Here is a 114,699-nt window from a genome sequence, read left to right as displayed (position 1 = left end):
GCTTCGTCGACCAACGCACCTTCGGCGGACTGTCGTTGCACGACAACACCCCCGAGGGGCTGCCCGACGTGATCTCGCACATCGCCCGCGACCCGCTGGACCCGCTCTTCGACGACGAGGCCTTCCACCAGGCGCTGCGCCGCAAGCGGACCACCATCAAGCGGGCCCTGCTGGACCAGTCGCTGATCAGCGGCGTCGGCAACATCTACGCGGACGAGGCACTGTGGCGGGCCCGCATCCACTACGAGCGTCCGACGGCCCACTTCACCCGCCCGGTCACCGCGGAACTCCTCGGTCACGTCCGGGACGTGATGAACGCGGCCCTCGCCGTCGGCGGCACCAGCTTCGACAGCCTGTACGTCAACGTCAACGGCGAGTCGGGCTACTTCGACCGCTCACTGGACGCGTACGGCCGCGAGGGTCTGCCCTGCAAGCGGTGCGGCACGCCCATGCGCCGACGGCCCTGGATGAACCGGTCCAGCTACTTCTGCCCGAAGTGTCAGAGGCCGCCGCGCGTCTCGTCGTAACGCGTGCGGGCCGCGAGGACGTCGTCCATGGCGTCCTCCACGCAGCGGATGAGCGCGAGCAGCCGCTCGGCGACCCGGCGGCCCAGGGGAGTGAGTTCGTAGTCCACGCGGGGCGGGTTCGTCGGCTGGGCCTCGCGATGCACCAGACCGTCCCGCTCCAGCGCGTGCAGCGTCTGGGAGAGCATCTTCTCGCTCACCCCGTCGACGCGCCGGCGCAGCTCGTTGAAGCGCAGCGAACCCTCGTACAGCGCGCCCAGCGTCAGCCCGCCCCAGCGGCCCGTGACGTGCTCCAGCGTTCCGCGTGACGGACATGCCTTGGCGAAGACGTTGTAGGCGAGGTCCTCGTAGTCCCCGGTGGTGGCACTCATATCACAAGCGTACGCCCATGCAGCGCTAACCGCGAGGTTGCACTAACTACTAGTTAGTGCTCTCCTGGACTCAGTGCTTTCGAGCTGCCCATACGAGGAGTCCGCTATGACCACCCCTGTCGTTTCCGTCGCCTACCACTCCGGCTACGGCCACACCGCCGTCATCGCCGAAGCCGTCCGCACCGGTGCCCTCGAGGCGGGCGCCGAGGTGCACCTGATCAAGGTGGACGAGATCACCGAGGAGCAGTGGGAGACGCTGGACCGCTCCGACGCGATCGTCTTCGGCTCACCGACCTACATGGGCACCGCCTCCGGCGCCTTCCACGTCTTCGCCGAGACGACCTCCACGCGCTGGTTCGGCCAGGGCTGGAAGGACAAGCTGGCCGCCGGCTTCACCAACTCGGGTTCCAAGAGCGGCGACAAGCTGCACACCCTGCAGTTCTTCCAGACGCTCGCGGCCCAGCACGGCATGCACTGGGTCAACCTCGGCCTGCTCCCCGGCTGGAACAGCAGCACGGGCTCCGAGAACGACCTCAACCGCCTCGGCTTCTTCGCCGGAGCCGCCGCCCAGACCAACAGCGACGAGGGCCCCGAGGCCGTCCACAAGGCGGACATCCTCACCGCCGAGCACCTGGGCCGCCGGGTGACGGAGACGGCGAGGGTGTTCGCGCGCGGGCGGGCCGCCGCGTAAGGACGACCAGTCTCAGTAGCCGAAGTCCTGCGTCCACCAAGGGCCGCCGGGGCCGAAGTGGACGCCGACGCCGAGGGTCTTGAAGTCGGGGTTCAGGAGGTTGGCGCGGTGGCCGGGGCTGCTCATCCAGGCCTGCATCACGGCCGCCGCGTCGGCCTGGCCGCGGGCTATGTTCTCGCCGCCCAGGTCGGTTATGCCGGCCACCGCGGCCCGGTCCCACGGAGTCCTGCCGTCCGGGTCCGTGTGGCCGAAGAAGCCCCGCGCGGCCATGTCGTCGCTGAACGCCCCGGCCAGCCCGGTCAGCGCGGAGTTCGCCGACAGCGGGCTGCAGCCCGCCTTCGTCCGCTCCTCGTTGACGAGCTTCAGCACCTCGGCCTCGGCGGCGGCCTCCCGCGTCACCGTCCCCGGCGAGGTGGTCGGCGCCGGCGCCTCGGTGGGCTTCGTCGTCGGGCCGGGCTTCGTGGTCGGGCCGGGCTTCGTGTTTGTGCCGGGCTTCGTGGTCGGGCCGGGCTTCGTCGACGGGGTGGCCTTCGGCTTGTCCGGTGCGGTCTGCCTGGACGGCGTGGTCCGCGGCGCCGGAGCCTTCGTGACCCTCTTCGAGGGGGTCGGCCGGGGGGAGGCCGGCTTCGAGGCGGAGGGCGAGGGCGACGCGGAGGCGGAGCCGGAGGGGCTCGGGGACTCGGTGCGGGCGGGGGCGCCGCCGGCCGTGTCCTTGCCGCCGCTGTCGGCGCTGCCCGAGGTGCCGCCCTGCTCACTGGCCGTGTTTCCGGGGGAGCCCACGGACTGCACCCGGTCCCGGCCGGCGGTGTGCGAACTGCCGCCGAGCTGGTAGTTCTCCAGGCCCGGCAGCACACCGGTGGCCACCGCGACCGTGCCGAGCGCGACGGCCGCGGACACCCCGAGCAGGCCCGCGCGGACCGGCCGCCCGGCCGTCCGCCGACGCGGCTGGCCGTGGGGCGAGCCGCCGTCCGGGGTGAAACCGCCGCTCGCGGAGGCGGACGGGGTCATCGACCTGGCGGACGCCCGTTCGTCCTCGGTCGAGAAGAGGTAGGCCTGGGCCTTGGCCGTGGTCTCGGCGTAGGCCTCGGGATTCAGGTAGGGCGCGATGCCCACGGGTATCTGCCGTTCGCCGTCCGGCGTGGGCGCGGACGACTGCGCGGAGGAGTGCCCGGGGCGGTCGTCGTTCTCGGCGGCGGAGCCGTGCGTCTGCGCGGCCTCGTCGGCGCGGCCCGTGGCGGCGCGGCCGGCGGCTGAGCGTCGGTGGCGTCCCATGTCCTGCCCTCTTCCTCGTGCGCGCGGTTCGACCGGTGCCTGCACGGCGAGCGGCTCGTGGCGAGCGACTCCCGGCGGCCAACCCGACTCACTCGATCGAGTGAGTTTTCATATGCGATGCATTGGGTCCGGACGGTACCCCATACCGCTTCGGGGCGATGTGTCCCGAACGACATCGGCCGGTTAGGTTGCACCCATGAGCGAGGAAGTGCGACTGGTCGCCTGGGTGCGTGGACACGTGCAGGGTGTGGGTTTCCGCTGGTTCACGCGTGCCAAGGCACTGGAGATCGGCGGCCTGAGTGGTTTTGCTCTCAATTTGGCCGATGGCCGGGTCCAGGTGGTCGCCGAGGGGGCGCGGGAGGGCTGCGAGGGGCTGCTGGACTGGCTCCAGGGTGACGACACGCCCGGGCGCGTGGAGGGTGTCACCGAGATCTGGGACACACCTCGCGGCGGTTACGACGGCTTCGCCATCCGTTGAGCCCCTTCCGTGAAGCCGCGCCGGCCGGACCGCGGTGAGCCGCCGCCGGCACCTGCAGAAAGCAGAAACGACCTGGTGGTTGCCAAGAACGGCCCGGCATGGGAGGCTCCGCTGATACAGCTGATCGTCACGCCCTGAGGGCCCGGATGAGTCCCGTCGCCGCCGTGTTCCCGGCCGCGCGCCCCGGTTTGCCCCCCAATACAGGGCGTGATCGTGTTGACCGTCAAACTTTTTGGTGAGACGCTGAAAGCCCCGCGCACCCTAGCTGTTTGGCATGGAGCAACAGCAAAGCAACACCCGGATGTGCCAAGCACCGCGGGTGCGAATCCCTCACGACCCACACCGCATCGGTCGGTCACTCAGTGTGGAGGACCATCCATCATGGCAAAGGCGCTTCTCGGTTACGTCGGCGGCTCCGACCCTCGACTCCTCGCCGAGATGCGACGGCTGCAGCAGCGCGTCCAGGACCTGGAGTCCGAGCTGGTACGGATCCAGGCGGAGAACGAAGCGCTGTCGGCTGCCGCCTCTCAGGACAGGATCATGGAGAGCATCGACGCACACCAGGCGGAGCCTGCGCTCACCTGATCGCTGCATCGCTCCACGACCAGCAGTCGCAGCGAGCAGGCTGCCCGTATCAACCGCTCAGTTGATCAGACGGCTGCAACCCGGCCGTCAGAGCTGCAAGGGACGCTTCGGCGTCCCTTCTTTCTTTCTCCCCCGCGCATCCTTTCACTCTCTTTAACGTCTGGTGTGCCCTGCATGTTCAATGACGAAACCGTGGGGTTGCGAGTGTTCGTGGAGTGAGATAGCGGCGGCAGGTAGAGTCCAGCGGCGTGCACCTCAAGGCCCTGACCCTCCGCGGGTTCAAGTCGTTCGCATCCGCGACCACGCTCCGGTTCGAGCCGGGCATCACGTGTGTCGTCGGTCCGAACGGTTCGGGCAAGTCCAATGTCGTGGACGCGCTCAGCTGGGTCATGGGCGAACAGGGCGCCAAGTCGCTGCGCGGCGGCAAGATGGAGGACGTCATCTTCGCCGGCACCACCGGCCGCCCGCCGCTGGGCCGCGCCGAGGTGTCCCTGACCATCGACAACTCCGACGGGGCCCTGCCCATCGAGTACGCCGAGGTCACCATCACGCGGATCATGTTCCGCAACGGCGGCAGCGAGTACCAGATCAACGGCGACACCTGCCGCCTCCTGGACATCCAGGAACTCCTCTCCGACTCCGGCATCGGCCGCGAGATGCACGTCATCGTCGGCCAGGGCCAGCTCGACTCCGTCCTGCACGCGGACCCCATGGGCCGCCGCGCCTTCATCGAGGAGGCCGCGGGCGTCCTCAAGCACCGCAAACGCAAGGAGAAGGCGCTCCGCAAGCTGGACGCGATGCAGGCCAACCTCGCGCGCGTGCAGGACCTGACGGACGAACTGCGCCGCCAGCTCAAGCCCCTGGGCCGCCAGGCCGCGGTCGCGCGCAGGGCCGCCGTCATCCAGGCGGACCTCCGCGACGCCCGTCTGCGCCTGCTCGCCGACGACCTCGTACGACTCCGCGAGGCCCTGCAGGCCGAGGTCGCCGACGAGGCGGCCCTGAAGGAGCGCAAGGAGGCCGCCGAGCAGGAGCTGAAGAAGGCGCTCCAGCGGGAGGCCCTGCTGGAGGACGAGGTACGGCAGCTCACACCACGCCTCCAGCGCGCCCAGCAGACCTGGTACGAGCTGTCCCAGCTGGCCGAGCGCGTCCGCGGCACCGTCTCGCTGGCCGACGCCCGCGTGCACAGCGCCACCTCCGTGCCCGCCGAGGAGCGGCGCGGCCGGGACCCCGAGGACATGGAACGCGAGGCCGCCCGCATCCGCGAGCAGGAGGCCGAGCTGGAGGCCGCCCTGGACGCGGCACAGCACGCCTTGGACGACACCGTCGCCCACCGTGCCGAACTGGAGCGCGAGCTGGCCGTGGAGGAGCGCCGGCTCAAAGACCTCGCCCGCGCCATCGCCGACCGCCGCGAGGGCCTGGCCCGCCTGTCCGGGCAGGTCAACGCCGCCCGCTCCCGCGCCGCCTCCGCCCAGTCCGAGATCGACCGCCTGGCCACGGCCCGGGACGAGGCCCAGGAACGGGCGGCGCGCGCCCAGGAGGAGTACGAGGCCCTGCAGGCCGAGGTCGACGGACTCGACGCCGGCGACGCGGAACTGGCCGGACAGCACGAGGCGGCCCGGCGACAGCTCGCCGACGCCGAGGCCGCCCTCGGCTCGGCCCGCGAGGCGGCCACCACGGCCGAACGCCGCCGGGCCGCGACCCAGGCCCGCCACGAGGCGCTGGCGCTCGGCCTGCGCCGCAAGGACGGCACGGGCATACTGCTGGCCGCACGGGACCGGCTCACCGGAGTACTCGGCCCGGCAGCGGAACTGCTGACGATCACCCCGGGCTACGAGATCCCCCTGGCCGCGGCCCTCGGCACGGCGGCCGACGCGATCGCCGTCACCACCCCGAGAACGGCGGCCGAGGCCATCCGCCTCCTCCGCAAACAGGACGGCGGCCGAGCAACCCTCCTCCTGACCACCCCCCCGGAAGACTCACCCCACCCACCCCCCGCCCCCGACAACGGCGGCCGAGCGCCCGAGGGGGGCGCGGCGAACGGTGCGCCAAGCCCGGACGCTGCCGCACCCGACGACGGCGGCCGAGCGCCCGACGGGGGCGCGGGGAACGGCGCGCCTAGCCCCCACGCTGCCGCACCCGACGACGGCGGCCGAGCGCCTGACAGGGGCGCGGGGAACGGCGCGCCTAGCCCCCACGCTGCCGCGCCCGACAACGGCGGCCGAGCACCCTACGGGGGCCCCCACCACCCCGTCCCCGACGCACCACCCGCCGGCACCCCTCTCCCCGCGGCCACCCTCGTCACCGGCCCCGCCGACCTCATGCCCGCCGTCCACAGCCTCCTGCAAGGAACCGTGGTCGTCGGCACCCTCGAGGACGCCGAAGACCTCGTCCACGCGCACCCCCACCTCACCGCGGTGACCGCCGAGGGCGACATCCTCGGCGCCCGCTACGCGCACGGCGGCTCGGCCGGGGCGCCCAGCCTGCTGGAGGTGCAGGCCTCCGTCGACGAGGCCGCCGCCGAGCTGGCCGAGCTGGAGGTCCGCTGCACGGAGCTGGCCGAGGCCCAGCAGGCCGCGGCCGAACGCCGCAGGCAGTCCGCCGCCCTCGTGGACGAACTCGCGGAGCACCGCCGCGCCGCCGACCGGGAGAAGTCGGCCGTGGCCCAGCAGCTCGGCCGGCTCGCCGGCCAGGCCCGCGGTGCCGCCGGGGAGGCCGAGCGCTCGGCCGCGGCGGCCGCCCGCGCACAGGAGGCGCTGGAGAAGGCCGTACAGGAGGCCGAGGAACTCGCCGAGCGGCTGGCCGTCGCCGAGGAGATGCCGGTGGAGGAGGAGCCCGACACCTCCGCGCGGGACCGGCTCGCCGCCGACGGCGCCAACGCCCGGCAGACGGAGATGGAGGCCCGCCTTCAGGTCCGTACGCACGAGGAGCGGGTCAAGGGGCTCGCCGGCCGTGCCGACTCGCTCGACCGGGCCGCCCGCGCCGAACGCGAGGCACGCGCGCGTGCCGAGCAGCGCCGGGCCCGGCTGCGGCACGAGGCGGAGGTCGCGCGGGCCGTCGGCTCCGGCGCCCGCCAGCTGCTCGCACACGTCGAGGTGTCCCTGGCCCGCGCCGAGCGGGAGCGCGCCGCGGCCGAGGCCGCCAAGGCCCGCCGCGAACAGGATCTGGCCTCCGCGCGCACCGCGGGACGGGATCTGAAGGCCGAACTCGACAAGCTGACGGATTCGGTGCACCGCGGTGAGGTACTCGGCGCCGAGAAGCGGCTGCGGATCGAGCAGCTGGAGACCAGGGCGCTGGAGGAGCTGGGTGTCGAACCGGAAGGGCTGGTCGCGGAGTACGGGCCGCACCAGCTCGTGCCGCCCTCGCCCCCCGCCGACGGTGAACAGCTGCCCGACGACCCGGAACACCCGCGGAACCAGCCCCGTCCCTTCGCGCGGGCCGAGCAGGAGAAGCGGCTCAAGGCCGCCGAGCGGGCGTACCAGCAGCTGGGCAAGGTCAATCCGCTGGCGCTGGAGGAGTTCGCGGCGCTGGAGGAGCGGCACAAGTTCCTCAGCGAACAGCTGGAGGACCTGAAGAAGACCCGCGCCGACCTGCTCCAGGTGGTGAAGGAGGTCGACGAGCGCGTCGAGCAGGTCTTCACGGAGGCCTACCGGGACACGGCCCGGGAGTTCGAGGGCGTGTTCAGCCGGCTGTTCCCCGGTGGTGAGGGCCGTCTCGTGCTGACCGATCCCGACAACATGCTGACCACGGGCGTGGACGTCGAGGCGCGTCCGCCGGGCAAGAAGGTCAAGCGGCTCTCCCTGCTGTCGGGCGGTGAGCGCTCGCTGACCGCGGTCGCGCTGCTGGTGTCGATCTTCAAGGCCCGGCCGAGCCCGTTCTACGTGATGGACGAGGTCGAGGCCGCCCTGGACGACACCAATCTCCAGCGGCTGATCCGGATCATGCAGGAGCTGCAGGAGGCCTCGCAGCTGATCGTGATCACGCACCAGAAGCGCACGATGGAGGTCGCCGACGCGCTCTACGGCGTCTCCATGCAGGGCGACGGCGTGTCCAAGGTCATCTCTCAGCGGCTTCGCTAAGCCTTTCAAGATCAACTGACTCTGTGTTCACTTCTTGAACATCGAGTCGGTAGGCGTATCGAAAAACTCACAGGCTTTGAAGTATTGACTTCGAAACTTGAAGGCATAGTCTCTGCAACGTTGCTTTTACCTTCAGGTGTAGGCGGTGTGGAGGTCCGCACCACGGAAGACCTGGAAGGGCTCGCCCCCACCCACGGCAGCGTTGCCGCGGCCCGAGGAGATTCACGTGACCAGCACGACGCAGGCACCTCAGTCAGGAGCCGGAACGGCTCATCCCGAACATCTCGGGCACGTCATCTTCATCGCAGCGGCTGCCGCCATGGGCGGTTTCCTCTTCGGCTACGACAGCTCCGTGATCAACGGCGCCGTCGAGGCCATCCGGGACCGCTACGACATCGGTTCCGCCGCTCTGGCCCAGGTCATCGCGATCGCCCTCATCGGCTGTGCCATCGGCGCCGCCACCGCCGGCCGCATAGCCGACCGCATCGGCCGCATCCGCTGCATGCAGATCGCCGCGGTCCTCTTCACCATCAGCGCCGTCGGCTCCGCGCTGCCGTTCGCGCTGTGGGACCTCGCCTTCTGGCGCATCGTCGGCGGCTTCGCCATCGGCATGGCCTCCGTGATCGGCCCGGCCTACATCGCCGAGGTCGCCCCGCCCGCCTACCGTGGCCGGCTCGGCTCCTTCCAGCAGGCCGCGATCGTCGTCGGCATCGCCATCTCGCAGCTGGTCAACTGGGGCCTGCTCAACGCCGCCGGCGGCGACCAGCGCGGCAAGCTGATGGGCCTGGAGGCCTGGCAGGTCATGCTCGGCGTGATGGTCGTCCCGGCCGTCCTGTACGGCCTGCTGTCGCTCGCGATCCCCGAGTCCCCGCGCTTCCTGCTCTCCGTCGGCAAGCGTGAGCGCGCCAAGGAGATCCTCGCCGAGGTCGAGGGCAAGGGCACCGACCTGGACGCCCGCGTCGCCGAGATCGAGCACGCGATGCGGAGCGAGCACAAGTCGTCCTTCAAGGACCTGCTGGGCGGCGGCTTCTTCTTCAAGCCGATCGTCTGGGTCGGCATCGGCCTGTCGGTCTTCCAGCAGTTCGTCGGCATCAACGTCGCGTTCTACTACTCCTCGACGCTGTGGCAGTCGGTCGGCGTCGACCCGACGGACTCGTTCTTCTACTCCTTCACGACGTCGATCATCAACATCGTCGGCACCGTGATCGCCATGATCTTCGTGGACCGCATCGGCCGCAGGCCGCTCGCCCTGATCGGCTCGGTCGGCATGGCCGTCGGCCTCGCCCTGGAGGCCTGGGCGTTCAGCTACCACCTGGTCGACGGCAAGCTGCCGAGCACCCAGGGCTGGGTCGCCCTGGTCGCCGCCCACGTCTTCGTCCTCTTCTTCGCCCTCTCCTGGGGCGTGGTCGTCTGGGTCATGCTCGGCGAGATGTTCCCGAACAGGATCCGTGCCGCCGCGCTGGGCGTGGCCGCCGCCGCGCAGTGGGTCGCCAACTGGGCGATCACCGCGAGCTTCCCCTCGCTGGCCGACTGGAACCTGTCCGGCACGTACGTGATCTACACGGTCTTCGCCGCGCTCTCCATCCCGTTCGTCCTGAAGTTCGTGAAGGAGACGAAGGGCAAGTCCCTGGAGGAGATGGGCTGACCGGCCCCCCGACTCGGGGAGAAGGGCCAAGTCCCCGCTGCCCCTCTCCTCGTACCACCCGCCGCCCCCGGCCCGGCCACTGCCCGGACCGGGGGCGGCGGTGCAGTACGGGCGTCAGTTGCCCAGCGCCGGGAGCACCCGCTCCGCGAACAGCCGCAGGCTGCGCCAGCCCTCCTCGAGCGGCATCCCGCCCGCCAGCGGGTGCAGGACCAGGCTGTCGGCGCCCAGTGCCACGCACTCCTGCGGCGTGAGGACCCGGTACACGCCCTCCGCGCGCAGTTCCTCCACCGTCGTGGCCGCCGACCTCACCGCCGAGCGGATCTGCTCCGACTGCCAGGAGGCGTACGTCCGGGCCTCGTGCAGGAAGTGGCCGCCGTACTCCGCCCACGCCCGGTCCGGGTCCTCGGCGACGTGCAGCAGCGGGGTCTCGGCGGCCGGCATCATCACCCAGCCCTCGGTGCCGTACTCGGTCAGCTTCTCCTTGTAGTACGCCTCCAGCTGGGGCAGGTGCGCGCTCGGAAAGAACGGCAGGCCGAGCCGGGCGGCCCGCCGGGCGGCGGCCCCCGAGGAGCCGCCCACCAGCAACAGGGGGTGCGGTTCGGTGTACGGGCGCGGGGTGAGCCGTACCCGGCGGCCCCGGTACTCGAACTCCTCGCCGGTCCACGCCCGCAGCAGCGTCTGCAGCACCTCGTCCTGGAGCCGGCCCCGGCGCTTCCAGTCCACGTCGAACAGGGCGTACTCCTCGGGCCGGTAGCCGATCCCGGCGACCGTCACGAGGCGTCCGCCGCTGAGCAGGTCCAGCACGGCGATGTCCTCGGCCAGCCGCAGCGGGTCGTGCAGCGGGCCGATCACCGCCGACACGGTCACCGCGATCCGGCGGGTCGCCCCGAACACCGCGCCCGCGAAGGTGAACGGCGACGGCAGCCAGTTGTTGTCGGCGCCGTGGTGCTCCTCGGTCTGCACGGTGCTGATCCCGTGCTCGTCCGCGTACGCGGCCATCTCCAGAGCGGCCCGGTAGCGCGCGGACAGGGCGGCGGGCCCGGCGCCGGGAGCGACGAGGTTGAAACGTACGACCGTGACGGGCATGCGAAGTCCCCCTCCGGTACGGCTCGATGGAGGGGGACGGTAGCTGACGCAGCGTCAGATCGCCATGGTCCGCGCGGTCAGACGCCGGCGGTCGCGGGCTCCCCGGCGGGCTCGTCGGCCTGCGCCGGGGTGACCACCGCCGGCTTCGGCAGCACCGCGTACAGCGCGCCGGAGATCACGATGGTCGCCACCCAGCCGAGGCCGTACTCGCCGATCACGTTGTTCTTCGCGAGCGGGCCGGTGAACCAGTCCGAGGTGGTGAACATCAGGCCCGACAGCAGACCGACCGCCCAGGCCGCGACGGCCGCGGGGGAGAAGCCGCCCCGGTACCAGTAGGCGCTGGTACGGGTGGTGTCGGCCATGGCCCGGCCGTCGTACTCCGTGCGGCGCAGCATGTCCGCGCCGAACACGCCGACCCAGGCCGAGAACGCGACGGCCAGCAGCGACAGGAAGGCGATGAACGAGCCCATGAAGCTGGTCGCCACCAGCATCAGCACCCCGCCGAAGATCAGCGAGATCACGGCGTTGACCGAGACCGCCCAGTGCCGCGGCACCTTGAAGCCCAGGGTCTGCGCGGTGAAGCCCGCCGAGTACATCGACATCGAGTTGATCAGCAGCATGCCGATCAGCGCGATGAACAGGTACGGCACCGCGATCCAGGTCGGCAGGATCTCGCCGAGGAAGGACACCGGGTCGGTCGCCGAGGCCAGGTCCGGCGTGGAGACCGCCATCACCGCGCCCATCAGGACCATGGGCAGGACCACGACGCCGGCGCCGCCGACCGCCGTGCCCACGATCGCCTTCGAGGACGCCGTGCGCGGCAGGTAGCGCGTGAAGTCCGGGGCGGACGGGATCCAGCTGACGCCGCCCGCCGCGATCATGCCGATGCCGGTGATCACCGCGGCCGTGGAACCGGCGCTGTGGTCCATCACCTTCGACCAGTCGGTGTTCGCCACGAGGTAGCCCAGGACGAGCACCGAGAAGACGCCGAAGAGGTAGGTCGCGTACTTGTTGCACTTCTGGACGGCGTTGATGCCGAGCCCCGAGATCGCGAAGGTCGCGACGACGAACAGCAGCAGCATCACCATGTCCAGCACGCTGTTCGCCTCGACGCCGAACAGGATCTCCAGGATGGAGAGCATCGCGTAGGCGCCGGTGACCGCGTTGATCGTCTCCCAGCCCCAGCGCGCGATCCAGATCAGCGAACCGGGCAGCAGGTTGCCGCGCTGTCCGAAGACCGCCCGCGACAGCGCCATGCCGGGGGCGCCGCCGCGCTTGCCGGCGATGCCGATCAGGCCGACCAGGCCGTACGACACGATCGGTGCGGCCACCGCGACGACCAGCGCCTGCCAGATGTTCAGGTGGTACGCCACGACCAGGCTCGCGCCCATCGTCAGCAGCAGCACGCTGATGTTCGCGCCGACCCAGGTGGGGAACAGCTCACGGGTCCGCGCGGTGCGCTCGTGGTCGGGGACCTGCTCGATGCCGCGGGTTTCGAGAGCGCCTTCGGTCTCGACGGTTTTGCTCATGAAAGAGGTGCCAGACATGGGGGGACAAGGTGACGTGGGGACTCTACGCGCGTGGATAGAGTCGCCACCATCGTACTTTGCTCCGAGTCCTCTCATTAAGTGGCCTTTGTCTCTCAGAGGAACGCACAAACGGGGCTCCGGGCTACCCCATGGCCGATACTGGTCGGGTTATGGAAACCGTCATCCTTGCTGTAGTCATCGCCGTGGTCGTGCTCGGCGCGCTCGGCGGGCTGATCGTGGGCAGCCGGCGCCGGAAGCCGCTGCCCCCGCCGCCCCCCGCTGCGCCCGACATCACCGCGCCCCCGGCCGAGCCGCACGTCGGCGACGAGGCCGAGACGCCGCGCGACGAACCGCGCCGGACGATCGAGGAGGTGGATCTCCCCGGCGGCTCGGCACCGGTCGCCGTGGAGGAGCCCCCCATTGTCGAGGCTCCCGAGATCGAGATCCCGGAGCCCACCGCAGGCCGGCTGGTCCGCCTGCGCGCCCGCCTGTCCCGCTCGCAGAACGCCCTCGGCAAGGGCCTGCTCACCCTGCTCTCCCGCGAGCACCTCGACGAGGACACGTGGGAGGAGATCGAGGACACGCTGCTCACCGCCGACGTAGGCGTGCAGCCCACCCAGGAGCTGGTCGAGCGCCTGCGCGAACGCGTGAAGGTGCTCGGCACCCGCACCCCGGTGGAGCTGCGCGGTCTGCTGCGCGAGGAGCTGCTCAAGCTGGTCGGCACCGACGTCGACCGCACCGTGAAGACCGAGCCCGAGGACCGCAAGCCGGGCATCGTGATGGTCGTCGGCGTCAACGGCACCGGCAAGACCACCACCACCGGCAAGCTGGCCCGGGTCCTGGTCGCCGACGGCCGTAGCGTCGTGCTCGGCGCCGCCGACACCTTCCGTGCCGCCGCCGCCGACCAGCTCCAGACCTGGGGCGAACGCGTCGGCGCCTACACCGTGCGCGGCCCGGAGGCGGGCGACCCCGCTTCCGTCGCCTTCGACGCGGTGAAGGAAGGCAAGGAGATGGGGGTCGACGTCGTCCTCATCGACACCGCCGGCCGTCTCCACACCAAGACCGGCCTCATGGACGAGCTGGGCAAGGTCAAGCGCGTGGTCGAGAAGCACGCACCGCTCGACGAGGTGCTGCTCGTCCTGGACGCCACCACCGGTCAGAACGGCCTGGTGCAGGCCCGCGTGTTCGCCGAGGTGGTGGACATCACCGGCATCGTGCTGACCAAGCTGGACGGTACGGCCAAGGGCGGCATCGTCGTCGCGGTCCAGCGCGAGCTGGGCGTGCCGGTGAAGCTGATCGGGCTCGGCGAGGGGGCGGACGACCTCGCGCCGTTCGAGCCCGAGGCGTTCGTGGACGCCCTGATCGGCGACTGACCCGGCCTCCGGATCTCCGCAGGCGCCCTGCCGGCCGGGAACGTTCCTGGACGATCGCGAGAAGCGCCCGCCCCCAAGGTGCAGTTGGGGACGGGCGCTTCGCCTTGCGGCGGCGCGTCACGGACGGGAGCGGTGGGCGACGTAGGCCAGCGTGCCCAGCAGCAGCCGTGCCGCCGGCGGCCGGGTCGCCGAGTCCAGCGCGGGCGGGCGCAGCCAGCGCACCGGGCCCAGGCCGCCCCGGTCCGAGGGCGGCGCGGTGATGTACGCGCCGGGACCGAGGCCGCGCAGGTCCAGCGCGGCCGGGTCGTCCCAGCCCATCCGGTACAGCAGCCGGGGGAGGTCGGCCGCCGCACCGGGTGCGACGAAGAAGTGGGCGCGGCCGTCCGGCGTCGCGGTGACCGGTCCGAGGGGGAGCCCCATGCGCTCCAGCCGGGCCAGGGCGCGGCGCCCGGCCGGCTCCGAGACCTCGACGACGTCGAACGCGCGGCCCACCGGCAGCATCACCGAGGCTCCCGGGAACTCCGCCCAGGCCTTGCTCACCTCGTCCAGCGTGGCCCGGGCCGGCACCCGGGGCGCGAAGTCCAGCGGATGCGCGCCCGGCGCCGGACAGCCGGCGTGCCCGCACGAGCACTCGCCCGCGGCGGCCCGCGCGCCCGGCACCACGTCCCAGGCCCACAGCCCGGTGAACTCGGCGACGGCGGTGCACTCCGAGGAACGGCCCCGCCGACGCGTGCCGGTGCGGATCTCGCGGATGCCGCCGATCGTGAAGCCCATGCCCCCTCCAACGGGTCCGGCGCGCCGGTGGTTACGACACGGAACGAGACGGAAGCGGAACGTAACGCTACGGCTCCGCCTGCCCCTCGTCCCGTAGGGGCAAAGCGGCGCGTCGAGGCGCACCGGGTGGCACACCGCGGGCCATGCGCCCCCGAGTGCGTCACTCCGCCTACTTCCGGTCGCCCTGTGTCAAGTGAATCGCGAGGGGCCGACCGTGAGTTCATTCGAAGGGGTGGCGAATGGTGGCGTTTCCGGGATCCACGTGGCTGAGCGGGTGATCGTAGGATTACTGTGAGTGTGCGAGTCCCCGGGGCACATGCACTCGTGGGTATGCCGGAGGCAAGGCGTCAACTCGTTCGAAGGGTGAGAACCGGCGGACGGGAGGCCGTATTTACCGGCATTCTGATAGGGCTTGGCGCACTCGGCGACAGGTGGTTCCAGGGATGGGGGCGTTCCAGTGAGCGGCAACGGCAGTGGCGGGACGAACGCTGACAAGCGCCCCAACGAGCTGCTCGGTTCGTGGTTCGTGCGCAGCGGCTGGTCCAAGGGCGAGCTGGCCCGCCAGGTGAACCGCCGGGCACGCCAGTTGGGCGCCAATCACATCTCCACCGACACCTCCCGCGTGCGCCGCTGGCTGGACGGGGAGAACCCGCGCGAGCCGATCCCGCGCATCCTCTCGGAGCTGTTCTCCGAGCGCTTCGGCTGCGTGGTCTCCATCGAGGACCTCGGCCTGCGCGCCGCCCGCCAGTCACCCGCCGCGTCCGGTGTCGACCTGCCCTGGACGGGCCCGCAGACCATCGCCCTGCTCGGCGAGTTCTCCCGCAGCGACCTGATGCTCGCCCGGCGTGGCTTCCTCGGCACCTCCCTCGCGCTGTCCGCGGGCCCGACCCTCATCGAGCCCATGCAGCGCTGGCTCGTGCCCACGCCGGGCCACGGCGCCCCGGCCGAGCCGGAGAGCGCCCTCGACGCCCGCAGGCCGGGCCGGCTGTCCAAGCCCGAGCTGGACCTGCTGGAGTCCACGACCCGCATGTTCCGCAGGTGGGACGCCCAGTGCGGCGGCGGTCTGCGCCGCAAGGCCGTCGTCGGCCAGCTGCACGAGGTCACCGACCTGCTCCAGGAACCCCAGCCCGAGGCCACCACCCGCAAGCTCTTCCAGGTAGCCGCCGAGCTGGCGGAACTGGCCGGCTGGATGTCGTACGACATCGGCCTCCAGCCCACCGCCCAGAAGTACTTCGTGCTGGCGCTGCACGCCGCCAAGGAAGCCGGGGACAAGCCGCTCGGCTCCTACATCCTGTCCAGCATGAGCCGTCAGATGATCCATCTCGGCCGGCCCGAGGACGCGCTGGAACTGATCCACCTCGCCCAGTACGGCAGCCGCGACTGCGCGAGCCCGCGCACCCAGTCCATGCTGTATGCGATGGAGGCCCGCGCCTACGCCAACATGGGCCAGCCCGGCAAGACCAAACGCGCCGTCCGCATGGCCGAGGACACCTTCGCCGAGGCCGACGAGTGGGACGAGCCGGACCCCGACTGGATCCGCTTCTTCTCCGAGGCCGAGCTGTACGGCGAGAACTCCCACTCCTACCGCGACCTGGCCTATGTCGCCGGCCGCAGCCCGACCTACGCCTCCCTCGCCGAGCCGCTCATGCGGAAGGCGGTGGAGAAGTTCGCCGAGGACAGCGAGCACCAGCGCTCGTACGCACTCAACCTCATCGGCATGGCCACCGTGCACCTGCTGCAACGCGAGCCCGAGGAGAGCACGAGCTACGCCGCCCGGGCGATGGAGATCGCCAAGAAGGTCCGCTCCGAGCGGGTGAACACCCGTATCCGGAAGACGGTCGACACCGCCGTGCGTGACTACGGCGAGCTGGCCGCCGTGTCCGACCTCACCGACCAGCTCGCCGTCGACCTGCCGGAGGCCGCCGAAGCGGTCTGACCACCCCGAGCAGCACATGCCCCGGCCGCGGCCGGTCCTCCCGAACTGCCCGACTCGGCTCCCCCACGCCAGGTCATCGAGAGGCCCGCCGCGGCCGGCCTTTTTTCCTCCCGGAGAAGGTTGCGCCACGATAACGAATGGCGCGCCGGACATCCTGCAGTTCATGGACGCGTAACACGCAAGGCGCCTTCGTCACCCCGGCGAAACAACGAGGGGCTCCCACCGAAACCGCGCTGCGCCAATCTCATGGCGCATAACCGGCCCACCCCTCAACCGCCCGGATCGCTCAGGCACCGCCCGCACGGGGCCGTACCAACCGACGAGGAGACGCCGATGGCACCAGCCATCACGCTTGCCGCGGAGGCACCCAAGCTGTCCTCCGCGAACACAGGCTTCATGCTCATCTGTTCCGCCCTGGTGCTGCTCATGACCCCGGGCCTGGCCTTCTTCTACGGGGGCATGGTCCGCGTCAAGAGCACCCTCAACATGCTGATGATGAGTTTCATCAGCATGGGCATCGTCACCATTCTGTGGGTGCTCTACGGCTTCTCCCTCGCCTTCGGCACGAAGAACAGCCTCATCGGCTGGAACACCGACTGGTTCGGCCTCAGCGACATCGGCCTGACGGAACTCTGGGACGGCTACACCATCCCGGTCTTCGTCTTCATGGTCTTCCAGCTGATGTTCGCGATCATCACGCCGGCCCTGATAAGCGGCGCCCTCGCCGACCGGGTGAAGTTCTCCGCCTGGGCGCTCTTCATCGCCCTGTGGGTCACGATCGTCTACGTCCCGGTCGCCCACTGGGTCTGGGGTGCCGACGGCTGGGCCTACAAGCTCGGCGTGATCGACTTCGCGGGCGGTACGGCCGTCCACATCAACGCCGGTGCCGCGGCGCTCGGCGTGATCCTGGTCATCGGCAAGCGCGTCGGCTTCAAGAAGGACCCGATGCGCCCGCACAGCCTTCCGCTGGTCATGCTCGGAGCCGGTCTGCTCTGGTTCGGCTGGTTCGGCTTCAACGCCGGATCCTGGCTCGGCAACGACGACGGCGTCGGCGCGCTGATGTTCGTCAACACGCAGGTCGCCACCGCCGCCGCCATGCTGGCCTGGCTCGCCTACGAGAAGATCCGGCACGGCGCGTTCACCACGCTGGGCGCGGCCTCCGGTGCGGTCGCCGGCCTGGTCGCCATCACCCCCTCCGGCGGCGCGGTCTCCCCGCTCGGCGCGATCGCCGTCGGCGCCGTCGCCGGTGTCGCCTGCGCCGCGGCTGTCGGCCTGAAGTTCAAGTTCGGCTACGACGACTCCCTCGACGTCGTCGGCGTCCACATGGTCGGCGGCATCATCGGCTCCTTGCTCATCGGCTTCTTCGCCACCGGCAAGGGCCAGTCCACCGCGACCGGCGTCTTCTACGGCGACCACTCCTTCACCCAGCTTTGGAAGCAGTGCGCCGGCGTCGGCGCGGTCCTCGCCTACTCCCTGGTCGCCTCCGCCGTCCTCGCCTTCCTGCTCGACAGGACGATCGGCATGCGGGTCACCGAGGACGAGGAGATCTCCGGCATCGACCAGGCCGAGCACGCCGAGACCGCCTACGACTTCAGCGGCGCCGGCGGCGGTGTCGTCGGCTCCGCCGCAGCCGCTTCGGCCCTGGCCGCCACGCAGAACAAGAAGGTGGACGCATGAAGCTCATCACCGCGGTCGTCAAGCCCCACCGGCTCGACGAGATCAAGGAAGCCCTCCAGGCCTTCGGCGTCCACGGCCTCACGGTCACCGAGGCCAGCGGCTACGGCCGGCAGCGGGGACACACCGAGGTCTACCGCGGTGCCGAGTACACCGTCGACCTCGTCCCGAAGATCCGCATCGAGGTGCTGGCCGAGGACGATGACGCCGATCAGCTGATCGAAGTCGTCGTCAAGGCGGCCCGCACGGGCAAGATCGGTGACGGGAAGGTCTGGTCCGTGCCGGTCGAGACCGCCGTACGGGTCCGCACCGGCGAGCGCGGGCCGGACGCGCTCTGATCACGACAGCAAGGACAGGAGTCGCCGGGTGACGGGTACGGATGTGCGGAACGAAGCGGATGACTCGGGACCCGGCGGCTACGCGGCGGCCCGGCTGCGCCTCCTCACCGAGGGGGCGCGGTCCGGGCCGCCGCGCCGTGCCGCCCTCGCCGGCCTGACCGACAGCTGGCTCGCCGGACTGTTCGGCGCGGCGGCCGGCGCACTGCCAGGCGTCTCCCTCGTCGCCGTCGGCGGCTACGGCCGCGGGGAGCTGTCCCCGCGCAGCGACCTCGACCTCCTGCTGCTGCACGACGGCTCCGACTCCGGCGCCGTCGCCGCCCTCGCCGACCGGCTCTGGTACCCGGTCTGGGACCTCGGCCTCGCCCTGGACCACTCCGTCCGCACCCCCGCGGAGGCCCGCAGGACGGCTGGTGACGACCTGAAGGTCCACCTGGGCCTCCTGGACGCCCGCCACCTCGCCGGCGACCCCGCCCTCACCGCCGGCCTGCGCACCGCCGCCCTCGCGGACTGGCGCAACCAGGCCCCCGGGCGCCTCCCCGAACTCCAGGAACTCTGCGCCGAGCGCGCGGCCCGCCAGGGCGAGCTGCGCTACCTGCTGGAACCCGACCTCAAGGAGGCCCGCGGCGGCCTGCGCGACGCCACCGCCCTGCGTGCCGTCGCCGCCTCCTGGCTCGCCGACGCCCCGCGCGAGGGCCTTGCCGACGCCCGCCGCCGGCTGCTCGACGTCCGCGACGCCCTCCACCTGGCCACCGGCCGCGCCACCGACCGGCTCGCCCTGCAGGACCAGGACCAGGTGGCCGCCGAGCTGGAACTGCTCGACGCCGACACCCTGCTGCGGCAGGTCTACGAGGCGGCCCGGGTGATCGCGTACGCCAGTGACGTCACCTGGCGCGAAGTGGGGCGCGTGCTGCGCTCGCGCGCCGTACGGCCGCGGCTGCGGAAGCTGGCGCGGGAGCGCGGCGACTTCCTCAGAAGGGCGGTGGCGGGCGACGGCAGGTCGCCGGGCGGCGGCAAACCCGGCGCCGAGCGTTCCCCGCTCGCCGAGAGCGTGGTGGAACAGGACGGTGAGGTGGTGCTCGCCCGCACCGCACGCCCCGAACGCGACCCCGTGCTCCCGCTGCGCGCCGCGGCCGCCGCCGCCCAGGCCGGCCTGCCGCTCTCCCTGCACGCCGTACGGCGCATGGCCGCGACCACGCGTCCCCTGCCCACGCCCTGGCCCGCCGAGGCCCGGGAACAGCTGGTCACCCTGCTCGGCTCCGGCCGCCCCACCGTGGAGGTCTGGGAGGCACTGGAGGCCGAGGGCATGATCACGCGCCTCCTCCCGGACTGGGAGCGGGTCCGCTGCCGCCCCCAGCGCAACGCCGTCCACCTGTGGACCGTCGACCGGCACCTGATCGAGACGGCCGTCCGCGCCTCCGAACTCACCCGCCGCGTGAGCCGCCCGGACCTCCTCCTCGTCGCCGCGCTGCTGCACGACATCGGCAAGGGCTGGCCCGGCGACCACTCGGTGGCCGGCGAGATCATCGCCAGGGACGTCGCCGCACGGATCGGCTTCGACCGGGCCGACGTGGCCGTGCTGGCGACACTGGTCCGCCACCACCTGCTGCTCGTCGAGACGGCCACCCGGCGCGACCTCGACGACCCCGCCACCGTCCGCTCGGTGGCCGAGGCGGTCGGCAGCCAGAGCACCCTGGAGCTGCTGCACGCCCTCACCGAGGCGGACGCCCTCGCGACCGGCCCGGCCGCCTGGTCCTCCTGGCGCGGCTCCCTCGTCACCGACCTCGTACGACGGGTCTCCGCCCTGCTCGCCGGGGACGCCCCCGAGGAGCCCGAGCCGGCCGCGCCCACCGCCGAGCAGGAGCGTCTCGCCATCGAGGCCTTCCGCACCGGCGGCCCGGTCCTCGCCCTGCGCGCCCAGCCCGAGCCGGCCGCCGGCGCGGAGCCGTCCGGCGACCCGGAACCCCTGGGCGTCGAACTCCTCATCGCCGTACCCGACCAGCCCGCCGTGCTCCCCGCGGTCGCCGGTGTCCTGGCCGTGCACCGGCTCACCGTCCGTACGGCGGAGCTGCGCGCCCTGCGCCTGCCCGACGACGTGGAGGACGACGGTTCGGTCCTCCTCCTCAACTGGCGGGTCGCCGCCGAGTACGGCTCCCTGCCGCAGGCGACCCGGCTGCGCGCCGACCTCGTCCGTGCCCTGGACGGCTCCCTGGACATCGCCGGCCGGCTCGCCGAACGCGACGCGGCCTACCCCCGCCGCCGTGGCTGGACCGCCCCGCCGCCCCGCGTCACGGTGGCCCCGGCGGCCTCCCGGCACGCCACGGTGATCGAGGTCCGCACCCAGGACGCACCGGGCCTGCTGCACCGCATCGGCATGGCCCTGGAGAAGGCGGGTGTACGGGTGCGGAGCATGCATGTGAGCACGCTGGGAGCGAACGCGGTGGATGCGTTCTACGTCACGACCGGGGCGGGGGCGCCGCTGCCCGGCGGGGACGCCGCGTCGACCGCCCGGGCGCTGGAGGAGACGCTGCGCGGATGACCCTTCCCCGGTCTCTTCGAGGCCGGGATACCCTGGAGGGCGATTCCCTTCCAGACCGTCACCGACCCCGAGGACCGCGAGCGCCGTGTTCGACACTCTCTCCGATCGCCTGTCAGCGACTTTCAAGAACCTGCGCGGCAAGGGACGGCTCTCCGAGGCGGACATCGACGCCACGGCCCGTGAAATCCGTATCGCGCTGCTGGAAGCAGACGTGGCGCTGCCCGTCGTGCGTACCTTCATCAAGAACCTCAAGGAACGCGCGCTCGGCGCCGAGGTGTCCCGGGCGCTGAACCCGGCCCAGCAGGTCCTCAAGATCGTCAACGAGGAACTGATCACCATCCTCGGCGGCGAGACCCGGCGCCTGCGGTTCGCCAAGCAGCCGCCCACCGTGATCATGCTGGCTGGTCTCCAGGGTGCCGGTAAGACCACCCTCGCGGGCAAGCTCGGCCGCTGGCTCAAGGAGCAGGGCCACTCGCCGCTGCTGGTCGCCGCCGACCTCCAGCGCCCCAACGCCGTCAACCAGCTGAGCGTCGTCGCCGAGCGTGCCGGTGTCGCGGTGTACGCGCCGGAGCCGGGCAACGGCGTCGGCGACCCGGTGAAGGTCGCCAAGGAGTCCATCGAGCACGCGAGGTCCAAGGTCCACGACATCGTGATCGTGGACACCGCCGGCCGCCTCGGTATCGACGCCGAGATGATGCAGCAGGCCGCGGACATCCGGGACGCGGTCTCGCCGGACGAGATCCTGTTCGTGGTCGACGCCATGATCGGTCAGGACGCCGTCAACACCGCCGAGGCCTTCCGTGACGGCGTCGGCTTCGACGGCGTGGTGCTGTCCAAGCTCGACGGTGACGCCCGCGGTGGCGCGGCCCTGTCCATCCGGCAGATCACCGGCAAGCCGATCATGTTCGCGTCGAACGGCGAGAAGCTGGACGACTTCGACGCGTTCCACCCGGACCGGATGGCCTCCCGCATCCTCGACATGGGTGACCTGCTCACCCTGATCGAGCAGGCGGAGAAGACGTTCAGCCAGGAAGAGGCCCAGAAGATGGCCTCGAAGCTGGCGTCCAAGAAGGGCCAGGACTTCACCCTGGACGACTTCCTGTCCCAGATGGAGCAGGTCAGGAAGATGGGCAGCATCAGCAAGCTGCTCGGCATGCTCCCCGGGATGGGCCAGATCAAGGACCAGATCGCCAACCTGGACGAGCGGGAGGTCGACCGGGTCGGCGCGATCATCAAGTCGATGACCCCGGCCGAGCGCCAGGACCCGACGATCATCAACGGCTCCCGCCGCGCCCGTATCGCCAAGGGCTCCGGTGTCGAGGTCAGCGCGGTCAAGGGACTCGTGGAGCGGTTCTTCGAGGCCCGCAAGATGATGTCCCGCATGGCCCAGGGCGGCGGCATGCCGGGCATGCCGGGGATCCCGGGCATGGGCGGCGGCCCCGGCCGGCAGAAGAAGCAGCCGAAGAAGGCCAAGGGCAAGCAGCGCTCCGGCAACCCGATGAAGCGCAAGCAGCAGGAGCTGGAGGCGGCCCAGCGTCGCGAGGCCGCCGAGCAGGCCGGCGGTGCCTTCGGTCTGCCGGGCCAGCAGGCCGGGCAGGACTTCGAGCTGCCGGACGAGTTCAAGAAGTTCATGGGCTGACCGGGCCCGTACGGTCGCAGGGGCGCCCTTCCGCCGGAGGGGCGCCCCTGCGCGTGCCGCCGCCGGGCCGGTGCCGTACCGTCCGGGTATGACCAACCCGGCCCCGCCGCGCAAGTCACCGGACCAGCCGTGGCGTACCGAGGGCGCCCCGGAGGAACCGCCGCAGCCGCCCGGCGGCCGGCGGATACGGGGCGGCTGGTGGCGGCTGATCCTCACCGCGCTGGTCGTGTACCTGATCGCCAACCTGGTGCTGTCCTACTTCGACCAGGCCGACGAGCCGACGATCTCGTACACCGAGTTCAGCAGGCAGGTGAACGACGGCAACGTCGAGAAGATCTACGCCAAGGGCGACTCCATCCAGGGCCAGCTCAAGAAGGAGCAGAAGGACCCGGACGGCGGGGCGACGTACACCAAGTTCAACACCGAGCGGCCGTCCTTCGCGGACGACGACCTCTGGGCGAACCTGGCCAAGCACAACGTGAACGTCACGGCCGAGCCGGTCGTCCAGCACCGCAGTTTTCTCGCCAACCTGCTGCTCTCGCTGGCGCCCATCGTGCTGCTGATCGCCGTGTGGGTGTTCTTCGCGCGCCGGATGAGCGCGGGACTCGGCGGTGCCGGCGGCATGCTCGGCCGGAAGGCGCCGCCCAAGCCCGTGGAACTGGTGCCGGGGGAGAAGCGCACCACGTTCGCCGACGTGGCCGGCATCGACGAGGTCGAGGGCGAGCTGAACGACGTCGTCGACTTCCTGAAGAACCCCGACGCCTATCGCCGCATGGGCGCCAAGATGCCGCGCGGTGTGCTGCTCGCGGGGGCGCCCGGCACGGGAAAGACACTGCTCGCGCGGGCGGTCGCGGGGGAGGCCGGGGTGCCGTTCTTCTCGGCGTCCGCGTCCGAGTTCATCGAGATGATCGTGGGCGTCGGTGCCTCCCGGGTGCGGGAGCTGTTCGCGGAGGCCCGCAAGGTCGCGCCGTCGATCATCTTCATCGACGAGATCGACACCATCGGCCGGGCCCGCGGCGGCGGCGCCTCGATGGGCGGCCACGACGAACGCGAGCAGACCCTCAACCAGATCCTCACCGAGATGGACGGCTTCTCGGGCTCCGAGGGTGTCATCGTGATCGCCGCCACCAACCGCGCCGACATCCTCGATCCGGCACTCACCCGCCCCGGCCGGTTCGACCGGGTGGTCCAGGTCTCGCCGCCGGACCGCAGCGGGCGCGAGGCCATCCTGGAGATCCACACCCGTGACATCCCGCTCGCCGACGACGTCGACCTGGCCCAAGTGGCCCGTACGACACCGGGCATGACGGGCGCGGAGCTGGCGAACCTCGCCAACGAGGCCGCACTGCTCGCGGTGAAGCGGAAGCAGGAGCGGGTGACCCGGTCCGATCTCTCCGAGGCCCTGGAGAAGGTGCAGCTCGGCGCGGAACGTCCGCTGGTGATGCCGGAGGAGGAGCGCCGGCGTACCGCCTACCACGAGAGCGGGCACGCCCTGCTGGGCATGCTGCAGCCGGGCGCCGACCCGGTCCGCAAGATCACGATCGTGCCGCGCGGCCGGGCGCTGGGCGTCACCTTGTCGACTCCGGAATCGGACAAGTACGCGTACACCGAGGAGTACCTGCGCGGCCGGATCATCGGCGCCCTCGGCGGAATGGCGGCCGAGCACGTCGTCTACGACGTGATCACCACCGGCTCCGAGAGCGACCTGGAACAGGTCACCAACATCGCGCGCGGCATGGTGTCCCGCTGGGGCATGAGCCCGGAGGTCGGCCGCCTCTCCGCGCTCCCGAACGACGCCCAGCAGGCGTACGGCCTCGCAGCCGCCCCGCAGACGCTGGATGTCATCGACGGCGAGATGCGGCGGATCGTGGACGAGTGCTACGAGGAGGCCTGCCGCAAACTCCGCGAGCACCGCGGCCAGCTGGACGCCCTCGCCCGGGCCCTGCTGGAGAACGAGACGCTGGAGGAGGCGGACGCGTACCGGATCGCCGGGATCACCCGCCTCGCCAAGGGGGACGTCTAGCGGCACCGCGCCCCGGCCGGGCCGAGGCCCTGAGCGCCCGGAGGAAAGCCCGCGAGGGTGAGTACACGGACCGCCTTCCTCGTCCCGGGACACGCCCTGGTCCGGCGGTGCACGGCGGGCGAGGGCCGCCCCGCCGAGGAGCCGACCGCGGCCCAGGACGCCTAGGGCACGCGGGCGATCAGGTAACGGAAGACGTTCGGCATCCACACCGTGCCGTCCTGGCGCCGGTAGGGGTGCAGGGCTTCCGTCAGCTCCTTGTCGACCTGTCTGGCGTCGGTCGCCGCGATCGCCGCGTCGAACAGTCCGGTCGACAGCAGGCCCCGTACCGCGCTGTCGAGGTCGGCGTACCCGAACGGGCAGGCGACCCGGCCCGAGCCGTCCGGCCTGAGCCCGGCCCGCTGGACGGCCTCCTCCAGGTCGTCCCGCCGAGCGGGACGCCAGCTGCCCGAGCCGTGCACCGGGTCGGCCGGTTTCGTCGCCACCCGCAGCACCGACGAGGTGGCGCAGCGCTCGGGCGGGCCCCAGCCGGCCAGCACCACGGCGGCCCCGGGGGCGGCCAGCGGTACCGCGCCGGCGAGGAGTTCGCCGAGCCCCTCGGAGTCGCCCGCGAGGCCGCCGATCGGCTCGAAGACGGTCACCAGGGTGTACCGGGCCTCCCGGCCGGCCACGTCCGCGGGTGCGCCGCCCACGAGCCGTGGGCCCGTACGCGCGCGCGTGCCGCGGGGGCTGCTTCTGCTCCTGCCGGGCGGGGTGCCCGGCAGCAGCCGCTCGCGGGCGAGGGCGAGCCGTTCGGGGGAGGCGGAGTCGGCACCGGTGACCGCGGCACCTCTGGAGGCCGCCATCAGCAGGGCCAGCCCGGAGCCGCAGCGCAGGCCCAGCAGCCGGGTGCCGGGGCCCACGTCGAGCCGTTCGTACACGGAGTCGTAGAGCGGTACCAGCATCCGCTCCTGGATCTCGGACCAGTCACGCGCGCGTGCGCTCAGGTCCACGCGGGGTGCGGAGCCCGCGTGAGACGTGTGCTGCCGCACGAGCGTAGGTGTCATAGGTAAGCGCCCCAATCCGCCGACAGTCGCCGCTGCGCCCGGTTGTGTGCCCCCCGTGCCGTGCGCGCACTTCCCACGTATGCCAGGTAACTCCCGGCTCGCGGTGCCGTCCAGGGGGCGTGGGCCCCGGTTTGGGCCCAGGAGCCATGTGTGGCGAGATTTCACGTCCCGGCAATCTGGATGGCCGTACGGTGTCCGGGCCCGGGGACGGGCCGGTGACGGGGGCCCCGGGCGGCGGACGGTAACGTCACGGAGGCCGGCGGCGCTGACATGAGTGACGTCGCGTTCCGAGAGCGGCCGAAACCTGTCTTGCGCCGCGGCCGGGCACCGTCGCTTCCGGGCTCACGAGCGGGGCGTAGTGCGGACTACGCACCAGCTTGGTAGGAGCTGTGAGCCTTCTCCGCAGATCGTCGCACCCGCCCTCGTCAGGACGCATCAGTGCCAACTGACGGGTACGTGCAAATTATTTGGGATGCCCCGGAATAGGAACACAGCGGCACCCCCGCTCGTTGTCATTACGTGAGCACGACACAGACACCACCTGTTCTCGCCGCAGAGCTGGCGCAGGCGTGGGCCGACATTCAGCGGTACCACCCCGAGCTGCCGGACCTCGCCGCGCCAGAATCCCTGATCGGAGAGTCGTCGTCCGCGTGCGGGCACGAACTCTCCTTCGAGCGACTCCTCCACGAGGCAGTCCACGGCATCGCCGCCGCCCGAGGGATCCGCGACACCTCCCGGGCCGGGCGCTACCACAACCGCCGTTTCCTCGCGATCGCCGAGGAGCTGGGCCTGGACCACCCGGAGGAACCGCACCCGAGCAGCGGTTTCTCCCTGGTCACGCTCAACCCCGAGGCGAAGCGGCGCTACCGCCCGACCATCGAGCGGCTGCAGCGCGCGCTGAAGGCCCACACGGCGGCCACCTCGTCCGACACGTCCCGCACCTTCCGCGGCCCGGCCGCCCGGCACGGCTCCTCCGGCGGCGGGGTCCGCGTCAAGGCGGTGTGCGACTGCGGCCGCAACGTCCGGGTGGTCCCCTCGGTCCTGGCCCAGGCCCCGATCGTGTGCGGCGGCTGCGGCAAGCCGTTCCGCATCCCGGAGGTCGTGGGGGCGGCGGCGAGCTGATCCTGCGACTGCTCGTGGCAGCCGCAGGATCAGCTCGCGACCGCGGGCGGCAACTTCACAGCACCGGGCGGTGCACCCGACGTGACCTCACCTCCACGCCGGGTGCCTCCCCGGCATGCCCCGCCGCGGCCGCCGCACCCTCGGCCAGGAGCGGCCCGCGGGGTGTGGCACAATGGCTAGCTGTACTCGACAGCCGCACAGGACCCCTCTCTCCTCCGGCTGACGCGTCCATCGGGCACTCGGGTACCGCAACCCCACGCGGCGTCTCGCCGTGCCCAACCACGTCAAATCCAGGAGAATCCACTCCCGTGGCAGTCAAGATCAAGCTGAAGCGTCTGGGCAAGATCCGTTCGCCTCACTACCGCATCGTCGTCGCCGACTCCCGTACCCGCCGTGACGGCCGGGCCATCGAGGAGATCGGCAAGTACCACCCGACCTACAACCCGTCGGTCATCGAGGTGGACGCCGACCGCGTCGCGTACTGGCTGGGTGTCGGCGCGCAGCCGACCGAGCCCGTCCTCGCCATCCTGAAGAAGACCGGCGACTGGCAGAAGTTCAAGGGCGAGCCGGCTCCCGCGCCGCTCCTCGTCGCCGAGCCGAAGGCCGCGCGTCCGTCGTTCGAGGCTCTCGGCGGTGACGACGAGGGCAAGGGTGAGGCGATCACCCAGAAGAAGAAGGCTGAGAAGAAGGACGAGGCTGCGGCTGAGTCCGAGTCGACCGAGGCCTGAGCAGCATGCTCGAAGAGGCGCTTGAGCACCTCGTGAAGGGCATCGTCGACAACCCTGACGATGTGCAGGTCGCCTCGCGCAACCTGCGCCGCGGGCGCGTGCTCGAGGTCCGGGTGCACCCGGACGACCTCGGCAAGGTGATCGGCCGCAACGGCCGCACCGCGCGGGCCCTGCGTACCGTCGTGGGCGCCATCGGCGGCCGTGGTGTCCGTGTCGACCTCGTCGACGTGGACCACGTCCGCTGACGCTTCATCGCAACCGGCTCGGGCCGGGGAGGGCCACTGGGCCGTCCCCGGCCCGCAGTCGTATGGGCGGCGTACCCCGGCAGGACGCCGTGCAGGAGATGACAGGAGAATTGGACACGTGCAGCTGGTAGTCGCACGGATCGGCCGCGCCCACGGCATCAAGGGCGAGGTCACCGTCGAGGTACGTACCGACGAGCCCGAGCTGCGGCTCGCCCCGGGCGCCGTCCTGGCCACCGACCCGGCCGCCACCGGGCCGCTCACCATCGCCACCGGCCGGGTGCACAGCGGCCGTCTGCTGCTGCGCTTCGAGGGCGTCTCGGACCGCAACGGAGCCGAGGCGCTGCGCAACACCCTCCTCATCGCCGAGGTGGACCCCGAGCAGCTGCCCGAGGACGAGGACGAGTACTACGACCACCAGCTGATCGACCTCGACGTCGTCACCGAGGACGGCACGGAGGTCGGCCGGATCACCGAGATCTCGCACCTGCCCTCGCAGGACCTGTTCATCGTGGAGCGCCCCGACGGCAGCGAGGTGATGATCCCCTTCGTGGAGGAGATCGTCACCGAGATCGACCTGACCGAGCAGAAGGCGGTCATCACGCCGCCCCCGGGCCTGATCGACGACCGCGCGGAGATCGCGTCGTCCCGTGACGCCGAGGGTGAGCCGTCCCGTGACGCCGAGGGTGAGCCGTCCGGTGACGTCCAGGGTGAGCCGTCCCGTGACGCCGAGGGCGAGTCCTGATGCGCCTCGACGTCGTCACGATCTTCCCCGAGTACCTCGAGCCCCTGAACGTCTCCCTCGTCGGCAAGGCACGCGCGCGTGGCCGGCTGAACGTCCAGGTGCACGACCTGCGCGCGTGGACGTACGACCGGCACAACACGGTGGACGACACGCCGTACGGCGGCGGTCCCGGCATGGTCATGAAGACCGATGCCTGGGGCGACGCCCTCGACTCCGTCCTCGCCGACGGCTACGAGAGCGGTGCTCACACCCCCGCACTGATCGTCCCCACCCCGAGCGGCCGCCCCTTCACCCAGGAACTGGCCGTCGAACTGGCCGAGCGCCCCTGGCTGATCTTCACGCCGGCCCGCTACGAGGGCATCGACCGACGGGTCATGGACGAGTACGCCACCCGCATGCCGGTCTACGAGGTGTCCATCGGCGACTACGTCCTCGCCGGGGGCGAGGCGGCCGTCCTGGTCGTCACCGAGGCCGTCGCCCGGCTGCTCCCCGGTGTCCTCGGCAACGCCGAGTCCCACCGCGACGACTCCTTCGCGCCCGGCGCGATGGCGAACCTGCTCGAAGGTCCCGTCTACACCAAGCCGCCCGTCTGGCGCGGCCGGGACATCCCGGACGTGCTGCTCAGCGGCCACCACGGCAAGATCGCCCGCTGGCGCCGCGACGAGGCCCTGAGGCGTACGACCGCGCACCGGCCCGACCTGATCGAGCGCTGCGAGCCCAAGGCCTTCGACAAGAAGGACCGCGAGATGCTCTCCATCCTCGGCTGGGAACCGGACCCGGAGGGCGAGCCGTACGGCCGATTTTGGCGCCGGGCCGAGGGCGTGGAAGAATAGACCGCTGTTGTGCGTCCGTCCGGCGTGCGCCCCTGCCACAGGGGGACACGACGCCCGTCCCGATCCGCACGACACTCCTCAGGAACCCCTAGTTTCCGTTGATGACCTGTGGCATCAGCGAAGAAAGCAGACGAAATGTCTCACCTGCTCGACACCGTCGACGCCGCGTCGCTGCGCAGCGACATCCCGGCCTTCCGCCCGGGCGACACCGTCAACGTCCACGTCCGCGTCATCGAGGGCAACCGCTCCCGTGTGCAGCAGTTCAAGGGCGTTGTGATCCGCCGCCAGGGCGCCGGTGTCCGCGAGACCTTCACGGTCCGCAAGGTCTCGTTCTCCGTCGGCGTCGAGCGCACCTTCCCGGTGCACACCCCGATCGTCGAGAAGATCGAGCTGGTCACCAAGGGTGACGTGCGCCGCGCCAAGCTGTACTACCTCCGTGAGCTGCGCGGCAAGGCCGCGAAGATCAAGGAGAAGCGCGAGAGCTGAGTGCTCTGACGGAGTCCCACAGCGGGGCGGGATAGCATCCTGCTCCGATGGACACCGAAGCACAGCCGACGGAACGCGACCGCTCCTCCCACCCGGGTACTCCGGGGACGGAGGGCCGGTCGCGTTTCGCGTTGGTCGCGCGGGTCGCCGAGTGGCTCCCGGGCGGCCGGATCACCCTCACCGTCTTCGTCTGCCTGGCCTTCCTGCTGCTCCTCAACGCCTTCGCGGCGCAGCCCTTCCAGATCCCGAGCGGATCCATGGAACAGGGATTGAGGATCGGGGACCGCGTTCTCGTAAACAAGTTGGCGTACCGTTTCGGTGCCGAGCCGCGCCGCGGTGACGTGATCGTGTTCGACGGTTCCGGGTACTTCGGGGACGCCGACTACGTCAAGCGCGTGGTCGGCGTCGGCGGAGACCACGTGGTCTGCTGTGACAAGAAGGGGAGGATCGAGGTGAACGGCCGGCCCGTCGACGAGACGGCGTTCCTCTATCCCGGGGACACGGCCTCCGGCGTGCCCTTCGACGTCGCCGTGCCCGCCGGGCGCCTCTTCGTGCTCGGCGACCACCGCAGTGACTCCAGCGACTCCCGCGACCACCTCGGCTCGCCCGGCGGCGGCATGATCCCGGTCTCCGACGTCATCGGCCGGGCCGACTGGATCGTGTGGCCGTACCGCCACTGGACGCATCTGACGCGGCCGTCCGCCTACGCGCGCGTGCCCGACGCAACCACGGGGGGCGCCCATGGGTAACCGCGGCAAACCGCGCGGGGTACCCGCCGACCCCGCCGACAACCTGCTGCCCACCGGGGCCCGCCGGACCTCCGCGCCCGGCGGCGGCCGCACGCGCGCGGAGCGCCGGAAACTGCAACGCAAGGTCAAGCGCAAGCGGAGGCGTTCGGCCGTCCGGGAGATCCCCCTCCTGGTCGGTGTCGCCGTCCTCATAGCGCTGGTCCTCAAGACCTTCCTCGTCCAGGCCTTCGTGATCCCGTCCGGCTCCATGGAGCAGACGATCCGGATCGGCGACCGTGTCCTGGTCGACAAGTTCACCCCGTGGTTCGGTTCCAAGCCACAGCGCGGTGACGTCGTCGTCTTCCACGACCCGGGCGGCTGGCTGGCGGACGAGCAGACCACCAAGAAGAACGACCCCGTCGTCGTCAAGCAGCTCAAGCAAGGCCTGGCCTTCATCGGCCTGCTGCCCTCCGACAACGAGAAGGACCTGATCAAGCGGGTCATCGGGGTCGGCGGCGACCACGTCAGGTGCTGCGACGCGCAGGGCCGGGTCACCGTCAACGGCGTACCCCTCACCGAGGGCGACTACCTCTACCCGGGGGACGTCCCCTCCACCATGCGCTTCGACATCACCGTCCCCAAGGGCCGGCTGTGGGTGATGGGCGACCACCGGGGCAACTCCGCGGACTCCCGCTCCCACCAGGACACCGCCTACGGCGGCACGGTCTCCGAGGGCTCGGTGGTCGGCCGCGCGATGGTCATCGGCTGGCCCGTCGGACACTGGACGCGCCTGGAAGAACCTAAAACCTTTGCAAGTGTCACCGACTCCGTGTCGGGGACGACCGCTGCGGCTCCGCGGTCGCATAGGGTTGCCTCCGAGGAACCGAACGGAACGACCCACCTCCCGACCCCTGCGGAACTCCCGCTCGTTATGGGAGTGGTGGGCCTGCACCGTGTACGGGGCAGGCGGCGGCACAGAGTGAGGAGTTGGCGTGGGGGATGTGGCGGTTGGCGCACGGTCGGGACACGACGGCGAGGAGCACCGCGGGCACCCCGTGGAGCCGCCCGTGCCCGCCTCGGACAGCGCCATGACCTCCGGGAATGACGCGGCGGCCGGCGACGACGGCACGCCCGCGGACGGGCAGCGGCCGCGCGCCGAGGACACGGACCCGGACGAGGCCGGGCAGCGGCCGAAGAAGCAGCGCTCCTTCTGGAAGGAACTGCCGATCCTGATCGGTATCGCGCTGGTCCTGGCGCTGCTGATCAAGACGTTCCTGGTGCAGGCGTTCTCCATCCCGTCCGACTCGATGCAGAACACCCTGCAGCAGGGCGACCGCGTCCTGGTGGACAAGCTCACCCCGTGGTTCGGCTCCGAGCCCGAGCGCGGCGAGGTCGTCGTCTTCCACGACCCGGACAGCTGGCTCGCGGGCGAACCCACGCCGACGCCGAACCTGGCCCAGAAGGTCCTCAGCAAGATCGGCCTGATGCCGTCCGCGGACGAGAAGGACCTCATCAAGCGCGTGATCGGGGTCGGCGGTGACACGGTCGAGTGCAAGGGCAGCGGACCGCTGCGGGTCAACGGCAAGGCGCTGAACGAGCCCTACATCTACCCCGGCAACACGCCGTGCACGGTGGACAAGCAGGGCGGCCAGTTCAAGGTGAAGGTCCCCGAGGGCTACATCTGGGTCATGGGCGACCACCGGCAGAACTCCCGGGACTCCCGCTACAACCAGTCCGACAAGCACCGCGGAATGGTCCCCGTCGACGAGGTCGTCGGCCGGGCGATCGTCAAGGCCTGGCCGATCAACCGCTGGGGCACCCTCCCGGTCCCGGACACCTTCGACCAGCCCGGCCTCGACCAGCAGTCCTCGGCCGGCGCGTCCCTGACGGTGGCCCCGCAGGGCCTGGCCGTCGCCGCGGTGCTGCCCGTGGTGGTGTGGCGACGCGGCCGCAAGGACCGGCCGGAGTCCAGGACCGCACGGAAGACCCCCGCCGGGCAGCGCTGAAGCCGGCCGCAGGGAAAACGCCCGCCGGGCGGCTCCGGAGCGGACCGCACGGAAGACCCCCGCCGGGCAGGTGGCGGCCGACGCCGGCCGGTGCCCAGGGACCGGAGCCGGGGAAACCGGAACCGGTGCCCAGGGCCCCGGCCGGGAAAAGAGGGGGCTGCCCCTGGTCGGTACCGCCGGGTAGGGTGCGGATCCATGGGTGGCGAGAGCATGACGCGTACGGCCCCGCAGGGCGGCGGCACCGGTACGGAACGGGTTGGCGGCGGCCGGATCGGCCAGCGGCTGTCCGGGGTGGCCGTGGCGCTGGGCCTGGTGCTGTTCCTCGGCGGATTCGCCTGGGGAGCCCTGGTCTACCGGCCGTACACCGTGCCCACCAGCTCCATGACCCCCACCATCGACGCCGGCGACCGGGTGCTCGCCCAGCGCGTCGACGGCGACGAGGTGCGCCGCGGCGACGTCGTGGTCTTCGAGGACAAGAGCTGGGTCACCGGCGCCAAGGTCGTCAAGCGGGTGGTCGCCGTCGGCGGCGACACCGTCTCCTGCTGCACCGACGGCAGACTGACCGTCAACGGCAAGGAGATCGATGAGCCCTACCTGCCCAAGGGCAGCCTCGCCGAGATCAAGAACTTCCCGAAGGTGACCGTGCCCGAAGGCCGGCTGTTCCTCCTCGGTGACGAACGCCAGGGCTCCCTGGACTCCACCGCCCACCTCACGGACACCGCACAGGGCACCGTCTCGCGAAGGGCCGTCTCCGCCCGCGTGGACGCCGTCGTCTGGCCGTGGAACGGCATGCTCCAGCGCCCCTCCGGTTTCGAGACGCTCGGCGCGCTCTCCCGGCCCGGCCCGTTGCGCACGATCGAACTGCTGGTCGTCGCCGGCGCCGTCCTGGTCCTGGGCGGCGGGGCCTACGGTCCGGTCGCGGCACGGATGAGCGGCTCCCGCGCCCGTGGGACGCGGCCGGAGGCGGCCGGTGCCCGCTGAGACCAGGCGGCCGGCGGAGGAGGCGCACGAGGCCTCGCGGCCGGCCGGGGAGGCCTGTGCCGCTCCGTGTACGGGCGGCGAGGCGCACGAGGGCGGGAGCGGGCTGCGGAAGGTGGCCCGGGTGGTGCTCCTCGATCCCCAGGACCGCATCCTGCTGCTGCACGGCCATGAGCCCGACGATCCGGCCGACGACTGGTGGTTCACGCCCGGCGGCGGGGTCGAGGGCACCGAGACGCGCGAGGAGACCGCGCTGCGGGAACTCGTGGAGGAGACCGGCATCACCGACGTCGTTCTCGGTCCGGTGCTGTGGCGGCGCCGCTGCTCGTTCCCGTTCGCGGGCCGCCGCTGGGACCAGGACGAGTGGTACTACCTGGCCCGTACGGCCCAGACGGCCACCGCGCCGGCGGGGCTGACGGAGCTGGAGCGGCGCAGTGTCGCCGGAGCACGCTGGTGGACGTGTCAGGAACTGACCCGGGCACATGAGACGGTGTATCCGACCAGACTCGCCGAGCTGCTGCGCACGCTGCTCGTCGAAGGTCCCCCGGCCAGCCCCGTGACCCTCGAAACGGAAATCGTCTGAGGGATCCCCGGACTGGCGCACAATGGTGGGATCGCACGGCTGAAGGGGAACATGCCATGAGCGCCGAGGACCTCGAGAAGTACGAGACCGAGATGGAGCTGAAGCTCTACCGGGAGTACCGAGATGTCGTCGGTCTGTTCAAATACGTGATCGAGACCGAGCGGCGCTTCTACCTCACCAACGATTACGAGATGCAGGTGCACTCGGTCCAGGGTGAGGTGTTTTTCGAGGTCAGTATGGCCGACGCCTGGGTCTGGGACATGTACCGACCGGCGCGGTTCGTCAAGCAGGTTCGCGTGCTCACGTTCAAGGACGTGAATATTGAAGAGCTGAACAAGAGCGACCTGGAGCTGCCGGGCGGCTGACGGCCCGGGCTTTCGTGAAGCGCCGCTCCCGGGTGACCGGGTTTTCCACAACCGCCGAGTAGTCCACCAAGATCAACTTGGGGGGACGGGATGCGTGACGGTTGGCGCCGGAGGTGGTGCCGACATGAACGCACGGGAAGCGATCGGCAAATACGGCGAGGACCTGGCCGCCCGGCGGCTCGCCGAGGCCGGCATGACGATCCTGCAGCGCAACTGGCGCTGTGGACGGTCCGGCGAGATCGACATCGTGGCGCGCGACGGAGACGCGCTCGTCGTCTGCGAGGTGAAGACCCGCAGGGGCGGGGACTACGAGCACCCGATGGCCGCGGTGACCCCCGAGAAGGCCGCCAGGCTGCGCGCCCTCGCCGAAGACTGGATCCAGGCCCACGGCGGAGCACCGCCGGGCGGCGTCCGCATCGACCTGGTCGGCGTCCTGCTGCCCAGCCGCGGAGCGCCGTCCGTCGAGCATGCGCGGGGGGTGGCCTGAATGGGGTTCGCCCGTACGTGCTCGGTCGCCCTGGTCGGCGTCGAAGGCGTCGTCGTCGAGGTCCAGGCCGACCTCGAACCCGGCGTCGCCGCCTTCACCCTGGTCGGCCTCCCGGACAAGAGCCTGACCGAGAGCCGTGACCGGGTGCGTGCCGCGGTGGTCAACTCGGGAGCGGCCTGGCCGTCCAAGAAGCTCACCGTGGGCCTCAGCCCGGCGTCCGTCCCCAAGAGCGGCAGCGGCTTCGATCTCGCGGTCGCCGCCGCCGTCCTCGGTGCGGCCGAGCGGATCGATCCCCGCGTGCTCGCCGACATCGTCATGATCGGCGAGCTGGCCCTGGACGGCCGGGTGCGGCCGGTCCGGGGCATCCTGCCGGCGGTCCTCGCCGCGGCGGACGCGGGATACGAGCAGGTGGTCGTACCCGAGTGCGCGGTGCCCGAGGCCTCCCTGGTGCCGGGCGTGTCCGTGCTCGGGGTACGGAGCCTGCGCCAGCTGATCGCCGTCCTCACCGACGAACCGGTACCCGACGAGGAGCCCGTGCCCGGAGACATCCGCCCCGACCCCTTCCTCGCCGGGCTGGCCCTGCCCGGGACAGGGCTCGGCACGGGAACCGCCGTCGGGGCGGGCGCCCCCGACCTGGCCGATGTCGCGGGCCAGCACACGGCGCGTGCGGCGCTGGAGGTCGCCGCGGCCGGCCGCCACCACGTCTTCTTCAAGGGGCCGCCAGGCGCCGGCAAGACGATGCTCGCCGAACGCCTGCCCGGGCTGCTGCCCGAGCTGCACCGGGCCGAGTCCCTGGAGGTCACCGCCGTCCACTCGGTGGCCGGCCTGCTCCCGCCGGGCCACCCGCTGGTCGACCGGCCGCCGTACTGCGCACCCCACCACTCCGCCACGATGGCCTCCCTCGTCGGCGGCGGGAACGGCCTGCCCCGGCCCGGCGCGGTGTCCCTGGCCCACCACGGGGTGCTCTTCCTGGACGAGGCCGCCGAGTTCCACAGCAGCGTCCTCGACGCCCTGCGCCAGCCCCTGGAATCGGGCCACGTCGTGATCGCCCGGGCGGCGGGGATGCTGCGGATGCCGGCCAAGTTCCTGATGGTCCTGGCCGCGAACCCGTGCCCGTGCGGCCGGCACGGACGCGGCGACGACGTCTGCGAGTGCCGGCCCTCCTCGATCAAGCGCTACCGGGCCCGGCTCTCCGGCCCCCTGATGGACCGGGTGGACCTGCGGGTCACCGTGGAGCCGGTCGCGCGGGCCGAACTGCTCCGGATGCACACCGGCGCCGAGCCGACGGCCGTCGTGGCCGACCGGGTCAGGCTCGCCCGGGAGCGGGCCGCCCGGCGCTTCGAGGGACTGCCCTGGCGCACCAACAGCGAAGTGCCCGGGCACGAACTGCGCACCCGCTGGCACGTACAGCCCGGGGCTCTCGGGAAGGCCGAGGAGGACCTGGACCGGGGCCTGCTCACCGCCCGTGGCCTCGACCGCGTCCTGCGGGTCGCCTGGACGCTCGCCGACCTGGGCGGCCGCGACCGGCCCTCGGCCAACGACGTGAACTGGGCACTGGAGCTGCGCACCGGCGTCCGCCGCGGTGCGGTCCTGGAAGGCATCGGCAGGTGAGGGGCGGCGCGCCACGGACGGGCCGCCCGGAACCCGGGTCCGCCCCGGGCGGCGGACCGGACGACGAACTGCTCGGTCGTGTCTTTCTGGCCCGGGTCACCGAGCCGGGGGACGAGACCGCGGGGCGGTGGGTCCGGGAGTTCGGGGTGGGGGAGGTGGTGCGGTGGCTGCGGTGCGGGGGAAAGGCGTTGCCCGGGGTGAGCGGGACCCGCTGGGCGGGACTCGTCGCCAGGGCCCGGCAGGCCGAGCCGGAGCGGGATCTCGACGTGGCCCGGGCCGGGGGGGCGCGGTTCGTGCCTCCGGGGGACGCCGAGTGGCCGGGCCAGCTCGACGACCTCGGGGACGCCCGGCCCCTCGGACTGTGGGTGCGGGGCAGGCCGAGCCTGCGGATGTGGGCGCTGCGCTCGGTCGCCGTCGTGGGCGCCCGGGCCTGCACCGAGTACGGCACCCACATGGCCGCGACCCTCGCCTCCGACCTCGCCGAACGCGGCTGGGTGGTGGTCTCGGGCGGTGCCTACGGCATCGACGGCGCCGCCCACCGCGGCGCCCTCGCCGCCCACGGTGCCACCGTCGCCGTCCTGGCCTGCGGCGTCGACCGGCCCTACCCCCGCGGCCACACCGCGCTCATCGCCCGCATCGCGGAGCAGGGACTCGTCGTCGGCGAACTGCCGCCCGGGGATCACCCGACCCCCAGCCGGTTCATCCGGCGCAACCGGGTGATCGCCGCCCTGACCAGGGGCACCGTCGTCGTGGAGGCCGCCCGCCGCAGCGGCTCGCTGGCCACCGCACGGTCGGCACAGCACCTGGGCCGGTTCACCATGGGTGTCCCCGGCCCGGCCACCAGCGCCCTCTCCGCCGGAGTGCACGAGCTGCTGCGTGGCGAGGCGGCCCTGGTCACCGACGCCGCCGAGGTCGTCGAACTCGTGGGCGGCATGGGAGAGCTGGCCCCGGCCCGGCGGGGCCCGGTCCTCCCGCGTGACCTGCTGGAACCGGCCGCCGCCGGCGTGCTGGCCGCCCTGCCCGCCGACCGCGCGGCCCCCGCCGGGGAGATCGCGCTCGGCGCGCGGACCACGCAGGACGAGGCGATCGCGAAACTGTACGAACTCCGAGCACTTGGTTACGTCGAACGACACGGCGACGGCTGGAAGTTGACACGCCAGGCGATGATCTCGGTCCGGAGTGGTCACGGTCCGTGCTGATCGAGCCGGTTCGGCCGTCCGGGGGAACGCCCGACGCCCTTGGTGTTTCCCGGAGTTGGCGCCTCCGGCCGGTCACGCAGAGCGAGCTGCGGCCCGTCGTCGCGCGCCGGGAGCGAGCGCCCCGCGCAGGGGTGGTGCCTCGCTGTTCGCACACCGCGACACCTCAGTCACGCTACGCTCACGAAGGCGACGGCGCAGAACGCGCCAACCCGGCATCAGACCGACACCTCACCCAGGCAGCCCACATCACCCCACGATCTCCCACCCGCCTCACTTCACAGCACTTCTCGGCACTTCACGGCAGAACGGCACAAGGCGACGAATGCCCCAGCACACCTCCGGGTCCGACCGGGCGGCGATCCCCCCAGCCGCCCGCGACGGTGGCAGCGTGCGGCCGCCCGCTCCCTCGACGCTCGACGAGTTGTGGCGGTCGTACAAGGCGACGGGGGACGACCGGTTGCGGGAGCAGCTGATCCTGCACTACTCGCCGCTGGTCAAGTACGTGGCGGGCCGGGTGAGCGTCGGGCTGCCCCCCAACGTGGAGCAGGCCGACTTCGTGTCCTCCGGGGTGTTCGGGCTGATCGACGCGATCGAGAAGTTCGACATCGACCGGGAGATCAAGTTCGAGACGTACGCGATCACCCGGATCCGCGGCGCCATGATCGACGAGCTGCGGGCGCTGGACTGGATCCCCCGCTCGGTCCGGCAGAAGGCGCGCAACGTCGAGCGGGCCTACGCCACCCTGGAGGCGCGGCTGCGGCGCACGCCGACGGAGGGCGAGGTCGCCGTCGAGCTGGGCATGGAGGTCGACGAACTCCACGCCGTTTTCAGCCAGTTGTCGCTGGCCAACGTGGTCGCCCTGGAGGAGCTGCTGCACGTCGGCGGCGAGGGCGGGGACCGGCTCAGCCTGATGGACACCCTGGAGGACACCGCCGCCGACAACCCGGTGGAGGTGGCCGAGGACCGCGAGCTGCGGCGGTTCCTGGCGCGGGCGATCAACACGCTGCCCGAGCGGGAGAAGACCGTGGTCACCCTGTACTACTACGAGGGGCTCACCCTCGCCGAGATCGGCAACGTGCTCGGCGTCACCGAGAGCAGGGTCAGCCAGATCCACACCAAGTCGGTGCTGCAGCTGCGTGCCAAGCTGGCGAGCTTCGGGCGCTGAGTCCTCCCTTCCGGGGTGGGGTGTCCGTAAAGTGGTCGACGTGCCAAGGATTCGAGCGGCCTCCGTGGCCGAGCACCGGTCGATGCAGCGAGCCGCCCTGCTGGACGCGGCTCGCTCCTTGTTGTCCGAGGGCGGTACGGAGGCGCTGACGTTCCCCGCGCTGGCCGAGCGGACGGGGCTGGCGCGGTCGTCCGTGTACGAGTACTTCCGGTCCCGCGCGGCAGTCGTCGAGGAGCTGTGCGAGGTCGACTTCCCGGTGTGGGCGGCGGAGGTCGCGGCGGCCATGGAGCGCGCCGAATCGGCCGAGGGCAAGGTCGAGGCGTACGTCCGGCAGCAGCTGTCCCTGGTCGGGGACCGGCGGCACCGGGCGGTCGTGGCCATCTCCGCCAGCGAGCTGGACGCCGGTGCCCGGGACAAGATCCGGGCCGCCCACGGGGGCCTGGTCGCGATGATCGTGGAGGCGCTGGGGCAGCTGGGGCACGAGCAGCCCAGGCTGGCGGCGATGCTGCTGCAGGGGGTCGTGGACGCGGCGGTGCGCCGGATCGAGCTGGGTGCGGCGGAGGACCCCTCCGTGGTGACGGACGCCGCGGTGGCCATGGCCCTGCGGGGCGTCCAGGGCTGAGCGACCGTCGGCCCGCCTCCCCGCCCGAGCGACCGTCGGCCCGCCTCCCCGCCCCAGCGACCGTCGGCCCGCCTCCCCGCCCGCGAGCGACCGGCGGCCCGCCTCCCCGCCCCCGAAGCGGCGAGAACAGCGGCGCGGCCGGCCGCGGGCGGCCCACGGCTAGGGCGTGAGCGGCAGCAGTCTCGACGGTGCCCGGCCCAGCAGCCACGGCGGGAGCAGGGAGAGCGGGTCCAGATAGGCCTCGCCTCTGAGCAGGCCCCAGTGCACGCACGTCGTCGGTGCGCAGTGCGACCCGCTCGGCTCCGACACGCCGACCACCTCGCCCGCTGCCACGCGCGCGCCCCGCTCCACGGAGGGGCGTACCGGCTCGTACGTCGTGCGCAGGTCCGTGTCCGTCAGCGCCACCGACACCACACCCCGTCCGGCCACCCGGCCCGCGAACAGCACCCGGCCCGGGGCCACCGCCCGAACCGGAGAGCCGGCCGGGGCCGCCAGATCCACCCCACGGTGGCCCGGGCCGTACGCCGTCTGCGGTGGCTGCCAGCCCCGCAGCACCGGTGGGCGGGCGCCGACCGGCCACGTGCGGGCGAGAGGCGGTACCGGGCCGCCGGGGGGTGCCGTGGGTGCCGCAGGTGCCGGGAGCGGGGGGTCCGCCCGGGCCGGAGGCGTGAGGGCCGGCACCGTCGCAGCCAGCAGCAGGGCCGTCCACACGGTCGCCGATCGCATCGCTCGTCGCATGCCGGAAGCGTCCCGTGGCCGCGCCGGTCGCGGCCGGTGCCTGTGGACCACTCACCGGTTGTGGACAGCGGCGTCACCCGGTGCCTCGCCGGTCCCGTACACTTCTTCTGGCGATCCGGGTCACCGGGTCGACTTCGCACGCCCCGGTACGGCAGCCGGCAACGGTTCCTACCAAGCGCCTCTCGGTCCTTCGCGGCACGGCGCATCGCGGGCGTCAGGCGCGACCGCCGTCCGGCGGGCGCGGCACAACCGAGAACACCAAGGAGAAACGGCCATGGCCGTCGTCACGATGCGGGAGCTGCTGGAGAGCGGCGTCCACTTCGGTCACCAGACCCGTCGCTGGAACCCGAAGATGAAGCGCTTCATCTTCACCGAGCGCAACGGCATCTACATCATCGACCTGCTCCAGTCGCTGTCGTACATCGACCGCGCCTACGAGTTCGTCAAGGAGACCGTCGCCCACGGCGGCACGGTCATGTTCGTCGGCACGAAGAAGCAGGCGCAGGAGGCCATCGCCGAGCAGGCCACCCGCGTCGGCATGCCCTACGTCAACCAGCGCTGGCTGGGCGGCATGCTCACCAACTTCTCGACCGTCTACAAGCGTCTGCAGCGCCTCAAGGAGCTGGAGCAGATCGACTTCGAGGACGTCGCCGCCTCCGGTCTGACCAAGAAGGAGCTGCTGGTCCTCTCCCGCGAGAAGGCCAAGCTGGAGAAGACCCTCGGTGGTATCCGCGAGATGCAGAAGGTGCCCAGCGCCGTCTGGATCGTGGACACCAAGAAGGAGCACATCGCCGTTGGTGAGGCCCGGAAGCTGAACATCCCGGTCGTCGCGATCCTCGACACCAACTGCGACCCCGACGAGGTCGACTACAAGATCCCGGGCAACGACGACGCGATCCGCTCCGTCACCCTGCTCACCCGCGTGATCGCCGACGCCGTCGCCGAGGGCCTCATCGCCCGCTCCGGCGTCGCCACCGGCGACAAGGGCGAGAAGGCCGCGGGCGAGCCGCTCGCCGAGTGGGAGCGCGACCTGCTCGAGGGTGAGAAGAAGGACGAGGCTCCGGCCGCCGAGGCCACCGCCGAGGCTCCGGCCGCCGCCGAGGCCCCGGCTGCCGAGGCCCCGGCTGCCGAGGCCGCCCCGGCCGAGGGCGAGAAGGCCGCCGAGGCCGACCAGGCCTGACGTCGGCGTGACGGCGGGGGCGGTACGGACACCGGCAGCGCCTCCGGCGCGGTGAAGTCCGCCCCCGCTGTTCACCCGCAGGTCGGCACGACGTATGCGAACCGCGACTACATGTGGAACGCACACCGTGCGGATCTTCTGAAGATCTTCCAGACTTCGAGAAAGACTCACAGACTCATGGCGAACTACACCGCCGCCGACGTCAAGAAGCTCCGTGAGCTGACCGGCGCCGGCATGATGGACTGCAAGAAGGCGCTGGACGAGGCCGAGGGCAACGTCGACAAGGCCGTCGAGGCGCTCCGCATCAAGGGCCAGAAGGGCGTCGCCAAGCGCGAGGGCCGCTCCGCCGAGAACGGCGCCGTGGTCTCCATCATCGCCGACGACAACTCCTCCGGCGTTCTGGTCGAGCTGAAGTGCGAGACGGACTTCGTCGCCAAGGGCGAGAAGTTCCAGGCCGTGGCCAAGGCCATCGCCGAGCACGTCGCCAAGACGAACCCGGCCGACCTCGAGGCCCTGCTCGCCTCCGAGATCGAGGCCGGCAAGACCGTCCAGGCGTTCGTGGACGAGGCCAACGCCAACCTCGGTGAGAAGATCGTCCTGGACCGCTTCGCGCAGTTCACCGACGGCTTCGTGCTCGCCTACATGCACCGCACCATGCCCGACCTGCCCCCGCAGATCGGTGTCCTGGTCGAGCTGGACAAGCCGAACGCCGAGGTCGCCAAGGGCGTCGCCCAGCACATCGCCGCCTTCGCGCCGAAGTACCTCTCCAAGGACGAGGTCCCGGCCGACGTCGTCGAGTCCGAGCGCCGCATCGCCGAGGAGACCACCCGCGCCGAGGGCAAGCCCGAGGCCGCGATCGCCAAGATCGTCGAGGGTCGTCTGAACGGCTTCTTCAAGGACGCCACGCTGCTCGGCCAGCCGTACGCGCTCGACAACAAGAAGTCGGTCCAGAAGGTTCTGGACGAGGCCGGTGTCACCCTGAAGCGCTTCTCGCGCATCAAGGTCGGCATCTGAGTCCGTACCGCGATCGACGCGCGACCCACGGAGAAATCCCCGGGGAAATCCCGATAGGGTCGACAGCAGTCGTCCGCGCACACCGCCACACCCCGGCGTGGGGCGGACGGCAGCAGATCTGACGAGGAGGCCATTGCCGCGTATGGGAGCGAAAAGCAACCCCATCGGCAATGGCCTTCTTCGTATGTGCAACACGTGAAAGAGGCGGGATCCCCCATGACCACCAAGGCCCAGAAGAGCGACGACGGCAAAGTGCGCGGCCGGTTTCTGCTGAAGCTGTCCGGAGAGGCCTTCTCCGGTGGCGGGGGCCTGGGCGTCGACCCGGACGTGGTGCACAAGATCGCCCGCGAGATCGCGGCCGTCGTGCGCGACGGCGCACAGGTCGCGGTCGTCATCGGCGGCGGCAACTTCTTCCGCGGCGCCGAACTCCAGCAGCGCGGCATGGACCGCGCCCGCTCCGACTACATGGGCATGCTCGGCACCGTGATGAACTGCCTCGCCCTCCAGGACTTCCTGGAGAAGGAAGGCATCCAGTCCCGCGTGCAGACCGCCATCACCATGGGCCAGGTCGCCGAGCCGTACATCCCGCTGCGCGCCGTGCGGCACCTGGAGAAGGGCCGCGTCGTCATCTTCGGCGCCGGTATGGGCATGCCGTACTTCTCCACCGACACCACCGCCGCCCAGCGCGCCCTGGAGATCGACGCCGAGGCGCTGCTCATGGGCAAGAACGGTGTGGACGGGGTCTACGACTCCGACCCCAAGACCAACCCGGACGCCGTCAAGTTCGACGCCCTGGGCTACGGCGAGGTCATCACCCGTGACCTCAAGGTCGCCGACGCCACCGCCATCACGCTGTGCCGCGACAACAAGCTCCCGATCCTCGTCTTCGAGCTTCTCGCGGAGGGCAATATCGCCCGTGCCGTCAAGGGTGAGAAGATCGGCACGCTGGTGAGCGACCAGGGCAGCCGGGGCTGATCGGCACACCCTGCGCCCGGGTAAGCCACCTGTCCGAGGGACGGACGGGACGCACCCTGGCCGGGGGATGGACAATGTCCTGCCGGTCGGGAACCGTGCAGGAAGAAGACGCGACGCAGCCGGCCGCCGACCGACTTCAGGAACCGCAGCCGGGCCTTACTCAAGACACGCAGGAGCAAGTGGTGATCGAAGAGACCCTCCTCGAGGCCGAGGAGAAGATGGAGAAGGCCGTCGTGGTCGCCAAGGAGGACTTCGCCGCGATCCGCACCGGCCGTGCGCACCCGGCGATGTTCAACAAGATCGTGGCCGACTACTACGGTGCCCCGACGCCGATCAACCAGCTGGCCTCGTTCTCCGTGCCGGAGCCGCGGATGGCGGTCGTGACCCCGTTCGACAAGAGCGCGCTGCGCAACATCGAGCAGGCCATCCGCGACTCCGACCTGGGCGTCAACCCCAGCAACGACGGCAACATCATCCGTGTGGTGTTCCCCGAGCTGACCGAGGAGCGCCGCCGCGACTACATCAAGGTCGCCAAGGGCAAGGCCGAGGACGCGCGGGTCTCGATCCGCTCCGTGCGCCGCAAGGCCAAGGACGCCATCGACAAGCTGATCAAGGACGGCGAGGTCGGTGAGGACGAGGGCCGCCGTGCGGAGAAGGACCTCGACGACCTGACGGCGAAGTACGTCGCTCAGGTGGACGAGCTCCTCAAGCACAAGGAAGCGGAGCTGCTCGAAGTCTGATGAGCGACTCTTCCTGGGGGGCGCCGCCACACGCGGGGCAGGCCGGGTACTGGGGGTCCACCGAGGGTGGACCTGTCCAGGGGGCCGCCCCGGCGGGTCCCGCGTACGATGCGCCTGAGGCGCAGCAGACTCGCCCCATGCCCATCGTGCCCGACGTACCCGCGTACGGCGGGGACCAGGACGAAGACCGGGGGGCCGCTCGGCTGGGCGGCCCCTCGTTCCGAGATGTGATGTACCAGGCCGGACACCTTCCGGCCGAGACCCAGAACCCGGAGCCCATGCCCGACGCCCCGCAGACGCCTCCGGCGCCGCAGAAGAAGAGCGCGGGCCGTGACCTGAGCGCGGCCATAGGCGTCGGCGTCGGGCTCGGTGTGGTGATCATCGCCTCCCTGTTCATCCAGAAGGCCGTCTTCGTCGGTGTGATCGCGGTCGCCGTCGTCGTCGGTCTGTGGGAGCTGACCAGCAGGCTGCAGGAGCGCAAGAGCATCAAGGCGCCGCTCGTGCCGCTCGCGGTCGGCGGTGCGGCGATGGTCGTCGCCGGGTACGTACGGGGCGCCGAGGGCGCGTGGGTGGCCATGGCCCTCACCGCACTGGCCGTCCTGGTCTGGCGCATGACGGAACCACCGGAGGGATACCTCAGGGACGTCACGGCCGGTGTCTTCGCGGCGTTCTACGTGCCCTTCCTGGCCACGTTCGTCGCGCTGATGCTCACCGCCGACGACGGCCCCTGGCGGGTGCTCACCTTCCTGCTCCTGACGGTCGTCAGCGACACCGGCGCCTACGCGGTCGGCTGGCGCTTCGGCCGGCACAAGCTCGCCCCGCGCATCAGCCCCGGCAAGACCCGCGAGGGCCTGCTGGGTGCGGTGCTGTTCGCGATGGCCGCGGGCGCGCTGTGCATGCACTTCCTGATCGACGACGGCACCTGGTGGCAGGGCCTGCTCCTCGGCCTGGCGGTCGCGGCCAGCGCCACGCTGGGCGACCTCGGCGAATCCATGATCAAGCGGGACCTGGGCATCAAGGACATGGGCACCTTGCTCCCCGGCCACGGCGGCATCATGGACCGCTTGGACTCACTGCTCCCCACGGCTCCGGTGGTGTGGCTGCTGATGGTGGTCTTCGTCGGCAGCGGCTGACGCCGACCGCGGCCGACGGCTCCTCATGAGCCGGACGTGGTACGGGCCGCGGGATCCTGTTCAGCACGCGGGACATGAGGGGGACGCCGCACGGGCTTCCGGGCCTCTGTCCTGAACGTGGGACGGGGATGTCGTACGGGCTTCCGGGCCTCTGTCCTGAACGTGGGACGGGGGCCCGTCGTCGTACCCGGATGCCGCAGCAGGAATCGCCGGGCCGGTCCGGCGGGCCCAGACTCCCTCAGAGAACGGCGTTTCCCCGTCGCCCGGTGACGCAGCAGGGAGTGTGCCCCATGCCCCTCGACCCAGCCCCGGCCCGCGCCCAGACCCCCGCCCAGACCCCCGCCCAGACCCCCGTGGGAAACCGCGCAGAGACCCCCGCTCGGTGCCCCGCGGAGACCCCCGCTCGGTGCCCCGAGGAGGCCCCCGCCCAGGCTTCTCAGGTCTTCGCCCACGCCCCCGCCCCGCCACCGGTCCGGCACTGGTCCGCCGGTGACCTGCCCGCCCTCGACCCCGACCCGTTCCTGGACGAGCTGCTGCGCGAGGAGCCGGTCACCCGGATCGAGCTGCCGCACGGCGAGGGACACGCCTGGCTGGTCACGCGGTACGAGGACGTCCGCTTCGTCACCTCCGATCCACGCTTCTCCCGGGAACGGGTCGTCGGCCGCGCGGTCACCTCCATGCGCCCGGTGCCGGTCGCCTCCCTGACGGCGGGCGTGCAGTACATCGATCCGCCGCGGCACACCCGGCTGCGCCGGGTCGTGGCCCGTGCGTTCACCGGGAAGAGCATGCAGCGGCTGCGACCGCTGGCGGAGCGCAGGGCCGCCGATCTGCTCGACGCGATGGAACAGGCCGGCGCCCCGGCAGACCTCATGGAATACCTGCACGGCCCCTTCCCGATCGCCGTGGTCCGCGACTTCCTCGGCGTGGACGAGCGGGACTGGCACCGCTGGGCCGAGACGGGCGAGGCCCTGCTGTCGGCGGGGGCCGACTCCAGGGAACGAGCCAGGGCGGCCGCCCGGGCCACCCGGGCCCGCATCGCCGAACTCCTCCGGCGCCGCCGCGAGGAACCCGGCGAGGACCTCGCCGGAGTGCTGGCGCAGGCCGCGGCAGCCGGGGAGATCACCGACGACGAGGCGATCTCGCTCGCCACCGCCGTCCAGGTCAGCGCCGGGCACGCGGTCCGCAACAACAGCGGCTCGATGATGTACGCGCTGCTCACCCACCCGGCACAGCTGGACCGGCTGCGCCGTGAGCCGCAGCTGCTGCCGCGGGCCGTGGAGGAGCTGTTCCGCTACGTCCCGCACCGCAACGGCGTCGGCATTCCCCGGGTCGCCACCGAGGACGTCGAGGTCGGCGGGCATCTGATCCGGGCCGGGGACGTGGTCTACAACGCGTACGTCGCAGCCAACCGCGACCCGGAGGTCTTCCCGGACCCCGACGTCCTGGACTTCGACCGGGACGACGGCCCCCACCTGGCCTTCGGGCACGGCCCGCACCACTGCCTGGCCGCCGTCATGGCGCGTATGGAGGCCGAGATCATGATCGGTACGGTTCTCGTCCGGTTCCCCGGGATCCGGCTGGCCGTGCCGCCCGAGGAGGTCGAGTTCCAGCGTCAGGGCCTGATCCGGGGGCCGCGGAACCTGCTCGTGACCTGGTGACGGAACCATTCGAGCCTGTGCGGCATCTGCGGGAACGACAATGCTTCCGGTACGACTGCACAGGTGGGGAACATGATCCTTCTACTGCTCGGCGTCCTCGCACTCGTCGTAGGCGGATGCGTCTGCGTGGTGTGGGCTGAGCGAGGTGGTCCGGTCTGGGTCCGCGTCGTGGCCAAGGTGACGCTGGTCGCGGGTGAACTCGTACGCAGCTCCGCCCGGAACCGGCGCCGGAACGCGAACTCGCGGAGCAGCGGCGACGACTAGCGGTCCCTCGCCCGGCTCTCGCCCACCCCGCGCGCATGTCGCCCGCCTGGGGGACACCGGGATGCACTACGTGCACGATTCCGTACGGTCGGTTGCAAGGCCGGATGTCCTGGCCCGCTCGTCAGGAGGTTCGTCATGCGTGGCATACGCCCGACATTCGTCACCCTCGCCGCCGCCGGAGTACTCGCCCTCGCCGTCCCGGGCTCGGCTCTCGCCGCGAACGGGACCCTGGTGATCAACGGAGTCCCCATCGCGCGCCCGAAGGGCTGCATCGAGATCCCCCAGCTGTCCACCGTCTTCAACGTCACGGACACACTCGCCCTCGTCCACAACGTCCCGGGCTGCGCCGGCGGAATAGTCCGGATCATCCCTCCGGGACTGGCGGAGCAGGTACCCGGAACGCACAGCATCTTCATGGGATGACGCACGGCATCTTCGCGGGATGACGCACGGCATCTTCGCGGGTCTCCGTGGGTCTCCGTGGGTCTCCGTGGGTCTCCGTGGGTCTCCGTGGGCCCTCGTGGGTCTTCGTGGGCCCTCGTGGGTGTTCGTGGGCCCTCGTGGGTGTTCGTGGGCTTTCGTGGGACGACGATGGGCGCCATCGACCGGTGCGCGGCTCGGCGCCGCCGCCACCGCGTCTGCACCACGGGTCCCGACCCACCCGGCCCGGAAGACCGGCCCTCGCACGAGCACCGGGCCGGGCGCGCCTTATGAGTGAATCCGGCCGTTCTCCGAGGGCGGCCGGCGTGACTGCGGGAAGTCACTCCTGCACACCGCACACGTCACGGGCAGGAGCGCCCCTATGCCGAAGTTCCTCATCCAGGCCAGCTACACGCCCGAGGGGTCGAAGGGCTTGCTCGAGGAGGGAGCGAGTGGCCGCCGCGCCGCCGTGCACCAGGTCGTCACCGACCTCGGCGGGACGGTCGAGGCCATGTACTTCGCCTTCGGCGAGGACGACTTCGTGTGCATCCTCGACTTCCCCGACGCGGTCTCCATGGCCGCCGTCAGCCTCCGAGTCAAGGCCAGCGGCGCGCTCCGCACCAGGGCCACGCCCCTCCTCACCCTCGACGAGATCGACGAGGCAGCCCACCGCCAGATCACCTTCCGCCCTCCCGGCACCTGACCGCACGAGTTCCTCGCCGAGGCCGACCAGGCGGCTTGCCGGCTGGGACCGGGGAGTGCCTCGCAGGAGGACCTCCGGAGTTCCCTGCTCGCGCAGTCAAAGCGCTCTGGATCTTGACCAGGGAGCTTGAACCGCAGCTCGTGGCGATGGTGCCGACAGTTCCCACCGCCGCGCTCAGTACGGCAGCCGATCCAGCACCCACGGCGACGCTGGTGCCCACTCGGCGTGCTCCGCACTGCAAGCTGCGCTCGGTGCCCGAGCTGTTCCGCCGGCATCAACACCCCGGACGACAGCGGCCACTCCGAGGTCGGGTGTCGGACTACCTGCGACGCCGGATGTACCAACTGACCGCCAGCACTATGAACATGGAGACCACGAAGGCCCACACCGTGGTCGCGGCGTTGTACGAGCTGTAGACCAGGGCAAACATGCTCACGCGGATACCCGTCATGGTAGACCGTAGCCGGTGGACGTAACGGCTTGATGCTTGCCCACTGCGCGCCAGTCGCTGGATCACCCAGGCCGACGCCTGGGTGACCAAACGAACTGGCTAGTCCTCAGGATCAGCGGTGTCGGATGGGCGGGTGTCAGGACCTCATCGACTGGGCGACGAGTTCGCTCCTGGCTCGACGGCATGAGGTGCTCGTACACCCGCAGCGTCAGCGCCGGGTCGGTGCGCCCCAGGTATTGATGCTCTCCCCGGCATCAAGCCCCGGCTGCGCTCCGCTCCGCCGGGCGCGCTTCCCGGCTCCACTCCGGGCGCCGCTCCTGCCTTCGGCCCGCTCCGCCCGGGCTGCGCCGGCGCGCGCCCACATGTGGATAGGGCCGGTAGCCATAAGTCGATCACCGCGTGCAACGCCCCGCGGGTCAACACAGTGCCTCCGGCGGGGGATCGGCCGGCACCGGGATGGAGGGGGCACCGTCGCCGACCGCGGGTTCATCGTGGCGGATGCTGAAGGCTCCCATCCTGCACACCATCGACCCAGGCAGAGCCGAGCAGACGCGGCCCAGGGCGTCTAGGTCGTTCGTACAGTGGCGCGCTCCACCTGGACGCCCTGAACCACGCCCGCTCCACGGTGTGTGGGTCGACGGCGTACGGGATGGGAGCTGGGAAGGGTGGCGGCTGATGAGCGACGGCGGCTGTGACTGCGAACTGTTTACGGAGATCTCAGCCTCGATTACTCAACAGTACCGGTCTTCTGCTCGGCCGAACCCGGCACTGTAGTGAACTGGCCCGATCCGTCATTTCAGCCATACGGCCTAGTCATAGTTCTCCGAAATGGCACCCCATTAGTGCCGCCAGTAAAGTGTGGGCTGTCTGCGTTAGTAGGAGGTCGTCATGGCTAGGCACCCGCATCAAGAAGCAGAAGAGGAAGAAGAGGAGCGGGAAGAGGAGGAGGACGAGGGCGAGTACGACTACGAGGAAGAGGGGGAGGAGGACGAGGGTGAGTACGACTACGAGGAAGAGGAAGAAGAGGAATCAACTGCAGGTGCACAATTTGGCATCTTTAGGTTCGAGAGCGAGTCTGGAATACCCGTCGATGACCTATGCGGCCTCCTTCAAGCGCTGAATGCCGCATATTCCGGAATCGGTGAAATCAGAGGAGCCGTAGCGCTCGGTACGATCCCTATCCATCGCGCCCGGCAGCGCGTTCATGCGCACGATCGGGCAAGTGATTATCTAGCCACCGCTCCCCGCTTGATGTTCATGTCGGCACACGTTGATTCCCCAGGAGTGTGGGAGTTCCTGGGTTCGTTGAATATCTTTACGCAGATTCGTGAATATCTCAAAGATAGGCATGAGCGCAAGAAGGACTTCGCCTATCGAAATGAAGCCGAAAAGCGACAGCTTGCCGCCGCTGCGACGAAGGCAGAAGTGGACGCTGTAAGCGGCTTTGTCACTCTTCTGCTTCAGGCTGGCTACACTGAGGCCGAGATTCGGCAGCGGTTGGAAGATAGATTCTTCCAGCCCATGCGTCAACTTGAGTCCTTTCAAGACCGGGGGCTCCTTCTGGAACCTGAAGTATTGCCCCTTCCCGCTTCCGAGTAGCGCGCGGACGGGTGTGACGGCCTCAGCTCCCTTCCCGTCGGCAGCTCGGATCGAGGAGTGCCTGAGTGATGTCTCGACCCGGTCATTGAGACTCCGTCGACCTAAACGGGTACGCACCGAGGTGCCTCCTCGCTACCATCAAGGCGTGCTCAGACTCCTGATCGACACAAGCGTCTGGTTGGACATTGCCAAGCGGCGGGATGGGCAGCGAATTATTGTTCCCCTGCGCGTCCTCATGCACCAAGACAAGTTGGAGATTCTTGCCCCATCTCTCATTCTGAACGAGTTCGAGAGAAACCGGCCCCGGGCAGAAGAGTCGGTTAGTGTCAGCATTCGTGACCGATTTAAGGCTATGCGCCAGGACTTGCAGGAGTATGGGGACAGTCAAGGCGGCGAGTGGATCGAAGAAATGGAGCATCTGATCCCTCATGTCAGTTCGCGGTCGCTCCAGAACTTCTCAGAGATATCCGCCCTGCTGCAATCGGCCACGCGAGTCGAGCCTGGCCAAAGCCACTTCGAGGCTGTTGTGCGTCGAGGGCTCGACAAAACGGCGCCGCTCCACCTTAACAAGAATAGCGTCGCCGATGCGCTACTCATCGAACTCTATGCGACCATAGCGCGCGCGGCCGTGGACGGGGTCGACCAGTGCGTGTTCGCTACGTCAAACTATCAAGACTTCTCGGTACCGAATGGGGATCGCCGAAAACCTCATCCGGACCTGGCACCCATATTTCATGATCGATCGCACTACACCTACGAAGTCAGCGGCTTAGTGGCGCTCCTGACTGAGCTGATGGGTGACGAATACGAGGAACTTGGCGAGGAGGTTGAGATCGTTCAAGAAGGCACTAGGTCGCTCATCGAAATCATGGATGCTGAAGAGGAGTACTTTGATCGCATCTGGTATACGCGCAGTATCGCTCGCCTGGCCGAGAAACCCGAAGAGCAGGACGCGGAGAAGAAGGGGCGTGAACGACTGGAAAAGAAGTATGGAGCGGAGAATTTGCTGCCCGAAAATGATTGGGAGTTCGGCTTCTGGAATGGCAAGCTTGCAGCCCTGCGATGGGTTTTGGGAAGCGAATGGGACTTCCTTGACCTGTAGGAAGCCGCCGGTAGCAACAGGCGCGTGGCCACATCGGCTGGGCCGTCCCTGGGCCGTCCCAGGTCGACCAACGCTGACAGCCGGCGCCCGCAGGTGACTACCCCCACCCCGCTCTGGCCTGGGCTCCCCGAGTTGATCTGCGACACTGGAAGGGTTATGCCGAAGCCCGGAGAACTTACTTTTGCCGTGCCGCGCGGAGCCAAGAAGCCGCCGCGGCATCTCGCCGACCTCTCGCCCGCCGAGCGCAAGGACGCCGTGGCCGAGATCGGGGAGAAGCCGTTTCGTGCCAAGCAGCTCTCGCAGCACTACTTCGCGCGGTACGCGCACGACCCGCAGGAGTGGACCGACATTCCGGCCGGCTCCCGGGAGAAGCTGCGCGAGGCGCTGTTCCCGGAGCTGATGACCGTCGTCCGGCACCTGTCCACCGACCAGGGGACCACGCGCAAGACGCTGTGGCGGCTCTTCGACGGCACGCTCGTCGAGTCCGTCCTGATGCGCTACCCGGACCGGGTCACCATGTGCATCAGCTCGCAGGCCGGATGCGGAATGAACTGCCCCTTCTGCGCCACGGGCCAGGCCGGGCTCGACCGGAATCTGTCCACCGCCGAGATCGTCCACCAGATCGTGGACGGCATGCGGGCGCTGAGGGACGGCGAGGTGCCCGGCGGTCCTGCGCGGCTGTCCAACATCGTCTTCATGGGGATGGGCGAGCCGCTCGCCAACTACAACCGGGTCGTCGGTGCCATCCGGGCGCTCACCGACCCCGCCCCGGACGGCCTCGGGCTGTCGCAGCGCGGGATCACCGTGTCGACCGTCGGCCTCGTGCCGGCCATCCACCGGTTCGCCGACGAGGGCTTCAAGTGCCGGCTCGCGATCTCCCTGCACGCCCCTGACGACGAGCTGCGCGACACCCTCGTCCCCGTGAACACGCGGTGGAAGGTGCGCGAGGTGCTGGACGCCGGCTTCGAGTACACCGAGAAGTCGGGCCGCCGGCTGTCCATCGAGTACGCGCTCATCCGGGACATCAACGACCAGGCCTGGCGCGGTGACCGGCTCGGCCGGCTGCTCAAGGGCAAGCCCGTGCACGTCAACCTCATCCCGCTGAACCCGACGCCCGGGTCGAAGTGGACCGCGTCGCGGCCCGAGGACGAGAAGGCGTTCGTGGAGGCCATCGCCGCGCACGGGGTGCCCGTCACGGTCCGGGACACCCGCGGTCAGGAGATCGACGGAGCCTGTGGTCAGCTCGCCGCCACCGAGCGGTAATCTGGCCACGTCCACACATCTTCATATTCCGACAGGGGAGCGCCACAGCGCTGAGAGTGCGGCGGACAGGGCCGCAGACCCTCTGAACCTCGCCCAGGTCATTCTGGGTAGGGAGTTCGGTCATCACTCAAGCTGTTGCGCCCTGCCCGGGTTCTCCCCGTGAGACGCCCGGGCAGGGCCGCGTCTCTTCCTGGCCAACCCCCAGGAGGACATCCAGTGCACATCAAGACCTTCGTGGCCGTGGCCGTAGGACTCGGCCTGGTCACGCTGTCCGCGTGCGGCTCGACCGACGCCAAGGGCTCCGCGGACACCAGGACCGTGACCCTGGTCAGCCACAACTCGTGGAGCGTCTCCAAGAGCGTCATCAAGGACTTCGAGAAGCAGTCCGGGTACAAGGTCCGGGTCCTCGAGGACGGCGACGCCGGACAGGCGGTCAACAAGGCGATCCTGACCAAGGACAACCCGCAGGGCGACGTCCTCTTCGGAGTCGACAACACCCTGCTCTCCCGGGCCCTGGACAACGGGCTGTTCCAGCCGTACGAGGCCAAGGGGCTCGACAAGGTCGGCGCGCAGTACCAGCTCGACAAGGACGAGCACCGGGTCACGCCCGTCGACTACGGCGACATCTGCGTCAATTACGACAAGGCGTACTTCGCGCGGCACAAGCTGGCCCCGCCGCAGTCCTTCGCCGACCTGGCCAAGCCCGCGTACAAGGACCTGCTCGTCACCGAGAACGCGGCCACCTCCTCCCCGGGCCTCGGCTTCCTGCTCGGCAGCGCCGCGCAGTTCGGGGACGGCGGGGGCTGGCAGGACTACTGGAAGAAGCTGAAGGCCAACGGCGTCAAGGTCGTCGACAGCTGGGACCAGGCCTACCGCCAGGAGTTCTCCGGATCGTCGGAGGGCAAGAAGGCCGGTGGCGACCGGCCGCTCGTCGTGTCGTACGCCTCCTCCCCGCCCGCCGAGGTGATCTACGCCGAGAAGCGGCCCGCGGCCGCCCCGACCGGCGTGGCCACCGGCACCTGCTTCCGGCAGATCGAGTTCGCCGGCCTGCTCGGCAACGCCGGGAACACCAAGGGCGGCAAGGCGTTCCTGGACTTCCTGGTCTCCCGCCAGTTCCAGGAGGACATGCCGCTGAACATGTTCGTCTACCCGGTGGTCCAGGGGGCGAAGGTGCCCGCGGACTTCACCAAGTACGGGCCGGCCGCCGAGCACCCCGAGAACATGGCTCCGGCCGAGATCGCCGACCACCGTGACCAGTGGGTCAAGTCGTGGACGTCACTCGTACTGAAGTAGCCCGGTCCCGGCGGGGGAACGCGGCGCGGCTCGGCCTCATGGCCCTGCCCGTCGCGTTCTTCGCGCTGTTCTTCGCCTGGCCCGTCGCCGCGATCGTCACGCGCGGGCTGAAGGTGGACGGCGTCTGGCGGCTCGGGCGGATCCTGGACGTGGTCACCCAGCCGGACATCCGGCACGTGCTGTGGTTCACCACCTGGCAGGCGCTCGCCTCCACCGCGCTCACCCTGCTGCTCGCGCTGCCCGCCGCCTACGTCTTCGCCCGCCTGGACTTCCCGGGCAGGCAACTGCTGCGGGCCGTCGTCACGGTGCCGTTCGTGCTGCCGACCGTCGTCGCCGGCAGCGCCTTCCTGGCGCTGGTCGGGCACAACGGGCTGCTCGACGAGCTGTGGGGGGTACGGCTGGACACCACGGTGTGGGCGATCCTGCTGGCCCACGTCTTCTTCAACTACGCGGTCGTCGTACGGACCGTGGGCGGGCTGTGGTCCCAGCTCGACCCCCGGCAGGTGGAAGCCGCCCGGATGCTGGGCGCCTCGCCGTCGGCGGCCTGGCGGAAGGTCACCCTGCCGGCGCTCGCGCCCGCCGTGGCCGCCGCCGCGCTCATGGTGTTCCTGTTCACCTTCACCTCCTTCGGTGTGGTGCAGATCCTCGGCGGCCCCACCTTCTCCACCCTCGAGGTGGAGATCTACCGGCAGACCACCGACGTCTTCGACCTGTCCACGGCCGCCGTCCTCACCCTCCTCCAGTTCGCCGCCGTCGGCGCGATCCTCGCCGTGCACGCGTGGACGGTACGGCGGCGGGAGACCGCGCTGCGGCTCGTCGACCCGAACACGACCGCCCGCCGGCCGCGCGGCGCCGGGCAGTGGGCACTGCTCGCCGGGGTCCTCGGCACCGTCGCCCTGCTCCTGGTCCTGCCGCTCGCCGTGCTCGTCCGGCGCTCGTTCGAGTCGCCCGGCCTCGGTTCGTACCGGGCACTGACCGACGCGGACGGCGGTACGTTCCTGGTCGCGCCCGTGACCGCCGTGTGGACCTCGCTGCAGTACGCCGTCGCCGCCACCGCCATCGCCGTGGTGATCGGAGGCCTCGCCGCCGCGGCCCTGGCCCGGCGGGACGCGGGGCGGCTGGTGCGGAGCTTCGACGCGCTGCTGATGCTGCCCCTCGGCGTCTCCGCCGTGACCGTCGGCTTCGGTTTCCTGATCGCCCTCGACGAGCCGCCGCTGGACCTGCGCCAGTCCTGGATCCTGGTGCCGCTCGCGCAGGCGCTGGTCGGCGCACCCTTCGTCGTACGCACCATGCTGCCCGTGCTGCGGGCGGTGGACGCCCGGCTCAGGGAGGCCGCGGCAGTCCTCGGGGCCTCGCCCTGGCGGGTGTGGCGGGAGGTGGACCTGCCGATGGTGCGGCGCGCGCTGCTGGTCGCTGCCGGGTTCGCGTTCGCCGTCTCGCTCGGCGAGTTCGGGGCGACCGTGTTCATCGCCCGGCCCGACAACCCGACGCTGCCGGTCGCCGTGGCCCGGCTGCTGAGCCGCCCCGGCGAAGTCAACTACGGCCAGGCCATGGCTCTTTCGACCATTCTGATGGTGGTGTGCGCCGCCGCGCTGCTCGTGCTGGAACGGCTGCGCACCGACCGTACGGGGGAGTTCTGATGCTGCTGAGCCTCGATGCCGCGACCGTGCGCTTCGGTGGGCGGGCCGTGCTCGACGGAGTCGGTCTTGAGGTCGTCGAGCACGAGGTGGTGTGCGTGCTCGGGCCCAGCGGCAGCGGGAAGTCGACCCTGCTCCGTGCGGTGGCCGGTCTCCAGCCCCTCCATTCCGGGCGGGTGCTGCTCGACGGCCGGGACCAGGCGGGGGTGCCCGCGCACAAGCGCGGTGTCGGGCTGATGTTCCAGGACCACCAGCTGTTCCCGCAGCGGGACGTCGGCGCGAACGTGGCGTTCGGGCTGCGCATGCGCGGCGTCGGCAAGGGCGAACGCGACGGCGAGGTGGGGAAGCTGCTGGAGCTGGTCGGTTTGCCGGGGGCCGCCCGGCGGGCGGTGGCCGGGCTGTCCGGCGGGGAGCAGCAGCGGGTAGCGCTCGCCCGCGCGCTCGCCCCCCGGCCGCGGATCCTCATGCTGGACGAGCCGCTCGGCCAGCTCGACCGTTCGCTGCGGGAACGGCTGGTGGTTGAACTGCGGGAACTTTTCGGGCGGTTGGGGACCACGGTGCTCGCCGTCACGCACGACCAGGGCGAGGCGTTCGCGCTGGCCGACCGGGTGGTGGTGATGCGGGACGGGCGGATCGCGCAGACCGGTACGCCGCTCGAGGTGTGGCAGCGGCCCGCCGATGCGTTCGTGGCCCGCTTCCTCGGCTTCGACAACGTGGCCGGGGCGACCGTTGCCGGTGCGGCCGCCGACAGTCCCTGGGGCAAGCTGCCGGTGCCCGACGGCTCCGCCCAGGGCAACCGCACGGTTCTCGTCCGCCCCGCGGGGGTCCGGCTGCGGCCGGCCGACCAGGGCCTGCCCTGCACGGTGACCGCCCGCACCTTCAAGGGCACCCATGTCTCCGTCCTCCTCCAGCCGGAGGACGCCCCGCGCCTGGAGGCGGCCTGCGCGCTGCGGGACGCACCGGAGGCCGGGGCGACGGTCGGCGTGGAGTTCGACGCGGCCGAGATCGTGGTGCTCGACTGAGCAACCGGCACCGGTGTACCCGGCCGAGTGCCCGGTACCGGTGTACCCGGCCGAGTGCCCGGTACCGGTGTACCCGGCCGAGTGCCCGGCGCCGGTGTACCCGGCCGAGTGCCCGGCGCCGGCGTACCCGACCAGGTGCCCGGCACCGGCGTTCGCCGGCCGAACGCACTCAGGCCGGGTGAACGGCCGCGGCCCGCCCACCCGGGGAAGGGAGGACGGGCCGCGGCTCGCTGCGCGGTGTGGCGTCAGGTGCTGATCGGCGGTTGGGCGTCAGCCGTTGTTGCGCGTGCCGCGGCGGCGCATGCCGAACCAGACCGCGCCACCGCCGACGACGACCAGGGCGCCGGCGACACCGGCGATCAGCCCGGTGTTGGAGTCGGCACCGGTCTCGGCGAGGTTGGACTCACCGGCCGCCGGGGACGGCGCGTTGTCCGAGGTGCCCGCCGGGGCGGAGCTGGACTCGGAGGCCGAGGGGGTCGGGGTCGCCGACTCGGCCGGGGCGGACTTGGTCGGGGTCGGCGAGGGCGTCGTGGAGGCCGGCGGCTTCGGGGTCTCGCTCTCGGTCTTGCAGGCGGTGGACGGGGTCACCAGGTCGGGCTGGATGTCCTGGTCGACATTGCCGGCCTTGACGTGCACCCGGTAGGTGGCGCTCGGCTTCCAGTCCTCAGGGAAGGTGAGCTGGACGCCCTCCTTGGAACCCTTGACCGGCTGCTCGCCGACCTTGCTCTCGACACCGCCCACGCCCTTGAGGAAGACGCTGACGGTGCCCTCGGTGGCGGAGGGGTCGGTGTCGGTGACGACGATGACGCCCTTCTCGCCGTCACACTTCGCTTCGGCGGAGAAGTCCTTGATGTTGCAGGCGAGAGCGGAGCCGGCCAGGCCCAGCACCAGCGCCGCGGATCCGGAGGCGACACCCAGAACGCGCACGGAACGGCGTACGCTACGGCGAGTCATGGACAACGTTTGTCCTTTACAGAGTGCAATTGCGGGGGGTGAGGGGGAGTTGGGGCGACGGATGAGGTGAGGCCCCAGCACCCCCGGGAGGCTCACAGGTTTATAAGTGCTCCATAAGCAGTGTCAACGCATATGCCACCAACGGCTGTTGACTTTGCCCGCTTATTAACCGCCGAGACGTTTGATCGCGGCCGTGGCCTGCTCGATCCGGTCAACAAGGGTGATACGGGACTCCATCGCCCGCCCCCGGGCCAGCGCCTGCAGCAACGGCCAGGCCGGCAGCTCCCGCGTCCAGTGCCCGCTGTCCACGAGCACCATCGGCGCCGGTTCGCCGCGCGACTCGTAGTAGTTCGGCGTCGCGTTGTCGAAGATCTCCTGCACGGTCCCCGCGGCGCCCGGCAGGAACACCACCCCGGCGGTGGAGCGCGCCAGCAGGCCGTCCTCGCGGGTGGCGTTGGCGAAGTACTTGGCGATGTGGGCGGCGAAGGCGTTCGGCGGCTCGTGGCCGTAGAACCAGGTGGGTATGCCCACCGACTCCCCGCCACCGGGCCAGCGTTCGCGCACCTCGAAGGCGGCGCGCGCCCACTCCGTGACCGAGGGCCGGAACGAGGGTGCCTTGGCCAGCAGCCGGAGCGCGTCCTCCAGCATGTCGTCGGCGAAGGGGGCTGCGTAGGCGCCGAGGTTGGCGGCCTCCATGGCACCCGGCCCGCCGCCGGTGGCGACGGTGAAGCCGGCGCGCGTCAGCTCGCGGCCGAGCCGGGCGGCGCCCGCGTAGGCGTCCGTGCCGCGGGCCATCGCGTGCCCGCCCATGACACCCACCACCCGTGCGCCGGCCAGGAGTTCGTCCAGGGCGTCGGAGACGGCGTCGTCGTGGACCGCGCGGAGCATCGAGGCGAAAACGTCACCGTCGGATTTCGTCCGCTGGAACCAGGCGTAGGCCTGCGCGTCCGGTGTCGCCTCGTACTCCTCCGCCAGCGACTCGAACAACTCGTCGGGCGTGTAGGTGAGTCCTCGGTACGGGTCGAACGGCAGACCGGGGACCGGCGGGAAGACGAGGGCCCCGGCGGACCGGACACGGGCGGCGGCCTCGGGGTCCATCGGGCAGCCGAGGAAGACGGCGCCCGTCGCGTCGAGACGGAGCAGGACGTCGGTACGGCCGGTCAGATCGACGGCCTGGATGCGGAACCGGGCGAGCGAGCCGTGTTCGGCGACCACCTCGTCGAACTCCGCGAGGGACTCGATCTCGTGATCGTGGGCGGCACGGTGGGGCTGGGCGGGTGTCGGATGCACCCGCCCATGCTGGCACGGACGTTCGGGCCGCGGGGATCAGCCCTGGATCGCCGCCGGGTCCATCCACATGACCTCCCACGTGTGACCGTCGAGGTCGTCGAAGGCGCGCCCGTACATGAAGCCGTGGTCCTGGGTCGGGCCGGTCTCCGTGCCGCCGGCCGCGATGGCCTTGCCGACCAGCTCGTCCACCTTCTCGCGGCTCTCGGCGCTCAGACAGACCAGCACCTCGCTGGTCGTCGTCGCGTCGGCGATCTGCTTCTTGGTGAAGGTCGCGTAGAACGGCTTGGTCAGCAGCATCGCGACGATGGTGTCGCTGATCACCACGGAGGCGGCCTTCTCGTCGCTGAACTGCGGGTTGATCGTGTAGCCCAGTTCCGTGAAGAACTTCTTCGAGGCGTCGAGGTCGTTCACGGGCAGGTTCACGAAGATCATCTGCTGGTACATGGGGGCCTCTCCCGTAGGGGCGGTGCGCGGTTCGTCGTGTGCGGTGTCCGTCGGGCGGGGTTTTCGCCCCGCCCGGTGTTCGTCGCGTTCGGTGGGGTAGACCGGCGGCCCGCACCGGACTCATCGGCCTCCGGGAAACTTTTTTCGAGCCCGGCGCTCAGCGGGCCGACGGCAGCGCCGACAGAGCGCCGACCACGAGGACGAGCGGGCCGAACAGGGCCAGCAGGGCGGCCGTGCGCAGGGCGGCGGCACCGCGCAGCATCGAGGCCGGCGCGCCGAGGCGCAGCAGCGCCGCGATGGTCTCGGCGCGGCACTGGCGGGCCTCCACGGCCGCGGTGAGCAGGGTGGCCACCGTGCAGCCGGCGACGACGAGCGCGCCGAGGGCGGTCAGCGGGCCGAAGTCCGGGGACGGGTCGTCGTACAGGACCGCCATCGCGTAACCGGCGGACGCCACCGCGCAGACCACGCCCAGGGGACGGCCGATACGGGTGGCTTCCGTCATCAGCACGCGGCCGGCGAGCAGCCGGAGCGCACCCGGGCGTACGGACTGCAGGAGCCGGCCGCACAGGTGGGTGAGGCCGGGGCCGGCCACGACGAGGCCGGTGGCGGTGAGGAGCCAGCCGAGGAGTACGGCGAGGGAGGGAGCCGGGGCGGGGTCGCCGGCGTAGGACTGGGCGGCCAGGCCGGCGGTGACCAGCGCGACGCCCCAGGGGAGGCCGGCCGGGGTGCCGCCGGTGGGCACGTCACCGGCGGGGTCGCCGGTCCGGGCGGCGGACGGGGCGGTGGACCCTGCGCCGTGTTGTGCGGTGGCGTCCGTGCTGCCCGTCGTGCGGAGCGGGCCTGGTTGTCCGGCGGCGTCCGTGCCGGCCGTCGTGCGGCGGGTGACGCGTGACCCGAATCGTCCGTACGTGCCGAACGTCTCCCGTGCCGTCGCCCTGCGGTACGCCCCGAAGCGGCCGAAGCCCCGGCGGTCCGGAGTGGCCGGGCGGGGGTCTCGCGGCCGGAGGGCCAGGGCCACCGTGATGGCGGCCGTCGCCGGCGGCAGGACCAGCAGGGTCAGGGCCGCGGGGAGCGGGAGGGGCTGGTCCGCGGCCAGGAAGCCGGCCGCGGCGCCGTCGAACGGCATGCCCGTCAGGTCGCCGCGCAGGTGCAGAAAGACCAGCAGGGCCAGCATCGAGCCCAGGGTGCAGGACAGGGCCGTGGTCAGAGCGGAGACGGCCATGAGGCGGGCGGGGCTCAGGCCCACGGCGGACAGGCCGGGGCGCGGCCGCGTGCCGGGGTCGGTACGGGCGACCGCGAGCGCGAAGTACACGGTGGCGGCGAGCGGCACCGCGCACCAGGCCAGGCGCAGCGCGGCGGCCCCCGCGTCCTCGGGGTGGTCCAGGGCGTGGCCGAGGCAGGACAGGAGCAGGAAACCGGTGCCCGCCGCGGCAGCGGCCACCAGCAGGCGGCGCAGCTGGACGGCGGGCCGGGCGGCGCGGGTCAGACGGAGAGCGAGCACGCGGCCCGGCCTTCCGGTTCGGGGGCGTCCGGCAGGTGGACGGTCCGCACGCACCGCCCGTCCAGCAGGGCCACCGTGCGGTCGGCCAGGGCGGCGGTCTCGGCGTCGTGCGTGGCGAGGACCACGGTGATGCCGTGCGAGCGGGCCGCCGCGGTGAGCGTGCGCAGGACGTGGGCGCGGTCGGCGCGGTGCAGCGGGGCCGTCGGCTCGTCCGCGAAGAGGACCGAGGGCCCGGTGGCGAGGGCGCGGGCGATGGCGACGCGCTGGCGCTCGGCGTGCTGCAGCGCGTGCGGGCGGCAGCGCGCCTTGTCGCCGATGTCCAGGCGCTCAAGCCACTCCCGCGCGGCGGCCTTGGCCCGGCGCCGGCCGGTGCCGCGCAGCATCAGGGGGAGCGCGGCGTTCTCCCACACGTTCAGCTCGGGGACCAGGACCGGCTCGGGGTCGATCCAGCCGAAGCGGTCCCGGCGCAGCCGCTCACGGGCCATCGGGCCGAGGGTGTGCACCGGCGCGCTGTTGAACCACACCTCGCCGCACCGCACCGGCACCTGGCCGGACAGACAGCGCAGCAGCGTGGTCTTGCCGCTGCCGCGGGGGCCGCTGACGGCGAGGATCTCGCCCTCCCGCACGCCGAGCGAGATCCCGGTGAGTCCGGGGGAGCCGTCCCGGTGACTGAAGTGCAGGGAGCGTGCCCAGAGCACGTCGTTGTCCGGCGGGGCCTCCATGGGCGTACACCTCGGTTCTGATCCGTTTTCCCGCGCTTGATCCCCCATGCGGGGGAACGAAGACTGGGCCGATCGGTCACTGCACGCTAGGCAGCTCACCGGGGCGGGGCCGGACGGCACACGGCCCCGGGCCGCCGTTCTCACTCGAACGGGCGGCACCGGGGCCGGTGTTGATCAGCTGATCGGATGCTCCTGGATCAGAGCTTGGTCCACGCCTCCGTCAGCGTCGCGCGCAGGATCTGCTCGATCTCGTCGAAGGTCCCCTGGTCGGAGATCAGCGGCGGGGCGAGCTGGATCACCGGGTCGCCGCGGTCGTCGGCACGGCAGTAGAGGCCGTTGTCGAAGAGGGCCTTGGAGAGGAAGCCGTACAGCACGCGCTCCGTCTCCTCGTCGTTGAAGGACTCCTTGGTGTTCTTGTCCTTCACCAGCTCGATGCCGTAGAAGAAGCCGTTGCCGCGGACGTCGCCGACGATCGGCAGGTCGTGCAGCTTCTGCAGGGTCTGCAGGAAGGCGCCCTCGTTGTCGAGCACGTGCTGGTTGAGGTTCTCGCGCTCGAACAGGTCGAGGTTGGCGAGACCCACCGCGGCGGACACCGGGTGGCCACCGAAGGTGTAGCCGTGCAGGAAGGTGTTGTCACCCTTGTAGAACGGCTCGGCGATCCGGTCGGAGACGATGCAGGCGCCGATCGGGGAGTAGCCCGAGGTCATGCCCTTGGCGCAGGTGATCATGTCCGGGACGTAGCCGAACTTGTCGCACGCGAACATCGTGCCCAGGCGGCCGAAGGCGCAGATGACCTCGTCCGACACGAGCAGGACGTCGTACTTGTCGCAGATCTCGCGGACGCGCTGGAAGTAGCCGGGCGGGGGCGGGAAGCAGCCGCCGGCGTTCTGCACGGGCTCCAGGAAGACCGCGGCGACGGTGTCCGGGCCCTCGAAGAGGATCTGCTGCTCGATCTGGTCGGCGGCCCAGCGGCCGAAGGCCACGGGGTCGTCACCGAAGATCGGCGCGCGGTAGATGTTGGTGTTGGGCACCTTGTGCGCGCCCGGCACCAGCGGCTCGAAGGGGGCCTTCAGGCTCGGCAGGCCGGTGATGGACAGGGCGCCCTGCGGGGTGCCGTGGTAGGCGACCGCGCGGGAGATGACCTTGTACTTGGTCGGCTTGCCCTGGAGCTTGAAGTACTGCTTGGCCAGCTTCCAGGCGGTCTCGACGGCCTCGCCGCCGCCGGTCGTGAAGAAGACCTTGTTCAGGTCGCCCGGGGCGTGGTCGGCGAGACGCTCGGCCAGCTCGACGGCCTTGGGGTGGGCGTAGGACCACACCGGGAAGAAGGCCAGCTCCTGCGCCTGCTTGAAGGCGGTCTCGGCGAGTTCCGTGCGGCCGTGACCGGCCTGGACCACGAACAGGCCCGCGAGACCGTCGAGGTAGCGCTTGCCCTTGTCGTCGTAGATGTAGGTGCCCTCACCCCGGACGATGGTCGGGACGGGGGAGTTCTCGTACGAGGACATGCGGGTGAAGTGCATCCACAGGTGGTCGTACGCGGTCTTGCTGAGGTCCTTTGAACTCACGGTTATCGGGTTCCCCACATGTAGGTCTGCTTCTTCAGCTTCAGGTAGACGAAGCTCTCGGTGGAGCGCACGCCGGGCAGGGCCCGGATGCGTTTGTTGATGACGTCCAGCAGGTGGTCGTCGTCCTCGCAGACGATCTCGGCGAGGATGTCGAACGAGCCCGCGGCCATCACCACGTACTCGACCTCCGACATGCCGGTCAGCGCATCCGCGATCGACTCGACGTCACCCTCGACGTTGATCCCGACCATCGCCTGCCGGCGGAAGCCCACGGTGAGCGGGTCCGTGACGGCGACGATCTGCATCACACCCTGGTCCAGCAGCTTCTGCACGCGCTGGCGCACGGCCGCCTCGGAGAGGCCGACGGCCTTGCCTATGGCGGCGTACGGCCGGCGGCCGTCCTCCTGGAGCTGCTGGATGATGGCGAGGGAGACGGCGTCCAGCTGGGGACTGTTGCCGTTCCTGGACTCGCGGGGCGAGTCCCTCTGGTCTGCGCTTCGACTGGCCACGACCTCACTGTGCACGACGTCTCGACAGTTTCGCAACCCTCAAGTGTCGAAATCCGTTGTTTGAAGGACCTGAGCTTGCGGATTTCGCAGATCGGGTCGCGGCGGGGGTGTTGAAAACGTCGGTACGCCGATTAGGGTGGGGTGTCTCAGCGACTGGACAGCCCGAGCAGCTGGACAGGCTGGGCGCTCAAACCCTCGAACCAGATCAGGAGGCCGGCAGTGAGCACCGAGCTGCGTCGTCTGCGCAACTACATCGACGGTGAGTTCCGGGACGCCGCCGACGGACGGACCACCGAGGTGGTCAACCCCGCCACGGGCGACGCGTACGCGACCGCGCCGCTGTCCGGGCAGGCGGACGTGGACGCCGCCATGGAGGCCGCGGCCCGCGCCTTCCCGGCGTGGCGCGACACCACCCCGGCCGAGCGGCAGAAGGCCCTCCTGAAGATCGCGGACGCGTTCGAGGAGCGCGCCGAGGAACTGATCGCGGCCGAGGTGGAGAACACGGGCAAGCCGGTCGGGCTCACCCGCTCCGAGGAGATCCCGCCGATGGTCGACCAGATCCGCTTCTTCGCGGGTGCGGCGCGACTGCTCGAGGGCCGCTCGGCCGGCGAGTACATGGACGGGATGACCTCGATCATCCGCCGCGAGCCGGTCGGCGTCTGCGCCCAGGTGGCGCCGTGGAACTACCCGATGATGATGGCCGTGTGGAAGTTCGCCCCGGCGATCGCCGCGGGCAACACGGTCGTCCTGAAGCCGTCGGACACCACCCCGGCCTCCACCGTCCTGATCGCCGACATCATCGGCTCGATCCTGCCCAAGGGCGTCTTCAACGTCATCTGCGGCGACCGCGAGACCGGCCGTGCGATGGTCGAGCACGCGACCCCGGCGATGGCCTCCATCACCGGCTCGGTACGCGCGGGCATCTCGGTCGCCGAGTCCGCCTCCAAGGACGTCAAGCGCGTCCACCTGGAGCTGGGCGGCAAGGCCCCGGTCGTCGTCTTCGAGGACACCGACATCGCCAAGGCCGTCGAGGACATCTCCGTGGCCGGCTTCTTCAACGCCGGCCAGGACTGCACGGCCGCGACCCGCGTCCTCGTCCAGGAGTCCATCCACGACGAGTTCGTCGCCGCGCTCGCCAAGGCCGCGTCCGAGACCAAGACCGGCCAGCCGGACGACGAGGACGTGCTCTTCGGCCCGCTGAACAACCCGAACCAGCTGAAGCAGGTCTCCGGCTTCATCGACCGTCTCCCGGCCCACGCCAAGGTCGAGGCGGGCGGCCAGCAGGTCGGTGACAAGGGCTACTTCTACGCCCCGACCGTCGTCTCCGGCCTGAAGCAGGACGACGAGATCGTCCAGAACGAGGTCTTCGGCCCGGTCATCACCGTCCAGTCCTTCTCCGACGAGGACCAGGCCGTCGAGTGGGCCAACGGCGTCGAGTACGCCCTCGCCTCCTCGGTGTGGACCAAGGACCACGCCCGCGCGATGCGCATGTCCAAGAGGCTCGACTTCGGCTGCGTGTGGATCAACACCCACATCCCGCTGGTCGCGGAGATGCCGCACGGCGGCTTCAAGAAGTCCGGCTACGGCAAGGACCTGTCGGCGTACGGCTTCGAGGACTACACGCGCATCAAGCACGTGATGACGTCCCTGGACGGCTGAGCCGTCCCCGGCGGCTCCGGCCGCCGTCCGGGCGCGGGGGCGCGGGAAGCCGGTCGCACGGCTTCCCGCGCCCCCGCGGCCGTTGGTCGACAGGGTGTCAGGCAGCTCCGGCGTCACTCGACGCACCGTCGATTGTCCGCCCGTCCGGCGGGACGGCATGCTTCGGGGGTGTCCCAGACTTCCTCCCGCAAGCCCGTGTTGTCCCGCCGTTCCCTGCTGAGCGCCCTCGGCGGCACCGCTGCGCTCGGCGCCCTGGCCGGCTGCGGGGTACCCGCCGCCTACGTCGAACCCGGCGACCGGGCCGTGACCGACGAGTCCGCGGCCGACAAGAAGCTGACCTGGGCGAACTGGCCGCTCTACATCGACACCGACGACGACGACCCCAACCGGCGGCCCACGCTGGACGGGTTCGAGAAGCGCACCGGGATCTCCGTCGACTACGCCGAGGAGATCAACGACAACGACGAGTTCTTCGGCAAGATCAGCCCCGCGCTGATGAACCACCAGACCACCGGCCGCGACCTGATCGTCATCAGCGACTGGATGTGCGCCCGGTACGTCCGGCTCGGCTGGGTCCAGAAGATGGACCGCTCCCGCCAGCCGAACGTGGCGGAACACCTCGACCCGCTGCTGCGCTCGCCCGCCTTCGACGAGGGCCGCCTGCACACCGTGCCGTGGCAGTCCGGAATCACCGGCATCGCCTACGACCGGCGCAAACTCGGCCGCGAGATACGCAGCGTCGCCGACCTGTGGGCCGAGGACCTCAAGGGCCGCGTGACCCTCCTGTCCGGTCTGGACGAGTCCTTCGCGCTGCTCATGCAGGGCAACGGCGTCGACATCACCCGCTGGACCCCGCACGACTTCCACCAGGTCTGCGATCAGATCGAACGGCAGGTGCACCGCGGTCAGATACGCCGCTTCACCGGCAACGACTACACCAAGGACCTGGTCAGCGGGGACGTCCTCGCCTGCCAGGCGTACTCCGGCGACGTCATCCAGCTCCAGGCGGACAACCCCGACATCCGCTTCGTCGTCCCCGAGGAGGGCGCCGAGCTGTGGTCGGACTCGCTGATGATCCCCGACCGTGCCCGCCACAAGGCCAACGCCGAGCGCCTGATCGACTACTACTACGAGCCCGAGGTCGCCGCGAAGCTCGCCACCTGGGTGAACTACGTCTGTCCGGTCCCGGCGGCCCGTGACGTCCTGGCCGACGCGAAGGACGCGGAAACCGCGGCCCTCGCCGACAACCCGCTGATCTTCCCGGATTCCGGCATGCGCGACCGCCTGGCCATCGCCCGGGACATCACGTCCACGGAACGCACCGAGTTCGCCAGACGCTGGAACAAGATCGCGGGGCTCTGACCGCGGGCCGGACACGGCCGGAAAATCCGTCATGGCAGCGGAGAACCACCCTCTACGATCGTCGGGTCCGCCGGCCGGCCGCCGCTCTTACGGCGCCGGCCGCTGTCGAGGGGGAACCGGGTGTGACCGTGGCGTGGCGATGGCACAGGCAGCGGACCGAGGGACCCGGATCCGGTGACGCACCGACGGCCGCACCGTCCCGCGAGGACGGCTGGGAGAGCTGGCTGCGCCGGTCACCCGCCGGGGCGGAGCTGCGGCAGTGGTGGCGGGACGAGGGAAACCGCAACCTCGCCCGCGTCGGCCCGGAACGCTACCGTGAGCACCTCGCCGAACTGCTGTCCCGCGCCTCGCCCCGCGACGTGGCGGCGATGGGCATCGGCTGCACACGCCGTGCCGACCGGCCCTGCCGGGACCCGCGGACGTGCGGCCAGGATCCGCCGGCCGGCCGGGTGGGCCCCATCCGGAACCGCATGGGGCCGCTGCCCGGAGCGTGCGCCGGATTCACCGACTGCTGGACCGCGTACGGCATCGACGTGGCCTTCACCCCCGACGACGCGCACCGCGCCGTGCACGTCCTGCACCCCTCGGGCCGCTGCATGCTCTGGGTCGACGGGGTGCGGGTCGCCGAGGGGGCCGCGCTGGAGCATTCCGGCTACTGGGCGGACGAGCGGTTCTACGTCGTACAGGCCGCGGGACCGCGGAACCACCCGGAGCAGCACATCGCCATGGGCAACCTGGGCTGGAACATCCTGTCGCTGGTCGTCCACGACGCCGCGCGCGTCACCACACGGGTGCTGGAGCCCGAGGCCACGCAGACGTGGACCTCGCCCGTGCTGCGGGTGGACGGCCGGACCCTGTGCGTCTACCCGGATCCCGAGGCGGGTGAGGACGCCCCGCCGGACCGCGTCCTCCCCGTCGAGCCGCTGCCGTCACCGTGCAAGGGAGAAGACTCATGACAGCAGAACGCCCGTGGGGCAGGGCCGTGGTCGTCGGCGGCAGCTATGCGGGGCTGGTGACCGCCCGCGTGCTGGCCGACTTCTTCGGCGAGGTCGTCCTGGTCGAACGCGACGCCGTCGACGAGGACACCGGCACCCACCCGGGCGCCCCGCAGGGCCACCACGCGCACGCGATGCTGGCCAGGGGCGGCGAGATCCTGGAGCGGCTGTTCCCGGGCCTGCGCGAGGAGTTGCGGCAGGCCGGGGCGCCGGTCTTCGACTACGGGGAGGACGTCGACTTCCTGCTGCCCGCCGGGTTCGCGCCCCGCAAGCGCACCGGCATCCGGATCCAGAGCTTCACCCGCGACGAACTGGAACGCCGGCTGCGCCGCAAGGTGCTCGCGCGGCCCGAGATCACCCTGCGGGCCTCCACCCGGTGCACGGGACTGACCCGGGACCCCGCGGGCCGGGTGAGCGGGGTGACCTGCGCACGGCAGGGCACGGACGAGCCGTTCGAGGTGACCGCCGACCTGGTGGTCGACGCCTCCGGCCGCTCCAGCGCGCTGGGGGACTGGCTGGGCGCGATGGGGATCGCCGTGCCGCCGAAGCGGACCGTGAAGGCGAAGGTCACCTACACGTCCATGAAGTTCGACCGGCCCGGCGACGGCCACCCCGACCACCCGGACTACTACGTCGCCTATCAGATGCCGTTCGCCCCCCAGGTGTCCCGCGCCGGAGTCCTGCTGGCCGTCGAAGGCAACCGGTGGACGTGCTCGCTGTTCGGGTTCGAGGAGCAGCCGCCGACCGACGACGAGGGCTACCTGGCCTACGCGGAGAGCCTGGGCAATCCGCGGCTGGCCCGGCACATCGCCCGGCGCACCGTCCAGGAACCCACCCACCGCTACACCAACGTCGAGAACCGGTGGCGGCTCTACCACAAGGTGCGGGACTGGCCGGACGGGCTGATCGCCGTCGGCGACTCCGTCTGCGTCTTCAACCCCGTCTACGGCCAGGGGCTGACGGTGGCTGCGATGGAGGCGGAACTGCTGCACGGGATGCTGGCCGGCCGGCGCGCGGCGGGGAAGTCACCGGCCGGGCTGGCCGGTGACTTCCAGAAGAGGCTGGGCCGCCTCCTGCTGGCCCCGTGGACGCTGTCCACCAACGCGGACCTGATGTGGAGTCCCGAACACGCGCCGCCGGCCGCGCGGTTCGCCCACTGGTACAACGCGCACCTCTTCCGCGCGGCGGTGCGGGACGCGGCCGTGTGGTCGCGGTTCGCCCGGGTGGTGAACATGGTGGCTTCCCCGGCCGTTCTGTTCCATCCGGCCGTGGCCCTGAAGGTGCTGGCGGCCGCGTTCGCCGCACGGGGGAAGGGAAGTGAGGGGGCGTAGGCCGGGTACGGGGAGTCCCGAGGCCGGGGGCGAGCCGGCTCCGGTGGAGACCCGCGCGGGGCGCAGGCCGTGACCGGAACCAGTTTTGAACACGTTCAAATAAGGCGTACGCTCGTGCCATGAGCGACAGAGCCGCCCTGCTCAAGGGCATTCGCGTCTGGCTGGTCTTCTTCGTGGTGTGCCTCGTGCTCAGCGGGGCCACCGCCTTCCCCCTGGTGCACGAACTGCGCTGGACCGAGGGTGTTCTGCGGGCCCTGTCCGTGCCGGAGCACGCGCCGGGGCTCATGGAGTGGATCACGCGGGTGCGGCACGGACTGGACACCGCCGACGCCGAGTACCCGTTCGTCCTCTACGGCACCGACTGGCTGGCCTTCGCCCACCTCGTCATCGCCGTCGCCTTCTACGGCCCGTACCGGGACCCGGTGCGCAACATCTGGGTGATCGAGTTCGGGATGATCGCCTGCGCCGGGATCATCCCGCTCGCCCTCCTCTGCGGTCCCGTCCGCGGGATCCCCTTCTGGTGGAGCCTGATCGACATGTCCTTCGGGGTCTTCGGCGTCGTCCCGCTGTACGCCGTGAGGAAGAAGATCAAGCGGCTGGAGACGCTCGGCGTGCCGTCCGCGCCCGCGGCCGCCGCCGTGGCCGGCTGAACCGGGCCGGCTCGAAACAGCCGCCGGCCGCCCCCGGTCAGCCGCTGAACCGGCCTCGCCGGCTGCCCCCGGTCAGCCGCTGAGCCGGCCTCGCCGGCTGCCCCCGGTCAGCCGCTGAGCCGGCCTCGCCGGCCGCACCCGGTCAGCCGCTGAGCCGGCCTCGCCGGCCGCACCCGGCCTCAGCGGTTGAACGCGGGGAAGCCGAAGCGCTCGGCCGTGGCGGCGCCGTCGCCCTTGGCGTCGGTGGAGTTGACCGAGTAGACCAGCGTGCGGGACAGGTCCCGGGTCGCGGCGATCACCGTGGCGTAGCCCGGCCGCGAGCCGGTCTTGCCCCAGATCACCTTGCCGCCGACCTCGAACCGCTGCAGCGCCGCCCCGTACTGGGCGCCGGGCACCCGGGGCAGGGTGAACATCTCCCGCAGCTGCGGCTCGGGCACCACCCGGCCCCGGAACAGGCCCACCAGGAGCCGTTCCAGGTCGGCGGTGGTCGAGATCAGGTCGCCGGCCGCGAAGCGATCGGACATGTTCCAGTCGGTCACGTCCACGAGCCTGCCGTCGATCCAGTCGTAGCCGCGGTTGTGCGCCCCGTGGATACGGGGGTCCGGGCCGGCCGGGAAGGAGCTGTGCCGCATGCCGAGCGGCCGGAAGATCCGCACCGCGGCCTGGTGCGCGTACGAGTCGCCGGTCACCTTCTCGATCAGCAGCCCGAGCACGGTGTAGTGGATGTTGCCGTAGTGCTGCTCGGTGCCCGGTGCGTACGCCGGACCGTCCGCGACGGAGGCCGCCACCACCTCGCGGGGCGTCAGCGTCTCGAAGCGGTGCGGGTAGGTCTCCTCGACCGTGTCCCCGAGGGGCCCGCCCGGACCCAGGCCGCTGGTGTAGTTCAGCAACTGCCGCACGGTGACCGGATCCTTGAAGTCCTTGGTGAGCAGGCCCGGCAGGTACTCCTGCACGGTGCCGTCGAGGTCGATCCGGCCCTCCGCGACCAGTTGCAGCACGATGGCCGCGGTGACCACCTTCGTCACCGAGCCGGCCCGGAAGCGGCCGTTCTCCAGGGCCGGTGCCCCGGTCCGTACGTCCCGCACGCCGGCCGTGCCGCGCCAGGTCCCGTCACCGCCGACGCGCAGCAGCGCGGCGGTGGCATCGTGGTCGGGCAGTCCGGCGATCGCGGCCGAGAGGGCCTCGGTGTCGGGTCCGGCCGTGGTGCCGGCGGACACGGACGGCGCCGGCGCGGCGAACGCCGGGACGGCCAGCGGGCCGGCGGTCAGCACGGTGACGAGACCGGCGGCCAGGAGGGTGGTGCGGCTTTTCCGGCGCATGAAGGGCTCCTCGAGGAGATCGCGAAAGATTCGTGATCATCTTCCGGCGGCCGGCCGTCGTCCGGATCCTCACCGGGGAGGGCGCACGACCCTGGCCCGCCCCTCGGTCAACTCCGTATTCGGCTCGGGGAGTTGACCGGGTTCACCCCTACGGGGCGCCGGTGTTCGTCAACCGGGCACGGGGACCCCACGGTTCGCCATCCGTCTACGGGGCGGTGTCCGCCTGTGCGGTGCGCAGCGTGTGCAGGACGTCGATCCGGTTCGTCGTGATCGAGTCGACACCCAGGTCCAGCAGCCGGCGCATGGAGCGGGGGGTGTCCGGGGTCCACACGGACAGCAGGAAGCCGTCGCGGTGGATGCGGGCGGCCAGGTCCCGGTCGACCAGTGAGAAGCGGTAGTTGAGCCAGCGCGGGCGCACCGCGGCCAGCAGCGCGGGCCGCGGCGGGGCCAGGGTCGTCCAGGTCAGGGCGATCTCGGCGGCCGGGTCGGCGGCCCGCACGGCGAGCATCGCCTCGGCGTGCGCGCTGTAGTAGACGCGGTCCTGGGCCCCGCACCGCCGGACCGCGTCCAGGGTCCGCTCGACCGTCCGGCGGCCCACCGGTCCGCACAGGTCCACCATCACCCTGCTGTCACCGGTCGCGGCCAGCGCCTGCTCCAGAGTCGGCACACCGCCCGCCGTCAGCCCGCGCAGTTCCTCGGCGGACAGCGCCTGCAGCGGCCGGTCGATCTCCCACAGCCGCAGCGTCTCGTCGTGCAGCAGCACGGGCACGCCGTCGCGGGTGAGCCGTACGTCGATCTCGACGGCGTCCGCGCCCTGGTCGAGCGCGGAACGCAGCGAGTCGAGGGTGTTCTCACGGAAGCGGTAGGGGGCGCCGCGGTGGGCCACGGCGGTCACGGTCTGCATGGCCCCCATTGTGGCGGGCCGGTGCGTGTGCCCGGCCCCTGCGTTCAGCCGGCCAGCCAGGCGGCGGTGTAGGTGTCGATCTCCTCGGCGATCCGCGCCTTGCCGGCCGGGTCCAGGAACGAGGCCTCGACGGCGTTCTTAGCGAGGCCGGCGAGACCCCGCTCGTCCAGCTCCAGGAGCCGGGCTGCCACCGCGTACTCGTTGTTCAGGTCGGTGCCGAACATCGGCGGGTCGTCGGAGTTGATCGTGACCAGGATCCCGGCCCGGGTGAACTCCTTGATCGGGTGCTCCTCCAGCGTGCGGACCGCGCGGGTGGCGATGTTGGAGGTCGGGCAGACCTCCAGCGGGATCCGGTGCTCGGCCAGGTGTGCGAGGAGCTTCGGGTCCCGCGCGGAGCTGGTGCCGTGGCCGATCCGCTCGGCGCCCAGCTCGTTCAGCGCGTCCCACACCGTCTCCGGGCCGGTCGTCTCGCCGGCGTGCGGCACGGAGTGCAGTCCGGCGGCGATGGCCCGGTCGAAGTACGGCTTGAACTGCGGCCGGGGTACGCCGATCTCCGGCCCGCCGAGCCCGAACGACACCAGGCCCTCCGGGCGGACGCGGTCGTCGGTGGCCAGCCGCGCGGTCTCCTCCGCCGACTCCAGCCCGGCCTCGCCGGGAATGTCGAAGCACCAGCGCAGCACGGTCCCGAACTCGGCCTCGGCGGACTTGCGGGCGTCCTCGATCGCGGTCATGAAGGCCTTGTCCTCGATCCCGCGCCGGGTGGAGGAGAACGGGGTGATGGTCAGCTCGGCGTACCGGACCTGCTGCCGGGCCAGGTCGCGGGCCACCTCGTAGGTGAGCAGCCGGACGTCCTCCGGGGTGCGGATCAGGTCCACGACCGACAGGTACACATCGATGAAGTGCGCGAAGTCGGTGAAGGTGAAGTAGTCGACCAGCGCCTCGGGGTCGGTGGGCACCTTGGAGTCGGGGTGGCGGGCGGCCAGCTCGGAGACGATCCGGGGGGAGGCGGAGCCGACGTGGTGGACGTGCAGTTCGGCCTTGGGCAGCCCGGCGATGAAGGTGCGCAGATCGCGGTCGGCGGTGCCGGTGGCGGGTACGGAGCTGTCGGTCAAGGGGTCCTCCCCGGGAAGGGCGCCCGCGGTACGGCGTCGGCCGCCGGGGCGCGGTGATCGGCTGATCGGTGACGCCGGATCATCGTAGGCCGCGGTCCCTGGCGCACCGGCCTGCCCGTAGCATGGCGGCAGGTCCAGCAGAGGGGTTCTTTCACGATGTCCGACGAGGCGCCGCAGTCCACGCCGGGGGAGCAGACCTCCGGACAGCCGGCCGCGCTGTCCCGGGTCTCGCTGGACAAGGAAGGCGCGGTCGCCGGGGCGGCCCCGGCGACCGGCGGGGGCCCGCCGGACGCGGCGCCCTCGGACGTGCCTCCGGGGGCGACGGTCGGTGCGGCTCCCGGACCGGCCTCGGTCCACGACCAGCAGACACTGACCTCCCTGCCGACGGCCCCGGCCGCACCCGCCGCCGCGCCCGCGCCCTGGGCCAGCCCGGCCGGCGGCTCCGCCGCCCCCGCTCCCTCCGCTTCCACCCCCCAGCCGAACCCGTTCGCCCCGCCCTCGGCTTCCACCCCCCAGCCGAACCCGTTCGCCCCGCCCTCGGCTTCCGTGCCCCAGCCGAACCCGTTCGCGCCTCCGGCCCCCTCCCTGCCGCAGCCGAACCCGTTCGCGCCTCCGGCCCCCTCCGGCCCCCAGCCGAACACTTTCGCGCCCCCCGCGTCCGGGGCGGCGGCTCCGGCGAATCCGTTCGCCCCGCCCGCCGGCTTCGCGGCGCCCTACGCCCCGCCGGCCTCTGCCGCCGCACCCCACGGGGGAGCGGAACCGGTGCCCCCGCCGCCCATCGCCCCCGACGGTCCCGGGCAGGTGCCCTACGGCTACCCGGGCACCGCCCCGTCGTACGGCTATCCGGGGCCGCAGCAGACCCCGTACGTCCCGTACCCCACCGGGAACGGCTACGGCTGGCCCGTCGGCATGCAGCTGCCGGCGAGCAACGGCATGGGCACCGCCTCGCTGGTGCTGGGCATCCTGTCGGCGGTCGGCTTCCTGATGTGGCCGGTGGCTTTGGTGCTCGGCATCCTTGCGGTGATCTTCGGCGGCATCGGCCGCGGCAAGGCCGGCCGGGGCGAGGCGTCCAACCCGGGCGTGGCGCTGGCCGGCATCATCTGCGGTGCCGTGGGGATCGTCCTGGTGGCCGTGCTGTTCGCGTTCGCCATCGCGGCGAACTCCTGACATCCTCCCCGGACCCCTGACATCCGCGCCGAACTCCTGACATCCGCCCCGACGACCGGCCGGGTGACCGGGACGGAGACCGCTCAGGCCCCGGCCCCCGCCAACCGCTCGCGTGCCTCCATCAGGGCGAAGCCCAGCAGGTTCGGGCCCCGCCAGCGCTCGGGGTGCATGGCCGCCTCGTCGTTCGCGGCCAGCCCGATGCCCCACACCCGGTCCACGGGACTGGCCTCCACCAGCACCCGGTTCCCGGTGTTCAGCAGGAACGTCCGCAGGTCCTCGTGGGCCGCGAACTTGTGCACGCTGCCCTCGACCACGATCCGGAAGCGCTCCCGCTCCCACACCGCGTCGTCGAAACCCCGGACCAGCCGGCCGGCCTTCTTCGCCTCGGCGGGATGCTCCGCGGCCAGGACCAGCCGCTCCGCCTCCGCGTCCTCGAACAGCCGGGCCTTGGCCGCCATCATCCAGTGCTCGGCCGTCGCGTAGGAGATCCCGTCGACCACGAACGGTGACGGCCACCACTGGCTCAGACAGCTCGCGCCGATGCGGCCGTCCGGCAGCGGCCGGTGCCCCCAGAAGTGGAGGTACCTGACCCGGGACCCCGCCCGGACCTCCTTGATCAGGGCGTCCACCCCGTCGATCTTTCCCATGCATGCGAGTGTGGCACGCACCACTGACACTCCGTCCGTCCTTTTCCGCGACGACTCGACATCTGGTCGACAGATTCCGTCGCGTAACCAAAAGGCAACAACGGAATCACTTGTTGGACGCTAGGTGCTCTGTCAGGATCGGCACTCAAATCGAGCTGGAGCTACGCCACCCACCCCCCGGGACGGGGCGCACGGCGGAGGAGAGCGACATGCACAACCCGGGCACCGCCACCCCGGAACGATTCCCCGCGCAGGACCGCTTCGCGGACGGCGCGCAGTTCATCGCGGGCCGCCTGACCAAGGGCACCTCGGGGCAGACCCACACCGTGGTCGACCCCGCGACCGGCGAGGGGGTGTACACCTACGAACTGGCCGGCCGGGACGACGTCGACGCGGCCGTCGCCGCGGCCCGGGCCGCCTTTCCCGGCTGGGCCGCCGCCACCCCGGGCGAGCGTTCGGACGCCCTGCACCGGTTCGCCGCCGTGCTCGCCGAACGCGCCGAGGAGTTCGCCCGCGCCGAGTCCCTCCAGTGCGGCAAGCCGCTCAAGCTCACCCGCGAGTTCGACGTGCCGGGCACCATCGACAACACCGCCTTCTTCGCGGGCGCGGCCCGGCATCTGCAGGGGCAGTCCGCCGGTGAGTACTCGGGCGACCACACCTCCTACGTCCGGCGCGAGCCCATCGGGGTCGTCGGGTCCATCGCACCCTGGAACTATCCGCTCCAGATGGCCGCCTGGAAGATCCTCCCGGCGATCGCCGCGGGCAACACCATCGTCCTGAAGCCCGCCGAGCTGACCCCGCTCACCTCGCTGCTCTTCGCCCAGGCCGCCACCGACTCGGGCATCCCGGACGGTGTGATCAACATCGTCACCGGGACCGGCAAGGAGGCCGGCGAGCACCTGGTCGGCCACCCCGACGTGGCCATGACCTCCTTCACCGGGTCCACCCCCGTCGGCAAGCGCGTCGCCGAGGTCGCCACCGCGACCGTCAAGCGGCTGCATCTGGAGCTGGGCGGCAAGGCGCCGTTCGTCGTCTTCGACGACGCCGACCTGGAGGCCGCCGTGCACGGCGCGGTCGCCGGTGCCCTCATCAACACCGGGCAGGACTGCACGGCCGCCACGCGCGCGTACGTGCAGCGCCCGCTCTACGACGCCTTCGTGGAGCGGACGGCCGCCCTGATGGAGACCGTACGCCTCGGCGACCCCTTCGCTCCCGGCACCGACCTCGGGCCGCTCATCTCGCACGTCCAGCGGGACCGGGTCGCGGGCTTCGTGGACCGGGCGCGTGCCTACGCGCGCGTGGTCACCGGAGGCGAGGCCCCGAAGGGCGACCTGGAGAACGGCGCCTACTACCGGCCCACCCTGATCGCCGACGCGGCCCAGGACAGCGAGATCGTCCAGTCGGAGATCTTCGGTCCCGTACTGGTCGTTCTGCCGTTCGATGGCGATGATGAGGGCATCGGGCTGGCCAACGACACCCCCTACGGTCTGGCCGCCTCGGCGTGGAGCACCGACGTGTACCGCGCCAACCGGGCCACCCGCGAGATCAAGGCGGGCTGTGTCTGGATCAACGACCACATCCCGATCATCAGCGAGATGCCGCACGGCGGTTACAAGGCCTCGGGCTTCGGCAAAGACATGTCGGCGTATTCATTCGAGGAATACACGCAGGTCAAGCACGTAATGTTCGACAACACCGCGGTTGCCAGGAAGGACTGGCACCGCACCATCTTCGGGGACCGATAGAGACGACCGGGCCGGACCAGGCCGACCCCTCCCGAAAGGGCACCACGCGCATGGAGCAGTACCAGCCCGACCGCCTCACCCCGGCCCAAGCGGCCGCCATGCGGCGCAGTCTGCGCAACGGCAGGGCCGCCATGACCCGCCGCTCGCTGCTGCGGGCCTCCGCGGGCGGCGCACTCGCGGCCGGCGGCCTCGGGGCACTGAGCGCCTGCGGGATCCCCGCGGCCGGAAAGAGCCAGGGCGGCACCTCGGCCCAGGACCACTCGGCACAGGAGAAGGTGGTGAACTTCTCCAACTGGACCGAGTACATCGACGTCGACGACAAGGGCAAGGGCCACCCGACGCTCGACACCTTCCGGCGCCGGACCGGCATCACGGTCAAGTACACCGAGGACATCAACGACAACAACGAGTTCTTCGGCAAGCTCAAGCCGCAGCTCGCCGCGGGCCAGGACACCGGCCGCGACATCATCGTCCTCACCGACTGGCTGGCCGCCCGGCTGATCCGCCTGGGCTGGGTGCAGAAGCTGGACCCGTCCCACCTGCCGCACGCCTACACCAACCTGTCGCCCCAGTTCCGCGACCCGGACTGGGATCCCGGGCGGGCGTACTCGTACCCCTGGCAGGGCATCTCCACCGTGATCGCCTACAACAAGAAGGCACTCGACGGCGTCGAGGTGAAGTCGGTCTCCGACCTGCTCGACAACCCGAAGCTGAAGGGGCGCGTCGGCTTCCTGTCGGAGATGCGCGACTCCATGGGCATGACCCTGCTCGACATGGGCAAGGACCCGGCGAAGTTCACCGACGACGACTTCGACGCGGCGATCGCCCGCCTCCAGAAGGCCGTCGACAAGGGTCAGATCCGCCGCTTCACCGGCAACGACTACACGTCCGACCTCACCAAGGGCGACCTCGCGGCCTGTGTCGCCTGGGCGGGTGACGTGGTCCAGCTCAAGGCGGACAGCCCGGACGTGGACTTCGTCATCCCGGACAGCGGCTACATGACGTCGACCGACAACCTGTGCATCCCCAACAAGGCCCGTCACAAGACGAACGCCGAGCGGCTCATCGACTTCTACTACGAACCCGCGCAGGCCGCCGCGCTCGCCGCCTACATCAACTACGTGACACCGGTCGACGGTGTGAAACCGTACCTTGCGAAGATCGACGAGGACGCGGCGGGCAATCCGCTGATCGTCCCCGACAAGGCCATGCAGGCGAGGTCCCACGCCTTCCGCTCCCTGAGCCAGAAGGAAGAGACGACCTACGAAGAGAAGTTCGCGAAGCTCACAGGGGCGTGACGACGATGAAGACGACACCAGACAACAGCGGCGACGTCCGCCTCTCCGGAATCTCCAAGACGTACGGCTCCTTCACCGCCGTGCACCCGCTGGACCTGACCGTGCCCGAGGGCTCCTTCTTCGCCCTGCTCGGCGCATCCGGCTGCGGCAAGACCACCACGCTGCGCATGATCGCGGGCCTGGAGGAGCCGTCGACGGGCACGGTCTGCCTCGGCGACCAGGACGTCACCTACCTCCAGCCGTACAAGCGACCGGTCAACACCGTCTTCCAGTCCTACGCACTCTTCCCGCACCTGGACATCTTCGAGAACGTCGCCTTCGGCCTGCGCCGGCGCGGCATCAAGAGCGTGAAGAAGCAGGTCGAGGAGATGCTGGAGCTGGTCCAGCTGGGCGAGCAGGCGCGCAAGAAGCCGCACCAGCTCTCCGGCGGCCAGCAGCAGCGCGTCGCGGTGGCCCGTGCCCTGATCAACCACCCCAAGGTGCTGCTCCTCGACGAGCCGCTCGGCGCCCTGGACCTGAAGCTGCGCCGCCAGATGCAGCTGGAGCTGAAACGCATCCAGACCGAGGTCGGCATCACCTTCGTCCACGTCACGCACGACCAGGAGGAGGCCATGACCATGGCCGACACGGTCGCCGTGATGAACGCGGGCCGGGTCGAGCAGCTCGGCGCCCCGACGGAGCTGTACGAGAACCCGCAGACCACCTTCGTCGCGAACTTCCTCGGCACCTCCAACCTCATCGAGGCCGAGGTCGACACCAGCAACGGCGACGACATCGTGCTGAAGGCCGGCGGCGGCAAGCTGGTGCTGCCCGCGGAGCGTTGTTCCGCCCCCGCGACGGCCGGCGGCAAGGTGCTGGTCGGCATCCGCCCCGAGAAGATCGCGCTCACGCACGCCGACGACGCGGGCGAGATCCCGGCGGGCCGCAACCGCCTCAACGGCAAGATCGCCGACGCGAGTTTCATCGGCGTCTCCACCCAGTACGTGATCGACACCCCCGTCTGCGACGAGTTCTCGGTGTACGTGCAGAACGTCGAGCGCGACGGCCGGCTGCTGCCGGGCGCCGACGTCGTCCTGCACTGGAGCCCGGCCCACACCTTCGGCCTCGACGCGGCCCAGGACATCGACGCGGGCACCGAGGAAGAGGTCGCCGCCTGATGTCCACGCTCACCGAGGCGCCCGCGCCGCTCGCCCCCGCGGAGCCGGAGCACAAGCCCCCGCGCAAGCGCGGCCGGTTCACGCCGTACTGGCTGCTGCTGCCCGGCATGCTCTGGCTGATCGTCTTCTTCGCCCTGCCGATGATCTACCAGGCCTCCACGTCCGTGCAGACGGGCTCCCTGGAGGACGGCTACAAGGTCACCTGGCACTTCGCGACCTACTGGGACGCGCTCGGCGAGTACTGGCCGCAGTTCCTGCGGTCCGTCTCCTACGCCGCCGCCGCGACCGTGCTCTGCCTGCTGCTCGGCTACCCGCTGGCCTATCTGATCGCCTTCCGCGCCGGCCGCTGGAAGAACCTGATCATGATCCTGGTGATCGCGCCGTTCTTCACCAGCTTCCTGATCCGCACCCTCGCCTGGAAGACGATCCTCGCGGACAGCGGCGTGGTCGTGCACACCCTGAACTCGCTGCACGTCCTGGACGTGACCAGCTGGCTCGGGTGGACGGCCGGCGACCGGGTCCTCGCCACACCGCTCGCGGTCGTCTGCGGTCTGACGTACAACTTCCTGCCGTTCATGATCCTGCCGCTCTACACCTCGCTGGAGCGGATCGACGGGCGGCTGCACGAGGCGGCCGGCGATCTGTACGCCAAGCCGTGGACCACCTTCCGCAAGGTGACCTTCCCGCTGTCGATGCCGGGCGTCGTCTCCGGCACGCTGCTGACGTTCATCCCGGCGGCCGGTGACTACGTCAACGCCGAACTCCTCGGCTCCACCGACACCCGCATGATCGGAAACGTCATCCAGACGCAGTTCCTGCGCATCCTGGACTATCCGACGGCCGCGGCCCTCTCCTTCATCCTCATGGCCGGCATCCTGGCCATGGTCACGATCTACATCCGCCGGTCCGGGACGGAGGACCTGGTCTAAATGCCCTTCGTCAACTGGCTCAAGCGCCGTCTCGTCGTCATCGCCGGACTGCTGACCCTCGGCTATCTCCTGCTGCCGAACGTCGTCGTCACCGTGTTCTCCTTCAACAAGCCGAAGGGGCGCTTCAACTACGAGTGGCAGCAGTTCTCCACGGACGCCTGGAAGGACCCGTGCGGAGTCGCCGACATGTGCGGCTCGCTGTCCATCAGTCTCCAGATCGCGGTGTGGGCGACGGTCGGCGCCACCGTCCTCGGCACGATGATCTCCTTCGCGCTGGTCCGCTACCGCTTCCGCGCCCGCGGCGCCGTGAATTCGCTGATCTTCCTGCCGATGGCGATGCCCGAGGTCGTCATGGCCGCCTCGCTGCTCACCCTGTTCCTCAACATGGGCGCCCAGCTCGGCTTCTGGACGATCCTGATCGCGCACATCATGTTCTGCCTGAGCTTCGTCGTCACCGCCGTCAAGGCCCGCGTGATGTCGATGGACCCGCGCCTGGAAGAGGCCGCCCGGGACCTGTACGCCGGTCCGGTGCAGACCTTCCTGCGGGTCACCCTGCCCATCGCGGCACCCGGGATCGCCGCCGGCGCGCTGCTGTCGTTCGCGCTCTCCTTCGACGATTTCATCATCACCAATTTCAACGCCGGTTCGACCGTCACCTTCCCGATGTTCGTCTGGGGGTCGGCGCAGCGCGGAACTCCCGTGCAGATCAACGTGATCGGTACGGCCATGTTCCTCATCGCCGTGCTGTTCGTCCTGACCTCGATGGTCGTCACCAATCGCCGTAACAAGCAAAAGGCATAAGCCCCGTAGGGAGTTGAAATCATGGCCCCAAGCGCCATGAGCCGTGGCAAAGACAACTGGATCGCCTCTCTCTCCGAAGCCCAGCCGGTCCCGTACTGGCTGGAAGACCCCGGCAAGCCGCAGGTCGAGCCCGCCCTGACCACCACCGAGACCTGCGACCTGCTGGTCGTCGGCGGCGGTTACAGCGGACTGTGGACCGCGCTGAACGCCAAGGAGCGCGACCCGCAGCGCGATGTGGTCCTGCTGGAAGGCCGCGAGGTGGGCTGGGCCGCCTCCGGCCGCAACGGCGGCTTCTGCGCCGCCTCCCTCACGCACGGCCTGCCCAACGGCCTCGCCCGCTGGCCGGACGAGATCAACACGCTGGAGGAGCTTGGCCGGCGCAACCTCGACGAGATCGAGGCCGCAGTGGCCCGGCACGGCATCGACTGCGACTTCGAGCGCACCGGTGAGATCGACGTCGCCACCGAGACCTACCAGGCCTGGGAACTGCGCGACTGGCACCGCGAGCTGGAGGAGAAGGGCCTGGCCGACGGCATCGAGTTCCTGGACGCGGACGCCGTGCGCGAGCAGGTGAACTCACCCACCTTCGAGGCAGGCCTGTGGGACCGCCGGGGCGTGGCCATGCTCCACCCGGCGAAGCTGGCCTGGGGGCTGAAGCAGGCCTGCATCAGGCTCGGGGTGCGGGTCTACGAGCACACGCCCGCCCTGACCCTGAAGCAGTACGGTGCCGGGATGGCCGTACGCACGCCGTACGGCGCCGTCCGCGCGCGGACCGTCGCGCTCGGCACCAACATCTTCCCGAGCCTGCTGCGGCGCGTGCGGTCGTACACCGTCCCCGTCTACGACTACGCCCTGATGACCGAGCCGCTCAGCGCCGACCGGCTGGCCTCGATCGGCTGGAAGAACCGGCAGGGACTCGGGGACTCGGCCAACCAGTTCCACTACTTCCGGCTGTCCGCCGACAACCGCATCCTCTGGGGCGGGTACGACGCGATCCACCACTACGGCGGCCGGGTCCGGGCGGAGTACGACGACCGGCCGGAGACGTACGCGAAGCTCGCCGGCCACTTCTTCACCTGCTTCCCGCAGTTGGAGGGCGTCCGATTCACCCACGCCTGGGGCGGCGCCATCGACACCTGCTCCCGCTTCTCGGCGTTCTTCGGTACGGCCCACCAGGGGAAGGTGGCGTACGCGGCGGGCTACACCGGGCTCGGTGTCGGCGCGACCCGCTTCGGCGCCGACGTGATGCTGGACCTGCTGGACGGCGAGGACACCGAGCGCACACGGCTGGAGATGGTCCGCAAGAAGCCGCTGCCGTTCCCGCCGGAGCCCTTCGCCTGGACCGGGATCGCCCTCACCAAGTGGTCCCTGGCCCGCGCGGACGCGCACGGCGGCCGGCGGAACCTCTGGCTGCGGACCATGGACCGGCTGGGGCTGGGCTTCGACAGCTGAAGTGTGACCCGGCTCACCCGAACGGGTCGGGTCAACCCGCGTAATGCGCCGGGACGGCCCCCCTCTCCCTCGTGGACGTGACCGCGTCCGTGACAGAGAGGGGGCCTTTCCATGACCGGGCCGAAGACCGCGCTCGAATGGCTGGTGTCCGTAACGCCGGATCCCGAGGCCTGCCGCTGGGAGTGGGAACGCAACCCCCTCGGGGTCGCCCTGCTGCCCGCCGGCAAGGCCTGGGACGTCCTGATCCTGCCGGGTGACCTCGGCTATCCCACCCTGGACGTGCTCACCCGCATCCTCGACCGGCCCGGCCCGGTGCTCGTCGACTTCGGCGACAACCGGGTCGGGTTCTTCGTGCCGCCGGGCACCGCGGCCCGCTGGCTGGGCACCGGCATCCGCAGCGCCGGCCACGGCACCTGGATCGTGGTGCCGTATCCGGGCCGGGCGACCCGCGCCGTGCGCTGGCTGGTGCCGCCGGACGGCTCCGGCCTGCTGACCGATCCGGCGCTGCTGGAACTGGCGATGCACGAGGCCGCCGTCGGCCTGGCCGACGACTGAGTTCCCGGGGGGCCGGACCGGCGCCGGCCGGGCGCGCCGGATCGGTGCCGCGGGGCTTGACAAGCGAATTGGTCTGGACCAAGTTGAGCGCGGTTCCTTCCCCCTCCAATTCCCCGGCGTCCGGAGGCACTTGTGGTACGCGCGAGACCTGTCCTCACCCTGATCACGGCCGCCCTGCTGGCCGTCCCCGGCGTCACCGCGCTCTCGTCGGCCGCCCGTGCGGCCGACACGGACGTCGCGGTCAACGGCGGCTTCGAGTCCGGCCTGACCGGCTGGACCTGCACGGCCGGTACGACGGTCGACTCGCCCGTGCACGGCGGAACCTCCGCGCTGCGGGCCACCCCGGCGGGCAGCGACAACGCCCGGTGCAGCCAGACGGTGACCGTCCGGCCCGACGCCCAGTACACGCTGTCCGGATACGTCCGCGGCTCCTACGTCTACCTCGGCGCGGACGGCACCGGCACCACCGACGTCTCCGCCTGGACCCAGTCCGCGTCCGACTGGCAGAAGCTGAGCACCACCTTCCGTACCGGATCCGGCACCACCAAGGTCACGATCTACACGCACGGCTGGTACGGCACCGGCGCCTACTACGCCGACGACCTCACCCTGGTCGGCCCCGGCGGGGGCGGCACCGGGCAGCCCCCCGCCGCCCCGGCCGGCCTGCGGACCACCTCCGTCACCTCGTCCTCCGTCGGCCTGTCCTGGTCGGCGGTGCCGGGCGCGACGAGCTACGCCGTCTACCGCGACGGGGTCAAGGCCCAGACGGTCACCGGGACTTCGGCGACCGTCTCCGGACTCGCCGCCTCGACCGCGTACGGCTTCCAGGTGACGGCGGTCAACGGCGCCGGCGAGTCCGCGAAGTCCGCCGTGGTGACCGCGACGACCGGGGCCGGCACGGGCGGCGGCCCGGGCGGTCTGCCCGCCCACGCCCTCGTCGGCTACCTCCACGCGAGCTTCGCCAACGGCGCCGGCTACACCCGCCTGTCCGACGTCCCCGACAGCTGGGACGTCATCGACCTGGCCTTCGGCGAACCCACCTCGGTCACCTCCGGGGACATCCGGTTCAACCGCTGTCCGGTCACCGAATGCCCGAACGCGGAGAGCGACGCCGACTTCAAGGCGGCGATCGAGGCCAAGCAGGCGGCCGGCAAGAAGGTGCTCATCTCGATCGGCGGCCAGAACGGCCAAGTCCGGCTGACCACGACGGCCGCGCGGGACACCTTCGTCTCCTCCGTCTCGCACATCATCGACACCTACGGCCTCGACGGCCTGGACATCGACTTCGAGGGGCACTCGCTGTCGCTCGACGCGAACGACACGGACTTCAGGAACCCGACCACACCCGTGATCGTCAACCTCATCTCGGCACTGAAGACCCTCAGGGCCAGGTACGGCTCGGCGTTCGTGCTCACGATGGCCCCGGAGACGTTCTTCGTGCAGAACGGCTACCAGTACTACGGCACCGGCAAGTGGGGCGGCCAGGACCCGCGCTGCGGCGCCTACCTCCCGGTGATCCACGCCCTGCGCGACGACCTCGCCCTGCTGCACGTCCAGGACTACAACTCGGGCCCGGTCATGGGCCTGGACAACCAGTACCACTCCATGGGCGGCGCCGACTTCCACATCGCCATGACCGACATGCTCCTCACCGGCTTCCCGGTCGCCGGCAACCCGGACAACGTCTTCCCGCCGCTGCGCCCCGACCAGGTCGCCATCGGCATGCCGGCGTCGACGAACGCGGGCAACGGCCACGTCTCCCCGGCCGAGGTCACCAAGACGCTGGACTGCCTCACGAAGAGGACGGACTGCGGCTCGTACGCGACCCACGGGACCTGGCCCGCACTGCGCGGTCTGATGACGTGGTCGGTGAACTGGGACCGCTATGCGAACTGGGAGTTCCAGAAGAACTTCGACGCCTACTTCGGCTGATCACCGGGGCGAGGGTGGCCAGCAGCACGGTGCACAGACACCAGCTGGCCACCACGTCCAGCGGCCAGTGCCAGCCCCGGCGCACCAGACCGTACGACACCCCGAGGACGAGCGCCGCACAGCCGGCGACAGCGGTACGGCGGGCAGCGGGCGAGCGGAGCCAGGGCAGCAGGAGCAGGGCCGCGGAGCCGTACGCCACCATCGCCGTCGCCGTGTGACCGGACGGGAAGTAGCCGACGCCCGGGGCCACCACAGGGGTCCCCGGGCGGGCGGTCCAGTCCTTCAGCGGTACGACGATCGCCGGGACCAGAGCCATCAGGAGGGCCGCGCCGAGCGGCGGCAGCCACCACCGGTCCGCACCGGCACCGCGGCCGCGCCAGGCCGCGTACCCGAGGGCCGCGGCGAGCACGGGGAGGGCGACCTGCATGTTGCCGAGGTCGGAGAGCAGCTCGGAGGGCCGGTCCGGACGGACGAGGGCACGGCTGGCGCGGGCGTCCAGGCGCAGCAGCGGGCCGCGGGCCGCGACCTGCCAGGTGATCAGGGCGAACAGGACGGCCGGGACACCGAGGGACAGGGTGCGGCGGACTGAGGTCGACACGGCGCCCAGCTTGGCAGAGACACCCGGGGAGGAGGAGGTCGGCCGCCCCGGAACAGGGGGGGGTGGTTCCGAGGCGGCCGTCCGGACCGGAACGTCGCGCGCCCCGGGGGGTTTGGGGCGGCGACCGTCCGATCGGTGAGGAGATCCCGGAGCCTTCAGGCGCCGGATGTGTGCGCGAGGGCACGACCAGGCCGTAGCTGGGGAGGCCCCGGCCTGAATCCGCCCACAGTCCCCTGTGAGCGGGGTGTATCTCTCATCTGGATAGAACCTACGGCAGGCCGGGTCGCTTGGGCAGACGGAATCCGCTCCCGTCATCCACCCCGCACACGTTCTTCACACGGCCTGCCGCAGGCACCCTTCACAGGTGCAGACCAGCTGCTCAGATGCGCGCGAACGCCTGCTCGATGATGTCGAGACCCTCGTTGAGGAGGTCCTCGCCGATGACCAGCGCGGGCAGGAAGCGCAGCACGTTGCCGTAGGTGCCGCAGGTGAGGACCAGCAGGCCCTCGGCGTGGCAGGCCTTGGCGAGGGCGGCGGTCGCCTCCGGGTTCGGCTCCTTGGTGGTGCGGTCCTTGACCAGCTCGATGGCGATCATCGCGCCGCGGCCCCGCACGTCACCGATGATGTCGAACTTCTCGGCCATGGCGGTGAGGCGACCCTTCATGATCTCCTCGATGCGCTTCGCCTTGCCGTTGAGGTCCAGCTCCTTCATCGTCTCGATGGCGCCGAGCGCACCCGCGCAGGCGACGGGGTTGCCGCCGTAGGTGCCACCGAGGCCACCGGCGTGCGCGGCGTCCATGATCTCGGCGCGACCGGTCACGGCGGCCAGCGGCAGGCCGCCGGCGATGCCCTTGGCGGTGGTGATGAGGTCCGGGACGATGCCCTCGTCCTCACAGGCGAACCACTGACCGGTGCGGCAGAAGCCGGACTGGATCTCGTCGGCGACGAAGACGATCCCGTTGTCGGCGGCGAACTGCCGGATCGCCGGGAGGAAGCCCTTGGCCGGCTCGATGAAGCCGCCCTCGCCGAGCACCGGCTCGATGATGATCGCGGCGACGTTGTCCGGGCCGACCTGCTTGGTGATCTGGTCGATGGCCTGCGCGGCGGCCTCGGGGCCGGCGTTCTCCGCACCGGTGGGCCAGCGGTAGCCGTAGGCGACCGGGACGCGGTACACCTCGGGGGCGAACGGACCGAAGCCGTGCTTGTACGGCATGTTCTTCGCGGTGAGCGCCATCGTGAGGTTGGTACGCCCGTGGTAACCGTGGTCGAACACGACCACGGCCTGCCGCTTGGTGTAGGCGCGCGCGATCTTGACGGCGTTCTCGACGGCCTCGGCGCCGGAGTTGAACAGCGCGGACTTCTTGGCGTGGTCACCCGGGGTCAGCTCGGCCAGCGCCTCCGCGACCTCCACGTAGCCCTCGTACGGGGTGACCATGAAACAGGTGTGGGTGAAGTCGGCGAGCTGGGCGCTGGCGCGCCGCACGACGGCCTCGGCGGAGGCGCCGACGCTGGTCACGGCGATGCCGGAGCCGAAGTCGATGAGGCGGTTGCCGTCGACGTCCTCGATGATGCCGCCGCCGGCGCGCGTGGTGAAGACGGGCAGCACGGAGCCCACGCCCTGGGCGACCGCGGCGATGCGGCGGGCCTGCAGCTCCTGCGACTTCGGGCCGGGGATGGCGGTGACGACGCGGCGCTCCTGCGGAAGTGCGGTCATGGGGGGCTCCCTGATGATCTTGCGTACCGGGCGGTCCCGGGCGGTTCCGGGCGGTGCGTTTACGGACGCATACCTTCTTTTCTCGCAGGCTAAGACCGGTTCTGCGGGGTGGGCATGCTCCATGTGGGCGTTGTCGGGGCGGCCGGTTGTCCGCCGTGGACATAGCCCGGGTGGGCGGGTACGGCCCGTCTCGGCCGTGTAAACGGTGAACTCCCCTTGCCGGGGCGTTAGATTGCTCGCTGATGGCGGACGGAACGGCTGGTCAGGGGGCAGGATCGATGGACAGCGACGGCACGCGGGACACGCGCGGCACACACCCGTCCCCGGTACCCCACCCGACACCCCCGGCCGACCCCCACACCCACACCCTGCCACCGGGCACGCCGCCCGCGCCCACCGTGCCGCCCGGCGCACCGCCGAAACCGGACGGCACCACCTTCCTCGCCTGGCTGCGGGCCTCCCGGCCGGAGGCCGCGCCCGGCGTGTGGCGCCTCGGGCACCGCCCGCGGCCCGAGCAGGAGCCCGAGCAGATCCCCTCCCGTCAGCTGATCAGCGGCGCGCTGATCGCCTTCCTCGTGGGCTGGCTGGTGTGGTCGCTGCTGTGGAACGGATACCTGGGCGGCTGGTGGGTGATCCCGCTGGAGCTGTTCACACCCGACTCCTGGCGTGAGGGCAACGACCGCGTCGGCAACGCGGTCCTCTGGTACTCGTACTACACCGTCATCGCCCTCGCGATCCTGCTCGTCGTCGGTCGCCTCGGCCGTTGGGGCGAGGTCTGGCGTCGCTACGGCCCGCCCTCCTGGCGTCCCGCCGCGCCCATGGAAGAACCCCCGCCCGCCCCCGACCAGGACCCCGCCGCATGGCCCCAGCTGCGCCGCGCCGGTGCGCAGGAGGCCGCCGAGCGGCTGGCCGCGGAGGCGCGGGCCGGGCTCATGCGGGACGTGGACCACGCGCGGATCAGCCGGGCCTGGCAGGGCGTGCGGTCCGGCCGGCACAGCCTGGCCGCCTTCACCGGGGCCGTGCTCAAGGACGGCGCCGCGGCCTGCCTGCACCCCTCCGGCGAACGCGATCTGCCCGCCCGGCACGCCCGGCACGATCTGCTCACCGGCCAGGTCCGGCTCGGCACCACCGCCGACGACCCCCGCAACCCCTACCACTACCGCGGCGCGGGACTCGCCCTCGGCCCCGACCTGCTGGGCACCTCGCTGCTCGCCGTCGGCCCCGCCGGATCCGGCAAGACCGGTGCCGTCGTACGGCCGCTCGCCGAGTCCCTGTGCCTGCACGCCCTGGCCGGCCGTGCCTCGGCCGTGGTCGTCGGCGCCTCCGGCGCCGGACTCGGCCCGGCCGAGGCCTACGACGTCGTCGTCCGCGTCGGCCACCCCGAATCCGTCTACGACCTCGACCTCTACGGCGGCACCACCGACCCCGACGAGGCCGCCGCCATACTCGCCGAGGCGCTCGTCGGTGATCTCGCCGACCCGCACCCGGGCAGTGACAGCCGCCGCTCGACCACCGTCCTCGCCCAGCTGCTCGGCCCCTTCCGGGCCGTCCACGACCGCTTCCCCTCGGTACCGGAACTGCGGCAGCTCCTCGACGGCGCGCCCGGCCCGCTGGCCGCGTTGCGCAAGGCGCTCACCGACACCGGGCAGGACTCGCTGCTGCGCGAACTCGACGCCCGGGAACGTCAGATGGCCCATCCGGGCGACGTCGGCACGGTGCTAGCCGACCGGATCGCCCTGCTCGACCGCCCGGCGTTCGCCGCCTTCTTCGACACCTCCGGACAGAGCCGGCCGTTCTCGCTCCGGGCCCTCGACCACCCGGTCCGGGTCCGCATCGACCTGCCGCAGCGCGGCCACGCCGACGCCTCGCGGATCCTGGCCCGGCTGGTGCTCGCGCAGTTCACGGCCGCCGTGACGGCACGGGAGGACCGCTCACTGTTCGCCTGTCTGCTCCTCGACGACGCCACCGGTGTCATCACTCCCGAGGCCGTGCGCGGCATCCAGCGGCTGCGCAGCGCCAACGCGGGCACGGTGCTGACGCTGCGGACCCTGGACGACGTGGCCCGGCCACTGCGCGGACCGCTGCTCGGGGCCACCGGCTGCCGGATGGCCCTGTCCGGGCTCACCCCCTGGGACGGGCAGGACTTCGCCGAGGTCTGGGGCAAGGAGTGGACCGAGACCCGGGACGTCACCGACCGGCAGATCATCGCCGAGACCCCGGCCGGCAAGGCCGTGCACATGCTGCGCCGGGTCATCACCGGCCATGCGCCGACGGCCCGGGCCGTCACCGTGCGGCAGGTCGAGCGGGAGCGGTGGTCGGCTTCCGAGTTGGCTCATGGGGTGCCGCCGGGGCACGCGGTGCTGTCGTTGACCACCGTGCAGGGGGAGCACGCGCCGCCCCTGCTGGTGGATCTGCGGGGCTGAGGAGGAGGGCCAGCGGGCGCTCGTACGGTGAGGCAGAATCGGCGTAGGCCGTTCATACACGACGGCCAAAAGATCACCCCCTCACCGTGAAGGCCTCATGCCCCCGACTCTCGCCTCGCTCGTCCACCACTCCGCGCTCAAGCTGACCGTGCGCGCGGGCGAGGACCGCCTGGACGTACCCGTCCGCTGGGCGCACGTCAGCGAGCTGGCCGATCCCGTGCCCTACATGGAGGGCGGCGAGCTGCTCCTGATCACCGCGCTGAAGCTGGACGCGGAGGATCCGGAGGCCATGCGGCGCTACGTGCGGCGGCTCGTCGGTGCGGGTGTGGTCGGGCTCGGGTTCGCCGTCGGCGTGAACTACGAGGAGATCCCCGGGGCGCTCGTCGACGCCTGCGCCGAGGAGGGGCTGCCGCTGCTCGAGGTGCCCCGCCGCACCCCGTTCCTCGCCATCAGCAAGGCCGTCTCCGCGGCGATCGCCGCCGACCAGTACCGGGCGGTCACCGCAGGCTTCGCCGCCCAGCGCGAGCTGACCAAACAGGCCCTGAACACCGGCCCCGAGGGGGTGCTCACCGCGCTCGCCGCGCAGGTCGACGGCTGGGCCGCGCTGTACGACGCCTCGGGCGCCGTCGTCGCCGCCGCCCCGGAGTGGGCCGGCCGCCGCGCCGCCCGGCTCACCGCGGAGGTCGAGCGGCTGCGGGAGCGCTCCGCCCCCGCCTCCTCCGTGGTGGGTGGACCGGACCACGACGACCGCGTGGAGCTGCACTCGCTGGGCACCGGCCGGCGCCCCCGGGCGGCGCTCGCCGTGGGCACGGCCGCCGCGCTCGGCACGGCCGAGCGGTACGCCGTCCACTCCGCCATCGCCCTGCTCACCCTCACCACCGAACGCTCCCGCTCCCTGCACGCCGCCGAACAGCGGATCGGCACGGCGGTGCTGCGCATGCTCCTCGCCGGCGAGCCCGACCACGCCCGGGCCGTCGCCGGGGACCTGTACGGGGGCCTGCTGGACGCCCCCTTCCGGATGATCGTCGCCGAGTCGCCGTCCGGCACGGCCGGCGAGCCGCTGGGCGAGCTGGCCGAGGCGGTGGAGTCGGCCGCGGCGCGGGCCGGCGAGGCCGTGCTGGTCGTACCGGAGGGGGAGCGGCTGGTGGTCCTGGCCGCCGACCAGGGCGCGGCGGTGGCCGCGTGTGCCGCGTACGCGACGGCGCTGGAGGCGGCGCGGGCGGTGCCCGAGCAGGGGCGTGCCGAGGAGGAGGAGCTGATCGTCGGGCTGTCGGCGCCGGCCGGGCCGATAGCGGCGGCAGCGGCGTACAAGCAGGCCGAGCAGGCGTTGTCGGTGGCGCGGCGGCGGGGGCGGGTGTTCGTGGAGCACGAGCAGCTGGCGGCGGGGTCGGTGCTGCCGCTGCTGGCGGACGACGCGGTGAAGGCGTTCGCCGACGGTCTGCTGCGGGCCCTGCACGAGCACGACGCGACGGGCCGGGGGGACCTGGTCGCCTCGCTGCGGGCGTGGCTGTCCCGGCACGGGCAGTGGGACGCGGCCGCCGCCGACCTGGGGGTGCACCGGCACACGCTGCGGTACCGGATGCGCCGCGTGGAGGAGATCCTCGGGCGCAGCCTGGACGATCCCGACGTGCGCATGGAGCTGTGGCTCGCGCTGAAGGCGACCTCCACCGAGTAGCGGAGCAGCCCTGGAGCAGCCTCGGGGCAGGCTCCGCCCGGTGACGCCGAGGCGGCTTCCGCCGACGGCTCAGTAGTCCAAACAGTAGTGCCTGGTCCGTCCACTGCTACTACTCGGACAAACGACCGTCGGCCGCCCCCGCCCTACCGTGGACCTCGAAAGCCAAGCACACCCCCAACGCGGAAGGGCCGGGACTCGCACATGACTTCCACCCATGCCTTCTGGCTCGCCGGCCGCCAGGTCACCGGCGAGGACACCTTCGACGTCACCTCGCCGTGGGACGGCCGGCTCGTCGCCCGGGTGAGCGTCCCGACCGACGCCCAGGTCGAGGAGGCCGTGGCCGCCGCGTACGCCGTACGGGACGAGTTCGCCGCCACCCCGGCGCACGCACGCGCCGCCGCTCTCGACCACGTCAGCAAGCGCCTGGCCGAGCGCACCGAGGAGATCGCCCAGCTGATCTCCGCCGAGAACGGCAAGCCGATCAAGTGGGCCCGGGGCGAGGTCGGCCGTGCGGTCTCCGTGTTCAGGTTCGCCGCCGAGGAGGCCCGCCGGTTCAACGGCGGCGAGGCCCAGCGGCTCGACACGGACCTCGGCGGCCAGGGCCGGCTGGCGCTCACCCGTCGCTTCCCTAAGGGTGTCGTGCTCGGCATCGCGCCGTTCAACTTCCCGCTGAACCTGTGCGCCCACAAGGTCGCCCCGGCGATCGCCGCCGGCGCCCCGATCATCCTGAAGCCGGCCCCGGCCACCCCGCTGTCCGGTCTGATCCTCGGTGACCTGCTCGCCGAGACCGACCTGCCGGCCGGCTCCTGGTCGATCCTGCCGGTCTCCAACGACCGCATGCCCGCCCTCGTCCAGGACGAGCGCCTGCCGGTCATCTCCTTCACCGGCTCCGAGAAGGTCGGTTACGCGATCATGGACTCGGTGCCGCGCAAGCACTGCACGCTGGAACTGGGCGGCAACGGGGCCGCGGTCGTCCTCGGCGACTTCGCCTCCGACGCCGACCTGGACTGGGCCGCGACCCGCATCGCGACCTTCTCCAACTACCAGGGCGGTCAGTCCTGCATCTCCGTGCAGCGCGTGATCGCCGACGCGTCGGTGTACGACCGGCTGCTGCCGCGCATCGTCGCCGCCGTCGAGGCCCAGGTCACCGGTGACCCGAGCGACGACAAGACCGATGTCGGCCCGCTGGTCAGCGAGGACGCCGCCAAGCGCGTCGAGTCGTGGGTCAAGGAGGCCGTCGAGGCCGGTGCCACGCTGCACACCGGCGGCGACCGCGACGGCGCCTCCTACGCGCCGACCGTCCTCACCGACGTGCCGGCGACCGCGACGCTCGCCTGCGAGGAGGTCTTCGGACCGGTCCTCACCGTGCAGAAGGTGGACGGCGAGGCCGAGGCGTTCGCCGCGGTCAACGAGTCCAAGTACGGCCTCCAGGCGGGCGTGTTCACCCACGACCTGCAGGTCGCCTTCCGCGCCCACCGCGCCCTCGAGGTCGGCGGTGTGGTCATCGGTGACGTCCCGTCCTACCGCGCCGACCAGATGCCGTACGGCGGCGCCAAGCAGTCCGGTGTGGGCCGCGAGGGCGTGAAGTACGCGATGGAGGACTACACCTACGAGCGTGTGCTGGTGCTCACCGGCCTTGCGCTCTGACCTGCCACGGACAGGTCAGATACAGAACGGCCGCAGCCCACTGTGCGGGGGCTGCGGCCGTTCGTCTTTCCGTTTCCGTTTCCGTTTCCGGTTCCGTTTCCGGCTTCGGTTCCGGACCCCCCGGCTGCTGCCCGGGACCGGCCTGCCGGTCTCACGTGGTCGCGTGCGCGAACGACCGCTCCAGGAACGCGTCCAGTTCCTTGCGCGCCCGGTCGGCGTGCGGGCCCGCGAAGATCTCCGCGGCGTGCAGCCTGCCGGGGAGGACGACCACCTCGGCACCCGGGAAGCTCGCCGCGACCTCACGCAGCCGGCGGGCGTCGGCCAGCGGGTCGTCGGCGGTGCCGAGCAGGAACAGCCGGCCGTCGTAGTCCGCCGAGGCGGAGTCCGTGTAGCCGCCGAGCGAGGCCAGGGGGCTGATGCCCGCCACGCCGACCGGGCGGTCGGCGGCGCCGGCCGCCGGCGCCAGACCCAGCATCACGTTGCCCCCCATGCAGCCGCCGACCCAGACGACCTGGTCGGCGCCCTCGGTGCGCAGCAGGCGGGTGGCCTGCAGGACCGTGCTCTGCCGGTCGGAGCCCCAGTCGACGCTGGCGACGCGGTAGCCGGACGCGGCCAGGCGCTTCGCCTCGGCGGCCCACTCGCAGGCGTTGCCCCAGGAGATGGGGGCGAGGACCACACCACGGGGCCCGGAGCCCAGGGTGACGATCCGCGAGCGCGGGGTACCGGACTGGCGGTGCACGGTGGCGCCGCTGCCGGCGAAGCAGTCCCCGGCGCGGGCCTCGGACAGGTGGAGATCCGGCACGGCGGTCGCCTTTCTGGGTACGGATGCGGAACGGTCGCTCCCGGTGGAGCCGTCGGGTGCGCAGGCCCCCAGGGCGGTCAGGAGAAGAGTGGCCATCAATGCACGACGTGCGTGTCGCATGCCCATGCATCGAACACTAGCAAGAAAGCATTACGCAAAGCTACATGGAAAGCTAAACTGTGAACCGGGCCCGGGAGGAGAGGCTGCCGTCGGAGTCCGGATTTTTTCGGTCGCCCAGTATCTTTATGCTGAGCAAACTCACGCAACACGAAAGGCGGTGCCAGTGGAGCCCGACCACGTTGACGAGATCATCTCGGCCTGGCGCGTCGAGATGCCGGAGATCGCCGGTCTCCCCCTCGAACTCGCCAAGCGCACCGCCCTGCTGGTGTCGGCCTTCGACCTGACCGCCGCCGCCGCGCTGGAGAAGCTGCACCTCACCCAGGCCGAGTACGGGGTGCTCGCGACCCTGCGCCGGGTCGGTGCGCCGTACCGGCTCAAGCCGACCGATCTGACGCACGCCCTGCTGCTGTCCTCCGGAGGCACGAGCAACGTGATCAAACGGCTGGTGGCCGCCGGCTACGTGACCCGGGAGGCCGACGCCGAGGACGGGCGCAGCAGCTGGGTCGAACTCAGTCCGCTGGGTGTCAAGACGGCCGAAGAGGCGGTGCGGGCCACCACCGCGGCCCACGCCCGCCTCGTCTCCCGGATGCCCGACGCCACCGCCCGCGCCCTGAGCGAACACCTGCGCGCCGCTCTCGCCGCCGTCGAGGAGGGCGTCCTCATCCACCGGTGAGCCGGCCGGACCGGGCCCCGGCAAGGCCAGGCCGGACCAGGACAGGCCGCCGGCAGGGCCAGGCCAGGCCAGGCCCCAGGCAGGGCCAGGACAGGCCCCAGGCAGGGCCAGGCCAGACAGGCCCCGGCAGGGTCAGGCCGCCGGAGCCGGGCTCAGCGGCTCGCCGTGCCGGGCCCCGGGACGGCCAGGCCGTCGCCGGGGCTCATCTGCTCGGCGCCGGCTGCCGCAGCCGGTCGCGTACCGCCGCCGCGCGTTCCAGCAGGCGGGGGAGGCCCGCGTGCAGCAGCCTGCCGTCGCGCTTGACCACCCGGCCGGCCACGAGCACCGTCTCCACGTCGCCCGGACCCATGGCCGAGACCACCGTCCCGACGGCGTCGTACACCGGGGCCACCCCGGGCCGGTCGGCGCGCAGCACGACCACGTCCGCCTGCTTGCCCGGCGTGAGCGACCCCGTCACACGGCCGAGGCCCAGGACCTCCGCACCGGCGATCGTGGCGTACTCCAGCAGGTCCCGGGTGGTGGGCAGGGCGACCTGCCCCTGTGCCAGGCCGTGCAGGGCCGCGAAGCGTGCCACCTGGAAACCCGTGCGCATCGGGCCGAACAGATCGGCCGCGGCGGCCACTTCGACGTCCGTGCTCAGTCCGGGCCGCAGGCCCGCCGCGGCCGCCGCCCCGAAGGGCGGCAGACCGTGGCCCATGGTCATCTCGATCGCGGGGGCGATCGAGAGCGCCGCCCCGCTGTCGCGCATCAGCCGCAGCTCGCCGTCCTCCAGGCCCGTGCCGTGGATGAAGACGGTGCCGGGCCTGAGGACGCCGAGCCGGTGCAGCCGGGAGACCGGCCGGCCGCCCCGCACGTGCAGGGCGGCCGGGACCGCCAGGTCCCGGGCCAGGGACCAGATCCGCCGGACGTCGTCGTCACCGCCGGCGTCGGCGTCCAGAGCCATCGTCACCAGGGCGTCACCCGTCCCGAGCCGGGTCTCGCGGACCCGGCGCGCGTCCCGCCCCGGGCCCATCCCGTAGGCGAAGACACAGCGCACCCCCGAGGACTCCAGGGCGTCGAGGAGGGCGTCGGTGTGCTCCGGCGTGGGCTTGCCGACGTTCGAGACGTCCTGGACCGTGGTCACGCCGGCGTCGAGGGCCGCCAGCGCGCTGAGCGCGTTGCCGACGTACAGGTCGTCCGGTGTGAGCCGGGGGCCCAGGTCCCCGAGGACCGTCTCGAAGTACTCGCCGAGCGTCTGGTCGGCCCCGCAGCCGCGCAGCACCGCCTGCCACATGTGCCGGTGCGTGTCGACGAACCCCGGCAGCACCAGGCGGCCGCGGGCGTCGATCCGCTCGTCGACGTCCACGGCGCCGGCGTCCGGGCCGACGGACCGGATGACGCCGTCCTCCACCAGCACGTCCGCGCAGGGCAGTTCCCCGATCGCGGGGTCCATGCTCAGGACGTGCCCGCCGGCGATGAGGGTACGGCGTCCGCTCACGCCCGGCCCCAGCCCTGCGGAGGCTCGTGACGGCCGGTGCGCAGGATCCAGTACTCGCTGTTGCGGGTGCACAGCCGTTCCGATCCCACGGTGCCGAAAGTGAGGACGTTGGTCTCGATCAGGGTGATCCAGTGCTCCCCGTCCGGATTGGCGGCCGGGGCGCGCAGGGTCACCCACATCTCGACGGCCGCCCGGTCACCGGTGACGACGGGGGTGCCCTGCCGGTATCCGATGTCGGACTGCCCCGAAGTGACGTCACGCCAGTACCGGCCGATCGCGTCCCGGCCCCGGTAGGTCTGGGACTCGTCACCGGGCACCGCCTCGTACACGGCGTCGGGGGAGAAGAGCCGTACGGCGGCCGCGTCGTCCTTGGTGCGCCACGCCTCCAGGTAGGCGGTGGTCCACCGGGACACGAAGGCGCAGGTGAGCGCCTGGGCCCGGGCCGGCTCGCCGGACGGGGCGGCGGCCGCCTGCCCGGCGAGCTGTGTCGCCGTCAGCAGCGGCACGGCGGCGACACCGGCGCGGAACAGGGAACGGCGGGCGGGACGGAGAGTCATACGCGCTCGGCTTCCAGTCGTAGGGAGGGCGTCGCCGTGGGCCGCGTCCCGATGCCGAGGGCGTCGAGGACGTGCCGGGTGGCCGCCGTGGTGTTCAGGGAATAGAAGTGCAGGGCCGGGACCCCCTCGTCCAGCAGCCGCGCGCACAGCCGTACGGCGGCGTCCAGACCGGCGGCGCGGAACGCCGCGGGGTCGTCGGCGTACCGCATGAGGGCCCGCGCCTGCCCCGGCTCGCCGCGCACACCGGACAGCTCGACCGCCTTGCGCAGCACCTTGGGGGTGGTCATCGGCATGACGCCGGGCAGCAGCGGCACGTCACAGCCCTGTCCGACGAGCCGGTCCCGCAGTCGCAGGAACGCCTCCACGTCGAAGAAGAGCTGCGCCACGGCGAAGTCCGCACCGGCCCGGATCTTGCGCACCAGGTGTGCGAGGTCCGAGGCGGCGTCGGGCGAACGCGGATGCCCGTGCGGGAAGGCGGCCACGCCCACGCAGAAGTCGCCGAGGGTCCGGGCCAGCGCCACCAGTTCCGCGGCGTGGCCGAGGCCCTGCGGGTGCGCGACCCACTCGCCGCCGGGGTCACCGGGCGGGTCGCCGCGGACCAGCAGCAGGTTGCGTACGCCGGTCGCCGCGTACCACGACAGGGCGTGCCGCAGCTCGGCGACCGAGTGGCCCACCGCCGCCAGGTGGGCCACCGTGCACAGGGTGGTCTGCTCGCGCAGCCGGGCCGTGGTCTGCACCGTACGCTCCCGGGTACTGCCCCCGGCGCCGTACGTCACCGACGCGAACGCCGGGGCGAGCGGCTCCAGTTCGCGCACGCACCGCCACAGCCGTCTCTCGCCCGCCGCGTCGCGGGGCGGGAAGAACTCCACCGAGAACAACGGCCCGGGGCGCCGCAGCGCCGACGCGACGGTGATGTCACGGCCGCCGCCGTCGCCCGGGAGGCTGCCGGTCACCCTCCCACCCCCGCCAGGGCGCGTTCCCGCACCGCCGCGTAAGTCGCCTCGTAGTCCTGGCTGCCGACCGACTCCAGAGCGGTGGCGGCCAGCGCGCAGCCGGTCCGTACCGCCTCCGCGTCGTCGCGGCCGCGTGCGTGTTCCGCGAGGAAACCCGCCCGGAAGGCGTCGCCGGCCCCCGTGGGGTCGGCCACGTGCGCCACGGGGACGGCGGGCACGGTCACGACGGGGGCGGCGTGCCGTTCGATCCGGGCGCCGTCGGCACCGAGCGTGACGACCCAGGCGCCGACCCGGCGCAGTACCTCCTCCCCGGTCAGGCCGGTGCGCTGTAACAGCAGGGCCTGCTCGTAGGCGTTCGTGAACAGGTACCGCGCGCCCTCGAACAGGCCCGGGATCGCGTCCGGTTCGAGGCGGGCCAGCTGCTGGGAGGGGTCCGCCGCGAACGGCATGCCGTGGCGGCGGCACGCCTCGGCGTGCCGGACCATGGCGGCCGGGTCGTCGGGGCCGACGAGGACGAAGTCCGCGTCGGGGAAGGACTCCTCCAGCCGGATGTCGGCGGCCTCGGCCATCGCCCCGGCGTAGAACGTGGCGATCTGGTTCTGGTCCCGGTCGGTGGTGCACACGAACCGGGCGGTGTGCCGGGTGCCGGAGATCCGCACCGCCGAGGTGTCCACGCCCGCGGCCTCCAGCAGCGCACGCTGTTCGGAGAAGTCCCGGCCGGCCGCGCCGACGAGCAGCGGGCGCAGACCCAGCCGGGCGAGCCCGTAGGTGATGTTGGCGGCGACGCCCCCGTGCCGCACCTGGAGGTCGTCGGCGAGGAAGGACAGTGACACGTGGTCGAGCCGGTCGGCCATCAGGTGCTCGGTGAACCGGCCGGGGAAGACCATCAAGTGGTCGGAGGCGATGGATCCGGTGACCGCGATGCGCAGCGCGGGCTCCGGCCGGCCGGGCTCAGACATCGGCGGCGTCCTTCAGCGCGGCGGCCCGGTCGAGCCGCTCCCAGGGCAGGTCGAGGTCGGTCCGGCCGAAGTGGCCGTAGGCCGCGGTCTGCCGGTAGATCGGCCGGAGCAGCCCCAGGTCACGGATGATCGCGGCCGGGCGCAGGTCGAAGACCTCGCGGATCGCGGCCTCGATGCGCACCGGGTCGACGGTCTCCGTGCCGAAGGTCTCCACGAACAGCCCGACCGGGGCGGCCTTGCCGATCGCGTAGGCGACCTGGATCTCGGCGCGTTCGGCGAGCCCGGCGGCGACGGTGTTCTTCGCCACCCAGCGCATCGCGTACGCCGCCGAACGGTCCACCTTGGAGGGGTCCTTGCCGGAGAAGGCGCCGCCGCCGTGCCGGGCCATCCCGCCGTACGTGTCGACGATGATCTTGCGTCCGGTGAGTCCCGCGTCGCCGACCGGGCCGCCGGTGACGAACCGTCCGGTCGGGTTCACCAGGGTGCGCAGGCCGTCGGTGGCCAGGTCGAGGGCCTCCAGCTCCGGCTTGACCACATGGGCGAGCAGGTCCGGTTCGAGCAGCCCGGACAGGCTGACGCCGTCGGCGTGCTGCGCGGAGACGACCACGGTGTCCAGGCGGACGGGCCGCTGCCCGGCGTACTCGACGGCGACCTGGGTCTTGCCGTCGGGCCGCAGGTAGGGCAGCAGACCGTCCTTGCGGACCTGGGTGAGGCGACGGGCGAGCCGGTGCGCGAGCGTGATCGGCAGCGGCATCAGCTCGGGCGTCTCCGAGCAGGCGTACCCGAACATCAGGCCCTGGTCGCCGGCGCCCTGCCGGTCGAGGTCGTCCTCGGTGCCGCCGTCGCGGCGGGCCTCGTACGCCTCGTCGACGCCCTGGGCGATGTCGGGGGACTGGGAGCCGATGGAGACGTTGATGCCGCAGGAGGCACCGTCGAAGCCCTTGCCGGAGGAGTCGTATCCGATGCCGGTCACCACCTCCCGCACGATGGCGGGGATGTCGGCCCAGGCGCGGGTCGTCACCTCGCCCGCGACGTGCACCTGGCCGGTGGTGACCAGGGTCTCGACGGCCACCCGCGAGCGCGGGTCGTCGGTGAGCAGTGCGTCCAGGATCGCGTCGGAGACGGCGTCCGCGACCTTGTCGGGGTGTCCTTCGGTGACCGATTCGCTGTTGAACAGCCGGCCTCGGGGTGTTGTGGACATGTCCTCAGGCTCCTTCGCCGGTCGGGCGCGGGCGGGTCCGTACGGTCAGTTCGACGCCGTCGCCCAGCGGGAGCTGCTGGGACAGGTACCCGTTCGCGGGTTCGCGGACGTACGCGACGAACTCCTCCGGAAGCATCGGCAGATTGTCGGAGACGATCAGCGCACCGTCCGCCAGGGCCGGTTCGAGGACCTTGAGGACCGGCAGGTACAGCTCCTTCCAGCCGTCCAGGAGCAGCAGCCCGATCGGCCCCGGCAGTTCGGACAGCTGCTCGCGGGCGTCACCGGTACGGATCTCGACATGGTCCAGCAGGCCCGCCCGCTCCAGGTGGGCGCCGGCCCGCCGGGCCTTGCCCGGATGGAGTTCGGAGCCGATGACCCGGCCGGTGCCGTTGTCGCGCACGCCGGCGGCCAGGTACAGCGTCGAGACGCCGAAGGACGTCCCGAACTCGACCACGAGCTGCGGGCGCGCGCCCCGCACCAGCTGGTAGAGCAGCGTGCCGACCTGCGGGTGGACCGGCAGCGCGGCCTCGGCGCACAGCTCTGCGGCCTGCTCGGGGGTGGGGGGCGCCGGCCAGTCGGCGACCGTGTCGTAGGCACGCCGCATGACGTCGTCGTCGTGCAGGGCGCCCCGGGCGATGTCGTCCAGTACGGCCCTGATCCGGGGGTCGGCGAGGGCTTGGGGGACCGCCTGGGTCATCGGTCCTCGCCTCCCGCGGTGACGGCGTCGACCAGCTCGCGGCGGATGTAGCTCTGGGCGTTGTAGATGGTGCGGTCGGTGTCGAGGATCTCCCGGCGGCCGTGCATCACACGGGTGTTGTCGATGAGCGCGACGTCGCCGTCCTGCCAGTCGATGTCCTCGGTCAGCTCGTCGGTGAGGGCCTTCAGCTCGGCCCGCAGGTCCGCGGGGATCTCCTCACCGTCCTGCAGGGTGATCCGGGGCGTCTCGTAGTTGTACGACGGCCCGAAGATGCTGTTGGCCCAGGCGAGCCGGGCGCCGAACAGCGTGCCGTGGGCGGCGCCGGTGGTGTACGCGTACCGGATCGCGCCGTCCTCCTCCAGCGTCAGGCGCGTGTGCGGGTCCGTGCCGACCAGGGCCTCGATGTCGGCGAAGGCGATGTCGGCCGGTTCCTTGCGGCCCTCCAGCTGGTGGGCCACGAAGGCCTTCCACTTGGGTTCCTCCACGCGCCGGCTGTACGTGATCGGGCTGCCGCCGAAGACGGAGCGGGCGCGCAGGCTCGACGCGTCCCACACGCGGTAGCCGTCGCAGACGGTGGTCTGCGAGCCGGCGGAGGCGGCCTTCTCGCAGAAGAACCAGGTCAGGTCGGGGCCGAAGGGGCTGTTGCCGTTCTCCAGGTGCAGTCCGACGGCCGCCGTGCCGGCGTCGACCTTCTGGGCCACCTCCCCGCCGTGGAAGCTGCGGGCCGGGTCGAGCGTGATGCGCGAGGAGTGCGCCTTGACGAACGCCGAGAACTCCTCCAGGTCCGTGCGGAAGCCACGGAACAGCAGGAACCCGGCGTCCGCGAGCAGCCCCGTGACCCAGGCGGGGTCGAGGGTGCCGAGCGAGTCCGATGCGCCCGCGAGGACGAGCTTTCCGGTCGCCGCGCCGTAGGGGCGGACCTCGGCGGTGCTGGTCATGCTTCTGCTCCTTCGTTGGCTTCGATGGCTCCGTCGGCCGCGCCGGCGTGCAGCGTGCCGTTGACCAGGTCGTGCTGGACGGCCGTCCTCATGGGCCTGCCGGTGACGGTGAAGTACCGGCGGTACAGCTCCTCGGAGGCGACGACGATGTGCGGCTGCGCCACCCGTTCCACCTCCGACAGGTGTTCCTCGCCGAAGGCGCGCACGGCCTTCTCGGCCTCGGCGGGACCGACGGAGCCGTCGACCAGGAACAGGCCGTGCAGCGCGGTCAGCCCGTCGCCGACCACGGCGACCGCCCGGACGAACGGCAGCCGGGCGTACTGGGCCTCGACCCACTCGGGGGCGACGTTGCGGCCCGCGGCCGTCACGATGACGTTCTTCTTGCGTCCGGTGATGCTGATGAACCCGTCCGCGTCGATGTCGGCCAGATCACCGGTGTGCAGCCAGCCGTCGGCGTCCAGGACGAGGCTGGAGGGGTCGTTACGGGTGTATCCGGCGAACAGCGAGCTGCTGCTGACCAGCAGCTCGCCGTCGTCCGCGACACGGACGGCGACGTGCGGCAACGGACGCCCCACCGTGCCGGTGCGGCGGGCCGACGGAGTGTTCCAGCTGACCACGGAGCTGTTCTCGGACAGCCCGTAGCCCTCGTGCACGGGCAGCCCGTACTCCTCCAGGCGGCGCAGCAGATCCGGATGGACGGGCGCCCCGCCGCAGCAGATCAGCGGTTCCCGGCCGGTCCCGAACAGGGCCGTGGCGACGGGCTCGCCCGCGCCCTGCGCCGCCTCCGCCCGGGCGGCGAACGCGTCGACCAGCGCCGGGGTGGCGACCATCGCGGTGGGCCGGGCCGCCGCCACCTGGGGCAGGACGTCGGCCGGTGCCGCCGCCGCGGTGCCGACCAGCGCCATGTCCTCGGGGAGCAGCACCAGGGTGCCGCCGTCCAGGAGGACCAGGTACAGGCCTGTGACCTGCTCGATCAGCAGGCTGAACGGCACGACCGACAGGTAGCGGGTGAACGCGCCCTCCGGCATCACGGTGCGCAGTGAGGTCAGCAGTGCGTCCAGGCCGTGGGCCCGGATGCGGACGCCCTTGGGCCGCGAGGTGGTGCCCGAGGTGTGGATGACCTTGCACTCCCAGTCGGCCGCGGCCCGCGGGTCCTGGGGATCCGCGAGGTGCAGCGGTACGTCGGGCACCGGCCCGTCGGCGGTGACCGTCACCAGGGGACAGCCGGCGCCGAGAACGCGCTGTCTGCCCCACTGTTCCAGCCGCTCCTGCCCGGCCCGGTCCACCAGGCACAGGTCGACGCCGTCCAGCAGCCCCGCGGCCTGTTCCGCGGAGAAGGCCAGCGGGACCGGCACCTCGACCGCCCGCCCGGCGATCAGCGCGAGGTCGGCGATCACGAACTCCGGCGTGTTCCCGCAGACCACGCCGACCCGCGGGGCCCGCCCGTCGACGGGCCCCAGCCGGCCGGCGAGGGCCTGGGCGCGCCGGCTCACCTCGCGGTAACTCAGTGTTCTGACCGTGGCGCCACCGGGGCCCTGCACCTCGACCAGCGGGCGGTCCGACTCCGCCGTCCGGACGAGCGCCTGTTCAACGAGTCGCATGCTCGGCTTCCTCGAACTCGGGAATGTGGAACTGCAGTTCGGTGACGGTGTAACGGCCGGTGGAGTCGGCGAACAGCCGCTGCAGGGAGTTGAGCGGGATGACCCCGACGGTGGGCTCGTGGGCGTAGTACGTGCCCCAGGAGCCCAGTTCCTCCGGCGGGACCCGGCCGGGGTCGGCCGGCCCGATCGGCACGAACGCGATCCCGACCCGGTGCAGTGTGGTGACCAGGCCCCGCGTGGCGGTGCACAGGATGTACTCCATCCCCAGGCACCAGGACATGATGGGCGTGACGCGGATGAGTTCCCGGCCGGCGGTGCGCCGGGCACTGGCCAGCGCGCCCACCTCGACCACCCGGCTGCGGTCGGCCGGGGTGCCGAGGGCCGCCTCGATGGCACTCTCGATGTCGGTGTCGAGGTACCGCTCGGAGAACAGGGGACGGTCGGTGCCGAAGGTCAGCCCGGCACAGGCCACGATCTCGCCGTCGCCGCCCCCTTCCCCGCTGGGTCCGGCGACGATGAAGAGATCGGGGTCCGGGGCCACGTCCGCCTCGTAGGACGTGGCGTACACCTGGTGCGCGAGCTGCGCTGCGGTCCGCCACTGGCGGGTGGACCGGCGGGCCAGAGCGATCTGCACGCTGTTTCTCCTCCCCCTCGGCCGGCCACCGTCACTTGGTGCCTATGACCAGTGACACGGAGGACGGCAGCTGGATCTGCTGGACGCCGCCGAGACCGGCGTCCGTGAGCCACCCGGAGATCTCCGGGAAGCTGTAGGTGCGGTCGCCCGAGCAGGCGAACATCGCCAGGCTGAACGCCACGTTGTGCGCGTCGAGTTCGGCGCCGCGCACGTCCTCCAGCACGACGATCCTGCCGCCGGGCCGCAGCGCCTTGGCGGCGCGGGCGATCAGGTCGCGGTTCTCCTCGTCGGTGTGGTTGTGCACGATCTCGAAGAGGAACACGACGTCGTAGTCGGAACCGAGGTCGCCGCTGAGGAAGCTGCCCCGGCGCAGCGAGACCCGGTCGGCGAGACCGGCCTTCTCGACGGCCGGGCCGGTGTTGGCGAGCGCCTCCTCCAGGTCCATGATCGTCGCCGTCAGCTCGGGGTGGCGCCGGCACATCGCCATGGAGTGCAGGCCGTGCGAGCCGCCGAGGTCGAGCAGCCTGCGCGCGCCCTCGGGCAGTTCGATGGCGTCCACGATGGAGTCCACCGTCAGCCGCGACTTGATCTTCATGTACTCGGAGAAGTCCCGCCCGGCGTCGGGGTTGTTCTCCCAGCGCTCCCACAGCGACTGGGCGGGCTTGCCGTCACGGACGGCCTGCGGCAGCTCCCACATGACGTTGATCAGCTCGTACGCCCACAGCAGCGCGGGGGTGAAGTCGTACTCGACCTTCTCGCCCAGCCAGCGCTCGGCGAGCGGGCCGTTGCGGTAGCGGCCGTCCTCCAGGGTCAGCCAGCCGAGCACGGCGACCACGTCGGCGACGGCACGGATGCCGTCGGCCGTGGCGCCGACCGCCTCGGCGAGTTCCTCGGCGCTGAGCGGGCCCCGCTCCTCCAGGGTGGCGAAGAGACCGAGCTTGGCCGCCGTGGTGAGTGCGGCGTAGTGGATGGTGCCGCCGATGACCTCGTCGATCGGGTTGCCGGTCAGCTGGGCGTCGGTGGTGGTCTGGAACATGGTGAACCTCCTGTTGCGGGCAGGGTGGTCGCCGCGTGCGAGGGCACGCGGCCGTCGGCGCGTCGGCGCGTCGGACGGTCGGTGGCACGAGGGATGGTCGGCGGTACGACGGACGGTCGGCGGTACGGGCGCGGGCCGGGTGGGCGGCCGCGGGCTGGACGGCCCCCGCCGCTACGCGCGTTGCGGCGGGGAACGGGCGTTCCGCTCCCGTCCGGGAGCGTTCCGGTCCCACGGGTGGGATGTCGGCAGGGGTGGACGCGGGCGCGCGTCACCGCCGCCGTCCGGGGGCGGCGGGCGCGAGGGTGCGAGGCCCGGCTGTGGACAGGCCGAAGGCGGGCGGGTCCGTCAGAGGCGGGTGAGGGGTGGTCTGCGCTGGGCCCAGGGCCGGGCCTGTTCCAGCTGGGCCGCGAGGGCGAGCAGCGTGTGCTCGTCCCCGTACCGGCCGGTGAACTGCACGCCGACGGGCAGCCCCGCCGCGTCGTGGTGCAGCGGCACGGACATGGCGGGCTGTCCGGTCAGATTGGCCAGCGGTGTCTCGTGGGCGAAGGCCAGTGCCCGGTCGAGCTGCTGCTCGGGGGTGCCGTGCGCGCAGAAGCCGAGGGGTGGTGGCGGGGACGCCGTGACGGCCGAGAGCAGCACGTCGTAGGAGTCGTGGAAGGCGGCGAGGGCTCTGGCGGCGCGCTGCAGGTGGCCGATCCGCAGCAGATAGTGCGCGGCCGACAGGGAGCGGCCCCGCTCGTAGAGCGACCAGGTGAGTTCCTCGACCGCATCCGCCGCCGGGGTGCGTCCGGCCACCGCGCTCTGGGCGGTGACCGCCGAGGAGACCCCGGCCGCCCAGACGTCGAGGAACGCGTCGGCGACGTCGGGCATCGTCGGGGCCGGAGCGTCCTCGGTGACGGTGTGCCCGAGGTCCGCGCAGAGCCGGGCGGCCTCCCGTACGGCCTCGGCGCACGTGGCGTCCAGGGGGCCGGTGCCGGCGCGGGTGGTGAAGGCGATGCGCAGCGGGCGCGGGGGCGCGGCGAGGGCGTCGCGGAACGGGCCGGGTGCCGGTGGCGCCGGGTAGGGATCGCCCGGGGCGGGACCGGCGATCAGGTCCAGGGCAGCCGCGCTGTCCCGTACCGAACGGCTGACCACGTGCTCGCTGGCGAGCCCGTTCATGAGGTCGCCGACCTGGGGGCCGAGCGGGGTGCGGGCCCGGGTGGGCTTGAGGCCGAAGACCCCGCAGCACGCGGCCGGGATGCGGATGGAGCCCCCGGCGTCGTTGGCGTGGGCGACCGGCACCAGGCCCGCCGCGACGGCCGCCGCGGCGCCACCGCTGGACCCGCCGGCCGACCTGCCGAGGTCCCACGGGTTGCGGGTGGGGCCGTGGCCACGGGGCTCGGTCGTGGGCAGCACACCGAACTCGGCCGAGTTGCTCCTGCCGAGGATCAGCAGCCCGCCGGCCTTGAACCGCTCGACCAGGGTGCTGTCCTGGTCGGGGACGAAGCCCGCCAGGAGACCGGAGCCCTGCGTGGCCTCCAGACCGGCGCAGGGCGCCCCCAGGTCCTTCAGCAGGAAGGGCACTCCGGCCAGTGGCCCGGGTGGCTCCGGTCCGGTGAGCGTTCTGCGTAAGCCCGGGTCACCGGCCTGCTTCCGGGCCCGTTCGTAGTCGGTGATGGGCACCGCGCCGACCGTGGCCTGCGTGGCCTCGATCCGCTCGATCGCGGCCTCGGCCAGTTCGTCCGCGCCGATCCGCCCCGTCCGGATCAGCTCGGCCTGGTCGTGCGCGTCGAGCCATGCCAGTTCCTGCCGGTCAGTCATCCCCACGTCCCCCCACAGGCCGCGTCGTGTCCGCTGGTCAGGCGGACGCGCTCGCCAGATCCACGGCCGCGCGCCCGGCCAGGAAGACGTGTGTGGTCTCGGCGATGCGACGGCCCAGCGCCTCGGCGGTGCGCAGGTCGCTGGCGCCCGGTGTGACGTCGGCTCCCTCGTCGTTGTTGGCCTGGGACATGGCGCCGAGCCAGCTGCCGAGCCGGTTGATGTCCTCCGGGCTGCCGGCCGAGGTGTTCCAGCCGCCGTACTCCGCGAGGCCGACCCAGATCATGCCGTGCTGGGCGGCGAACAGGGCGATGTCGAACAGCGTGTTGAGCTTGTCGCCGGACATGTTGCCGCTGTTGGTGAAGCCGCCGGCGATCTTGTTCTTCCAGCGGAGGTTGTCCCCCCAGACCTTGCTCGTGGCCTCGATGAAGGCCCGGAAGACCGCGCTGCTGCCGCCCATGTAGGTGGGCGTCCCGAAGACGATCGCGTCGGACGCCTGCAGCGTCTCCCACAGTTCGTCGGTCAGCTCCGCGAGCGGGACGAGCGTGACCTGCGTGTCCGGGACCTTCTCCGCCCCGGCCGCGACGGCAGCCGCCTGCTTCGCCGTGTGCCCGTAACCGCTGTGGTACGCGACAGCCACCTTGACCTGCATTACATCCCCCTAATGCGAAGTGCCCGGAGCGGCGAACTAACTACTTGTTCATAAAGCATCTCGAAAAGCTTTGATGGCGGAGACTCTACCCAGGCCTCGAGTCGGAAGGCAAGCAGCTTCTGGCGGTCGGCACGTCATGGTCCGCGCATGGTCCGCGCATGGTCTGCTCTTTGCCTTCCGGGTGCGGCGGGCGCGCCGCACCGCCCCCCGGGCCCCGGGTGCGCGTCGACCGATCGGACCGCGAGGGGTGGTGAGGTCGGCCCGTTTCGGGTACCAACGATCCAGTAGCACTGGTCGGTAACGAACGGTCCCAGTCGTCCCTCTTCGCGGCGAGGTGAGCCTGAATGTCCGCCACCACCACCCCACGCACCAACGTCACCGAGCGCGAGGCCCGCCAGGTGGCGGAGGCCGCCCGGGAGCAGGACTGGCGCAAGCCCAGCTTCGCCAAGGAACTGTTTCTCGGGCGCTTCCGGCTCGACCTCATCCACCCCCACCCGCTGCCCGAGGACGAGTCGGTCCGGCGCGGCGAGGACTTCCTGGCGAAGCTGCGCGCCTTCTGCGAGACGGAGATCGACTCCGCCCGCATCGAGCGCGAGGCCCGCATCCCCGACGAGGTCGTGGCGGGCCTGAAGGAACTCGGCGCCCTCGGCATGAAGATCGACCCCAAGTACGGCGGTCTCGGCCTCACCCAGCTGTACTACAACAAGGCCCTCGCCCTGGTCGGCTCCGTCAGCCCCGCCGTCGGCGCCCTGCTCTCCGCCCACCAGTCGATCGGGGTACCGCAGCCCCTCAAGATGTTCGGCACCCAGGAGCAGAAGGACGCCTTCCTGCCCCGCTGCGCCCGCACCGACATCTCCGCCTTCCTGCTCACCGAGCCGGACGTGGGCTCCGACCCGGCCCGCCTCGCCACCACGGCGGTGCCCGACGGCGACGACTACGTCCTCGACGGGGTGAAACTGTGGACCACCAACGGGGTGGTCGCCGACCTGCTCGTCGTCATGGCGCGGGTGCCGGAGTCCGACGGGCACAAGGGCGGCATCACCGCGTTCGTGGTGGAGGCGGCGGCGGAGGGCATCACCGTCGAGCACCGCAACGCCTTCATGGGCCTGCGCGGCATCGAGAACGGCGTGACCCGCTTCCACCAGGTCCGGGTCCCGGCCGCCAACCGGATCGGCCCCGAGGGCGCGGGTCTGAAGATCGCCCTCACCACCCTCAACACCGGCCGGCTGTCCCTGCCCGCCATGTGCGCCGGCGCCGGCAAGTGGTGCCTGAAGATCGCCCGCGAGTGGGCGGCCGAGCGCGAGCAGTGGGGCAAGCCGGTCGCGCTGCACGAGGCGGTCGGCTCCAAGATCAGCTTCATCGCGGCCACCACCTTCGCGCTGGAGGCCGTGCTGGACCTGTCCTCGCAGATGGCCGACGAGGACCGCAACGACATCCGCATCGAGGCCGCCCTCGCCAAGCTCTACGGCTCCGAGATGGCCTGGCTGATGGCCGACGAACTGGTCCAGATCCGCGGGGGGCGCGGCTACGAGACCGCCGAGTCCCTCAGGGCGCGGGGCGAACGCCCGGTCCCGGCCGAGCAGATCCTGCGCGACCTGCGCATCAACCGCATCTTCGAGGGCTCGACGGAGATCATGCACCTGCTGATCGCCCGGGAGGCCGTGGACGCCCACCTGTCGGTCGCCGGTGACCTCATCGACCCCGACAAGTCACTGTCCGACAAGGCGAAGGCCGGTGCCAACGCGGGCGTCTTCTACGCCAAGTGGCTGCCGAAACTGGTCGCCGGACCCGGCCAGCTGCCCACGTCGTACGGCGAGTTCAGGCACGGCGTCGACCTCTCCGGCCACCTGCGCTACGTCGAGCGCACGGCCCGCAAGCTGGCCCGCTCCACCTTCTACGCCATGTCCCGCTGGCAGGGGAGGATGGAGACCAAGCAGGGCTTCCTCGGGCGGATCGTGGACATCGGTGCCGAGCTGTTCGCCATGAGCGCGGCCTGTGTCCGCGCCGAGCGGCTGCGCACCCGCGGCGAGCACGGCCGCGAGGCCTACCAGCTCGCCGACGCCTTCTGCCGCCAGGCCCGCATCCGGGTGGACGAACTGTTCGCGCGCCTGTGGACCAACACCGACGACCTGGACCGCAAGGTGGTCAAGGGCGTCCTCGGCGGCGCCTACACCTGGCTGGAGGAAGGCATCATCGACCCCTCGGGCGAGGGCCCGTGGATCGCCGACGCGACCCCCGGACCCTCGGCTCACGAGAACGCCCGCCGGCCCTTCGGCGGCGGGGACGCGTCCCCGTGAGCGGAGGCGGAGAGACGTCCCGGCCGGCGACCGCGAGCGGGTCGCGTCGCACGGCCGGGCCGCGCCGCCACGTCACCGATCGGCAGGCACGCGGAGGGCGCGTCCCCCCGCTCTGACGGATAGTGGGGGCAGGACGTCCTCCCGGCAGCTGCCCGTCCGTCCCCCGGCACAGGAGGCTCGATGCCCGTTTCCCGGTCCCTGGCCGCGCTCTGCGGCTTCGCGGTGCTCGGCCTCGCGCTCACCGCCTGCGACGACCAGGCCAACGGCCAGATCATCGCGCACCACGACGAGCGGCACGTGGAGACCGTCTCGAACCTGGTGATCGGGGGGTGTCACCGCTTTCCCGAGGGCGTGACCCGCGTCGACAACTACACGACGAGCAGTCTCCTCATGTACACAACACCCGACTGCACGGTGCCTCCGGGCGGGGAGAGCGTCTATCTGGACGGACCGTCGTCCGACAACGTCGTCAGGGCCACCGGTCAGTGGCGCAGCTTCTCCTTCGCACCCGAATGACGCCGTAGCCGACCGGTCCGCCCCCGGTGCCGGGACGCCGTCGAGCCACCCGCCCGGGGGACGCCCTGTCCGAGCCGTCACCGAGAGCGGCAACAATGGGGGGATGACCGACAGTCCCGCCCATCCGGCGCCCCTCGCCGATCCGCACCTCGTCTACGACCCCGCCGCAGGGGACGGGCCCAAGGACGTGGTGATCCTCGGTTCCACCGGATCCATCGGCACCCAGGCCATCGACCTCGTGCTGCGCAACCCCGACCGCTTCCGGGTCACCGCCCTCTCCGCGAACGGCGGCCGCATCGCCCTCCTCGCCGAGCAGGCGCACCGGCTGCGGGTGCGGACCGTGGCGGTGGCCCGCGAGGACGTCGTCCCCGCCCTGCGCGAGGCGCTCGCCGCCGAGTACGGCGCCGGTGAGCCGCTGCCCGAGATCCTCGCCGGACCCGAGGCGGCCACCCGGATCGCCGCCTCCGACTGCCACACCGTGCTGAACGGCATCACCGGCTCCATCGGCCTCGCCCCCACCCTCGCCGCCCTGGAGGCGGGCCGCACCCTCGCGCTCGCCAACAAGGAGTCGCTGATCGTCGGCGGCCCGCTGGTCAAGGCACTCGCCAAGCCCGGCCAGATCATCCCGGTGGACTCCGAGCACGCCGCCCTCTTCCAGGCGCTCGCCGCCGGCACCCGCGCCGACGTCCGCAAGCTCGTCGTCACCGCCTCCGGCGGCCCCTTCCGCGGCCGGACCAGGGCCGAGCTGGCGAACGTCACCGTCGAGGACGCCCTGGCACACCCCACCTGGGCGATGGGCCCGGTCATCACGATCAACTCGGCGACCCTCGTCAACAAGGGCCTGGAAGTCATCGAGGCGCACCTCCTCTACGACATTCCCTTCGACCGCATTGAGGTCGTCGTGCACCCGCAGTCGTATGTCCACTCGATGGTCGAGTTCACCGACGGATCCACGATCGCCCAGGCGACGCCCCCCGACATGCGCGGGCCCATCGCCGTCGGCCTGGGCTGGCCGGAACGCATTCCGGACGCGGCCCCCGCCTTCGACTGGAGCAAGGCCTCCACCTGGGAGTTCTTCCCCCTGGACGACGAGGCCTTCCCCTCGGTGAACCTCGCCCGGCACGTGGGGCAGCTCGCGGGCACGGCCCCGGCGGTGTTCAATGCGGCCAATGAGGAGTGCGTCGAGGCCTTCCGCTGCGGCGCGCTGCCCTTCAACGGGATCATGGAGACCGTCACCCGGGTGGTCGAGGAACACGGCACCCCGGCCACGGGAACTCCGCTCACGGTGTCGGACGTCCTCGAAGCGGAGACCTGGGCGCGGGCCCGGGCCCGCGAACTCACAGCCACGACGGCGACCGTGGAGGCGCGTGCATGACGATCTTGATGTTCATCCTCGGCATAGTGGTCTTCGCGGTCGGCCTGCTCGTCTCGATCGCGTGGCACGAGCTGGGGCACCTGTCCACGGCCAAGCTCTTCGGCATCCGCGTCCCGCAGTACATGGTCGGCTTCGGGCCGACCGTGTGGTCGCGGAAGAAGGGCGAGACCGAGTACGGCATCAAGGCCATCCCGCTCGGCGGGTACATCCGCATGATCGGCATGTTCCCGCCCGACGACCAGGGCCGGGTCTCGGCCCGCTCCACCTCCCCGTGGCGGGGCATGATCGAGGACGCCCGCTCGGCGGCCTTCGAGGAACTACGGGCCGGCGACGAGACGCGCATGTTCTACACGCGCAAGCCGTGGAAGCGGATCATCGTCATGTTCGCCGGCCCGTTCATGAACCTGATCCTCGCGATCGGCCTGTTCCTCACCGTGCTGATGGGCTTCGGCATCCAGCAGGAGACCACCACCGTCGAGTCCGTCTCGCCCTGTGTGATCTCGCAGAGCGAGCACCGCGACACCTGCAAGAAGTCCGACCCGGCGTCCCCGGCCGCCAAGGCCGGGGTGAAGGCGGGCGACAGGATCGTCTCCCTCGGCGGTGTGCCCACCGACGACTGGAACCGGCTCTCGGACCTGATCCGCGAGAGCGCCGGCAAGAGCGTGCCGATCGTCGTCGACCGCAAGGGCGAGCAGCTGACCCTGCACGCCGAGATCGCCACGAACCAGGTCGCCAAGAAGGACTCCAGCGGCGCCTACGTCGAGGGGGAGTACGTCAAGGCCGGCTTCCTCGGCTTCAGCCCGGCCCGCGGCGTCGTCAAGCAGGACTTCGGCCAGTCCGTGACCTGGATGGGCGACCGGGTCGGGGACGCGGTCGACTCCCTCGTCTCCCTGCCCGGCAAGATCCCCGCCCTGTGGGACGCCGCCTTCGGTGACGGCCCGCGCGAGCCGGACTCCCCGATGGGCATCGTCGGCGCGGCCCGGGTCACCGGCGAGATCGCCACGCTGGACATCCCCGCCTCGCAGCAGCTGGCCATGGCCGTCTTCGTGGTCGCCGGCTTCAACCTCTCCCTTTTCCTGTTCAACATGCTCCCGCTGCTCCCGCTCGACGGCGGGCACATCGCGGGCGCCCTGTGGGAGGCGCTCAGGCGGAACGTGGCCCGGGTGCTGCGCCGGCCCGACCCCGGTCCGTTCGACGTCGCCAGGCTCATGCCGGTGGCGTACGTGGTGGCCGGGATCTTCGTCTGCTTCACCGTCCTGGTGCTGATCGCGGACGTGGTCAACCCGGTGAAGATCTCGTAGCCGTCCGACGTTCCAGGCGGCCCGGAACCCGGTGTTCCGGGCCGCCTTCCATCGAGTGGGTTTACCGGGTGGGATGTGCTGGCGTCCGGGCCGGTGCCGTAATCTCGAAGCCTGGAGCCCGCCGTTCACGGGACCGGACTTTGATCCACGACTTGGGGTTGCACAGCAGATGACTGCGATTTCTCTCGGCATGCCGTCCGTTCCGACCAAGCTCGCCGAGCGCCGGAAGAGCCGGCAGATCCAGGTCGGAAGCGTGGCGGTCGGCGGAGACGCACCCGTCTCGGTCCAGTCGATGACCACGACCCGTACGTCCGACATCGGCGCCACCCTCCAGCAGATCGCCGAGCTGACCGCGTCCGGCTGCCAGATCGTCCGCGTGGCCTGCCCCACCCAGGACGACGCCGACGCCCTCGCCACCATCGCGAGGAAGTCCCAGATCCCGGTCATCGCCGACATCCACTTCCAGCCCAAGTACGTGTTCGCCGCCATCGAGGCCGGCTGCGCCGCGGTCCGCGTCAACCCCGGCAACATCAAGCAGTTCGACGACAAGGTCAGGGAGATCGCCAAGGCCGCCAAGGAGCACGGCACCCCGATCCGCATCGGCGTCAACGCCGGCTCCCTGGACCGCCGCCTGCTCCAGAAGTACGGCAAGGCGACCCCCGAGGCGCTGGTCGAGTCGGCGCTCTGGGAGGCGTCCCTCTTCGAGGAGCACGACTTCCGGGACATCAAGATCTCCGTCAAGCACAACGACCCCGTCGTCATGATCGAGGCCTACCGCCAGCTCGCCGAGAGCTGCGACTACCCCCTCCACCTCGGGGTGACGGAGGCCGGCCCGGCGTTCCAGGGCACGATCAAGTCGGCGGTCGCCTTCGGCGCGCTCCTCTCCCAGGGCATCGGCGACACCATCCGCGTCTCCCTGTCGGCCCCGCCGGCGGAGGAGGTCAAGGTCGGCATCCAGATCCTCGAATCGCTCAACCTGCGCCAGCGCGGCCTGGAGATCGTCTCCTGCCCGTCCTGCGGCCGCGCCCAGGTCGACGTCTACAAGCTCGCCGAAGAGGTCACCGCCGGCCTCACCGGCATGGAGGTCCCGCTCCGCGTCGCCGTCATGGGCTGCGTCGTCAACGGCCCCGGCGAGGCCCGCGAGGCCGACCTCGGCGTCGCCTCCGGCAACGGCAAGGGCCAGATCTTCGTCAAGGGCGAGGTCATCAAGACCGTCCCCGAGTCCAAGATCGTCGAGACGCTCATCGAGGAGGCCATGAAGCTGGCCGAGCAGATGGAACGGGACGGCGTGACGTCCGGCGAACCGTCGGTGTCGGTCGCAGACTGACCCTTCCCGCGCCCTGGAAGGGGCGCGGGGAACTGCGCGACGAGCCGCAATGCACGGGCACCCGCCGTCGCACGCGGGCCCCCGGGCTGGAAGGCGCACGGCCAAGCCTGCGCAGCTATAGTGCGGGGATCAGGCAGAACCCCAGCGTAAGGCCCCGGCCGTGTTGACCCAGACCACCTCACGGGTGCTCGAACCGAGCGACCTGGACGCAGCGCTCGCCGTCCTCGACCGCGAGCCGGTCGCGAACGCTTTCGTCGCCTCCCGCGTCCAGGTGGCCGGCCTCGACCCCTGGCGGCTCGGCGGCGAGATGTGGGGCTGGTACGAGGACGGCATACTCACGTCCCTGTGCTACGCGGGCGCCAACCTGGTCCCCATCTGCGCCACCCCGCGCGCCGTCCGCGCCTTCGCCGACCGCGCCCGGCGGGCCGGCCGCCGCTGCTCCTCCATCGTCGGCCCCGCCGAGTCCACCGCCGCGCTGTGGCGGCTGCTGGAACCGCACTGGGGCCCGGCCCGCGAGGTCCGCGCCCAGCAGCCCCTGATGGTCACCGACCGCATGCCCGCCGACATCGCCCCGGACCCGTACGTCCGCCGCGTCCGCAAGGACGAGATGGACACGATCATGCCGGCCTGCGTGGCGATGTTCACCGAGGAGGTCGGCGTCTCCCCGCTGTCCGGCGACGGCGGCCTGCTCTACCAGGCCCGGGTCGCGGAACTCGTCGGCTCCGGCCGCTCCTTCGCCCGCATCGACGAGGACGGCCGGGTCGTGTTCAAGGCGGAGATCGGCGCCGCGACCTCCAAGGCCTGCCAGATCCAGGGCGTGTGGGTGGCACCGGAGTACCGGCGCAGAGGACTGGCGGCCCCGGCCATGGCGGCGGTCCTGCGCTACGCCATGGCCGACGTGGCCCCCGTCGTGAGCCTCTACGTCAACGACTACAACACCGCGGCCCGCAGGACGTACCAGCGCGTGGGCTTCCAGGAGGTCGGCGCCTTCATGAGTGTGCTGTTCTGAACCCCCTGTACGCTCCCCGCATGGACCTCGTGATCGGC

101 protein-coding genes and 2 pseudogenes (2 of these 103 running past the window's edge) are annotated in these 114,699 nt (G+C 71.4%); 70 read left to right on the top strand and 33 right to left on the bottom strand.

What is annotated here, in order from left to right:
* Positions 1–527, top strand: the 3' portion of a protein-coding gene (mutM, locus tag JK359_RS24235; RefSeq protein WP_201839451.1) for a bifunctional DNA-formamidopyrimidine glycosylase/DNA-(apurinic or apyrimidinic site) lyase. Its footprint begins 334 nt before the window's first position; the window shows 527 of its 861 coding nt (coding positions 335–861); its start codon lies beyond the left edge, outside the window; its stop codon occupies positions 525–527.
* Here the strand turns inward: mutM and JK359_RS24230 are convergent.
* Positions 500–895: a winged helix-turn-helix transcriptional regulator gene (locus tag JK359_RS24230; protein ID WP_201839449.1), complete on the bottom strand. Its 396-nt coding sequence runs from the start codon at positions 893–895 to the stop codon at positions 500–502. The two genes, mutM and JK359_RS24230, sit on opposite strands and share 28 nt — an antisense overlap.
* 106 nt (positions 896–1,001) lie before the next feature.
* Between JK359_RS24230 and JK359_RS24225 the strand changes: the two genes are divergently transcribed.
* A complete protein-coding gene (locus JK359_RS24225) occupies positions 1,002–1,586 on the top strand; it encodes a flavodoxin family protein (RefSeq protein WP_201839447.1) in 585 nt (194 codons plus the stop codon).
* Positions 1,587–1,598: 12 nt separating this feature from the next.
* On the opposite strand, the gene JK359_RS24220 is transcribed toward JK359_RS24225, so the two are convergent.
* A complete protein-coding gene (locus tag JK359_RS24220; RefSeq protein ID WP_201839445.1) occupies positions 1,599–2,858 on the bottom strand; it encodes a CAP domain-containing protein in 1,260 nt (419 codons plus the stop codon).
* A 196-nt stretch (positions 2,859–3,054) separates the two neighbouring features.
* Between JK359_RS24220 and JK359_RS24215 the strand changes: the two genes are divergently transcribed.
* From JK359_RS24215 to JK359_RS24200, 4 genes are all read left to right on the top strand, one after another.
* Entirely contained in the window at positions 3,055–3,336 is a 282-nt protein-coding gene (locus JK359_RS24215) for an acylphosphatase (RefSeq protein ID WP_201839443.1), read from the top strand.
* A gap of 381 nt (positions 3,337–3,717) precedes the next feature.
* Positions 3,718–3,921 (top strand): hypothetical protein, encoded by a 204-nt coding sequence (locus tag JK359_RS24210; RefSeq protein WP_031167290.1) that lies wholly within the window; start codon positions 3,718–3,720, stop codon positions 3,919–3,921.
* 248 nt (positions 3,922–4,169) lie between these two features.
* Entirely contained in the window at positions 4,170–7,997 is a 3,828-nt protein-coding gene (locus tag JK359_RS24205; protein WP_201839441.1) for an SMC hinge domain-related protein, read from the top strand.
* 226 nt (positions 7,998–8,223) lie between these two features.
* Positions 8,224–9,642: a sugar porter family MFS transporter gene (locus JK359_RS24200; protein ID WP_201839438.1), complete on the top strand. Its 1,419-nt coding sequence runs from the start codon at positions 8,224–8,226 to the stop codon at positions 9,640–9,642.
* Between the two features lie 114 nt (positions 9,643–9,756).
* Here the strand turns inward: JK359_RS24200 and JK359_RS24195 are convergent, their stop codons facing one another.
* Positions 9,757–10,728 (bottom strand): LLM class flavin-dependent oxidoreductase, encoded by a 972-nt coding sequence (locus JK359_RS24195; protein WP_201839435.1) that lies wholly within the window; start codon positions 10,726–10,728, stop codon positions 9,757–9,759.
* A 77-nt stretch (positions 10,729–10,805) separates the two neighbouring features.
* Positions 10,806–12,257, bottom strand: coding sequence for a cytosine permease (locus tag JK359_RS24190; RefSeq protein ID WP_201839432.1), 1,452 nt, complete (start codon positions 12,255–12,257; stop codon positions 10,806–10,808).
* 170 nt (positions 12,258–12,427) lie between these two features.
* Between JK359_RS24190 and ftsY the strand changes: the two genes are divergently transcribed.
* Complete coding sequence (ftsY, locus tag JK359_RS24185; RefSeq protein ID WP_201839429.1) at positions 12,428–13,630, top strand: signal recognition particle-docking protein FtsY; 1,203 nt, start codon at positions 12,428–12,430, stop codon at positions 13,628–13,630.
* Positions 13,631–13,747: 117 nt separating this feature from the next.
* Here ftsY and JK359_RS24180 read toward each other — a convergent pair whose 3' ends face one another.
* Entirely contained in the window at positions 13,748–14,404 is a 657-nt protein-coding gene (locus tag JK359_RS24180; RefSeq protein WP_201839426.1) for a bifunctional DNA primase/polymerase, read from the bottom strand.
* Positions 14,405–14,861: 457 nt separating this feature from the next.
* On the opposite strand from JK359_RS24180, the gene nsdA reads away from it, so the two are divergent.
* From nsdA to ftsH, 6 genes are all read left to right on the top strand, one after another.
* Positions 14,862–16,340 (top strand): transcriptional repressor NsdA, encoded by a 1,479-nt coding sequence (gene nsdA, locus JK359_RS24175; protein WP_201839424.1) that lies wholly within the window; start codon positions 14,862–14,864, stop codon positions 16,338–16,340.
* A gap of 333 nt (positions 16,341–16,673) precedes the next feature.
* Positions 16,674–18,017, top strand: coding sequence for an ammonium transporter (locus JK359_RS24170; protein WP_201839422.1), 1,344 nt, complete (start codon positions 16,674–16,676; stop codon positions 18,015–18,017).
* Positions 18,014–18,352 carry a P-II family nitrogen regulator gene (locus JK359_RS24165; RefSeq protein ID WP_201839420.1) on the top strand — a complete coding sequence of 113 codons (339 nt, stop codon included), beginning with the start codon at positions 18,014–18,016 and terminating at the stop codon, positions 18,350–18,352. The genes JK359_RS24170 and JK359_RS24165 overlap by 4 nt, the downstream gene beginning before the upstream one ends.
* A gap of 28 nt (positions 18,353–18,380) precedes the next feature.
* Complete coding sequence (locus tag JK359_RS24160; protein WP_201839418.1) at positions 18,381–20,888, top strand: [protein-PII] uridylyltransferase; 2,508 nt, start codon at positions 18,381–18,383, stop codon at positions 20,886–20,888.
* A gap of 85 nt (positions 20,889–20,973) precedes the next feature.
* Positions 20,974–22,527: a signal recognition particle protein gene (ffh, locus tag JK359_RS24155; protein WP_201839406.1), complete on the top strand. Its 1,554-nt coding sequence runs from the start codon at positions 20,974–20,976 to the stop codon at positions 22,525–22,527.
* Positions 22,528–22,615: 88 nt separating this feature from the next.
* The gene (gene ftsH, locus JK359_RS24150) at positions 22,616–24,550 is read left to right on the top strand and encodes an ATP-dependent zinc metalloprotease FtsH (protein WP_201839396.1); all 1,935 of its coding nucleotides are present in this window, start codon (positions 22,616–22,618) and stop codon (positions 24,548–24,550) included.
* Positions 24,551–24,711: 161 nt separating this feature from the next.
* Here the strand turns inward: ftsH and JK359_RS24145 are convergent, their stop codons facing one another.
* Complete coding sequence (locus JK359_RS24145) at positions 24,712–25,593, bottom strand: MDR/zinc-dependent alcohol dehydrogenase-like family protein (RefSeq protein WP_201839384.1); 882 nt, start codon at positions 25,591–25,593, stop codon at positions 24,712–24,714.
* 519 nt (positions 25,594–26,112) lie between these two features.
* Between JK359_RS24145 and JK359_RS24140 the strand changes: the two genes are divergently transcribed.
* The 17 genes from JK359_RS24140 (at position 26,113) to JK359_RS24060 (ending at position 39,493) form a co-directional block, all read left to right on the top strand.
* Complete coding sequence (locus tag JK359_RS24140; protein WP_201839381.1) at positions 26,113–26,715, top strand: hypothetical protein; 603 nt, start codon at positions 26,113–26,115, stop codon at positions 26,713–26,715.
* A gap of 308 nt (positions 26,716–27,023) precedes the next feature.
* Positions 27,024–27,443 carry a 30S ribosomal protein S16 gene (rpsP, locus tag JK359_RS24135; protein ID WP_184970374.1) on the top strand — a complete coding sequence of 140 codons (420 nt, stop codon included), beginning with the start codon at positions 27,024–27,026 and terminating at the stop codon, positions 27,441–27,443.
* Between the two features lie 5 nt (positions 27,444–27,448).
* Entirely contained in the window at positions 27,449–27,688 is a 240-nt protein-coding gene (locus JK359_RS24130; RefSeq protein ID WP_003973401.1) for an RNA-binding protein, read from the top strand.
* Between the two features lie 118 nt (positions 27,689–27,806).
* Positions 27,807–28,430 carry a ribosome maturation factor RimM gene (gene rimM / locus JK359_RS24125; protein ID WP_201839377.1) on the top strand — a complete coding sequence of 208 codons (624 nt, stop codon included), beginning with the start codon at positions 27,807–27,809 and terminating at the stop codon, positions 28,428–28,430.
* Entirely contained in the window at positions 28,430–29,263 is an 834-nt protein-coding gene (gene trmD / locus JK359_RS24120; protein ID WP_201839374.1) for a tRNA (guanosine(37)-N1)-methyltransferase TrmD, read from the top strand. The genes rimM and trmD overlap by 1 nt, the downstream gene beginning before the upstream one ends.
* A gap of 135 nt (positions 29,264–29,398) precedes the next feature.
* Positions 29,399–29,749, top strand: a complete 351-nt coding sequence (gene rplS, locus JK359_RS24115; RefSeq protein WP_201839372.1) for a 50S ribosomal protein L19 — start codon at positions 29,399–29,401, stop codon at positions 29,747–29,749.
* Positions 29,750–29,796: 47 nt separating this feature from the next.
* On the top strand, positions 29,797–30,498 hold the full coding sequence (lepB, locus tag JK359_RS24110; protein WP_201839369.1) for a signal peptidase I: 702 nt from the start codon (positions 29,797–29,799) through the stop codon (positions 30,496–30,498).
* Positions 30,491–31,582 (top strand): signal peptidase I, encoded by a 1,092-nt coding sequence (gene lepB, locus JK359_RS24105; protein WP_201839366.1) that lies wholly within the window; start codon positions 30,491–30,493, stop codon positions 31,580–31,582. The genes lepB (JK359_RS24110) and lepB (JK359_RS24105) overlap by 8 nt, the downstream gene beginning before the upstream one ends.
* Positions 31,470–32,483: a signal peptidase I gene (gene lepB, locus JK359_RS24100; protein WP_201839363.1), complete on the top strand. Its 1,014-nt coding sequence runs from the start codon at positions 31,470–31,472 to the stop codon at positions 32,481–32,483. Before lepB (JK359_RS24105) ends, lepB (JK359_RS24100) begins: the two co-directional genes overlap by 113 nt.
* 195 nt (positions 32,484–32,678) lie before the next feature.
* Entirely contained in the window at positions 32,679–33,464 is a 786-nt protein-coding gene (lepB, locus tag JK359_RS24095) for a signal peptidase I (protein WP_201839359.1), read from the top strand.
* 103 nt (positions 33,465–33,567) lie between these two features.
* Positions 33,568–34,044, top strand: coding sequence for an NUDIX hydrolase (locus JK359_RS24090; protein ID WP_236678361.1), 477 nt, complete (start codon positions 33,568–33,570; stop codon positions 34,042–34,044).
* Positions 34,045–34,100: 56 nt separating this feature from the next.
* Positions 34,101–34,409, top strand: coding sequence for a DUF2469 domain-containing protein (locus JK359_RS24085; RefSeq protein WP_003965949.1), 309 nt, complete (start codon positions 34,101–34,103; stop codon positions 34,407–34,409).
* 94 nt (positions 34,410–34,503) lie between these two features.
* Positions 34,504–34,896 carry a YraN family protein gene (locus JK359_RS24080; protein WP_201839353.1) on the top strand — a complete coding sequence of 131 codons (393 nt, stop codon included), beginning with the start codon at positions 34,504–34,506 and terminating at the stop codon, positions 34,894–34,896.
* A complete protein-coding gene (locus tag JK359_RS24075) occupies positions 34,897–36,507 on the top strand; it encodes a YifB family Mg chelatase-like AAA ATPase (RefSeq protein ID WP_201839350.1) in 1,611 nt (536 codons plus the stop codon).
* Complete coding sequence (dprA, locus tag JK359_RS24070; RefSeq protein WP_201839337.1) at positions 36,504–37,706, top strand: DNA-processing protein DprA; 1,203 nt, start codon at positions 36,504–36,506, stop codon at positions 37,704–37,706. The genes JK359_RS24075 and dprA overlap by 4 nt, the downstream gene beginning before the upstream one ends.
* Before the next feature lie 322 nt (positions 37,707–38,028).
* Positions 38,029–38,871, top strand: coding sequence for an RNA polymerase sigma factor WhiG (gene whiG / locus JK359_RS24065; RefSeq protein WP_201839334.1), 843 nt, complete (start codon positions 38,029–38,031; stop codon positions 38,869–38,871).
* Between the two features lie 64 nt (positions 38,872–38,935).
* Positions 38,936–39,493 carry a TetR/AcrR family transcriptional regulator gene (locus tag JK359_RS24060; RefSeq protein WP_201839591.1) on the top strand — a complete coding sequence of 186 codons (558 nt, stop codon included), beginning with the start codon at positions 38,936–38,938 and terminating at the stop codon, positions 39,491–39,493.
* 159 nt (positions 39,494–39,652) lie between these two features.
* Here the strand turns inward: JK359_RS24060 and JK359_RS24055 are convergent, their stop codons facing one another.
* Positions 39,653–40,219 carry a murein hydrolase activator EnvC family protein gene (locus JK359_RS24055; RefSeq protein WP_201839589.1) on the bottom strand — a complete coding sequence of 189 codons (567 nt, stop codon included), beginning with the start codon at positions 40,217–40,219 and terminating at the stop codon, positions 39,653–39,655.
* A gap of 286 nt (positions 40,220–40,505) precedes the next feature.
* Between JK359_RS24055 and rpsB the strand changes: the two genes are divergently transcribed.
* The 15 genes from rpsB to JK359_RS23980 all read left to right on the top strand — a co-directional run bounded on the left by rpsB (position 40,506) and on the right by JK359_RS23980 (position 56,685).
* Positions 40,506–41,411 (top strand): 30S ribosomal protein S2, encoded by a 906-nt coding sequence (gene rpsB, locus JK359_RS24050; protein ID WP_201839331.1) that lies wholly within the window; start codon positions 40,506–40,508, stop codon positions 41,409–41,411.
* 177 nt (positions 41,412–41,588) lie between these two features.
* Positions 41,589–42,425 carry a translation elongation factor Ts gene (gene tsf, locus JK359_RS24045; protein ID WP_201839329.1) on the top strand — a complete coding sequence of 279 codons (837 nt, stop codon included), beginning with the start codon at positions 41,589–41,591 and terminating at the stop codon, positions 42,423–42,425.
* A gap of 216 nt (positions 42,426–42,641) precedes the next feature.
* Positions 42,642–43,400: a UMP kinase gene (pyrH, locus tag JK359_RS24040; protein WP_201839327.1), complete on the top strand. Its 759-nt coding sequence runs from the start codon at positions 42,642–42,644 to the stop codon at positions 43,398–43,400.
* Positions 43,401–43,582: 182 nt separating this feature from the next.
* On the top strand, positions 43,583–44,140 hold the full coding sequence (gene frr, locus JK359_RS24035; protein WP_201839326.1) for a ribosome recycling factor: 558 nt from the start codon (positions 43,583–43,585) through the stop codon (positions 44,138–44,140).
* Entirely contained in the window at positions 44,140–45,273 is a 1,134-nt protein-coding gene (locus JK359_RS24030; protein ID WP_201839324.1) for a phosphatidate cytidylyltransferase, read from the top strand. The genes frr and JK359_RS24030 overlap by 1 nt, the downstream gene beginning before the upstream one ends.
* Before the next feature lie 290 nt (positions 45,274–45,563).
* On the top strand, positions 45,564–46,931 hold the full coding sequence (locus JK359_RS24025; protein ID WP_201839322.1) for a cytochrome P450: 1,368 nt from the start codon (positions 45,564–45,566) through the stop codon (positions 46,929–46,931).
* A 72-nt stretch (positions 46,932–47,003) separates the two neighbouring features.
* Positions 47,004–47,195, top strand: a complete 192-nt coding sequence (locus JK359_RS24020) for a hypothetical protein (protein WP_201839310.1) — start codon at positions 47,004–47,006, stop codon at positions 47,193–47,195.
* 135 nt (positions 47,196–47,330) lie between these two features.
* Positions 47,331–47,618: a hypothetical protein gene (locus tag JK359_RS24015; RefSeq protein ID WP_201839307.1), complete on the top strand. Its 288-nt coding sequence runs from the start codon at positions 47,331–47,333 to the stop codon at positions 47,616–47,618.
* 379 nt (positions 47,619–47,997) lie between these two features.
* Complete coding sequence (locus JK359_RS24010) at positions 47,998–48,318, top strand: GYD domain-containing protein (protein ID WP_201839304.1); 321 nt, start codon at positions 47,998–48,000, stop codon at positions 48,316–48,318.
* A gap of 1,339 nt (positions 48,319–49,657) precedes the next feature.
* Positions 49,658–50,368: a hypothetical protein gene (locus JK359_RS24005; RefSeq protein WP_201839301.1), complete on the top strand. Its 711-nt coding sequence runs from the start codon at positions 49,658–49,660 to the stop codon at positions 50,366–50,368.
* A 145-nt stretch (positions 50,369–50,513) separates the two neighbouring features.
* Positions 50,514–51,470 carry a PIN domain-containing protein gene (locus JK359_RS24000; RefSeq protein WP_201839299.1) on the top strand — a complete coding sequence of 319 codons (957 nt, stop codon included), beginning with the start codon at positions 50,514–50,516 and terminating at the stop codon, positions 51,468–51,470.
* Positions 51,471–51,626: 156 nt separating this feature from the next.
* A complete protein-coding gene (rlmN, locus tag JK359_RS23995) occupies positions 51,627–52,733 on the top strand; it encodes a dual-specificity RNA methyltransferase RlmN (RefSeq protein WP_201839296.1) in 1,107 nt (368 codons plus the stop codon).
* A 216-nt stretch (positions 52,734–52,949) separates the two neighbouring features.
* Positions 52,950–54,026, top strand: a complete 1,077-nt coding sequence (locus tag JK359_RS23990; RefSeq protein WP_201839294.1) for a thiamine ABC transporter substrate-binding protein — start codon at positions 52,950–52,952, stop codon at positions 54,024–54,026.
* Between the two features lie 38 nt (positions 54,027–54,064).
* Positions 54,065–55,666: an ABC transporter permease gene (locus JK359_RS23985; protein WP_201839292.1), complete on the top strand. Its 1,602-nt coding sequence runs from the start codon at positions 54,065–54,067 to the stop codon at positions 55,664–55,666.
* Positions 55,666–56,685: an ABC transporter ATP-binding protein gene (locus JK359_RS23980; RefSeq protein ID WP_201839290.1), complete on the top strand. Its 1,020-nt coding sequence runs from the start codon at positions 55,666–55,668 to the stop codon at positions 56,683–56,685. The genes JK359_RS23985 and JK359_RS23980 overlap by 1 nt, the downstream gene beginning before the upstream one ends.
* A gap of 270 nt (positions 56,686–56,955) precedes the next feature.
* On the opposite strand, the gene JK359_RS23975 is transcribed toward JK359_RS23980, so the two are convergent.
* The 7 genes from JK359_RS23975 to JK359_RS23945 all read right to left on the bottom strand — a co-directional run bounded on the left by JK359_RS23975 (position 56,956) and on the right by JK359_RS23945 (position 63,682).
* Positions 56,956–57,639, bottom strand: a complete 684-nt coding sequence (locus tag JK359_RS23975) for an LAETG motif-containing sortase-dependent surface protein (protein WP_201839287.1) — start codon at positions 57,637–57,639, stop codon at positions 56,956–56,958.
* A gap of 165 nt (positions 57,640–57,804) precedes the next feature.
* The gene (locus JK359_RS23970) at positions 57,805–58,929 is read right to left on the bottom strand and encodes an LOG family protein (RefSeq protein WP_201839284.1); all 1,125 of its coding nucleotides are present in this window, start codon (positions 58,927–58,929) and stop codon (positions 57,805–57,807) included.
* A gap of 36 nt (positions 58,930–58,965) precedes the next feature.
* On the bottom strand, positions 58,966–59,373 hold the full coding sequence (locus tag JK359_RS23965) for a VOC family protein (RefSeq protein ID WP_201839281.1): 408 nt from the start codon (positions 59,371–59,373) through the stop codon (positions 58,966–58,968).
* A 157-nt stretch (positions 59,374–59,530) separates the two neighbouring features.
* Positions 59,531–60,874: a hypothetical protein gene (locus JK359_RS23960; protein ID WP_201839278.1), complete on the bottom strand. Its 1,344-nt coding sequence runs from the start codon at positions 60,872–60,874 to the stop codon at positions 59,531–59,533.
* Entirely contained in the window at positions 60,856–61,596 is a 741-nt protein-coding gene (locus tag JK359_RS23955; RefSeq protein ID WP_201839275.1) for an ABC transporter ATP-binding protein, read from the bottom strand. Before JK359_RS23955 ends, JK359_RS23960 begins: the two co-directional genes overlap by 19 nt.
* A gap of 197 nt (positions 61,597–61,793) precedes the next feature.
* A complete protein-coding gene (locus JK359_RS23950) occupies positions 61,794–63,176 on the bottom strand; it encodes an aspartate aminotransferase family protein (protein ID WP_307788254.1) in 1,383 nt (460 codons plus the stop codon).
* Positions 63,161–63,682, bottom strand: a complete 522-nt coding sequence (locus JK359_RS23945; RefSeq protein ID WP_201839587.1) for an Lrp/AsnC family transcriptional regulator — start codon at positions 63,680–63,682, stop codon at positions 63,161–63,163. The genes JK359_RS23950 and JK359_RS23945 overlap by 16 nt, the downstream gene beginning before the upstream one ends.
* A 204-nt stretch (positions 63,683–63,886) precedes the next feature.
* On the opposite strand from JK359_RS23945, the gene JK359_RS23940 reads away from it, so the two are divergent.
* The 5 genes from JK359_RS23940 to JK359_RS23920 all read left to right on the top strand — a co-directional run bounded on the left by JK359_RS23940 (position 63,887) and on the right by JK359_RS23920 (position 69,664).
* A complete protein-coding gene (locus tag JK359_RS23940) occupies positions 63,887–65,326 on the top strand; it encodes a gamma-aminobutyraldehyde dehydrogenase (protein WP_201839267.1) in 1,440 nt (479 codons plus the stop codon).
* A 168-nt stretch (positions 65,327–65,494) separates the two neighbouring features.
* Positions 65,495–66,688 (top strand): ABC transporter substrate-binding protein, encoded by a 1,194-nt coding sequence (locus tag JK359_RS23935; protein ID WP_201839264.1) that lies wholly within the window; start codon positions 65,495–65,497, stop codon positions 66,686–66,688.
* Positions 66,689–66,810: 122 nt separating this feature from the next.
* Positions 66,811–67,644 carry a hypothetical protein gene (locus JK359_RS23930; protein ID WP_201839261.1) on the top strand — a complete coding sequence of 278 codons (834 nt, stop codon included), beginning with the start codon at positions 66,811–66,813 and terminating at the stop codon, positions 67,642–67,644.
* Positions 67,641–69,014 (top strand): FAD-dependent oxidoreductase, encoded by a 1,374-nt coding sequence (locus JK359_RS23925; RefSeq protein ID WP_201839245.1) that lies wholly within the window; start codon positions 67,641–67,643, stop codon positions 69,012–69,014. The genes JK359_RS23930 and JK359_RS23925 overlap by 4 nt, the downstream gene beginning before the upstream one ends.
* Before the next feature lie 119 nt (positions 69,015–69,133).
* On the top strand, positions 69,134–69,664 hold the full coding sequence (locus tag JK359_RS23920) for a hypothetical protein (protein ID WP_201839240.1): 531 nt from the start codon (positions 69,134–69,136) through the stop codon (positions 69,662–69,664).
* Positions 69,665–69,843: 179 nt separating this feature from the next.
* Here JK359_RS23920 and JK359_RS23915 read toward each other — a convergent pair whose 3' ends face one another.
* The 3 genes and pseudogenes from JK359_RS23915 to JK359_RS23905 form a co-directional block, all read right to left on the bottom strand.
* Positions 69,844–70,983, bottom strand: a complete 1,140-nt coding sequence (locus tag JK359_RS23915; protein WP_201839237.1) for a serine hydrolase domain-containing protein — start codon at positions 70,981–70,983, stop codon at positions 69,844–69,846.
* A 205-nt stretch (positions 70,984–71,188) separates the two neighbouring features.
* On the bottom strand, positions 71,189–71,887 hold the full coding sequence (locus JK359_RS23910) for a glycerophosphodiester phosphodiesterase (RefSeq protein WP_201839234.1): 699 nt from the start codon (positions 71,885–71,887) through the stop codon (positions 71,189–71,191).
* Between the two features lie 44 nt (positions 71,888–71,931).
* Positions 71,932–73,131: pseudogene (locus JK359_RS23905) on the bottom strand (adenosine deaminase).
* Positions 73,132–73,155: 24 nt separating this feature from the next.
* On the opposite strand from JK359_RS23905, the gene JK359_RS39305 reads away from it, so the two are divergent.
* A complete protein-coding gene (locus JK359_RS39305; protein ID WP_236678329.1) occupies positions 73,156–74,166 on the top strand; it encodes a DUF4190 domain-containing protein in 1,011 nt (336 codons plus the stop codon).
* Positions 74,167–74,249: 83 nt separating this feature from the next.
* On the opposite strand, the gene ybiA is transcribed toward JK359_RS39305, so the two are convergent.
* Positions 74,250–74,813, bottom strand: a complete 564-nt coding sequence (ybiA, locus tag JK359_RS23895; RefSeq protein ID WP_201839228.1) for a riboflavin biosynthesis intermediates N-glycosidase — start codon at positions 74,811–74,813, stop codon at positions 74,250–74,252.
* A gap of 209 nt (positions 74,814–75,022) precedes the next feature.
* Between ybiA and JK359_RS23890 the strand changes: the two genes are divergently transcribed.
* The 8 genes from JK359_RS23890 to JK359_RS23855 all read left to right on the top strand — a co-directional run bounded on the left by JK359_RS23890 (position 75,023) and on the right by JK359_RS23855 (position 84,682).
* Entirely contained in the window at positions 75,023–76,558 is a 1,536-nt protein-coding gene (locus JK359_RS23890; protein ID WP_201839225.1) for a gamma-aminobutyraldehyde dehydrogenase, read from the top strand.
* 50 nt (positions 76,559–76,608) lie between these two features.
* Positions 76,609–77,856 carry a polyamine ABC transporter substrate-binding protein gene (locus JK359_RS23885; RefSeq protein WP_201839223.1) on the top strand — a complete coding sequence of 416 codons (1,248 nt, stop codon included), beginning with the start codon at positions 76,609–76,611 and terminating at the stop codon, positions 77,854–77,856.
* On the top strand, positions 77,853–79,013 hold the full coding sequence (locus JK359_RS23880) for an ABC transporter ATP-binding protein (protein ID WP_201839221.1): 1,161 nt from the start codon (positions 77,853–77,855) through the stop codon (positions 79,011–79,013). The genes JK359_RS23885 and JK359_RS23880 overlap by 4 nt, the downstream gene beginning before the upstream one ends.
* Positions 79,013–79,942 carry an ABC transporter permease gene (locus tag JK359_RS23875; RefSeq protein WP_201839219.1) on the top strand — a complete coding sequence of 310 codons (930 nt, stop codon included), beginning with the start codon at positions 79,013–79,015 and terminating at the stop codon, positions 79,940–79,942. The genes JK359_RS23880 and JK359_RS23875 overlap by 1 nt, the downstream gene beginning before the upstream one ends.
* Entirely contained in the window at positions 79,943–80,743 is an 801-nt protein-coding gene (locus JK359_RS23870) for an ABC transporter permease (protein ID WP_201839217.1), read from the top strand.
* Positions 80,744–80,764: 21 nt separating this feature from the next.
* The gene (locus JK359_RS23865; protein WP_201839215.1) at positions 80,765–82,195 is read left to right on the top strand and encodes an NAD(P)/FAD-dependent oxidoreductase; all 1,431 of its coding nucleotides are present in this window, start codon (positions 80,765–80,767) and stop codon (positions 82,193–82,195) included.
* A gap of 111 nt (positions 82,196–82,306) precedes the next feature.
* A complete protein-coding gene (locus JK359_RS23860) occupies positions 82,307–82,750 on the top strand; it encodes a bifunctional DNA primase/polymerase (RefSeq protein ID WP_201839213.1) in 444 nt (147 codons plus the stop codon).
* 132 nt (positions 82,751–82,882) lie between these two features.
* Positions 82,883–84,682 carry a chitinase gene (locus JK359_RS23855; protein ID WP_201839210.1) on the top strand — a complete coding sequence of 600 codons (1,800 nt, stop codon included), beginning with the start codon at positions 82,883–82,885 and terminating at the stop codon, positions 84,680–84,682.
* Here JK359_RS23855 and JK359_RS23850 read toward each other — a convergent pair.
* Positions 84,624–85,280: pseudogene (locus JK359_RS23850) on the bottom strand (phosphatase PAP2 family protein); the annotation flags it as partial. The gene JK359_RS23855 and the pseudogene JK359_RS23850 overlap by 59 nt on opposite strands.
* A 379-nt stretch (positions 85,281–85,659) precedes the next feature.
* On the bottom strand, positions 85,660–86,994 hold the full coding sequence (gene gabT, locus JK359_RS23845; RefSeq protein WP_201839207.1) for a 4-aminobutyrate--2-oxoglutarate transaminase: 1,335 nt from the start codon (positions 86,992–86,994) through the stop codon (positions 85,660–85,662).
* A gap of 278 nt (positions 86,995–87,272) precedes the next feature.
* Here gabT and JK359_RS23840 point away from each other — a divergent pair, with 278 nt between their 5' ends.
* The 3 genes from JK359_RS23840 (at position 87,273) to JK359_RS23830 (ending at position 92,739) form a co-directional block, all read left to right on the top strand.
* A complete protein-coding gene (locus tag JK359_RS23840) occupies positions 87,273–89,417 on the top strand; it encodes an ATP-binding protein (RefSeq protein ID WP_201839585.1) in 2,145 nt (714 codons plus the stop codon).
* A 97-nt stretch (positions 89,418–89,514) separates the two neighbouring features.
* Entirely contained in the window at positions 89,515–91,092 is a 1,578-nt protein-coding gene (locus JK359_RS23835; protein ID WP_201839204.1) for a PucR family transcriptional regulator, read from the top strand.
* A gap of 201 nt (positions 91,093–91,293) precedes the next feature.
* Positions 91,294–92,739, top strand: a complete 1,446-nt coding sequence (locus JK359_RS23830) for an aldehyde dehydrogenase family protein (protein ID WP_201839201.1) — start codon at positions 91,294–91,296, stop codon at positions 92,737–92,739.
* A 151-nt stretch (positions 92,740–92,890) separates the two neighbouring features.
* Here the strand turns inward: JK359_RS23830 and JK359_RS23825 are convergent, their stop codons facing one another.
* Positions 92,891–93,637 (bottom strand): alpha/beta hydrolase, encoded by a 747-nt coding sequence (locus JK359_RS23825; RefSeq protein ID WP_201839196.1) that lies wholly within the window; start codon positions 93,635–93,637, stop codon positions 92,891–92,893.
* A gap of 187 nt (positions 93,638–93,824) precedes the next feature.
* On the opposite strand from JK359_RS23825, the gene JK359_RS23820 reads away from it, so the two are divergent.
* A complete protein-coding gene (locus tag JK359_RS23820) occupies positions 93,825–94,334 on the top strand; it encodes a MarR family winged helix-turn-helix transcriptional regulator (protein WP_201839194.1) in 510 nt (169 codons plus the stop codon).
* Between the two features lie 202 nt (positions 94,335–94,536).
* On the opposite strand, the gene JK359_RS23815 is transcribed toward JK359_RS23820, so the two are convergent.
* The 12 genes from JK359_RS23815 to JK359_RS23760 form a co-directional block, all read right to left on the bottom strand.
* The gene (locus JK359_RS23815; RefSeq protein ID WP_201839190.1) at positions 94,537–95,811 is read right to left on the bottom strand and encodes an amidohydrolase family protein; all 1,275 of its coding nucleotides are present in this window, start codon (positions 95,809–95,811) and stop codon (positions 94,537–94,539) included.
* Positions 95,808–96,368, bottom strand: coding sequence for a nuclear transport factor 2 family protein (locus JK359_RS23810; protein WP_201839186.1), 561 nt, complete (start codon positions 96,366–96,368; stop codon positions 95,808–95,810). The genes JK359_RS23815 and JK359_RS23810 overlap by 4 nt, the downstream gene beginning before the upstream one ends.
* Positions 96,365–97,264 (bottom strand): methylenetetrahydrofolate reductase, encoded by a 900-nt coding sequence (locus tag JK359_RS23805; protein WP_201839581.1) that lies wholly within the window; start codon positions 97,262–97,264, stop codon positions 96,365–96,367. The genes JK359_RS23810 and JK359_RS23805 overlap by 4 nt, the downstream gene beginning before the upstream one ends.
* 53 nt (positions 97,265–97,317) lie before the next feature.
* Positions 97,318–98,250: a carbohydrate kinase family protein gene (locus JK359_RS23800; RefSeq protein ID WP_201839579.1), complete on the bottom strand. Its 933-nt coding sequence runs from the start codon at positions 98,248–98,250 to the stop codon at positions 97,318–97,320.
* Between the two features lie 22 nt (positions 98,251–98,272).
* Positions 98,273–99,481, bottom strand: coding sequence for a methionine adenosyltransferase (gene metK / locus JK359_RS23795; protein WP_201839184.1), 1,209 nt, complete (start codon positions 99,479–99,481; stop codon positions 98,273–98,275).
* 4 nt (positions 99,482–99,485) lie between these two features.
* Positions 99,486–100,178 carry an O-methyltransferase gene (locus JK359_RS23790; RefSeq protein ID WP_201839183.1) on the bottom strand — a complete coding sequence of 231 codons (693 nt, stop codon included), beginning with the start codon at positions 100,176–100,178 and terminating at the stop codon, positions 99,486–99,488.
* Positions 100,175–101,116, bottom strand: a complete 942-nt coding sequence (locus JK359_RS23785) for a TauD/TfdA family dioxygenase (protein ID WP_201839176.1) — start codon at positions 101,114–101,116, stop codon at positions 100,175–100,177. Before JK359_RS23785 ends, JK359_RS23790 begins: the two co-directional genes overlap by 4 nt.
* Positions 101,113–102,717: an AMP-binding protein gene (locus JK359_RS23780; protein ID WP_201839174.1), complete on the bottom strand. Its 1,605-nt coding sequence runs from the start codon at positions 102,715–102,717 to the stop codon at positions 101,113–101,115. Before JK359_RS23780 ends, JK359_RS23785 begins: the two co-directional genes overlap by 4 nt.
* Positions 102,704–103,351 carry a thermostable hemolysin gene (locus JK359_RS23775; protein WP_201839172.1) on the bottom strand — a complete coding sequence of 216 codons (648 nt, stop codon included), beginning with the start codon at positions 103,349–103,351 and terminating at the stop codon, positions 102,704–102,706. Before JK359_RS23775 ends, JK359_RS23780 begins: the two co-directional genes overlap by 14 nt.
* Positions 103,352–103,382: 31 nt before the next feature.
* Positions 103,383–104,387, bottom strand: coding sequence for a methyltransferase (locus JK359_RS23770; protein ID WP_201839170.1), 1,005 nt, complete (start codon positions 104,385–104,387; stop codon positions 103,383–103,385).
* Positions 104,388–104,732: 345 nt separating this feature from the next.
* Entirely contained in the window at positions 104,733–106,187 is a 1,455-nt protein-coding gene (locus JK359_RS23765; RefSeq protein ID WP_201839169.1) for an amidase, read from the bottom strand.
* A 37-nt stretch (positions 106,188–106,224) separates the two neighbouring features.
* Entirely contained in the window at positions 106,225–106,836 is a 612-nt protein-coding gene (locus tag JK359_RS23760) for a flavodoxin family protein (protein WP_201839167.1), read from the bottom strand.
* Positions 106,837–107,180: 344 nt separating this feature from the next.
* Between JK359_RS23760 and JK359_RS23755 the strand changes: the two genes are divergently transcribed.
* From JK359_RS23755 to JK359_RS23725, 7 genes are all read left to right on the top strand, one after another.
* Positions 107,181–109,133: an acyl-CoA dehydrogenase family protein gene (locus JK359_RS23755; protein ID WP_201839166.1), complete on the top strand. Its 1,953-nt coding sequence runs from the start codon at positions 107,181–107,183 to the stop codon at positions 109,131–109,133.
* Positions 109,134–109,313: 180 nt separating this feature from the next.
* Positions 109,314–109,649 (top strand): hypothetical protein, encoded by a 336-nt coding sequence (locus JK359_RS23750; RefSeq protein WP_201839159.1) that lies wholly within the window; start codon positions 109,314–109,316, stop codon positions 109,647–109,649.
* A 103-nt stretch (positions 109,650–109,752) separates the two neighbouring features.
* Positions 109,753–111,024 carry a 1-deoxy-D-xylulose-5-phosphate reductoisomerase gene (dxr, locus tag JK359_RS23745; protein WP_201839158.1) on the top strand — a complete coding sequence of 424 codons (1,272 nt, stop codon included), beginning with the start codon at positions 109,753–109,755 and terminating at the stop codon, positions 111,022–111,024.
* Positions 111,021–112,325 (top strand): M50 family metallopeptidase, encoded by a 1,305-nt coding sequence (locus JK359_RS23740; protein ID WP_201839157.1) that lies wholly within the window; start codon positions 111,021–111,023, stop codon positions 112,323–112,325. Before dxr ends, JK359_RS23740 begins: the two co-directional genes overlap by 4 nt.
* Before the next feature lie 169 nt (positions 112,326–112,494).
* On the top strand, positions 112,495–113,652 hold the full coding sequence (ispG, locus tag JK359_RS23735) for a flavodoxin-dependent (E)-4-hydroxy-3-methylbut-2-enyl-diphosphate synthase (protein WP_201839156.1): 1,158 nt from the start codon (positions 112,495–112,497) through the stop codon (positions 113,650–113,652).
* Positions 113,653–113,812: 160 nt separating this feature from the next.
* The gene (locus JK359_RS23730) at positions 113,813–114,661 is read left to right on the top strand and encodes a GNAT family N-acetyltransferase (RefSeq protein WP_201839155.1); all 849 of its coding nucleotides are present in this window, start codon (positions 113,813–113,815) and stop codon (positions 114,659–114,661) included.
* A 20-nt stretch (positions 114,662–114,681) separates the two neighbouring features.
* Positions 114,682–114,699 carry the 5' portion of a GNAT family N-acetyltransferase gene (locus JK359_RS23725; protein ID WP_201839153.1) on the top strand. The gene runs 513 nt beyond the window's last position, so only the first 18 of its 531 coding nucleotides appear in the window; it begins with the start codon at positions 114,682–114,684; its stop codon lies beyond the right edge, outside the window.

The sequence above is a fragment of the Streptomyces actinomycinicus genome (genome assembly GCF_016741775.1).
GTDB classification, from domain to species: Bacteria; Actinomycetota; Actinomycetes; order Streptomycetales; family Streptomycetaceae; genus Streptomyces; species Streptomyces actinomycinicus.
Note: the sequence above shows the minus strand (reverse complement) of the source record. Positions and strands in the feature narration are given on the sequence as shown.

Excerpts from the sequence above, each read along its gene's own strand:
- JK359_RS24230 (WP_201839449.1), bottom strand. The coding sequence starts at position 895 with ATGAGTGCCACCACCGGGGACTACGAGGACCTCGCCTACAACGTCTTC.
- JK359_RS24225 (WP_201839447.1), top strand. The coding sequence starts at position 1,002 with ATGACCACCCCTGTCGTTTCCGTCGCCTACCACTCCGGCTACGGCCAC.
- JK359_RS24220 (WP_201839445.1), bottom strand. The coding sequence starts at position 2,858 with ATGGGACGCCACCGACGCTCAGCCGCCGGCCGCGCCGCCACGGGCCGC.
- JK359_RS24215 (WP_201839443.1), top strand. The coding sequence starts at position 3,055 with ATGAGCGAGGAAGTGCGACTGGTCGCCTGGGTGCGTGGACACGTGCAG.
- JK359_RS24210 (WP_031167290.1), top strand. The coding sequence starts at position 3,718 with ATGGCAAAGGCGCTTCTCGGTTACGTCGGCGGCTCCGACCCTCGACTC.
- JK359_RS24195 (WP_201839435.1), bottom strand. The coding sequence starts at position 10,728 with ATGCCCGTCACGGTCGTACGTTTCAACCTCGTCGCTCCCGGCGCCGGG.
- JK359_RS24190 (WP_201839432.1), bottom strand. The coding sequence starts at position 12,257 with ATGAGCAAAACCGTCGAGACCGAAGGCGCTCTCGAAACCCGCGGCATC.
- ftsY (WP_201839429.1), top strand. The coding sequence starts at position 12,428 with ATGGAAACCGTCATCCTTGCTGTAGTCATCGCCGTGGTCGTGCTCGGC.
- JK359_RS24180 (WP_201839426.1), bottom strand. The coding sequence starts at position 14,404 with ATGGGCTTCACGATCGGCGGCATCCGCGAGATCCGCACCGGCACGCGT.
- JK359_RS24170 (WP_201839422.1), top strand. The coding sequence starts at position 16,674 with ATGGCACCAGCCATCACGCTTGCCGCGGAGGCACCCAAGCTGTCCTCC.
- JK359_RS24165 (WP_201839420.1), top strand. The coding sequence starts at position 18,014 with ATGAAGCTCATCACCGCGGTCGTCAAGCCCCACCGGCTCGACGAGATC.
- ftsH (WP_201839396.1), top strand. The coding sequence starts at position 22,616 with ATGACCAACCCGGCCCCGCCGCGCAAGTCACCGGACCAGCCGTGGCGT.
- JK359_RS24145 (WP_201839384.1), bottom strand. The coding sequence starts at position 25,593 with ATGACACCTACGCTCGTGCGGCAGCACACGTCTCACGCGGGCTCCGCA.
- JK359_RS24130 (WP_003973401.1), top strand. The coding sequence starts at position 27,449 with ATGCTCGAAGAGGCGCTTGAGCACCTCGTGAAGGGCATCGTCGACAAC.
- trmD (WP_201839374.1), top strand. The coding sequence starts at position 28,430 with ATGCGCCTCGACGTCGTCACGATCTTCCCCGAGTACCTCGAGCCCCTG.
- rplS (WP_201839372.1), top strand. The coding sequence starts at position 29,399 with ATGTCTCACCTGCTCGACACCGTCGACGCCGCGTCGCTGCGCAGCGAC.
- lepB (WP_201839369.1), top strand. The coding sequence starts at position 29,797 with ATGGACACCGAAGCACAGCCGACGGAACGCGACCGCTCCTCCCACCCG.
- lepB (WP_201839366.1), top strand. The coding sequence starts at position 30,491 with ATGGGTAACCGCGGCAAACCGCGCGGGGTACCCGCCGACCCCGCCGAC.
- lepB (WP_201839359.1), top strand. The coding sequence starts at position 32,679 with ATGGGTGGCGAGAGCATGACGCGTACGGCCCCGCAGGGCGGCGGCACC.
- JK359_RS24085 (WP_003965949.1), top strand. The coding sequence starts at position 34,101 with ATGAGCGCCGAGGACCTCGAGAAGTACGAGACCGAGATGGAGCTGAAG.
- JK359_RS24075 (WP_201839350.1), top strand. The coding sequence starts at position 34,897 with ATGGGGTTCGCCCGTACGTGCTCGGTCGCCCTGGTCGGCGTCGAAGGC.
- whiG (WP_201839334.1), top strand. The coding sequence starts at position 38,029 with ATGCCCCAGCACACCTCCGGGTCCGACCGGGCGGCGATCCCCCCAGCC.
- JK359_RS24055 (WP_201839589.1), bottom strand. The coding sequence starts at position 40,219 with ATGCGATCGGCGACCGTGTGGACGGCCCTGCTGCTGGCTGCGACGGTG.
- rpsB (WP_201839331.1), top strand. The coding sequence starts at position 40,506 with ATGGCCGTCGTCACGATGCGGGAGCTGCTGGAGAGCGGCGTCCACTTC.
- tsf (WP_201839329.1), top strand. The coding sequence starts at position 41,589 with ATGGCGAACTACACCGCCGCCGACGTCAAGAAGCTCCGTGAGCTGACC.
- pyrH (WP_201839327.1), top strand. The coding sequence starts at position 42,642 with ATGACCACCAAGGCCCAGAAGAGCGACGACGGCAAAGTGCGCGGCCGG.
- JK359_RS24030 (WP_201839324.1), top strand. The coding sequence starts at position 44,140 with ATGAGCGACTCTTCCTGGGGGGCGCCGCCACACGCGGGGCAGGCCGGG.
- JK359_RS24025 (WP_201839322.1), top strand. The coding sequence starts at position 45,564 with ATGCCCCTCGACCCAGCCCCGGCCCGCGCCCAGACCCCCGCCCAGACC.
- JK359_RS24020 (WP_201839310.1), top strand. The coding sequence starts at position 47,004 with ATGATCCTTCTACTGCTCGGCGTCCTCGCACTCGTCGTAGGCGGATGC.
- JK359_RS24015 (WP_201839307.1), top strand. The coding sequence starts at position 47,331 with ATGCGTGGCATACGCCCGACATTCGTCACCCTCGCCGCCGCCGGAGTA.
- JK359_RS24010 (WP_201839304.1), top strand. The coding sequence starts at position 47,998 with ATGCCGAAGTTCCTCATCCAGGCCAGCTACACGCCCGAGGGGTCGAAG.
- JK359_RS24005 (WP_201839301.1), top strand. The coding sequence starts at position 49,658 with ATGGCTAGGCACCCGCATCAAGAAGCAGAAGAGGAAGAAGAGGAGCGG.
- rlmN (WP_201839296.1), top strand. The coding sequence starts at position 51,627 with ATGCCGAAGCCCGGAGAACTTACTTTTGCCGTGCCGCGCGGAGCCAAG.
- JK359_RS23985 (WP_201839292.1), top strand. The coding sequence starts at position 54,065 with ATGGCCCTGCCCGTCGCGTTCTTCGCGCTGTTCTTCGCCTGGCCCGTC.
- JK359_RS23980 (WP_201839290.1), top strand. The coding sequence starts at position 55,666 with ATGCTGCTGAGCCTCGATGCCGCGACCGTGCGCTTCGGTGGGCGGGCC.
- JK359_RS23975 (WP_201839287.1), bottom strand. The coding sequence starts at position 57,639 with ATGACTCGCCGTAGCGTACGCCGTTCCGTGCGCGTTCTGGGTGTCGCC.
- JK359_RS23965 (WP_201839281.1), bottom strand. The coding sequence starts at position 59,373 with ATGTACCAGCAGATGATCTTCGTGAACCTGCCCGTGAACGACCTCGAC.
- JK359_RS23955 (WP_201839275.1), bottom strand. The coding sequence starts at position 61,596 with ATGGAGGCCCCGCCGGACAACGACGTGCTCTGGGCACGCTCCCTGCAC.
- JK359_RS23925 (WP_201839245.1), top strand. The coding sequence starts at position 67,641 with ATGACAGCAGAACGCCCGTGGGGCAGGGCCGTGGTCGTCGGCGGCAGC.
- JK359_RS23920 (WP_201839240.1), top strand. The coding sequence starts at position 69,134 with ATGAGCGACAGAGCCGCCCTGCTCAAGGGCATTCGCGTCTGGCTGGTC.
- JK359_RS23915 (WP_201839237.1), bottom strand. The coding sequence starts at position 70,983 with ATGCGCCGGAAAAGCCGCACCACCCTCCTGGCCGCCGGTCTCGTCACC.
- JK359_RS23910 (WP_201839234.1), bottom strand. The coding sequence starts at position 71,887 with ATGCAGACCGTGACCGCCGTGGCCCACCGCGGCGCCCCCTACCGCTTC.
- JK359_RS39305 (WP_236678329.1), top strand. The coding sequence starts at position 73,156 with ATGTCCGACGAGGCGCCGCAGTCCACGCCGGGGGAGCAGACCTCCGGA.
- ybiA (WP_201839228.1), bottom strand. The coding sequence starts at position 74,813 with ATGGGAAAGATCGACGGGGTGGACGCCCTGATCAAGGAGGTCCGGGCG.
- JK359_RS23890 (WP_201839225.1), top strand. The coding sequence starts at position 75,023 with ATGCACAACCCGGGCACCGCCACCCCGGAACGATTCCCCGCGCAGGAC.
- JK359_RS23885 (WP_201839223.1), top strand. The coding sequence starts at position 76,609 with ATGGAGCAGTACCAGCCCGACCGCCTCACCCCGGCCCAAGCGGCCGCC.
- JK359_RS23875 (WP_201839219.1), top strand. The coding sequence starts at position 79,013 with ATGTCCACGCTCACCGAGGCGCCCGCGCCGCTCGCCCCCGCGGAGCCG.
- JK359_RS23870 (WP_201839217.1), top strand. The coding sequence starts at position 79,943 with ATGCCCTTCGTCAACTGGCTCAAGCGCCGTCTCGTCGTCATCGCCGGA.
- JK359_RS23865 (WP_201839215.1), top strand. The coding sequence starts at position 80,765 with ATGGCCCCAAGCGCCATGAGCCGTGGCAAAGACAACTGGATCGCCTCT.
- JK359_RS23860 (WP_201839213.1), top strand. The coding sequence starts at position 82,307 with ATGACCGGGCCGAAGACCGCGCTCGAATGGCTGGTGTCCGTAACGCCG.
- gabT (WP_201839207.1), bottom strand. The coding sequence starts at position 86,994 with ATGACCGCACTTCCGCAGGAGCGCCGCGTCGTCACCGCCATCCCCGGC.
- JK359_RS23840 (WP_201839585.1), top strand. The coding sequence starts at position 87,273 with ATGGACAGCGACGGCACGCGGGACACGCGCGGCACACACCCGTCCCCG.
- JK359_RS23835 (WP_201839204.1), top strand. The coding sequence starts at position 89,515 with ATGCCCCCGACTCTCGCCTCGCTCGTCCACCACTCCGCGCTCAAGCTG.
- JK359_RS23830 (WP_201839201.1), top strand. The coding sequence starts at position 91,294 with ATGACTTCCACCCATGCCTTCTGGCTCGCCGGCCGCCAGGTCACCGGC.
- JK359_RS23825 (WP_201839196.1), bottom strand. The coding sequence starts at position 93,637 with ATGGCCACTCTTCTCCTGACCGCCCTGGGGGCCTGCGCACCCGACGGC.
- JK359_RS23810 (WP_201839186.1), bottom strand. The coding sequence starts at position 96,368 with ATGACTCTCCGTCCCGCCCGCCGTTCCCTGTTCCGCGCCGGTGTCGCC.
- metK (WP_201839184.1), bottom strand. The coding sequence starts at position 99,481 with ATGTCCACAACACCCCGAGGCCGGCTGTTCAACAGCGAATCGGTCACC.
- JK359_RS23790 (WP_201839183.1), bottom strand. The coding sequence starts at position 100,178 with ATGACCCAGGCGGTCCCCCAAGCCCTCGCCGACCCCCGGATCAGGGCC.
- JK359_RS23785 (WP_201839176.1), bottom strand. The coding sequence starts at position 101,116 with ATGACCAGCACCGCCGAGGTCCGCCCCTACGGCGCGGCGACCGGAAAG.
- JK359_RS23780 (WP_201839174.1), bottom strand. The coding sequence starts at position 102,717 with ATGCGACTCGTTGAACAGGCGCTCGTCCGGACGGCGGAGTCGGACCGC.
- JK359_RS23770 (WP_201839170.1), bottom strand. The coding sequence starts at position 104,387 with ATGTTCCAGACCACCACCGACGCCCAGCTGACCGGCAACCCGATCGAC.
- JK359_RS23765 (WP_201839169.1), bottom strand. The coding sequence starts at position 106,187 with ATGACTGACCGGCAGGAACTGGCATGGCTCGACGCGCACGACCAGGCC.
- JK359_RS23760 (WP_201839167.1), bottom strand. The coding sequence starts at position 106,836 with ATGCAGGTCAAGGTGGCTGTCGCGTACCACAGCGGTTACGGGCACACG.
- JK359_RS23755 (WP_201839166.1), top strand. The coding sequence starts at position 107,181 with ATGTCCGCCACCACCACCCCACGCACCAACGTCACCGAGCGCGAGGCC.
- JK359_RS23750 (WP_201839159.1), top strand. The coding sequence starts at position 109,314 with ATGCCCGTTTCCCGGTCCCTGGCCGCGCTCTGCGGCTTCGCGGTGCTC.
- dxr (WP_201839158.1), top strand. The coding sequence starts at position 109,753 with ATGACCGACAGTCCCGCCCATCCGGCGCCCCTCGCCGATCCGCACCTC.
- JK359_RS23740 (WP_201839157.1), top strand. The coding sequence starts at position 111,021 with ATGACGATCTTGATGTTCATCCTCGGCATAGTGGTCTTCGCGGTCGGC.
- ispG (WP_201839156.1), top strand. The coding sequence starts at position 112,495 with ATGACTGCGATTTCTCTCGGCATGCCGTCCGTTCCGACCAAGCTCGCC.